Origin of the sequence: Streptomyces sp. TG1A-8 (assembly GCF_030499535.1) — a bacterium.
Lineage (GTDB): Bacteria > Actinomycetota > Actinomycetes > Streptomycetales > Streptomycetaceae > Streptomyces.
The window spans coordinates 5,676,235-5,789,265 of sequence record NZ_JASTLB010000001.1; the positions used below are offsets into that span (position 1 = coordinate 5,676,235).

The window sequence follows — 113,031 nt, forward strand, 5'->3', positions numbered from 1 at the left end:
TCCCGGACGTGGTCACCGTGCGCGAGACCGTCGCGAGCTGGGCCGGGGAGGTCGCCGACCGGTCGGCGCTGATCCGGCTGCGGTCGGGCGCGGGTTACCCCCTTCGGGCGAAGGCCACCACGGTGCGGGAACTCCCGGACGGCTGGGACGAGTTGTTGATTCCGTACGGGCACGGCCTGGACGCCTGGCTGGTGGAGTTCGGGCCGGACGTGGTGGTGCTGGAGCCGGCCGAGCTGCGCGCGGACGTGGTGGACCGGCTGCGTGCCGTGGCCAAGGGCTGAGGGAAAGCGGAGCAGGACTATGGCAGGCAAACCGGTCAGGCCCGTGAACGCCATCGACCAGACCCGGCGGATGCTCTCCCTGGTGACCTACCTCAGGGAGCGCCCCGGCGCGCGGATCGCGGACGTCGCGCGCGCCTTCGGCGTCACCGAGGACGAACTGGTCTCCGACCTGGACGTGCTGCCCATGTGCGGCACCAGCTTCCGCGGCGGCGATCTGCTGGACATCGACACCGACGGCGAGCGCATCTGGTGGCACAACCCGGCCGCGCTGGGCGAGGAGGCGGCCGAGCCGCTGCGGCTCGCCGCCGACGAGGCGACCGCGCTGCTGGTGGCCGCCCGCGCGGTGTCGACGCTGCCGGGCCTGCGGGAGGGCGACCGCCAGGCGCTGCTGCGGGCGACGGCCAAGGTGGAGGCCGCGGCGGGGGAGGCCGCCGGCGCCAGCTCCCGGCTGTCGGTGACCTTCGAGTCCGAGGGCGGTGTCTTCGCCGACGTCGACCGGGCGATCTCCGAGCGCCGCCGGCTGTGGATCCGCTACTACTCGCCGGCCCGTGACGAGGTCACCGAGCGCGAGATCGACCCCATCCGCCTGGTCAGCGTCGGGCACACCTACGTCGAGGCGTGGTGCCGCCGTTCCGAGGCGCGGCGCACCTTCCGGCTCGACCGGGTCGCCGAGATCAGGATCCTCGACGAGCCGTCCGCGCCGCCCGAGGTGGAGCTGCGGGACCTCTCCGAGGCGCTGGTGCAGCCGGCCGCGGAGGACCCGGAGGTCGTGGTCGAGGTGGGCCCCGGCGGCCGCTGGGTCGCCGAGTACTACCCGCACGACAGCGCGGAGGAGCTCGCCGACGGCGGGCTGCGCATCACGTTGCGCACCCCCGACCCGGCCTCCCTCAGACGGCTGGCGCTGCGGCTCGGCCCCGACGGACGGATCGTCTCGCCGCCCGAGCTGGCCGACAGCGCCCGCCGGGCGGCCCGCGAGGCCCTGGCCGCCTACGACGCGCCCGCGGCGGTGCGGGCCGGGGCCGGCGGGCCGGGGTCCGGTCCGCCCGACGGGCCGCAGTGAGCCGTACCGGCGCCGCCCCCGGCGGCGGCGCGGCACCGGGGCCGGCGTGCGATGGCGAACGACCAGAGACAAGAGGAGCGAGGGCAGTGAGCGAGTCCCCGGTGTCCGGTGCGAGGGAAATGACGGTGGCGGCCGCCTTCGCGGGGATGAAGAGAGCGGTCCCCGTGGTGTTCCGGGCCGGCTGCCCGGACTGCCGGGGCCGTTTCGAGCTCGCCGCGAGCGCCCTGCGCCTGGCCATCGGCGCCACCAGCCGGACGACGTTCTACTCCTTCACCTGCCCCGAGTGCGGCGCCTCGGTGCGCAAGCCCGCGGGGGAGCGCATCGTCGAGCTGCTCACCGGCGGCGGGGTCAGGACCCTGCGGCTGCACTCCACGGCGTAGGACGGTCTAGGCTCGGCGTCATGTTCTGGCCGATGTTCGCGGTAGCCGTGGGTTCTGTGGGTCTCGCCGTGCTGGGGGTGCTCGCCGTCCGGGTCTTCCTGGAGGCCCGCCGCCTGGGGCAGCAGGTGGCGGAGTCCGGGCGCCGCATCAACCGGGCGGCCGAGGACCTGGAGCGGGCGGCGGTGAGCGCGGCCCGCGCCGCGGACACCCTCTGAGGCCCGCCGCGCGGCCCCGGTGAGGCGGGCGGCACACGTGCTTTGCGGCACTTCGCCCTGTCGTGGCGACCGCAGGGGCAGGTACGCTGCTGGTCGCGGTACGAAGAACGAGGCGCGTGCCGCGTACCGGGAGTGTGCACGGGGATTGCCTCACGTTTACCCCCGAGCGTTACGATCGCTGCCGGCACGGCCACTCAGATACAGGTCCGACTGGCCGGACAGCACCCCACCCAGCCGCCTCGGTGAGAAGGTAAAGACTTATGTTCGGAAGGCTCGGAGCCCCCGAGATCATTCTCATCCTCGTCGTCATCATCCTGCTGTTCGGCGCGAAGAAGCTTCCGGACATGGCCCGCTCGCTCGGCAAGTCCGCGCGCATCCTCAAGAGCGAGGCCAAGGCGATGAAGGAAGAGGGCAACAGCTCCCCCCAGGCGCCCGGCGCCAACGAGCAGCCCCCGGCCCAGCGCACCATCCAGGCGGCTCCCGGCGACGTGGCCAGCTCGCGGCCGGTCAACGAGCCGACGGACACCCCCCAGCGCTGACGCAGGGCCGGACCCCGGCCCGCCGCACGAGATGAGGACGTGGGTTGCCCAAGCCTGCCCGCAAGAAGGAGAGGGATCCCGAGGGGCGGATGCCCCTTGCGGATCACCTTCGCGAGCTCCGCAACCGGCTCGCGAAGGCGCTGCTGGCCATCGTCGTCGTGACGGTCGTCGCCGCCTTCTTCTACAACGACATCATCAACTTCCTGACCGAGCCGATCCTCGACTCGATCGGCTGCGACCAGACCTTCTCGGAACTGGCCGGGGCCTCGCACTCGACCCACAAGTGCGCGCAGATCACCATCAACGGCCTGCTCGCCCCCTTCACGCTCGCCCTCCAGGTCTCCCTGACGGCCGGCGTCGTCTTCGCCTCCCCGATCTGGCTGTACCAGCTGTGGGCCTTCGTCGCGCCGGGTCTGCACCGGCACGAGAAGAAGTACGCCTACGCCTTCGTCTTCACCGGGGCCCCGCTGTTCCTCGGCGGCGCGTTCTTCGCCTACAGGGTGCTGCCCACCACGGCGAAGGTGCTGATCGACTTCACGCCGAACGGCAGCATCGCCAACCTGCTGCCGCTGGACGACCTGCTGCAGCTGGTCACCCGCATGGTGATCGTCTTCGGCCTCTCCTTCGAGCTGCCGCTGCTGCTGATCATGCTGAACCTCACCGGCGTGCTGTCCGGCCGGCGCATGTTCGGCTGGTGGCGCGCCATGATCCTCGGCATCACGATCTTCGCGGCCGTCGCCACCCCGAGCACCGACCCGCTGTCCATGCTGGCGCTCGCCGGACCGATCTGGGTGCTGTACTTCGGTGCGGTCGCCTTCTCGCTGTTCAACGACCGGCGCAGGCGCCGCCGCGCCGCGGCGGGCCCCGACGACGACGAGGCCTCCGAGCTGGACCTCACCCCCGAGGACATCGGCGCCGTCGAGCCCGTCGCGGCCACCGGCGCCCTGCCCGAGCAGCTGAGCGCCGAGCGGGTCAACGGCTACGACGACGTGACCTGAGCCGCACCGCCGACGCCGTCCGGACGCCCCCGCCCCTCAGGGGCGGGGGCGTCCCGCGTCATGGACCGTCCACGTTCCGGACAATGATCGTCCTGTTGTCAGCGCGGCCCGGTACGCTCGAAAGCACGATGACAGAGGACCTCTCACCGGCCGAGCGGTACGCGGCTTCCCGCAGGCGGGCAGCCGAGCAGGCCACCGCGCTCGCGTCCTTCCGCGAGATGTACGACTTCGGCCTCGACCCCTTCCAGATCGAGGCCTGCCAGGCACTCGAGGCCGGCAAGGGCGTGCTGGTGGCCGCCCCCACCGGCTCCGGCAAGACGATCGTGGGCGAGTTCGCCGTCCACCTCGCCCTCCGGCAGGGCAAGAAGTGCTTCTACACGACGCCCATCAAGGCGCTGTCGAACCAGAAGTACGCCGACCTGTGCCGCCGCTACGGCACCGACCGGGTCGGCCTGCTCACCGGTGACAACAGCGTGAACTCCGACGCCCCGGTGGTCGTGATGACCACCGAGGTCCTGCGGAACATGCTCTACGCCGGCTCGCAGACCCTCCTCGGCCTCGGTCACGTGGTCATGGACGAGGTGCACTACCTCTCCGACCGCTTCCGCGGCGCCGTGTGGGAGGAAGTGATCATCCACCTGCCCGAGTCGGTGACCCTCGTGTCGCTGTCGGCGACCGTGTCCAACGCCGAGGAGTTCGGCGACTGGCTGGACACCGTCCGCGGCGACACCCAGGTGATCGTCTCCGAGCACCGGCCCGTGCCCCTGTTCCAGCACGTGCTCGCCGGGCGCCGGATGTACGACCTGTTCGAGGAGGGCGAGGGCCACAAGAAGGCCGTCAACCCCGACCTCGTCCGCCTGGCCCGCATGGAGGCGACGCGGCCGTCCTACCAGGACCGCCGGCGCGGACGCGCCATGCGCGAGGCCGACCGGGAGCGGGAGCGCAGACAGCGCTCCCGGGTGTGGACCCCGGGCCGGCCCGAGGTCATCGAGCGCCTGGACGCCGAGGGCCTGCTGCCCGCGATCACCTTCATCTTCAGCCGCGCCGCCTGCGAGGCCGCCGTCCAGCAGTGCCTGTACGCGGGCCTGCGGCTCAACGACGAGGAGGCCCGGGACCAGGTCCGCGCCCTGGTCGAGGAGCGCACCGCCGCCATCCCGCACGAGGACCTGCACGTGCTCGGCTACTACGAGTGGCTGGAGGGCCTGGAGCGCGGCATCGCCGCCCACCACGCGGGCATGCTGCCCACCTTCAAGGAGGTCGTCGAGGAGCTGTTCGTGCGCGGCCTGGTCAAGGCCGTGTTCGCGACCGAGACCCTGGCGCTCGGCATCAACATGCCCGCCCGCTCGGTGGTGCTGGAGAAGCTCGTCAAGTGGAACGGCGAGCAGCACGCCGACATCACCCCGGGCGAGTACACGCAGCTCACCGGGCGTGCCGGCCGCCGCGGCATCGATGTCGAGGGCCACGCGGTCGTGCTCTGGCAGCGCGGCACGAGTCCCGAGCACCTGGCCGGCCTCGCGGGCACGCGCACCTATCCGCTGCGCTCCAGCTTCAAGCCGTCGTACAACATGGCGGTCAACCTGGTCGAGCAGTTCGGCCGGCACCGCTCCCGCGAGCTGCTGGAGACCTCCTTCGCGCAGTTCCAGGCGGACAAGTCGGTCGTCGGGATCTCCCGGCAGGTGCAGCGCAACGAGGAGGGGCTGGAGGGCTACAGGGCCTCCATGACCTGCCACCTCGGCGACTTCGAGGAGTACGCGCGGCTGCGCCGCGAGCTGAAGGACCGCGAGACCGAGCTGGCCCGGCAGGGCGCGAGCCAGCAGCGCGCCGAGTCCGCCGTCGCCCTGGAGAAGCTCAGGCCGGGTGACGTGATCCACGTGCCGACGGGCAAGTACGCGGGACTGGCCCTGGTCCTGGACCCCGGGCTGCCCGCCGGCCGCTCCAACGGGCACCGGGGCTTCGACCACCACGACGGTCCGCGTCCGCTGGTGCTGACCGCCGAGCGGCAGGTCAAGCGGCTGGCGTCGATCGACTTCCCGGTGCCGGTGGAGCCGCTGGACCGCATGCGCATCCCGAAGTCCTTCAACCCGCGCTCCCCGCAGTCCCGCCGCGACCTCGCCTCCGCGCTGCGCACGAAGGCCGGGCACATCCCGCCGGAGCGGGCCCGCAAGAAGCGTTCCCAGGCGGCCGACGACCGGGAGATCGCCCGGCTGCGCACGGCGATCCGCGCCCACCCCTGCCACGGCTGCAACGACCGTGAGGACCACGCCCGCTGGGCCGAGCGCTACCACCGGCTGCTGCGCGACACCTCGCAGCTGGAGCGCCGCATCGAGGGCCGTACGAACACCATCGCGCGGACCTTCGACCGGATCGTGGCCCTGCTGACCGAGATGGACTACCTGCGCGGCGACGAGGTCACCGAGGACGGCAGGCGGCTCGCCCGGTTGTACGGCGAGCTCGACCTGCTCGCCAGCGAGTGCCTGCGCGAGGGCGTGTGGGAGGGCCTGGCCCCCGCCGAGCTGGCCGCGTGCGTCTCCGCACTGGTGTACGAGGCACGGGTCGGCGACGACGCCATGGCGCCCAAGCTGCCCTCGGGCAAGGCCAAGGCGGCACTCGGCGAGATGGTCCGGATCTGGGGCCGGCTGGACGCCCTGGAGGAGGAGTTCCGGATCAGCCAGACCGAGGGCGTCGGGCAGCGGGAGCCGGATCTCGGATTCGCCTGGGCCGCCTACATGTGGGCCTCCGGCAAGGGCCTGGACGAGGTGCTGCGGGAGGCCGAGATGCCCGCCGGCGACTTCGTGCGGTGGTGCAAGCAGGTGATCGACGTCCTCGGGCAGATCTCGGCGGCCTCTCCCGTGGCGGGCTCGACCGTGGCGAAGGCCGCGCGCAAGGCTGTGGACCAGTTGCTGCGGGGCGTCGTCGCCTATTCGTCGGTGGGGTGAGACCCGGCCGGTGAGGTCCGGCCCGGCGGGGACGGACCGCGGCGGCCGGATCCCACCGGCCGGCCGCGCGCCTCCGCCGTGCCGTCGCCCGCCGTGCCCGCGCGTGCGGCCCGGACCGGGGGCCGACATGACGGGCAACCGCCCCCACCCCGCCTTCGGCGGCGGCCCGCACGAGCGCCCCGGCCCCCGCCACCCCGCGCCCCGGCCGGCGGCCCCCTGCCCGACCCCGAACCGCGGCCCGTCCCGGCACCGCCGGAACCGGCCCGCCCCGAGCACGTGTGGCGGCCGCTGCGCTGGTGGCGGGGCGGGTGAGCCGCGCGGACGGGCCGGCGCCGGTCCTCAGGGACGCCCTCCGGCTCCCGTCGGCCCGGCCGGTGCCGCCCCGTCCCGCCGGCCCGGTCCGCAGGCCGCCCCCGGGTCCGCCCACCGCTGCGGGCAGGACCAGGCCCGCAGGGTGCGCCCGCTGACGAAGGAGTGCTCCGCCCCCGTGACCGGGTCGGTGAACTCCAGCCGCCGCGCGAGCAGTTGCAGCGGACGCCGGAAGTCACCGGCCGGTCCCGGCCCGCTCACCCGCGGGTACAGCGGGTCCCCGAGGATGGGCACGCCCAGCGCGTTCAGGTGCACCCGCAGCTGATGGGTCTGCCCGGTCTCGGGGACCAGCCGGTACCGGCCCAGGCCGTCCCGCTCCCGGTGCTCGGCCAGCTCCACGTGCGTCACCGCGTTCGGTTCGCCCTCGACCTCCCGCGCGGCCGGCACCCCGCGCTCCTTCACGATCCGGCTGCGCACGGTCCGGGGCAGGGCGAGCGCGGGGTCGTACGGCGCGACGGCCTCGTACTCCTTGCGCACCCGGCGGTCCCGGAACAGGGTCTGGTACGCGCCGCGCTCCTCGGGCCGCACCGTGAACAGCACCAGACCGGCGGTGAGCCGGTCCAGCCGGTGCGCCGCGGTCAGCGTGGGGATGCCCAGCTCGCGCCGCAGCCGGGCCAGGGCGGTCTCGGCGACGTGCGAGCCGCGCGGGGTGGTCGCGAGGAAGTGCGGTTTGTCGGCGACGACGACATGCGCGTCGCGGTGGACCACCTCGACGGGGAAGGGCACCGGCACCTCCGGGGGCAGCTCGCGGTGGAACCACACGAACATCCCCGGCCGGTACGGCTCGTCCGGCGCCACCGCCCGCCCGTCGGCCCCCACCACCAGGCCCGCGTCGACCATCGCCGCCACCACGCCGGGCCCCGCCCCCGTCAGCCGCGCCACGAGGTACTCCCGCACGGTGCCCCACGCCCCGCCGGACGGCAGCCGCACCCGCACCGGATCGACCCCGTCCCGCTGCGGGAGCGGGGCGGCGGGGGGTGGCGTACGGCGTCTCATCGGGACCCAGGGTACGGCCGGGGGAGGGCCGGGGTGAGCCGCCGGTGCGCGGTGCCGCGCGGCGCCGGAAAAGGACTGGGTGCGCGGGGCGCCGCTTGGCAGGATGCCGACCATGCCAAGCCTCATCCGCCCGGTCCTGGCCACCGGCTCCCTCAACCGCGCGCCACAGCCCACGCTCCCGGCCGACGGCGGCCTGGTCCTGCGCCCCTGGCGGGCCGAGGACGCGCCCGCCGTCCACGAGGCCTACCAGGACCCGCTCCTGCACCAGTGGCACGGCAGGTCCTCCGGCTGCGAGCAGGAGGCCGCCGGCTGGATCGCGCGGTGGCGGGCGTCCTGGGAGACCGAGCGGGGCGCCCAGTGGGCCGTCGCCGACGGCGGCACCGACGAACTGCTGGGCCGGGTCGCGCTGCGGCAGGTCCTGCTCGGCGACGGCGTGGCCGAGGTCGCCTACTGGACGGTGGCGCGGGCCCGCGGCCGGGGCGTCGCCGTCCGCGCCACGACCGCCCTGACCCGCTGGGCCCTGGAGGACGTCGGCTTCCACCGGCTCGAACTCATGCACTCCACCGCCAACCGGGCGTCCTGCCGCGTCGCCACCAAGGCCGGCTTCGCCCCGGAGGGCACCAGGCGCAGCGCCCTGCTGCACCCGGACGGCTGGCACGACATGCACCTCCACGCGCGCGTACGGGGCGACTGACCCGCACCCGCCCACGGGATCCACGGGAGAGCCGCGGGCGGGGACCCGCACGGGCCCGAGCAGCCACGCCCGCAAGGCGGGGGCCGCACGCACGTGCCCCGGCGAAGCGGCGTGCGGCCCCGGCGCCGGGCAGTGCCGGGACGGCGGCACCCGGTGGGGGCGCCGCCGTCCCGGCGCCGGTCACGCGGCCGCCGTGCCGTCCTCCTGCTCGGCCTCGATGCGGGCGTTCCACTCCCGCTTGGAGGCCTGCCAGCCGTCCTCGTTGTGGCCGAGCCGCCAGTAGCCGGAGATGGACAGGTCCTCGCGCGGAACCTGCAGCTCCACCCGGAGCAGCCGGCGCAGCTCCTTCACGAAGCCCGCCTCGCCGTGCACGAACGCGTGCAGCCGGCCCTCCGGGAACTCCAGCGCCCGTACGGCCTCCAGCAGGGCCTCGCCCACCGGCCGGTCCCCGCGGTGCAGCCAGACCACCTCCACGCCGGAGTCGATCTTCTGCTCCTCCGCGGGACCCGACACCTCCACGAACGCGTGCACCCGGACGCCGGCGGGCAGCGACTCCAGGGCGCGGGCGATCGCGGGCAGCGCGCTCTCGTCACCGGCGAACAGGTGCCAGTCCGCGCTCGTGTCGGGCGCGTACGCGCCGCCGGGGCCCATGAAGCGCACGGTCTCACCCGGCCGCACCCGGGCGGCCCAGGGCCCGGCCAGGCCCTCGTCGCCGTGGATGACGAAGTCCAGGGTCAGCTCGCGGTGCTCGGGGTCCCAGGCGCGCACCGTGTACGTCCGCGTCACCGGCCACTGCTCGCGCGGGAACTCCGCGCGGATCCGCTCCATGTCGAAGGGCTCCGGGTAGCTGACGCCCTCGGGTGCGAACAGCAGCTTCACGTAGTGGTCGGTGCAGGTGTCCGCCGGGAAACCGGCGAGGCCCTCCCCGCCGAGCACCACGCGCTGCATGTGCGGGGTCAGCCGCTCGGTGCGCACGACCCGGGCAGTATGGGGCTTGCGCGGCTTTCGCCCCGGACGCTCTGCCATCACGGCCTCCTGCATTGGTTAGGTATACCTAAGTTAGCATCTTTCCCGTCGTGGGCGGTCCCTCCGCAAGGTCCCGCCGGTCGCCCTTGCCGGAACATTCCGGTCGCCGGGTCGCGCTCACGCCCCCAGCGTGGTCAGCAGCCGCTGCAGGGAGCCGCCCAGGCCCCAGCGGGCCGCCAGCGCCTCCAGCCCCTCCGGATCGCGCGGGAAGCGCGGAAGCGCGGTGTCGACGTCCGGCAGCGGCACGTCGTCCGCCACCCGCACCACCTTCGGCGCCACCGCGAGGTACGGCCGCGCCTCGGTCAGCCGCTTGCGCTGCGACGGCGTGAGCGCGGCCCGCGGGTCCTCGACCGCGGCCATGATCCCGGCCAGGTCGCCGAACCCGGCGAGCAGCTTGGCGGCCGTCTTCTCGCCGATCCCGGCCACCCCCGGCAGGCCGTCGCTCGGATCGCCGCGCAGCAGCGCCAGGTCCGCGTACCCCCGCCCGTCCACCCCATACCTCTCGCGCAGCAGCGCCTCGTCGGTCAACTGCAGCGTGCCGACGCCCTTCAGCGGATACAGCACCCGCACGCCGCGCCCGTCGTCGACGAGCTGGTACAGGTCGCGGTCGCCGGTGACGATGTCCACCGGGCCCTTCGCGCGCGCGGCGAACGTGCCGATCACGTCGTCGGCCTCGTACCCCGCGACCCCGACCCGGGCGATGCCGACCGCGTCGAGCACGGCCTCGATGACCGGCACCTGCGGGGCCAGCGTGTCCGGCACCTGCTCCTCGTCCGGGCCCGTCCCGCGTTCCCCGGCCACCCGGTGCGCCTTGTAGCCCGGGATCAGGTCCACCCGCCACCGCGGCCGCCAGTCGGCGTCCATGCAGGCCACGAGCCGGTCCGGCCGGTGGTCCCTGACCAGCCGGTCGATGAAGTCCAGCAGCCCCCGCACCGCGTTCACCGGGGTGCCGTCCGGCGCCCTCACGGATTCGGGCACACCGAAGTGGGCGCGGAAGTACAGCGAGGCGGTGTCGAGGAGCATGAGTCGTCCGGTCACGCCCGCATCATGCCGCACGGCACTGACGCCCATCCGTCACCGCGGCCGCACCCGGGGCCCGGGCCGCTTCCGCGGCGGCGCCCCCTCCCCGGCCGGATCACCCGCACCTCCCGGGCCCCGGACCCGGCCGCCCACGGCAAGGATCCGGCCAACCCCGCGCGGCCGCCGTCCGCCGCCCGGCGGGAACACGCAGGGCCGTGCGCGCCTTGAAACGGGGGAGACCCGCCCCGCACGGCGAGCGCGCGCCGGCGTGAACCGTGGAGGTGCGGGTCCCGGGCGCGACGGGGATGCGACAGGGGCGTGAAACGGTTTGCCGAACGTGCGTAGGGTGCAGACAAGTCATCGGAGGTGTGCCCGGTGGGCACCCGGTCGGCGGCACGACGAGTGAAGGAGGGAGCCGGAGCGATGGGCGACCACAAAGAACAGCAGCCCGTGCGGGTGGGCGCGGCCGTCCGGCGGCGCCGGCGCGCCCTGGAGCTCACCCTCGCCGTCGTGGCCGCGCGCAGCGGGCTGTCGGTGCCCTTCCTCAGCCAGGTGGAGAACGACCGCGCCCGCCCCAGCCGCACCTCCCTGGAGAAGCTGGCCGACGCCCTGCGCACCACGGCCGTGGAGCTCCTCGCCGCCGCCGACCCGGCGTGCAGCGTGGGCGTCGTGCGCGCCGAGCCCCTCACCGGGGACGGCCTCGCCCCCCGCATGCGCTCCCTGGTGCGCGGGCACCACCAGTTGCACGCCTCCGAGTTCACCGGCGACCACGACGCAGGCCGCGAGTTCCAGCACCGCAACGACGAGCTGATGTACGTCGCCGACGGCGCCGTGGAGATCGAGGCCGAGGGCCGCGCCTACCGCCTCGGCCGCGGCGACACCCTGTACCTGACCGGCGGCGTCCGGCACCGCTGGCGGGCGACCGTCCCCGACACCCGGGTGATCGTCGTGGCCGTCGCCGAACACATCGAGGCCGTGCAGGACCGGACCCGCTAGACGGCATGACCCGGAGGTGGCCCGTGCGGGTGGTCTCGCTGGTGCCGTCGCTGACGGAGGCGGTGGCCGTGACGCGCCCCGGCGTCCTCGTCGGCGCCACCGACTGGTGCGACCACCCGGCGGGCCTGGCCGTCACCCGCGTCGGCGGGACCAAGAACCCGCGGACCGGACGGATCGCGGCCCTCGCCCCCGACCTGGTGCTCGCCAACGAGGAGGAGAACCGCGCCGCCGACCTGGACGCCCTGCGCGCGGCCGGCCTGGAGGTGCTGGTCACCGAGGTGCGCGGGGTGCCGCAGGCGTTCCGCGAACTGGAGCGGGTGCTGGCCGCCTGCGGCGCGCCACCGCGGCCGCGCTGGCTGGACGAGGCGGAGGCGGCCTGGGCGGCGCCGCCCGGGCCCGCCCTCCGTGTGACGGCGGTCGTACCCGTGTGGCGCCGCCCCTGGACGGTGCTGGGCCGCGACACTTTCGCCGGGGACGTCCTGGCCCGCCTGGGCGTCGACCACCTCCACGCCGGCCACCCCGACCGCTACCCCCGCGTCCCCCTGGACGAGCTGCGGGCGGCGGCCCCGGACCTGGTGGTGCTGCCCGACGAGCCCTACCGCTTCACCGCCGGCGACGGACCCGAGGCCTTCCCCGGGCTGAGCTGCGCGCTCGTCAGCGGGCGGCACCTGACGTGGTACGGCCCGTCGCTGGCCGAGGCGCCGAGGGTGCTGGCCGGGGCGCTGCGAGCAGCGCGCCGCTGACCAGACCGCGTACGGTCCCGGCGGCGGCGGCCGCCAGCCAGGCGGCGACCAGGGCGCCGTACAGGACGGCGCACAGCCCGTCGTACACCGCCGGACCGGTGTGCCGGGCGAGGGCCGCCGCGCCGGTCACGCAGGTGCCCACCGGGAAGGTGAACGCCCACCAGGTCGGCGCGAAACCCCATCCCCCGCCGCGCCCGCACCACGTGCGCGGCGGCCAGCCCCAGCCACAGCAGCGCGAACCCCATCACCGGCACCCCGTACAGCACGGCCAGGACGGCGAGGCCGCGGTCGTACGGCGCCGTCACCACCCCGGGCGCCGTGTCCGCGACCAGGCCGACGGCGGTGGTGGACTGCCCGAGCGGGCCGAGGACCAGGTGACGGACTGGGCCCGGCGGGTGGTCGAGGCGGCGGCGGCCTTCGACGCGGGCGCCCGGGCCCTGCGCGACCGGCGGGACTCCCGGCTGCGGGTCGCCGCCAGCATGACCATCGCCGAGTACCTGCTGCCGGGCTGGCCGCCGGCCCTGCACGCCGAACGGCCCGGCACGGCGGTGTCCCTGCTGGCGGGCAACTCGGCGCGGGTCGCGGAACTGCTGCTGGCCGACGAGGCCGACCCGGGATTGGTGGAGGGGCTGACGGTCCCGGCGGCCCTGGACTCGGCGGTCGTCGGCCACGACCGCCTGATCGTGGTCACCGCCCCCGCCCACCCCTGGGCCCGCCGTCGGCGCCCGGTGACGGCCGGTGAACTGGCGGCCACGCCACTGATCCTGCGTGAGCGGGGCTCCGGCACCCGGCAGGCCCTCGACGCGGCCCTCGGCGGTCCGGCCCGTCCCCTGACGGAGCTGTCCTCGACCACCGGGGTGAAGGCCTCGGCGGTCAGCGGAGCGGGCCCGTCGGTGCTGAGCGAGCTCGCGGTGGGGGAGGAACTGGCGCTGCGGCGCCTGGTGAGCATCCCGGTGGAGGGGGTGTCGCTCCGCCGGTACCTGCGCGCGGTGCGGCCCACGGGGCACCGGCCCGCGGGGCCGGCGCGCGAGCCGCTGTCGCTGACACGGGGGTGAGCGTGCGGCCGCCGCCCGGCGGGCGCGGTCAGGACGCCGCGGTGACCAGCGCCCGCATCACCCGCGGATCCCCGCCCACCTCCGGATGCCACTGCACGCCGAGCACCCAGGTCCCGGCCGCCGACAGCTCGACGGCCTCCACGGTCCCGTCCGCCGCGTGCGCCGAGGGCACCAGCCCCGCCCCGAGCCGCTCCACCGCCTGGTGGTGGTACGTCGGCACCGTCACCTCCTCGGGCACGACCCCGGCGTACAGGGTGCCCGGCACCGGCCGCACCGGGTGCCCGCCGAACGCCCCCACCGCCTCCGCGTGCCCCTCCAGGTGCTGGACCAGCGTGCCCCCGAGCGCCACGTTCAGCAGCTGCATCCCCCGGCAGATGCCCAGCAGCGGCACCCGCGCCGCCAGCGCCGCCCGGATCAGCGCCAGTTCCCACGCGTCCCGCTCCGGCGCGGGCGGCCCCGTGCGGGGGTCGCGCTCGGCGCCGTACCGTGCCGGGTCCACGTCGGGCCCGCCCGCGACGACCAGCCCGTCCAGCCGCGCCACCGTGGCGGCGGCCCGCTCGGGCGCGTCCGGCGGCAGCATGACGGCGAGCCCCCCGGCCCGCTGCACCAGCCGCGGGTACGCGGCGGGCAGCAGCGCCGCCTCCAGCTCCCACACGCCCCAGCGCGCACCCCTCTCCAGGTAGGTGCTGACACCGATCAGCGGTCGTACGGTCACACTGCCCTCCCGGTGCTCCGCTCGCCCTTCCAAAGGTGCACGCGCACACCTTTGCAGACCCGGCTCACGCCAGGAACCCCCGCAGCAGCGCCGCCGTGCCCGCGCAGTGCTCCCGCATGATCTCCCGGGCCCCGTCCGCGTCGCCGTCCAGCACCGCCTCCACCAGCGCGGTGTGCTGCCGCTGCGAGTGCTCCAGGTTGCGCACCAGCAGCGGGATGCAGTCGAGCAGGCCGTTGACCGTGGCCCGCACCGCCGCGTACTGCGCGGCCAGCGACGGCGAGCCGCTCAGCTCGGCCAGCGTCAGGTGCAGCAGCGTGTCCAGGCGCCGGTACTGCGCGAGCGGCGCCTCCCGGGTGCGCTCCAGCGCCTCCCGCAGCCGCCCGGCCCGCTCCGCGTCCGGCCCGTGCCCCGCGCACAGCCCGGCCGCCCCCACCTCCAGCACCTCCCGGAAGCGCAGCACGTCCTCGATGTCGGTCCCGGCGACCCGCCGCCGCAGCTCCTCCCCGCCGCCCGCGTCCGTGCGCGGCAGCACGAACGTTCCGCCGTACCGCCCGCGCCGCGGCTCCACCAGGCCCTGCTCCTTCAGCACCTTCAGCACCTCGCGCAGCGTCACCCGGCTGATCCCGAGCCGCTCCGCCAGCTCCCGCTCGGCGGGCAGCCGCTCGCCGCCGGGCACCAGGCCGAGCCGTACGACCTGCAGGACCTGCTCCAGCGCCTCCTCGAAGCCGTTGCCCGCCCGTACCGGCCGCAGCACCGCGGCCAGCCGGTCGCCCGCCCGCCGCGCCTCCGTCTCCCGCGACATCCGGCCGTGCCCCCTTCCCAGGCAATGGTTCCCGGCAATACCTTATGGCTCCCGGCCCGGCCGAAACAGCGCGCAGAAGCCCAAGGAGTCCGCCCGTGGCAGACCGCACACCCCCGTTGAGCGTCGAGGAACTGCACGCCCTCGTCGCCGGCGGTGAGATCGACACTGTCGTCCTGGCCTTCCCCGACATGCAAGGGCGGCTCCAGGGAAAGCGGTTCGCCGCCCGCTTCTTCCTCGACGAGGTCCTGCAGCACGGCAGCGAGGGCTGCAACTACCTGCTCGCCGTCGACACCGAGATGAACACCGTCGACGGCTACGCGATGTCCTCCTGGGACCGCGGCTACGGCGACTTCGCCATGCGCCCCGACCCGTCCACCCTGCGCCGCGTCCCCTGGCACCCGGGCACCGCCCTGCTCCTCGCCGACCTCGCCTGGAGCGACGGTTCCCCGGTCGCCGCCGCGCCCCGCCAGATCCTGCGCCGCCAGCTCGACCGGCTCGCCGCCCTCGGCCACACCGCCCAGGTGGGCACCGAGCTGGAGTTCATCGTCTTCAAGGACACCTACGAGCAGGCCTGGAACACCGGTTACCGCGGGCTGACCCCGGCCAACCAGTACAACGTCGACTACTCCATCCTCGGCACCGGCCGCATCGAGCCCCTGCTGCGCCGCCTGCGCAACGACATGGCCGGCGCCGGCCTGACCGTCGAGTCCGCCAAGGGCGAGTGCAACCCCGGCCAGCACGAGATCGCCTTCCGCTACGACGAGGCCCTGCGCACCTGCGACCAGCACGCCCTGTACAAGACCGGTGCCAAGGAGATCGCCGCCCAGGAGGGCGTGTCGATCACCTTCATGGCCAAGTACAACGAGCGCGAGGGCAACTCCTGCCACATCCACCTCTCGCTCACCGACGCCGACGGCGCCAACGCCATGGCCGGACCCGAGGGCATGTCGCAGGTCATGCGGCACTTCCTCGCCGGGCAGCTCGCCGCCCTGCGCGACTTCTCCCTGCTCTACGCCCCCAACATCAACTCCTACAAGCGCTTCCAGCCCGGCTCCTTCGCCCCCACCGCCGTCGCCTGGGGGCACGACAACCGCACCTGCGCCCTGCGCGTGGTCGGCCACGGCCGCTCCCTGCGCTTCGAGAACCGCCTCCCCGGCGGCGACGTCAACCCGTACCTGGCCGTCGCCGGACTCGTCGCGGCAGGCCTGCACGGCATCGAGCACCGGCTCGACCTGCCCGAGCCCTGCGCCGGCAACGCCTACGCCGCCGACTACGCGCACGTCCCCACCACCCTGCGCGAGGCCGCCGGCCTCTGGGAGGACAGCGTCATCGCCCGGGCCGCCTTCGGCGACGAGGTCGTGGCCCACTACCGCAACATGGCCCGCGTCGAACTGGAGGCCTTCGACGCCGCGGTCACCGACTGGGAGCTGCGCCGCTCCTTCGAACGCCTGTGAAAGGTCACCCCGTGTCCGACCCGCACGAGCTGAAGGTCCTCAACCCCGCCACCGAGGAGGTCGTCGCCACCGTTCCGGCCGCCGGCGCGGCCGAGGTGGACGCCGCCGTCGTACGGGCCGCCCGCGCCCAGGCCGGATGGGCCGCCCTCGCGCCCGCCGACCGGGCCCGGCTGCTGCGCCGCTTCGCCGACACCGTCGACTCCCACGTCGAGGAACTGGCCCGGCTGGAGGTCCGCGAGGCCGGCCACACCATCGGCAACGCGCGCTGGGAGGCCGGCAACGCCCGCGACCTGCTGCTGTACGCGGCCGGCGGCGCCGAACGCGTCCTCGGCCGGCAGATCCCGGTCCCCGGCGGCTGGAACGTCACCTTCCAGGAACCCCTCGGGGTCGTCGGCGTCATCGCCCCCTGGAACTTCCCCATGCCCATCGCCGCCTGGGGCTCCTTCCCGGCGCTCGCCGCCGGCAACGCCGTCGTCCTCAAACCCGCCGAGGCCACTCCGCTCACCGCACTGCGCCTGGCCGAACTCGCCCTGGAGGCCGGCCTGCCCGACCACCTCCTCCAGGTGCTCCCCGGCCACGGCGCCGTCGCGGGCCGCGCCCTGGTCGACCACCCCGGCGTCGCCAAGATCGTGTTCACCGGCTCCACCCGCACCGGCCGCGAGGTCATGGAGCGCTGCGCCCGCCTCGTCAAACCGGTCACCCTCGAACTCGGCGGCAAGAGCCCCAACATCGTCTTCGCCGACGCCGACCTCACCGCCGCCCTCGACCCCTTCTCCTTCCTGGACAACTCCGGCCAGGACTGCTGCGCCCGCACCCGCATCCTCGTCCACGCCCCGGTGTACGACGAGGCCCGCGCCCTCCTCGCCGACGCGCTGGCCGCCGTCGTGGTGGGCGACCCCGCCGACGAGAAGACGCGGATGGGCCCGTTGATCTCCCACGGGCAACTGGACCGGGTGCGGTCCTTCGTCCCCGAGGACGCCCCCGCCCTGCGCGGCAGCGCCCCCGACGGCCCCGGCTTCTGGTTCCCGCCGACCGTCCTCACGGGGGAGCGGCACGACAGCCGGGCGGCCCGCGAGGAGATCTTCGGCCCGGTCGCCGTCCTGCTGCCCTTCGCGGACGAGGAGGACGCCGTCCGCCTCGCCAACGACACCCCCTACGGGCTCTCCGGCTCCCTGTGGACCCGCGACCTCGGCCGCGCCCTGCGCGTCTCCCAGGCCGTCCGCGCGGGCAACCTGTCCGTCAACTCCCACTCCAGCGTCCGCTACTGGACCCCGTTCGGCGGCTTCAAGCAGTCCGGCCTCGGCCGGGAACTGGGCCCCGACGCCCTGACCGCCTTCACCGAGACCAAGAACGTCTTCATCAGCACGGAGGGCCCCGTACAGTGACCCCGCAGACCCCGCAGACCCCGCAGACCCCGCAGACCCCGCAGACCCCGCAGACCCCGCAGACCCCCGACGCCGTCTGCCGCCGCCTGACCGGCCGCACCGCCGTCGTCACCGGAGCCGGCAGCGGCATCGGCCTCGCCAGCGCCCGCCGCCTCGCCGCCGAGGGCGCCCACGTCGTCTGCGGCGACGTGGACGAGGCCCGCGGCAGGGCCGCCGCCGAGGAGACCGGCGGGCTCTTCGTCCGGGTCGACGTCACCGACCCCGAACAGGTCGAGGCGCTGTTCGAGGCGGCCCACGACACCTACGGCAGCGTCGACGTCGCCTTCAACAACGCCGGCATCTCCCCGCCCGACGACGACTCCATCCTGGAGACCGGCCTGGAGGCCTGGAAGCGGGTCCAGGAGGTCAACCTCACCTCCGTCTACCTGTGCTGCAAGGCCGCCATCCCCTACATGCGCCGGCAGGGCAGGGGCTCCATCATCAACACCGCCTCCTTCGTGGCCCGCATGGGCGCGGCCACCTCCCAGATCTCGTACACGGCCTCCAAGGGCGGCGTCCTCGCCATGTCCCGCGAGCTGGGCGTGCAGTTCGCCCGCGAGGGCATCCGGGTGAACGCCCTGTGCCCCGGCCCGGTCAACACCCCGCTGCTGCGGGAACTGTTCGCCAAGGACCCCGAGCGGGCCGCCCGCCGCCTGGTCCACATCCCGCTCGGCCGGTTCGCCGAGGCCGAGGAGATCGCCGCCGCCGTCGCCTTCCTGGCCAGCGACGACTCCTCCTTCGTCAACGCCACCGACTTCCTGGTGGACGGAGGGATCTCGGGCGCGTACGTCACGCCCCTGTAGGGACCGGGGTGTACGGTCCCCGGAGCGTGCGACCCCCGCTGTCGCGCAGGACGGCGCCGTACCCGTGCGCGAGCACGGCCCGCACCGCGCCCGACGGCACGCGGGGACCGCCCGGGCGCGCCGACGGCTCGGTGGTGCCGGACCGGGCGGACACGGTCCACTGAGCCCTCCCGGGGACGCCCGGGGCTCAGAGGAAGGTGCGCCCCTCGCCCCGGTAGGTGGGCACGGCCGCCGTCACGGCGTCCCCCTCCACGAGGTGCAGGGTGTCGAAACGCTCGCACAGCTCGCCCGCCTTGGCGTGCCGGAACCACACCCTGTCGCCGATCAGCAGGTCGTCGGCGACCGCGCCGAGCAGCGGGGTCTGCACCTCGCCCGGCCCCTCCCGGGGGTCGTACGCCAGTCCCTCCGGCAGGTACGGCACCGGCAGCCGGTCCGGGCCGGCCGCGCCCGAGGCCGGATAGCCGCCGCCGAGCACGGTGACCACGCCCACCCCGGGGCGCCGGACGACGGGCTGGGCGAACAGGGCGGCCGGACGGCCGCTGAAGGACGTGTAGTTGTCGAAGAGCCGGGGGACGTAGAGGCCGGAACCGGCCGCGATCTCCGTGACGGCGTCCTCGGCGGCCGTGTGCTGCACGCTGCCCGTCCCGCCGCCGTTGACGAACTCCAGGTCCGGCACCACGGCCCGGACGGCCCGCACCGCCGCGCCGCGCCGCTCGGCGAGTTCGCGCCGGGCGGCGGCCTGCATCAGCCGGACGGCCCGCGACCGCAGCGGCCGGCCGGCCACGGCGTCCCCGACCCCGGCGACGTGCCCCTCGTACGCCATGACGCCCACCAGCCGGAAACCCGGCCGCCGGGCCACGGCCCGGGCCAGGTCGGCGAGTTGGCCGGGGGAGTGCAGCGGCGAGCGGCGCGCCCCCACCCGGACCCGACCGCCCAGCAGCCGCAGCGAGGTGTCCAACTCCAGGCAGACCCGCACCACCTCGCGTCCGCCGGCCCGGCAGGCGTCGATCAGGCCGAGCTGCGCGACGTCGTCGACCATCACGGTCACGGCACCGGCGAGCTTCGGATCGGCGGTCAGTTCGGCGTAACCGGACCGGTCGGCGGAGGGGTACGCCAGCAGGATGTCGCCGAACCCGGATCGCGCGAGCCACAGCGACTCGGCGAGCGTGAACGACATCACGCCCCGGAAGCCGTCCCCGGCCAGCACGCGCTCCAGCAGGGCCCGGCAGCGCACGGACTTGCTGGCCACGCGCACCGGCTTGCCGGCGGCCCGGCGCACGAGGTCGGCCGCGTTGGCGTCGAAGGCCTCCAGGTCCACGATCGCGACCGGGGCGTCGAGATGGGCGGTGGCCCGGTCGTAACGGGCCCGGTCGGCGGCGCGCGCAGTCATGGCGGAAGCCTGCCAGACCGGATTACCGCAGGGTAGGGGGACGTTCCGGGCAGATGCCCCGGGCGCGCGGACTGGTTCTCCCTCCACCCCGGACAACCCGTAGAGTGACGCGCACGTACGGCGGAACGCGCCCGGCCGCACCACCTGAACCGGCAGGCCGGTCCAGCCGTACGGGTATGCGTGCCCGGACGGAGTTCGGTACCGGGCGCGGCGGCCGACGAGCGCGCCGGCCCGCGTACGAGGAAACGGCCCGGGCTCCAGGAAACGGGGGGTGCATGAGCACGGAAGCGCGCCGCGCCCCGACCCCTCCGGCGGACCGCACCGGCGGCGTCCGCGGTCCGGGACGCACCGCGCCCGCGCGCGGCGACGGCGACCTCGACGACGAACCCTCGGTGTTCGCACCCCGCACCCCGGCCGGGGACCGCCCCCGCCCTCCCGCGTTCCGCCCCGCCACCACCGCCCCCACCACCGCTCCCGCCCCCGGAACCCTGCCCCCGCCCGCCGCCTCGGCCCGCTTCCCGGACGGTCCGCCGACCGCGGGCCGGGGCGCCGCCGAAGGGGGTGGCCGTCCCGCCGCGCCCCCGCGACCGCCCCACGGCCCCGGCGCGCAGGGGGACGGCCCCGGCGGACCCCTGCCGGCGCGCCCTGCCGACGGCCCCGGCGCACGGCCCCCGGGCCCCGGCGCACGGCCCCCGGGTCCCGGTGCGCCGACGGGGGCGCCGTCCCGGACCACGGCACGGTTCCGCCCGGTGCCCCCGGCACCCGAGCCGGGCCCGTCCCCCGTCCCGGACCCGACGCTCCCCTGGGGCGCCGCCGCGGCGGGGCGTCCCGTCGTGACGTTCGGGGAGCCCGAGGGGTACGACGAGCGGCTGCGGGCCCGGCCGCTCGCGCGCGGCGCGCGGCTGCACCCCCGTGCCGCCGCTGCCGCGGCCTGCCTGGTGCTCGGCCTCGGCCTCATCGGCGGCGCCGCGACCGGCAGCTGGCTCACCGGGGACGGCGGCGGCACCGCCCGGACGGGTTTCGGCGCGGCGCGTACCCTGTGGCACAGCGTGCCCGTCGACCAGTTGTTCCCGCCCACCGTCCGGGGCACCGGCGCCGGTCCGGGGGGCGCCGACCGCACCTGGACCAGGATCGCCGTGGCTCCCGACAGCGGCTGCGCCGGCGCCTTCGACCCGCCGCTGCGCAAGGCCCTCGCCCCCGTCGGCTGCCGCCGGCTGCTGCGCGCCACCTACACCGACGCCACCCAGAGCTACGTCACCACCGTCGGCCTGCTGTTCACCGGGGCCGACCCCGCCGCGATGTCCGCGCTCGCCGCCCGCTTCCGCGACGAGCACCTGGACCGCCGCACCGACCTCCTGCCCCGGCCGTACGCCGCGGCCGGCACCGCCGCCGCCCGCTTCGGCGACCGGCAGCGCGCCACCTGGACGCTCTCCGTCCTCCCCGACGCCCCCGTCGTCGCCTACACCGTCTCCGGCTGGGCCGACGGCCGCACCGTCGACGCGCCGCTGCCCGCCGCCGACGCCACCCGGTCCGGCGCCACCTCGGCACCCGCCCAGGCCGGACTCGGCAACGAGGCCCAGGGCCTGGCCGACCGCGTCGAACGGCGGCTGCGCCAGACCGTCGACCCGGCCACGGAGACCCCCTCGTGAGGCGGCCGGCGCGCGGCCACCGCCGCAGGGCCGCGGCCGGGACCGCGACGGGCCTCCTCCTCGCCGGCTCCCTCGCCCTGCTCCCGTCCGCCCCCGCGTACGCCGACGGCATCCGCGCCCAGCAGTGGGGCCTGTCCGCCCTCCACCTCAGCGAGGCCTGGCGCACCACCAGGGGCCGGGGCGTCACCGTCGCCGTCCTGGACACCGGGGTCGAGGCCGGCCACCCGGACCTGACCGGCAACGTCCTGCCCGCCAAGGACATGATCGGCTTCGGCGCCCGCCCGGGACAGCGCGCCTGGGCCCGCCACGGCACCGCCATGGCCGGCATCATCGCCGGGCACGGCCACGGCCCCGGCGGCGCCGACGGCGTCATGGGCGTCGCGCCCGAGGCGCGGGTCCTGCCCGTCCGGGTCATCCTGGAGGACGGCGACCCCGCCCGCGCCAGGGCCCGCACCACCCGCGGCAACGCCCTCGCCGACGGCATCCGCTGGGCCGCCGACCACGGCGCCGACGTCATCAACCTCTCCCTCGGCGACGACTCCGACTCCGCACACCCCGAGCCGAGCGAGGACGAGGCCGTGCAGTACGCCCTGAGGAAGGGCGTGGTCGTCGTGGCCTCCGCGGGCAACGGCGGCGACAAGGGCGACCACGTCTCCTACCCGGCCGCCTACCCGGGCGTCATCGCCGCCACCGCCGTGGACCGCTACGGCACCCGCGCCTCCTTCTCCACCCGCCGCTGGTACGCCGCCGTGAGCGCGCCCGGCGTGGACGTCGTCATCGCCGACCCCGACCACAAGTACTACGAGGGCTGGGGCACCTCTGCCGCCTCCGCCTTCGTCTCCGGCGCGGTGGCGCTGGTCAGGGCGGCCCACCCCGCCCTGACCCCGGCCCAGGTCAAGGACCTGCTGGAGGACACGGCCCGCGACGCCCCGGTGGGCGGCCGCGACGACTCCCGCGGCTTCGGCACGATCGATCCGGCGGCGGCCCTGGCGGCGGCCGGCCGGGTCGGACCGGAGAAGCTGCGCGTGGCACCGTACGGACGGAAGTACTTCGGAGCGGGCCCGGACGCCGCACGGCCCGCCGGCCCGGCCTCGGACTGGGCGGGCCCCCTGGCGGGCGGCGTGGGGGCGGCCCTGCTGGTGGTGGCGGCGGCCCTGTGGAGGGGTCGCAGGAGGGGAACCCCCTAGCGGACGCCCCCGCCGGGGGCACCGGAGCCGGCCGCGGCGGGCGGCCCCGCCACCGCGGTCCCGTACGGGCCCGGCGGCCTTCCCCCGATAGGGTCGGTGACCGTGGCGAACAAGAACATCCCCGACCCCGGCTTCCGCGACGACGACGGCTCCGCCGACCCCCGGCTCGGCGCCGCCCTCGCCGCCTGGGCCGAGGACCGCAGCGCCCTGGAGCCGGTGCTGGAGGCGCTGAAGGGCGCCCGCCTGCTCGTCCCCGTCGTCGCCGTGCTCGGCGAGGCCGAGGAGGACGGGAACGGGCTGCGCCGGGAGAAGACCAGCGACATGGCCGTGCCCACCCTGAAGGCCGGCTCGCGCACCGCGCTGCCCGCCTTCACCTCCACCGACTCCCTCGCCCGCTGGGACCCGGCGGCCCGCCCCGTCGCCGTGCCCCTGCACCAGGCGCTGCGGGCCGCCGCGCACGAGAAGGCGGACACCATCATCCTGGACCTGGCCGGACCGGTGCCGTTCGAACTGTCCGGCCCCGCCCTGCTCGCCCTCGCCGAGGGCCGTACCAGCACCGACCCGCTCGCCGACCCGGCCGTCCTGGCCGCCGTCCGCACCGCCGTGGCCGCCGAGCCCGCCGTGCTGCGCGCCCACCTCGGACCCGGCCGGGCCGACGGCGTCCTCGCCCTCGTCCTGGACCCGGCCGCCGCGCCCGCCGAGGCCGCCCGCGCCGTCGCCGGGCGCCTGGCCGCCGACGAGACACTGAGGGCCCGCCTGGTGCGGGGCCTCGACCTGGCGCTGCTGCCGGCCGGGACCACCCCCGCGGGCGAGCCCCTGTACGTACGCGGGTGAGCCGGCCGGCTAGCCGTAGACCGGGCCGGTGTACTTCTCGCCCGGTCCCTGGCCCGGCTCGTCCGGCACGATCGACGCCTCGCGGAACGCCAGCTGCAGCGACTTCAGGCCGTCGCGCAGCGGCGCGGCGTGGAAGGAGCTGATCTCCGTCGCACCCGCGTCCAGCAGGCCGGCGAGCGCGGTGATCAGCTTGCGGGCCTCGTCCAGGTCCTTGTACTTCTCGCCCTCCTCGGTCAGCCCGAGCTTCACGGCGGCGGCGCTCATCAGGTTGACGGCGACCGTCACGATCACCTCGACGGCGGGGACCTCGGCGATGTCCCGGGTCATCGCGTCGAAGTCGGGGGTCTCAGGAGGGGTCTCACTCATGCCCACACGATAGGCGGTCCGCGCGGCCCCACCTCCCGTTAGCCCTTGTCAAGCGATCCTGATAGTCTGGAGTACGACCGGCCGGGCACGACTGTGCACGGCCCACAAGTGGAGGCTCCGATCTCCCACCCGACCGCCCTCCGGGACGGCGGGTCATCCGGTCAGGTGGCCGCCATCGTTCCGTACGGACGATGGAGCCGCCCGAAGCGCGCCCCGCGGCCATCGCGGCGGTGCTCCGGTTGCCATGGAGCCCCGCCTGTGATCGTCCGGGGCATTTTTCGTGCTTCGGCGCGGTTAGGTCTATCGAACAGAGACGTTACGCGGCTGTCCGCCAGACCGCCGTGTGGTGCTACCGAGGAGGATCCATCAGCGCCGAGCCCCGCATCAACGACCGGATTCGCGTTCCCGAGGTGCGACTTGTCGGTCCCAGTGGCGAGCAGGTCGGCATCGTGCCGCTCGCGAAGGCACTGGAGCTTGCGCAGGAGTACGACCTCGACCTGGTCGAGGTCGCGGCGAACGCCCGTCCGCCCGTGTGCAAGCTCATGGACTACGGGAAGTTCAAGTACGAGTCGGCCATGAAGGCCCGTGAGGCGCGCAAGAACCAGGCGCACACGGTCATCAAGGAGATGAAACTCCGGCCGAAGATCGACCCGCACGACTATGACACCAAGAAGGGTCACGTCGTCCGGTTCCTCAAGCAGGGCGACAAGGTCAAGATCACGATCATGTTCCGTGGTCGCGAGCAGTCCCGGCCCGAGCTGGGCTACCGGCTGCTGCAGCGGCTCGCGGAGGACGTCCAGGACCTCGGTTTCGTGGAGTCGAACCCGAAGCAGGACGGCCGGAACATGATCATGGTCCTCGGTCCGCACAAGAAGAAGACCGAGGCGATGGCCGAGGCGCGCCAGGCGCAGGAAGCCCGCAAGGCCGATGCGAAGGCCAACCCCGGCCGGTCGCAGAACCCCGCCGAGGCGGAGGCCGGGACCGAGGCCGAGGCGCCGTCCGAGGAACCCGCCGAGGCGTGATCCCGGGGGACGCCAGTCCCCAGGACGTAACCGAAACAAGACGACGCTCCACCGTGCCCGGTTTCCGTGACCGGGCACCGGAGCGCCACCGACGAGGAGATAACGGCGCCATGCCGAAGAACAAGTCGCACAGCGGTGCCAGCAAGCGCTTCAAGGTCACCGGCTCCGGCAAGGTGCTCCGCGAGCGCGCCGGCAAGCGCCACCTGCTCGAGCACAAGTCGTCCCGCGTGACGCGTCGCCTCACCGGCAACGCCGAGATGGCCCCGGGCGACGCCGCGAAGATCAAGAAGCTTCTCGGCAAGTGACGCGGCGGCGCCGCCTGAGCGCCGTCCGTCCGGACCGGGACCCCATCGTTTCCGGGCCGTGTGAGCACCCCCCACGGCCCCGCTACAAGGAGTTAACAAGTGGCACGCGTCAAGCGGGCAGTCAACGCCCACAAGAAGCGCCGGGCGATCCTCGAGCAGGCCTCCGGCTACCGCGGTCAGCGTTCGCGCCTGTACCGCAAGGCCAAGGAGCAGGTCACCCACTCGCTGGTCTACAACTACAACGACCGCAAGAAGCGCAAGGGCGACTTCCGTCAGCTGTGGATCCAGCGCATCAACGCCGCTGCCCGCGCCAACGGCATGACCTACAACCGCTTCATCCAGGGTCTGAAGGCCGCGAACGTCGAGGTCGACCGCAAGATCCTGGCCGAGCTGGCCGTCAACGACGCGAGCGCCTTCGCGGCGCTGGTCGAGGTCGCGCAGAAGGCGCTGCCGAGCGACGTCAACGCCCCCAAGGCTGCGTGACGCCGCGCTGGCCCCAGGCCGACGTGACTGTACGGACCCGCGGGCACTGGCCTGCGGGTCCGCCGCTTTGTACGCGGAACGCGAACTGCTGAAGGTGAAGAGGATGCCCCCTGCCGGCCCCGAGCCGATCTCCCCCCGCTCCGCCCGGGTGAGCGCCGCCCGGCGGCTCGCCAGGCGGAACTTCCGGGGCAAGGACCGGCTCTTCCTCGCGGAGGGACCGCAGGCCGTGCGGGAGGCCGCCGGGCACCGGGCGGCCGACGGCACGGCCACGCTGGTGGAGCTGTTCGCCACCGCGGAGGCCGCCGAGCGCCACGCCGGCATCGTCGGGGCGGCCCGCGGCGCCGGCGCCCGCGTGCACCTCGCCCCCGAAGAGGTCGTCGCCGACATCTCCACCACCGTCACGCCGCAGGGGCTCGTCGGCGTCTGCCGGTTCCTGGACACCCCCTTCGAGGACGTCCTGGCCGCCCGCCCGCGGCTCGTCGCCGTCCTCGCCCACGTGCGCGACCCCGGCAACGCCGGCACCGTGCTGCGCTGCGCCGACGCGGCCGGCGCCGAGGCCGTCGTCCTCACCGACGCCTCCGTCGACCTGTACAACCCCAAGGCCGTCCGCGCCTCCGTCGGCTCCCTGTTCCACCTCCCGGTCGCCGTCGGCGTGCCGGTCGAGCAGGCCGTGCGGGGGCTGAGGGGTGCCGGTGTGCGCGTCCTGGCCGCCGACGGCGCGGGCGACCGCGACCTCGACGAGGAACTGGACAAGGGCGCCATGGGCGGGCCGACCGCCTGGGTGTTCGGCAACGAGGCCTGGGGGCTCCCCGGGGAGACCCGCGCGCTCGCCGACGCCGTCGTCCGCGTCCCCCTCCACGGAAGGGCCGAGAGCCTGAACCTCGCCACGGCCGCGGCCGTGTGCCTGTACGCGTCGGCCCGTGCACAGCGCGCCCCCACGGGGTGCCGCTCCGTCACCGTGAGCTAGTAGGGTGGCCGGCTCGGGACCCTGCGCCGGCTGAGAGGTGGGGTACAGGGATGAGTGTGGTCGACGCGAGCACCGCGCCGGACGGGCGGGACGGGCGGGACGGGCGCCGCCCGCCCGCGCCCCGGCACGGCGGCCGTGCCGGGGCGCGCCCCTGCGTCGACCCGGACCAGCTGCCCGACGGCCTCGTCGTCGCCGACGAGCACGGCCGCGTCGTCTGCTTCAACGCCGCCGCCCAACGCATCACCGCCGTCCGCGCCGCCGACGCCCTCGGCGCACCCCTGGAGAAGGCGCTGCCGCTGGAGGACCTGGAGGGCCGCCGCTGGTGGCAGCTCACCGACCCCTACGGCGGCCTGGCCATCCGGGTGCGGCAGCCCGAACGCAACCTGCTGCTGCCGGGCGTGCGCGAGGTGCTCGTCTCCGCCCGGTACGTGCGCGACTTACCCCTCGGGCCCGTCCGGCGCGTCGTCGTCACGCTGCGGGACACCGAGGCCCGCCGCCGCACCGAGCGCAGCCACGCCGAGCTGATCGCCACCGTCGCCCACGAGCTGCGCTCCCCGCTCACGTCCGTGAAGGGCTTCACCGCCACGCTCCTCGCCAAGTGGGAACGCTTCACCGACGACCAGAAACGGCTGATGCTGGAGACCGTCGACGCCGACGCTGACCGGGTCACCCGGCTCATCGCCGAACTGCTCGACATCTCGCGGATCGACTCCGGGCGGCTGGAGGTGCGCCGGCAGCCCGTCGACATCGGGGCCGCCGTCTCCCGGCACATCCAGGCCTACGTCGCCGCGGGCCAGCGCGCCGACCGCTTCCTGCTGCGCATCGAACAGCCGCTGCCCGCCCTGTGGGCCGACCCCGACAAGATCGACCAGGTGCTGAGCAACCTGCTGGAAAACGCCGTGCGGCACGGCGAGGGAACCGTCACCATTGACGTCACGCCCTCGGCGTCCCCCCGCGAGGGCGAGGAGACCGGCACGTCGGTCACGGTGAGCGACGAGGGGCCCGGCATCCCGGAGGAGTCCATGAACCGCGTCTTCACCCGCTTCTGGCGGGGCAGCAAGCGTGGCGGCACCGGCCTCGGGCTCTACATCGTCAAGGGCATCGTCGAGGCCCACGGCGGCACCATCACGGTCGGCCGCGCCTCCGGCGGCGGCGCCGAGTTCCGATTCACGCTGCCCGTGAGCATCCCCGCGTACCTCGCGTAGCGGCCCACGGGCGCATTCGTCCGCCTCCACCCCGTTAGACTCGGCCCCTGGCACCCTTGTGTCCCACGGCGCTCCGCGAGTCGATGACGGGGACCTCCAGCCAGCCAACCGGAAGCACGGGAAGAGATGTCGGCACCGAATAAGTCGTACGACCCTGTAGAGGTCGAGACGTTGAAACCGGAAGAGATCGAGCGCATGCGGGACGAGGCGCTCGCCGCCTTCGCCGCCGCGGACTCCCTCGACGCGCTCCACGAGGCCAAGGTCGCCCACACCGGCCCCACCTCCCCGCTGGCCCTCGCCAACCGCGAGATCGGCGCCCTGCCCCCGCACGCCAAGGCCGAGGCCGGCAAGCGCGTCGGCACGGCCCGCGGTGCCGTGAACAAGGCCCTCGCCGCCCGCCAGGGCGAGCTGGAGGCCGAGCGCGACGCCCGGGTGCTGGTCGAGGAGGCGGTGGACGTCACCCTGCCGTACGACCGCGTCCCGGCCGGCGCCCGGCACCCGCTGACCACCATGATGGAGCGCGTCGCGGACGTCTTCGTGTCCATGGGGTACGAGATCGCCGAGGGTCCCGAGGCCGAGGCGGAGTGGTTCAACTTCGACGCCCTGAACTTCACCCCGGACCACCCGGCCCGGCAGATGCAGGACACCTTCTTCGTCGACGGCCCCCGGGGCGAGGACGGCGACTGCGGCGTCGTCCTGCGCACCCACACCTCGCCCGTGCAGGCCCGCGCCCTGCTCTCGCGCGAGCTGCCGGTGTACATCGTCTGCCCCGGCCGCGTGTACCGCACGGACGAGCTGGACGCGACCCACACCCCGGTCTTCCACCAGATCGAGCTGCTGGCCATCGACGAGGGCCTGACCATGGCCGATCTCAGGGGCACCCTGGACCACATGGTCCAGTCGCTCTTCGGCCCGGGGATGAAGACCCGGCTGCGCCCCCACTACTTCCCCTTCACCGAGCCGAGCGCCGAGATGGACATGCTCTGCTACGTGTGCAGGGGCGAGTCCGTCGGCGACCCCGACCGGCCCTGCCGCACCTGCTCCAGCGAGGGCTGGATCGAGCTGGGCGGCTGCGGCATGGTCAACCCGCGGGTGCTCACCGCCTGCGGCGTCGACCCCGAGAAGTACAGCGGCTTCGCCTTCGGGTTCGGCATCGAGCGGATGCTGATGTTCCGCCACAACGTCGAAGACATGCGAGACATGGTCGAGGGTGACGTCCGGTTCACCCGGCCGTTCGGGATGGAGATCTGATGCGGGTCCCGCTTTCTTGGCTGCGGGAGTACGTCGACCTGCCGGCGACGGAGACCGGGCGCGACGTCCAGGAGAAGCTGATCTCGGTCGGCCTCGAGGTCGAGACCGTCGAGCAGCTCGGCGCCGACCTCAAGGGCCCGCTCGTCGTCGGCCAGGTGCTCACCATCGAGGAGCTGGAGGGCTTCAAGAAGCCGATCCGCTTCTGCACCGTCGACGTCGGCCGGGCCAACGGCACCGGTGAGCCCCAGGAGATCGTCTGCGGCGCCCGCAACTTCTCCGTCGGCGACAAGGTCGTCGTGGTCCTCCCCGGCGCCGTCCTGCCCGGCGGCTTCGCGATCTCCGCGCGCAAGACGTACGGCAGGACCTCCCACGGCATGATCTGCTCCAGCGACGAGCTGGGCATGGGCGACGACGGCAGCAAGGGCATCATCGTCCTGCCGCCGGAGCACGAGGTCGGCACCGACGCCGTCGAACTGCTCCAGCTGGTCGACGAGGTCCTCGACATCGCCGTCACCCCGGACCGCGGCTACTGCCTGTCGATGCGCGGCGTCGCCCGCGAGACCGCCATCGCCTACGGCCTGCCGCTGCGCGACCCGGCCCTGCTCGACGTGCCGGCGCCCAACGCCTACGGCTACCCGGTGCAGGTCGCCGACCCGTTCGGCTGCGACCGCTTCACCGCCCGCACCGTCTCCGGGCTCGACCCGGAGGCGCACTCCCCGATCTGGCTGCGGCGGCGCCTGCAGAAGGCCGGCATGCGCCCGATCTCCCTCGCGGTGGACGTCACCAACTACGTGATGCTGGAGCTGGGCCAGCCCCTGCACGCCTACGACCGCGCCCGCGTCCGGGGCGCCATCGGGGTGCGCCGTGCCGAACAGGGCGAACAGCTCACCACCCTCGACGGCGTCAGCCGCACCCTGGACGCCGGCGACCTCGTCATCACCGACGACGGCGGCCCCATCGGCCTGGCCGGCGTCATGGGCGGCGCGCACACCGAGATCGACGACACCGAGGGCACCACCACCGACGTCGTCATCGAGGCCGCCCACTTCGACGCGATCTCCGTCGCGCGCACCGCCCGCCGCCACAAGCTGTCCTCCGAGGCCTCCCGCCGCTTCGAGCGCGGCGTCGACCCGCAGGCCGCCTCCGCCGCGGCCCAGCGCACCGTCGACCTGCTCGTGCTCCTCGCGGGCGGCACCGCGGACGCCGGCGTCACCGAGGTGATCGCGCCCTCGGCGCCGCGCACCATCGCCGTCCCGGCCGACCACCCGGACAGGGTCGCGGGCGTCGCGTACGGCCGCGGGACCGTCGTCCGCCGCCTGCAGGAGATCGGCTGCGACGTCTACGGGCAGGACGAGCTGATCGTCACCGTCCCGTCCTGGCGTCCCGACCTGACGGACCCGAACGACCTGGCCGAAGAGGTCATCCGCCTGGAGGGCTACGAGAACCTGCCCTCCACGCTGCCCAAGCCCCCCGCGGGCCGCGGCCTGACCGGCCGGCAGCGCCTGCACCGCCGCATCGGCCGCGCGCTGGCCGGCGCCGGGTACGTCGAGGCGCTGAGCTACCCGTTCCTCGGCGAGCAGGTCTTCGACCGGCTGGGCCTCGCGGCCGACGACCCGGTGCGCCGCGTCGTCAAGCTGGTCAACCCGCTCTCCGACGAGGAGCCGGCGCTCCGCACGACGCTGCTGCCGGGCCTCCTCGGCGCACTGCGCCGCAACGACGGCCGCGGCTCCCACGACCTGGCGCTCTTCGAGACGGGGCTGGTCTTCCACCCCCGCGAGGAGCCGAGGGCCGCCGTCCGGCTGCCGGTCGACCGGCGCCCGACGGACGAGGAGATCGCCTCCCTCACCGAGGCGCTGCCCGTCCAGCCCCGGCACGCCGCCGTCGTCCTCGCGGGCGCCCGCGAGCAGGCCGGCTGGTGGGGCGGGGGCCGCCCGGCCGACTGGGCCGACGCCGTCGAGGCCGCGCGGACCGTCGCCCGCGAGGCCGGCACCGACCTGATCGTCCGCAAGGGCCAGTACGGGCCGTGGCACCCCGGCCGCTGCGCCGAGCTGGCGGTCGTCGCGGCCGGCGCCGAGCGGGTCGTCGGGTACGCCGGTGAGCTGCACCCCGGGGTCCTCAAGACCTTCGGCCTGCCCGCGCGCACCTGTGCGATGGAGCTGGACCTGGACGCGCTGGAGGAGGCGAGCGCCGGACTCGTGAAGAGCCCGCGCATCTCGTCCTTCCCGGTCGCCACGCAGGACGTCGCCCTGGTCGTGGACCGGTCCGTGCCGCACGCCGACGTCGAGGCGGCGCTGCGCGAGGGGGCGGGCGAGCTGCTGGAGTCGATCCGCCTGTTCGACGTGTACGAGAGCGCCGCCCAGCTCGGCGAGGGGCGGAAGTCGCTCGCGTACGCGCTGCGCTTCCGCGCGCCGGACCGGACGCTGACCGTGGACGAGGCCTCGGCCGCCCGGGACGCAGCGGTCGCGCTGGCCGGTGAGCGGACGGGGGCCGCACTGCGGGCCTAGGACCTCTGGCTCGGCTCGGGCCGGACCCCGCGGGGTCCGGCCCGAGCCGGGCGGAGGGCCCCGGGGGCCGACGGGGCGGGCGCCGACCACGGCCGCCCGCCCCCGCAGTGCGCCGATCCCCGCCGTGAGCTGCATAAATGCGGCTCCATTAAGGGCTGCCTCACTCATTCGGGTGGCAAGTGGTGGTGATCCGGTCCCTCCGGGGCACCCCGCCGACAGAATCGGACCGGCCTTTCGGGGCCGGTCCGTCTGCTCTGTCAGGGCCCGACTTGGGGGACCAGAGGCATGATCCGCATCAAGGCACGGGCACCCACCGGGCTCGGGGCACACATCGTCGGCAGCGCCGTCTTCCTCGCGGCCGGCACCGGCCTGATATGCCGCCGCCGGGCTCTGCTGCGCGAACTGCGGCAGGTCCGCCGGGTCGCCCGCGCCGCCCAGAGCGCGCTCCTGCGTCCCCTGCCGCCCCGGCTCGACGGACTGCACCTGGCCGCCGCCCAGCTGTCCGCCGAACGGGGCGCCACCGTGGGCGGCGACCTCTACGAGGCCGTCGCCACCGAGCACGGCGTCCGCCTGGTCATGGGCGACGTGCGCGGACACGGTCTGGCCGCCCTCGGCACCGTCGCCGCCGTCCTCGGCAGTTTCCGCGAGGCCGCGCACGACGAGGCCGAGCTCGTCGGCGTGCTGCGGCGGCTGGAGCGGGCCCACGCCCGGCACCTGCGCGAGCGCTCCCGCGCCGACCATCCGTCGAACGGACGGAACCCGGGACATCCGCCCGCGGAGGAGTTCGTCACCGTCCTGCTCCTGGAGATCACCCGGGACAGCGAGGTGAGGGCGCTGAACTGCGGTCATCCGTGGCCGTACCTGCTCAGCGGCGGGAGCGTCGAACCGCTGAGCCGCACCGATCCGCTGCCGCCCCTGGGTCCCTTCCCGCTGCCCGCGGACCTGGAGCCCCACGCGTGCGGCCCCCTGCTGCCCGGCGAGACCCTGGTGCTGTTCACGGACGGGGCGGAGGACACCCGGGACGCCCGCGGACGGTTCTTCTCCCTGCCGGCGGCGCTGCGCGAGGCCGTGCGCCACCACGCCGCGACCCCGCAGGTGGTGCTGCGCACGGTGTTCACCGCCCTGCTGGACCACGCGGACGGCAGGCCGGGCGACGACGTCGCCCTGCTCGTGCTCCGCAACGGCCGGCAGCGGGGCCGTGCGGCGGGCGTGCGGGACGACGACATATGCGGCTCCCCCGCGCGGGCGCGGGCGACCGCCCCGCGCGCGCAGCCGCGACCGTAGCCATCCGGCCGGGCCGCCGCTTGACGAGGGGGGAGCCGGCGGCCCGGCCGGCCTCTTGCGAGGCACTCCAGTCCACCGCGGCCGACACGCTCAGCGACAGCGCGCACACGTTGTGAATGCGGGCACTTCGTTCACACCCCGTGTGAAGACCGAACCACTACGCTGACGGCACCAGGCCACCCGGGGGTCATCCCATGCAGCCCAACACCCTGCTCGACGCGATCCTGGACGAGGCGGGGATCTCGCACGCCGGTCTCGCCGCGCACGTCAACCAGGCCGGACGCAGACGGGGCCTCGCGCTCCGCTACGAACACACCGCGGTCGCGCGGTGGTTGAAGGGGCAGCGGCCACGCGGGCAGGTGCCCGACCTGATCTGCGAGGTGCTGGCCGGGCGCCTGCAGCGGCCCGTCACCCTCGACGACATCGGCCTCGGGGTGCCCGGCCGGCCGGCCACCGCGCTCACCGGCTCGCTGTCCGGCTTCGTGGAGCGGGCCACCGCGCTGTGGCGCTCCGACGAACAGCAGCGCCCGCACGTGCTCGGCGCGGCCGCGGTCACCGGGACCCCGGCCGTCATGCCGGTGTGGGAGTGGGAGAACCCGCCCGAGGACACGGACGTCTCCCGGGGCGGCGGGCACCGGGTCACCACGGCCGACCTGGAGATGCTGCGCGCCGCCCGCGCCCATTACGAGCAGATGTACCGCAAGGCCGGCGGCATCGCGACCCGTGCCCGCATCGTCGGCTTCCTCAACGCGGAGGCGGCCCCGCTGCTGCGCGGCGGCTACACCGACGCCACCGGTCGCCAACTGCACCGTGCCACGGGCGGACTGGTGGCGATCGCGGGCATCTGCGCCTACGACTCCGACGCCCACGGGCTCGCCCAGCGCTACTTCCACCAGGCGCTGCGGCTGGCGAAGGCCAGCGGGGACCGGGGGTTGGGCGCCTACGTGATCGCGCTGCTGGTCAACCAGGTGCTGTTCATGCGGGAGTACCGGCAGGCCGTCGCCTTCGCCGAGGCCGCCCTGCGCGCCGCCGGCCGGCACATCACCCCGGCGCTGGCGTCCGACCTGTACGCGATGCAGGCCAAGGCGTACGCCCACCTCGGCGACGGCGGCAGCGCGCTGTCCTGCATCCGGCGTGCGGAGACGGCCGCCGAACGCATCCGGCCCGGGCGCGAACCGGACGAGACCGGCTACGTCCAGCCCGGCCTGGTCAACGTGCAGGTCGCCGAGGCGCTGCTGAGCCTCGGCGAACTCGCCGCCGCACGGGAGCACGCGGCGGCTGCCGTGGACACCCCCGCCCACGACCGGGGCCGGGTGCACCGGCTCGCCATGCTCAGCACGATCGAACTGCGCCAGGGCAACGCCGACCAGGCGGTGGCGACCGCCGTGCGGATGGCCGAGCAGGCCCGCGGAATGGAGTCCCAGCGGCTGCGCGACCGTCTGCGCGCGGTGCGCGAACACCTGGTGCGCTGCGGCTCGGCCGGGACCGCCGAGGCCGCCGAACTCATCGCCGGTGCACTGCGGGTGCCGCTGTGAGCGCACTGTAGGTCCCGAGTCCCTGCTGCGATATTGCCACTTACCCGTCGGAAGGTGGCAGAACCGTGCAATGGACGAAACAGAACGAACAAACGGTGTATGAAAACCGGTGGTTCAGCGTCAATCTCGCAGATGTCGAGCTGCCCGACGGCCGGCATCTCGACCACTTCCTGATCCGGATGCGGCCGGTCGCGGTGGCCACGGTGGTCAACGAGGCCAACGAGGTGCTCCTGCTGTGGCGGCACCGGTTCATCACCGACAACTGGGGCTGGGAACTGGCCGCGGGAGTCGTGGAGGACGGCGAGGACATCGCGAGCGCGGCCGCCAGGGAACTGGAGGAGGAGACCGGCTGGCGGCCGGGACCCCTGCACCACCTGATGAGCGTGGAACCGTCCAACGGCCTCACCGACGCCCGGCACCACATCTACTGGTCCGAGCGGGGCGAGTACGTGGGGCATCCCGTGGACGACTTCGAGTCCGACCGCAGGGAGTGGGTCCCGCTCAAACTCGTCCCCGACCTGATCGCCCGAGGGGAGGTCCCGGCCGCCAACATGGCGGCCGCGTTACTCCTGCTGCACCACCTCCGGCTCGCCGGGGGCTAGTGCGCCAGCGCCTGCCAGACGGTCACGACGAGCGCGCCGACGGCCGTGAGCGCGGCGAGCGAGGGCAGTGGCCAGCGTGCGTGTTCCAGTGAGCTCATGCGTGAGTGCAACTCGTCCACCTCCTTGGCCGTCTCCTCGGCGCGGTGACTGAGCAGAGCGAGTCCTCCCTCCACCCGCGCGTACGCCACATCGAGGCGGCGGCGTAACTCTGCGAGTTCTCCATGGACCACGGGATGCTCGGGCTCGGCGGTCACGGGTCCACTCCTTTCCGTAGTCGAAGCGGTGGTTCCGCATCCTTTGCATGCGCATGATGAGTCAACTCGCCAGGTGGGCGCAGGGGGAGCGTGTGCGAGGGGCATATGCGTGCCCGGCGCGCACACGGTGTGTGAATGACACGAGCCCGGCACCGGGAAACGGTGCCGGGCTCGCGGAAGCCGGTGCGACGGCGGTGGGTCATCAGCCGTAGGTGTAGAAGCCCGACCCGGTCTTCCGGCCGAGCCGGCCCGCCTCGACCATGCGCTGGAGCAGCGGGGGAGCGGCGTACAGCGGCTCCTTGTACTCGGCGTACATCGAGTTGGCGATGGAGACGATCGTGTCCAGGCCGATCAGGTCGGACAGCTTCAGCGGGCCCATCGGGTGGGCGCAGCCCATCTCCATGCCGTCGTCGATGTCCTCGCGGCTGGCGATGCCCGACTCGAACATGCGGACCGCGGACAGCAGGTACGGCACCAGCAGCGCGTTGACGACGAACCCGGAGCGGTCCTGGGCGCGGATGGCGTGCTTGCCGAGCACCTTCTCGGCGAACACCTGGGCACGGCCGAGGGTGCCCTCGGAGGTGGTGAGCGCCGGGATCAGCTCGACCAGCTTCTGCACCGGGGCGGGGTTGAAGAAGTGGATGCCGACCACGTGGTCGGGGCGCGAGGTGGCGACCGCCAGCTTCACCAGCGGGATGGAGGAGGTGTTGGAGGCCAGGATCGCGTCCGGGCGGGTCACCACCTGGTCGAGCACCTGGAAGATCTCGGTCTTCACCTGCTCGTTCTCCACGACGGCCTCGATCACCAGATCGCGGTCCGCGAACTCGCCGAGGTCGGTGGTGAAGCCGAGCCGCGCCTGCGTGGCGTCCCGCTCCTCCTCGCCGATCTTGCCGCGTTCGGCGGCCCTGGCCAGGGAGTTGAACAGCCGGGTACGGCCGATCTCCAGGGCCTCGCCGGTGGTCTCGGCGACCTTGACGTCCAGTCCCGCGCGGGCGCACACCTCGGCGATGCCCGCGCCCATCTGGCCGCAGCCCACGACTCCGACGCGCTCGATGTCGGTCACATCGTCCCCTTCGCTGTTGTCCGGCTCGCCGGCAGGACCTCCGGGTTCGGCGCCTGCTCCGGTCGTGCACGTTACCGCCAAGTATCGATGATCGATCGGGCGGGTGGGGACGCCCCGGGGCGCGGGACGATCGGCGGGGGTACGGGTCCAAAGCGCACGGGGGTGTGCGGGCGGGGACGTGCGGGCGGGACGGACGCCGCGGTGCGCGTCCGGTCCTGCGACGCTGTCCGCGCTGAGGGCGGTGCGGCCCGCGGTGGCGGCGCCGGCGCGGGGAGCGGGCGCCCCCGGCGCGCGGGGCGGCGGCCCGGATGCGGGGCGCGCGGCCGGCCGCGGTCGCCCACCGCGACCGGCCCTCCCGGCCCGGCCCCGCCACCGCGCGGCCGGCCGCGGAACCGACCGCCCACCTGGACGAGGCGGTCCCCAACCGCCCGACACGGCGGCCCTCACAGGTGCGGCCCGCGGCGGACGCCCTGCGGCCGTCCCCGTACGAGCCCCGGCCGCGGTACCTCACCGGATACCCCGGGCCGGCCCCCGCGGCCCGGACACCCGGCCGGGCCGTCCCGGCACCCCGCGCTCGCCGCCGGGTGCCCGCAGGCGCGCGGGCACGCCCTCCTCACGGCCGAGAGGGTGGCGCGGACCGGCCGGGGCGAGGGCGCGGACGGCCGCCGACCGCTGCCGGCGGGACCCCCGCGCCGGCCTACAGCCGCGGGTCCCGGTCCCCGCCCGCGTCCGGGGTCACGCCCTCGTCCTTGTGCTTGACCTGGCAGTCGGGACCGGGGGACATCACCGCCTCGTGGCCGTCCGCGAAGCGCACGCGGTACGGCGGGTTGCCCTCCGCCCCCATCACTTCGACGACTTCGCTGACCTGGTCGTGCTGGCCGACCACCCTGCCGTGCTGGACAAGCCGGTCGCCCTTGGATGCGCGCATGGTCAGGCCTCCTCACGATCACGACCGCTGGGTGACGGCGATGCACACGAGCACGGCGAGAGCGGTCAGCGGGGCGGCCGCCGTGAGGTGCTCGCCCAGCAGCAGCGCCGACCACACCAGTGTGAGCAGCGGCTGGGCCAACTGCAACTGGCTGGCCCGGGGGATCCCGACGGCAGCCATCCCCCGGTACCAGACCACCAGGCCGAGGAACTGCGAGCCCAGCGCGACCCACAGCACACCGGCCGTCCCGTGCCCGGTCAGGTGCACCGGCTCGTACGCCAGCGCCAGCGCGGCGGCCGGCACGCTCAGCGGCAGGCACAGCACCAGCGCCCAGCCGATGACCTGCCAGCCCGGCAGCACCCGGGCCAGCCGGCCGCCCTCGGTGTACCCGGCCGCGCACACCAGCAGGGCGGCGAACAGGAAGCCGTCGGCGGCGGTGAGCGCGCCGCCGCTCTGCGCGACGGTGAAGGCGAGCACGGCCGCCGCACCCGCCAGCGCCGCCAGCCAGAACCGGCGCGAGGACCGGCTGCCCGTCCGCAGGGCCGAGCAGGCGGCGGTGGTCAGCGGCAGCAGGCCGACCACGACGGCCGCGTGCGCGGTGGTGGAGGTCCTGAGGGCAAGCGTGGTCAGCATCGGGAAGCCGAGCACCACCCCGGCGGCGACGACGGCGAGCCCGGGCAGGTGGCGGCGTTCCGGCAGCCGGACCCGCAGGGCCAGCAGGCAGCCGCCCGCGACCAGCGCCGCCAGCGCGCTGCGCACGGCCACCAGCGACCAGGGACCGAAGCTCTCCAGGCCCCAGGCGGTGGCCGGGAAGGTGAGGGAGAAGGCGACCACACCGAGGGCGGCCTGCGCGGTGCCGAGGTTCCGTGGCTCCCGCGGAGCGGTCACCGCTATCGGGATGAGGTCAGTAGCGCTACTCTGTGTTCTCATGCACGAGGGTAGCAGTGTGGGCGAATTGGCGGAACGGTTGAGGATGGACCTCGACCGCTATCCACCCGGTGGAAAGCTGCCGTCGAGCCGGGCGCTGGTCGAGCGGTTCCGGGTGAGCCCGGTGACCGTCTCGCGGGCCCTGGCCCGGCTGGCCGCCGAGGGGCTCGTGGTCACCCGCCCGGGCGCCGGCGCCTTCCGCGCCCGGCCGCACGGTCCGGCCGCGCCGGCCGGTGACACCTCCTGGCAGGAGGTCGCGCTCAGCGCCGACGGCACCGCCGACCTCGTCCCGCGCACGGTGGACGCCTCCGGGGTCACCGTCTCGCTCGCCACCCCGCCCCCGGGTGTACTGGAGTTCAGCGGCGGCTATCCGCACCCCTGCCTGCAGCCCGAGCGCGCGATGGCCGCGGCCCTCGCCCGGGCCGGGCGGCGGCCCGGCACCTGGGGGCGCCCGCCGCTGGAGGGACTGCCGGAGCTGCGGGAGTGGTTCGCGCGCGGCATCGGCGGGGCGGTCACGGCCGCCGAGGTGCTGATCGCGGCCGGCGGCCAGTCCGCGCTGGCCACCGCCCTGCGGGCGCTCGCCCCGCCCGGCGCGCCGGTGCTCGTGGAGTCGCCCACCTACCCGGGCATGCTGGCCCTCGCCCGCGCGGCCGGGCTCCGCCCGGTCCCGGTGCCCGTGGACCCCGACGGCGTGCGGCCCGCGCTGCTGGCCGACGCCTTCCGGGCCAGCGGGGCCCGGGTGTTCGTCTGCCAGCCCCTCTTCCAGAACCCGACCGGCGCGGTCCTGGCCCCCGACCGGCGCGCGGAGGTGCTGCGCATCGCCCGCGCGGCCGGCGCGTTCGTCGTCGAGGACGACTTCGTACGGCGCCTCGCGCACGCGGACGCGGGCCCGCTGCCCCGCCCGCTGGCCGCCGACGACCCGGACGGCGTCGTCGTCCACGTCGGCTCGCTCACCAAGGCGACCTCGCCCAGCTTCCGGGTGAGCGCGCTGGCCGCGCGCGGGCCCGTCCTGGAGCGGCTGCGCGCCATCCAGGTCGTGGACAGCTTCTTCGTCCCCCGGCCGCTGCAGGAGGCCACCCTGGAACTCGTCGGCTCCCCGGCCTGGCCCCGCCACCTGCGCGCCCTGTCGGCCGCGCTGAAGACCCGCCGCGACGCCATGACCGGTGCGCTCGCCCACCACCTGCCCGGACTCGCCCTGCCGCACGTCCCGTCCGGCGGCTACCACCTGTGGGTCCGCCTTCCCGACGGCGCCGACGACTCCGTCCTGACCGCCGCGGCGCTGCGCGCGGGCGTCGCCCTGACCCCCGGCCGCCCCTACTTCAGCGCCGAACCCCCCGCCGCCCACCTCCGCCTGAGCTTCGCGGCGGTCGCGGGCACGGCCGAGATCGCGGAGGGCGTACGACGGCTACGGGCGGCCTGTGACGAGGTGTTCCCGGGCCGCGCGGCGCCGGGCGGGCCCGACGGGCCACCGCCCCGCCCGGTGAGCGCGCGATGACCGGGCGGGGCGGCGTGGCCGACGTGATCGAGGGGGTCGACGTGATCGGCCGGTGGAACCTCCGCCCGGACGGCCGGTCCGCTCAGTCCTCGCGCGCGTAGTCGGTGGTGAGCACCAGGTCCTTCGCCGGCCCGCCGACCCGCCACACCGTGCGCCAGTGGCCGGCGTCCCGGACGGTGAACTCGCCGCGGTAGAGGTCCGCCGCGCAGGGGTGGTCGGCGACGTACCGCCCCGAGGTCAGGTCCAGGTCGTGGAAGGGCCGTCCGTCGGCGAACCGCACCCGTGCCGTGCCCGGCGCGCGACCCGGCAGGAACCGCAGCGTCCGCGTCGCCGGCCGCGGCACGCCCCGCCAGGTGAACGTCCCCGACTCCTCGTGCAGCAGCCCGCCCCCGTCGAGCGGACCGAACACCGTGACCCCCTCGAAGCGCCCCGCGTCCCCGCTCGCCAGGTCCCGCACGCTCCGCTCCACCCGCCAGCGCCCGGCCAGATGGGCCAGCACGTCGGGCACGGGCCAGAACTCGGCCATCCCGCATCCCTTCCCCGGGGCGCACGCCCCGTTGGCGCGCGCCTGCCCCCGCCCATCCTGCCGTGCCGCTCGCCGGCCGATGCCTCCGAACACCCCACCATTGCATAAACGTGCATCGAAACGTATAGTCATGCCATCCAGAGGAGGGTTTTCGACATGACGGTACGTGCGGCGGTGGCCGGAGCGAGCGGGTACGCGGGCGGAGAGGTCCTGCGCCTGCTCCTCGCGCACCCCGGGGTCGAGATCGGTGCCCTGACCGGCAACTCCAACGCCGGCCGGCGGCTCGGCGAGCTCCAGCCGCACCTCCTGCCGCTGGCCGACCGCGTGCTGACCGAGACCACGCCCGAGGCCCTCGCCGGGCACGACGTCGTCTTCCTGGCACTGCCGCACGGACAGTCCGCGGCCGTCGCCGAGCAGCTCGGCGACGAGGTGCTGGTCGTCGACATGGGCGCCGACTTCCGCCTGCGGGACCCCGCCGACTGGGAGCGGTTCTACGGCTCCCCGCACGCCGGCACCTGGCCCTACGGCCTCCCCGAACTCCCGGGCGCCCGCGCCGCGCTGGAGGGGGCCAGGCGCATCGCGGTACCCGGCTGCTACCCCACCGCCGTCTCCCTCGCCCTGTTCCCGGCCTACGCGGCCTCGCTCGCCGAACCGGAGGCCGTGGTCGTCGCCGCCTCCGGCACCTCCGGCGCGGGCAGGGCGCTGAGGCCCCACCTGCTCGGCAGCGAGGTCATGGGCTCCATGTCGCCGTACGGCGTCGGCGGCGGCCACCGGCACACCCCCGAGATGATCCAGAACCTGAGCGGGGTGGCGGGACGGCGGGTCGCGGTCTCCTTCACGCCGACCCTCGCCCCGATGCCGCGCGGCATCCTCGCCACGTGCAGCGCCGCGGCCGGGGACGGCGTCACCGCCGAGTCGCTGCGCGCCGCCTACGAGAAGGCCTACGCCGACGAGCCCTTCGTCCACCTGCTCCCCGAGGGCCGGTGGCCGGCCACGGCGTCCGTCCACGGTTCCAACGCCGTTCAGGTGCAGGTCGCGTACGACGCGGCCGTCGGCCGCATCATCGCCATCAGCGCCATCGACAACCTGACCAAGGGCACCGCGGGCGGTGCCGTCCAGAGCATGAACATCGCCCTGGGTCTCGACGAGACCACGGGGCTTTCGACGATCGGAGTCGCACCGTGAGCGTCACGGCAGCCAAGGGATTCACGGCGGCGGGCATCGCCGCCGGGATCAAGGAGAACGGCAACCCCGACCTGGCCCTCGTGGTCAACGAGGGGCCCCGCCGTGCCGCCGCGGGCGTGTTCACCTCCAACCGCGTCAAGGCCGCGCCGGTGCTGTGGTCCGAACAGGTCCTCAGGAGCGGCCAGGTCTCCGCCGTCGTCCTCAACTCCGGCGGCGCCAACGCCTGCACCGGCCCGCGGGGTTTCCAGGACACCCACGCCACCGCCGAGAAGGCGGCCGAGGTGCTCGGGCGCGGTGCCGTCGAGATCGCCGTCTGCTCCACCGGCCTCATCGGCGTGCTGCTGCCGCTGGACAAGGTGCTCAAGGGCGTGGAGACGGCCGCCGCCGCGCTGAGCGAGCACGGCGGCGAGAAGGCCGCCATCGCGATCAAGACCACCGACACCGTGCACAAGACCTCCGTCGTCACCCGGGACGGCTGGACCGTCGGGGGCATGGCCAAGGGCGCGGGCATGCTCGCCCCGGGCCTGGCCACCATGCTGGTCGTGCTCACCACGGACGCCGACCTGGACAACGAGGCCCTGGACAGGGCCCTGCGCGCCGCCACGAAGGTCACCTTCGACCGGATCGACTCCGACGGCTGCATGTCCACCAACGACACGGTGCTGCTGCTCGCCTCCGGCTCCTCCGGCGTCGCCCCCGCCCACGACGCGTTCGCCGAGGCCGTGCGGCAGGTCTGCGACGACCTCGGCCGGCAGCTCATCGGCGACGCCGAGGGCGCCAGCAAGGACATCAGGGTCGAGGTGGTCAACGCCGCGACCGAGGAGGACGCCGTCGAGGTGGGCCGCTCCATCGCCCGCAACAACCTCCTCAAGTGCGCGATCCACGGCGAGGACCCCAACTGGGGCCGCGTCCTGTCCGCGATCGGCACCACCGGGGCCGCCTTCGAACCCGACCGGCTCAACGTCGCCATCAACGGCGTGTGGGTGTGCAAGAACGGTTCCGTGGGCGAGGACCGCGACCTGGTCGACATGCGCTACCGCGAGGTGCACATCGTCGCCGACCTCGCCGCGGGCTCCCGGACCGCGACCATCTGGACCAACGACCTGACCGCCGACTACGTCCACGAGAACAGCGCCTACTCCTCATGAGCGACAGCAGCAGCGGCACGACGCGCAAGCACACGGCACTGCCCAAGGCGCAGATCCTCATCGAGGCGCTGCCCTGGCTGACCCGCCACCACGGCAGGACGGTCGTCATCAAGTTCGGCGGCAACGCCATGGTGAACGAGGACCTGAAGGCCGCCTTCGCCCAGGACGTCGTCTTCCTCCGGCACGCCGGCCTCAAGCCGGTCGTGGTCCACGGCGGCGGCCCGCAGATCAGCGCCGCCCTCGACCGGCACGGCATCGTCAGCGAGTTCAGGGCGGGCCTGCGCGTCACCAGCGAGGAGGCCATGGACGTCGTGCGGATGGTGCTCGCCGGGCAGGTGCAGCGCGAGCTGGTCGGCCTGCTCAACCAGCACGGCCCGCTGGCCGTGGGGCTCACCGGCGAGGACGCGCACACCATCACCGCCACCAGGCACCAGCCGGAGATCGACGGCCGGCCGGTCGACATCGGGCGGGTCGGCGAGATCACCGAGATCGACACGGGCGCCATCGAGGCCCTGCTCGCCGACGGCCGCATCCCGGTCGTCTCGTCGATCGCCCGATCACAGGACGACGGACATGTCTACAACGTCAATGCTGATACGGCGGCTGCGGCTCTCGCTGCGGCACTGGGCGCCGAGACCCTCATGGTCCTCACCGACGTGGAGGGCCTCTACGAGGACTGGCCGGACTCGGACGAGGTGATCAGCCGCCTCACCGCCTCCCAGCTGGAGAAGCTGCTGCCGGAGCTGTCCTCCGGCATGGTGCCGAAGATGGAGGGCTGTCTGCACGCCGTGCGCAACGGCGTCCGCACCGCCCGTGTCATCGACGGCCGGGTCCAGCACTCGATCCTGCTGGAGATCTTCACCGACGAAGGCATCGGCACGATGGTCGTGGCCGACGAGCACGAGGGGGAGCCGTCATGAGCAACGAGGAACTGACCGCGCGGTGGCGGGGCGCGCTGATGGACAATTACGGCACCCCGCGCCTGCCCCTCGTCCGCGGCGCGGGCACCACGCTGTGGGACGCCGACGGCAAGCAGTACCTCGACTTCGTCGGCGGCATCGCGGTCAACGCGCTGGGCCACGCCCACCCGGCCGTCGTCGAGGCGGTCGGCCGCCAGATCGCCCGCCTGGGCCACGTGTCCAACCTGTTCGTCGCCGAGCCGCCCGTCGCGCTCGCCGAGCGGCTGCTCCAGCTCTTCGGCCGCGACGGCAGGGTCTACTTCTGCAACTCCGGCGCCGAGGCCAACGAGGGCGCGTTCAAGATCGGCCGGCTGACCGGGCGCCCCCACATGGTGGCGACCACGGGCGGTTTCCACGGCCGCACCATGGGCGCCCTCGCCCTCACCGGCCAGCCCGGCAAGCAGGAGCCCTTCCGCCCGCTGCCCGGTGACGTCACCCACGTGCCGTACGGCGACGCGCAGGCCCTGGCCGCGGCGGTCACCGAGGACACCGCACTGGTGATCATCGAGCCGGTCCAGGGCGAGAACGGGGTCGTCGTGCCCCCGGCCGGCTACCTCAAGGCGGCCCGCGCCATCACCGCCGCCACCGGCGCCCTGCTGGTCCTGGACGAGGTGCAGACCGGGGTCGGCCGCACCGGGAACTGGTTCGGGTACCAGGCCCACGAGGGCGTCCTGCCCGACGTCGTCACCCTCGCCAAGGGACTGGGCGGCGGGCTGCCGCTCGGCGCGACCGTCGCCTTCGGCCGGGCCGCCGAACTGCTGCGGCCCGGCCAGCACGGCACCACCTTCGGCGGCAACCCGGTCGCCTGCGCCGCCGGCCTCGCCGTCCTCGACACCATCGCGGGCGAGGGGCTGCTGGAGAACGTCAAACGGCAGGGCGAGCGGCTGCGGGAGGGGATCGAGGCCCTGGGCCACCCGCTGGCCGGCCATGTCCGGGGCGCGGGCCTGCTGCTGGGTATCGTGCTCACCGGGCCGCTCGCGCCACAGGTGCAACAGGCGGCCCAGGAGGCCGGGTTCCTGGTGAACGCGCCCACCCCCGACGTCGTGCGGCTCATGCCGCCGCTCAACCTCCGCGACGACGAGGCGGGCGCCTTCCTCCAGGCGCTGCCCGGCATCCTCGACGCGGCACACGGGGACGGACGATCCGGGGAATGAGACGACGATGAGCCAGGCGCAGGACCACGAGCAGGCGGCGGGCGCCGGGCCCGCCGTGCCGCAGACCCGCACCGCACGGCACGGCCGGATCGTGGACATCCTCAACCGGCAGCCGGTGCGGTCGCAGAGCCAGCTCGCCAAGCTCCTCGCGGACGACGGGCTGAGCGTCACCCAGGCGACGCTGTCCCGGGACCTCGACGAGCTGAACGCGGTGAAGATCCGCAACACCGACGGCGACCTGATCTACGCGGTGCCGAGCGAGGGCGGCTTCCGCACGCCGCGCGCCCCGCTGGGGGAGTCGGCCAAGGAGGAGCGCATGCGGCGCCTCTCCCAGGAACTGCTGGTCTCCGCCGAGGCCTCGGCCAACCTCGTGGTCCTGCGCACCCCGCCGGGAGCGGCCCAGTTCCTCGCCTCGGCGATCGACCAGGCCGAGCTGCACGACATCCTGGGCACGATCGCCGGTGACGACACCCTGCTGCTCATCAGCAGGGACCCGTCCGGCGGGCAGGCGCTCGCGGAGCACCTGCTGCGGCTGGCGCAGAACGGCCACTGAACCGAGGGGGCGGGCGCGGGGCCGGCCGCGGGCGGGCGGGAGCCGGCCCGCTCAGCCCAGCCGTGCCGCCAGTCCCTCGGTGCACCGCACCTCGTCGCCCGCGGTGATCAGCAGGCCCTCCACGTCCGGCAGCGACTCCAGCCACGCCAGGCCCGTGCGCGACCCCATCGCGAACGCCGCCGTCGCCCAGCAGTCCGTCCAGGTCAGGCGGGGGCCCACCACGGTCACCGCGACCAGGTCGGTGACCGCCGGCCTGCCGGTGCGGGGGTCGACGATGTGGGCGCCCCGCTCCGCCGTGCCCGACGTGGCGACGGACAGCTCCGCCGCGCCCGCCGCCGAGATCACCGCCGCCAGCCCGCCCGGCCGGAGCGGATCGGACACCCCGACCCGCCACGGCCGCTGCGGCTCGGGTCCGCCGAGCATCTGCACGTCCCCGCCGCCGTTCACGCTGACCCCGCACACCCCCTCGACCGCGGCGAGCCGCCGGGCCGCCCGCTCGGCGGACCAGCCCTTGACGATCCCGGTCGGGTCCAGCGCCCCCCGGTACCGCGTGCTGAACCAGCCCCGGCTCACCCGCTCCGCCTCGGCCGCCAGCTCCAGCACCTCGGCCACCTCGGGGGCGCAGTCGCCCACGCCCAGCTCCCCCCGGGCCAGCCGGGACACCTCGCTGTCCTCCCGGTAGGGGCTGAAGAGCGCGTCGGCGCGGTGCAGGCCCACGACCGCCTCCGCCAGCGCGGAGCGCACCGCGTGTGGCTCCCCGCCGCGGACGTCGAAGGAGAAGACGGTCCCCATGACCTCCTCCGCGTGACGCACCCCGGCGGGCGGCCCGCCCGGCCCGGCCACGGCGTCAGCCACCGACCCGGTCCAGCGCCGACTGCAGGGACTGCCGGTAGCCGGTGCTGGTGTAGGTGGCGCCGGAGACGGCGTCGATGTCCGCGCCCTGGGCCGCGACGGCCTCCCGGTTGAGTTTCGGGACGGCCAGCGCGGTCTTCCGGTCGCTGAGGCCGCCCCCGGGTGCCCGGACCGCCTCCGCCCCCGTGATCCGGCCGCCGGCGAGCGTGATCCGGACCTGGACCGGGCCGTACGGGGTCCGCGCCGCGTCACCGGTGACCGTCCCCGCCCCGGCGTCCCGCGCGCCGCCCCGCGGCGACTCCCGCGCCGCCGCCGTCCCTCGCGCCGCCGCCGTCCCCCGCGGCGCCGGGTCCGCCGCCGGCGCGGCGGCCGGGCCCGGCGCGGGCTTCAGCGACAGCATCAGCACGACACCGGACACCGTGGCGGCGGTGGTCAGCACCACGCGCCGAACGGGGTGGTTCTTCCTCATCGCTTCACAGCCCCCGCTCACCTCTCGAACGACTCGTGGTGGATGCGCCGTGCGGGGACACCCGCGTCGCGCAGTGCCTCGTACACCGACCGCGCGAACCCGGGCGGGCCGCACAGGAAGACGTCGTGCCGGTCGACGTCCGGGACCTTCCGCCGCAGGTTCTGCGCCGAGATGTCCGGGCGTTCGCCGTCCGGGCCGTTGACCGCGTACATCAGGCGCGCGCCCCGTTCCTCGGCGATCGCGGCCAGCTCGTCCCACAGGGCCAGGTCCCGGGTGGTGCCGGCCCGGTAGAGCAGCGTGATGTCACCGGCCGCCCCGGGCAGCGTCTCGAACAGCGCCCGCATCGGTGTGATGCCCACGCCGCCCGCGACCAGCAGCACCTTGCCCCGGCTGCGCCGCTGGGCGGTGAGCGCGCCGTACGGGCCCTCCGCCCACACCCGGGTGCCCGGCGCCAGGTCCCGCAGCCGGGCGCTGTGGTCGCCGACCGCCTTCACGGTGATCCGCAGCATGCCGGGGCGGGGCGCCGCCGACAGCGAGTAGGGGTGGGAGCTGAACCGCATCCCGGGCGCCAGGAACCGCCAGCGGAAGAACTGGCCCGCCTCCGCGCCCACCCGGTGCAGCTTCCGCCCGCCGATGAGCACCGACACGATGCCGGGCGCCTCCTCGACGACCCCCTCCACCCGCATGCGGTGCCGGAGGTTCAGCCGGACGGGGGTGAGGATCCGGTACCAGAGCACGAGGACGGTGACCGAGCCGTACAGCGCGCACCAGGAGGTCCTGGCGGTGGGCTCGACCGCGAAGTCGTTGCCCGTGGTGATCTGGTGCCAGAACGTCAGGAACACCGCCGCGTACGTCAGCAGGTGGACGTGGTACCAGGTGTCGTAGGGCAGCCGGCGGCGGACCGCGCCGGCCGAGGTCAGCCCGATGAGCACGAACAGGCCGGTGCCGAGGGCGGCCTTGCCCACGTCGGGCAGCTGCCCGAGGGAGTCGGCGGTCTGCCGGACGACGTCGCCGAGCGAGCGGCCGGCCCGGAGCGCGTAGCCCCACATCGTGAGGAAGACGTGCGCGACGACCAGGCAGAGCGTGTAGCGGCCGCTCATCGCGTGCCAGCGGGCCACCCGGTCCGAGCCCACGCGCCGCTCCAGCGCCGGCACCCGCGCCGTCTGGAGCACCACCAGCGCCATCAGGTAGCCGGCCAGCAGGCCGGTGATCCGGCCGGCGTTGAGGATCCTGTCGCCGTCGTCCGCGAGGGACGAGGTGTGGTGCCACCACAGCCACAGCACGGCCGCCGCGCCGGCCCCGACCGCCAGCAGCAGCGGGACGGCCGGGGAGCGGCGCGGGCGGATGCGGCGCATCGTCTGGCGGCGGGCGGCGCGTCCGCCCGCGAGCGTCGTGGTCACGGTTCCTCCGGGGGACTTGACCCTTGGCCCACAGATACGCGCCGCACGCGCCCGGTGTTCACCGGCCCGCCGAGTCCAGCGCCGACTGCAGCGACCGCTTGTAGCCGTCGCTGGTGTACGTCGCCCCCGAGACCGCGTCGATCCGCGCGCTCTGCGCGGTCAGGGCCTCGCCGCGCAGCCGGGGCAGGGCGTAGGCGTTGATCTCCTGGTCGCGCGGGTTGTCCCGCGGGTAGTCGACCGCGGTGACGTCGGTGAGCCTGCCGCCCTTGACCGTGACCCGCACCCGGACCGGCCCCCACCGGGTCTGCACGCTGTCACCGGTGACGGTCCTGGTGCCCGTGCCCGTGCCCGCCGTCCCGCCGCCCCGCCCCGGCGAGGCGCTCGCGCCGGCGCCGCCGCTCGGCGCGGGCACCGGCGCGGGCGCCGCCGCCGGGTCGGCGTGCGGCTTGAGCGACAGCAGCAGCACCATCGCGGAGACGGTGGCGGCACCGGTCAGCACGATGCGGCGGAGGGGGCGGTTCCTGTTCAACACGTGCACGGCGGGCCTCACAGTTCGAACGACTCGTGGTGGATGCGGCGGTCCGGGACCCCGGCCGCCCGCAGCGCCCGGTAGACGTCCTCGGCGAAGCCGCGCGGGCCGCACAGGTAGACGTCGTGGCCGGACAGGCCGGGGACGGCCGCGCGCAGCGACTGCGCCGTCAGCGGCGGACGCTCCCCGCCCGGCCCGTTCAGCGCGTACAGCACCCGCGCCCCGCGCCACCGGGCGATCGCCTCCAGCTCGCCGCCGAGCGCCAGGTCCTGCGCACCGTGCGCCCGGTACAGCAGGGTCACCTCGCCGGGCAGCGTCTCGAACAGCGCCCGCAGCGGGGTGACGCCGACCCCGGCCGCGATCAGCAGGGACCGGTGACCGGCACCCCGGTCGGCGGTCAGGGAGCCGTACGGGCCCTCCGCCCAGACCCGGGTGCCCGGCCGCAGCAGCGGCACCGCGGCGCTGTGGTCGCCGAGCGCCTTGACCGTGATCCGCAGCAGGTCCGGGCGCGGCGGCGCGGACAGGGAGTACGGCGTCGACGTCCGGCCCAGGCCCCCGCCGAGGAACCGCCAGCGGAAGAACTGCCCCGGCCGCACCCCCAGCCGGTCCAGGTGCCGGCCGCGCACGACCACCGAGTACACGCCCGGCGCCTCCTCGTCCACCGACTGCACGCGCAGCCGGTGCCGCAGGTTGAGCCGGACCGGGGTGAGGATCCGGAACCACAGCACCAGGACCGCCACGCCGAGGTACAGCGCGTACCAGACGGCGGCGGCCACGGGCCTGCCGACGAACTCGTCGCCGAGCGCCAGCTGGTGGAAGAACGCCAGGAGGACGGCCGCGTACGTCAGCAGGTGCACGTAGTACCAGAACTCGTGGCTGGTGCGGCGGCGCGCGGCCCGCACCGACGTGACGCCGACCGCGAGGAGGAGCACGGTGCCGGCGGTGGCCTCCAGCATGTCCGGGTAGTCCAGGACCACGGTCGCCGTCTCGCGCCACGGCGAGGCGCGGTCCTGGGCGGCGTACCCGGTGAGGACGAGCACGACGTGCGCCACGAGCAGGCAGACGGTGTACCGGCCGGCCATCGCGTGCCAGCGCGCCACCCGGTCGGAGCCGATCCGCACCTCCAGCAGCGGCACCCGCGCCATGAGGCCGACCAGCACCGCGCAGGCGTACCCGCACAGCAGCCCGGCGATCCGCCCGGCCCCGGTCAGCCAGCCGGCAGCGCCGGTCACGGTCGCGGTGTCCGCCCACCAGAGCGCCACCACGGCCGCCGCCCCCGCCCACAGCACGGCCAGTACGGGCCCCGCGGGGGAACGCCGTGCGGGGGAGCGCCGGGCGGTCGCGTGCCCGGGCGGGGCGGCCCGCCGCGCATCCACGGTGGTCATCAGGTCCCGTCCTTCCGTCCGCCCCGGCCCGCGGTCGTCGTCCGCCGGTGCGGCCACTGTGCGCGCCGAAGCTCTGAGGCACCTTTGAGCGGCGGCCGTGCGCAGCGGACTCAGAGGAAACTCAGAGCGACCCGGGCGGCCGGCCGGCGGGCCCGGGGTCGATGCTGGTAGGCGCGATGAACACGACCCGCTCCGGCCGCCCCGCCCTCACCCGCCCCGACGGCACACCGCTGCGCGTCCTCGTCGTCGACGACGACCCCGACCTCGCCGAGGTGCTCACCGGCGCCCTGCGCTACGAGGGCTGGCAGGTGCGCGCGGCCGGCGACGGGTCCCGCGCGGTCGCCGCCGCGCGGGAGCTGCTGCCCGACGCCGTCGTCCTGGACGTGATGCTCCCCGACACCGACGGCTTCACCGTGCTGCGCCGCCTGCACGAGGTGAAGCCCGACGTGTGCGTGCTCCTCCTCACCGCCCGCGACGCCGTCGAGGACCGCATCGCCGGCATCACCGCGGGCGGTGACGACTACGTCACCAAACCCTTCAGCCTGGAGGAGGTCGTCGCCCGGCTGCGCGGACTGCTGCGCCGCGCCGGCATGGCCCGCCAGCAGGACGGGGGACCGCGGCTGACCGTGGGCGACCTGGCCATGGACGAGGAGGCCCGCGAGGTGACCCGGGCCGGCGAGCTGATCGAGCTCTCGCCCACCGAGTTCGAGCTGCTCCGCTTCCTCATGCGCAATCCGCGCCGCGTCCTCAGCAAGGCCCAGATCCTCGACCGGGTCTGGTCCTACGACTTCGGCGGCCGGGCCCACGTCGTCGAGCTGTACATCTCCTACCTGCGCAAGAAGGTGGACGCGGGCCGCGAGCCCATGATCCACACGGTGCGGGGGGCGGGCTACGTGCTGAAGCCGGTGACGCGATGAGGTTCCTGCGGCGGCTGCCCCGCCCGCGCACCCTGCGGGCCCGCCTCACCGTGGGCCTGGTGGTGCTCCTCGCGGTGAGCTGCGCGGCCGTGGGAGTCGCCGCGGTCGTGGAGCTGAACGGCTTCCTCACCCGGCGCCTGGACGAACAGCTCGCCCAGGCCGGCACCCGGTTCCCGCAGAGCCTGGAGCACGACGGCGCGCTGCCGGACGGCCACGACGGGGGACACGGCGACGGCTACGGCGACGAGTACGGCGACACCCGCCGGACGGCCACCGGCACCTTCGGCGCCCGCCTGCTGAACGGCACGGTCACCAGCAAGGGCCTCATCCGCTCCGGCGACCCCGCCGCCGACCTGGACGTCCACCTGAGCGCCGGGGACGAGCGGCGGCTGGCCGGGGTGCCGGCCGACGGCCGGGCCCACTCCGTGGAACTCTCCGCCCTGGACGGCTACCGCGTCGTCGCCTCGCCCGGCCGGGACGGGGACGTCCTGGTCGTCGGCCTTCCGCTGGAGCCCGTCGAGGCCGCGGTCCACCGTCTGGAACTGGTGGCCGGGATCGTCTTCGGCCTGGCCCTGGTGGTGACCGGTGTCGCCGGGGTGTTCTGGGTGCGCTGGTCGCTGCAACCGCTCAGCCGGGTCGCGGCCACCGCCACCCGGGTGAGCGAGCTCCCCCTGGCCAGCGGCGAGGTGGTCCTGCCGCCCCGCGTCCCGGCCGCCGATCCGCGCGGCGAGGTCGGCCGGATGGCGACGGCCTTCAACCGGATGCTGGGCCACGTCGAGAACGCCCTGACCAAACGCCACGCCAGTGAGGAGCGGCTGCGGCGCTTCGCCGCCGACGCCAGCCACGAGCTGCGCACCCCGGTCGCCTCGGTCCGCGGCCACGCCGAGCTGGCCCTGCTGCACCCGGGTCCGGTGCCGCCCGAGGTCGCCCGGGCCCTGGAGCGCATCACGGCCGAGTCCGCGCGCATGGGCGAGATGGTGGACGACCTGCTCCTGCTGGCCCGCCTCGACGCGGGACGCCCGCTGGAGCGCCGTCCGGTCGACCTCACCCGGCTGGTCCTGGACGCGGTGGCCGACGCCCGCGCCGCGGGCCCCGGCCACCGCTGGACCCTCGACCTGCCGGAGGAGCCGGTCACGGTGACGGGCGACGCCCACCGGCTGCACCAGGTGGTGGCCAACCTGCTGGCCAACGCGCGTCTGCACACGCCCGTGGGCACGTGGGTGACGGTGACCCTCGCAACCGGCGGGGACGCGGCCTCCCTCTCCGTCCACGACAACGGCCCCGGCGTTCCCGAGGAGGTCCGGCCCCACGTCTTCGAACGCTTCACCCGGGCGGAGCACCGCCGCCGCCCGGACGCCTCCGGCGGCGGCGCGGGCCTCGGCCTGTCGATCGTGGCGGCGGTGGTGGAGGCGCACGGCGGGGGCGTGGTGCTGGACGGCGGGCCGGGGGCCACCGCGTTCACCGTGCGGCTCCCCTCCGGCTGACCCCGCGCGGGGGAGACGGGCACCGGGCCCGCACCCGGTGGGGCGGGCGGCACCATCCCGCCCCACCGCGATCCGCGGTGCTCCTCCGGGGACCGGCCCGCCGCAGGACCCGCCGCCCGCCTCGGCCGCACGGTTCAGGCGCACGCCCCGGCCGCACGGCTCAGACGGCGGACGGGGGCAGCGGCAGGGGCAGCCCGGGCAACCCGTCCAGGCTGGTCGCGACGTGCTCCTTCTTCTCGAAGTACGCGTTCAGCGAGGCGTCGTCCTCCCGGGCGAACCGCCTGCCGTGCAGGTCGCGGTCCTCCTCGTAGCTCATGCGGGGGACGGCGTACCCGCAGGTGTCCCGCACCAGGGCGGCGTGGACGAGGATGATCGCGCGCAGCCCGTGCGGGGTGGGGTCGATGTCCGGGAAGCGGGCGAGCAGCTCGGGGAAGCGGGGGTCGTCGCGGAAGACCGGTTCGCCCCGGCCGTGCACCCGGACGATGGTGGGCGGTCCCTGGAAGGCGCACCACATCAGGGTGATCCGCCCGTTCTCCCGCAGGTGGGCGACGGTCTCCGCGTGGGACCCGGCGAAGTCCAGGTAGGCCACCGTCAGCCCGTCGAGCACGACGAGGGAGCCCTTGAGGCCCTTGGGGGAGAGGTTGACCGTGCCGTCGCCCGACAGCGGGGCGGTCGCGGTGAAGAAGAGGGGCTGTTCCTCGATGAACGTCCGGAGCCTGCCGTCTATGCGCTCGTAGGTCTTTCCCATGTCCGCCGATTATCGCCGACGGCACTCCGCCCGGCCGGGCGTTTTCCGGCCCCGCCGCCCCGGCCGGTGCTCCGGTGCGCCCACCGGAGAGCCGATTGACGAATCATGCAGAGTTCTGCATACTCATGCATACCGGCGGATGCACTGTGAGGAGAAACCCGTGACCGAGCGCGTCGTACTCGCCTACTCGGGCGGTCTGGACACCTCCGTCGCCATCGGCTGGATCGCCGAGGAGACGGGCGCCGAGGTCATCGCCGTGGCGGTCGACGTCGGCCAGGGCGGCGAGGACCTGGACGTCATCCGCAAGCGCGCGCTCGCCTGCGGTGCCGTCGAGGCCGAGGTCGCCGACGCCAGGGACGAGTTCGCCGACGAGTACTGCCTCCCGGCGATCAAGGCCAACGCCCTCTACATGGACCGCTACCCGCTGGTCTCCGCCCTGTCCCGGCCGGCGATCGTCAAGCACCTCGTCGCCGCCGCCGAGAAGCACGGCGCCACGACCGTCGCCCACGGCTGCACCGGCAAGGGCAACGACCAGGTCCGCTTCGAGGCGGGCATCGTCGCCCTCGCCCCCGGCCTGCGGTGCATCGCCCCGGTCCGCGACTACGCGATGACCCGTGACAAGGCGATCGCCTTCTGCGAGGAGAAGCGGCTCCCGATCGCCACCACCAAGAAGTCGCCGTACTCCATCGACCAGAACGTCTTCGGGCGCGCCGTCGAGACGGGCTTCCTGGAGGACATCTGGAACGCCCCGGTCGAGGACATCTACGAGTACACCTCCAATCCGGCCACCCCGCGCGGGGCCGACGAGGTGGTCATCACCTTCGAGGAGGGCGTCCCGGTCGCCGTCGACGGCAAGCCCGTCACCGTCCTGCAGGCCGTCCAGCAGCTCAACGAGCGCGCCGGCGCCCAGGGCGTCGGCCGGATCGACATGGTCGAGGACCGGCTCGTGGGCATCAAGTCCCGCGAGGTGTACGAGGCTCCGGGCGCCATCGCCCTGATCACCGCCCACCAGGAACTGGAGAACGTCACCGTCGAGCGCGAACTCGCCCGCTACAAGCGGCAGGTCGAGCAGCGCTGGGGCGAACTGGTCTACGACGGCCAGTGGTTCTCCCCGCTCAAGCGCGCCCTGGACGGCTTCATCGACGAGGCCAACCAGCACGTCTCCGGCGACATCCGGATGATCCTGCACGGCGGCCGCGCGGTCGTCAGCGGCCGGCGCTCGCAGTCGTCGCTGTACGACTTCAACCTGGCCACCTACGACACCGGCGACACCTTCGACCAGGCCGCGGCCAAGGGCTTCATCGACATCCACAGCCTGTCGTCGAAGATCGCCGCCAGGCGGGACCTCGCGCAGGGCCCACGGGGCACCTCGCACGCATCGGCCTGACAGCCGCCTCCTCACCTGCAAGGGTGGGGAAGGCGGTCGCACAGAGACAACTCTTCGAGGAGCAATCCAAGTGAGCAGCAACAACGGTGACGTACGGCTCTGGGGCGGCCGTTTCGCCGACGGTCCCGCCGAGGCCCTGGCGAAGCTGTCCGCGTCCGTCCACTTCGACTGGCGGCTCGCGCCCTACGACATCGCCGGATCGCGCGCCCACGCGCGCGTGCTGCACAAGGCGGACCTCCTCACCGACGACGAGCTGACCCGCATGACCGCCGGGCTCGACCGGCTGGAGGCGGACGTCGCCTCCGGCGCCTTCGTCGGCACCGTCGCCGACGAGGACGTCCACACGGCCCTGGAGCGCGGCCTGCTGGAGCGCCTCGGCCCCGACCTCGGCGGCAAGCTGCGCGCGGGCCGCTCCCGCAACGACCAGGTCGCCACCCTGTTCCGGATGTACCTGCGGGACCACGCCCGGACGATCGGCGCCCTGATCGCCGATCTCCAGGACGCCCTGATCGGCCTGGCCGAGGCCCACCCGGACGTGGCGATGCCCGGCCGCACCCACCTCCAGCACGCCCAGCCGGTCCTCTTCGCCCACCACGTCCTCGCCCACGTCCAGTCGCTGTCCCGGGACGCCGAGCGGCTGCGCCAGTGGGACGAGCGGACGGCCGTGTCGCCGTACGGCTCCGGCGCCCTCGCGGGCTCCTCCCTCGGCCTGGACCCGGAGGCGGTGGCGAAGGACCTCGGCTTCGAGCGCGGCAGCGTCGGCAACTCCATCGACGGCACCGCCTCCCGCGACTTCGTCGCCGAGTTCGCCTTCATCACCGCGATGATCGGCGTGAACCTCTCCCGGATCGCCGAGGAGATCATCATCTGGAACACGAAGGAGTTCTCCTTCGTGACCCTCCACGACGCGTTCTCCACCGGCTCCTCGATCATGCCGCAGAAGAAGAACCCGGACATCGCCGAGCTGGCCCGCGGCAAGTCCGGCCGCCTCATCGGCAACCTGTCCGGCCTCATGGCGACGCTGAAGGCCCTGCCGCTCGCCTACAACCGCGACCTGCAGGAGGACAAGGAGCCGGTCTTCGACTCCTGCGACCAGCTGGAGGTGCTGCTGCCCGCCTTCACCGGCATGATCGCCACCCTCACCGTCAACCGGGAGCGCATGGAGGAACTGGCCCCGGCCGGTTTCTCGCTCGCCACCGACATCGCCGAGTGGCTGGTCAGGCAGGGCGTGCCGTTCCGCGTGGCGCACGAGGTCGCGGGGGAGTGCGTCAAGGCCGCCGAGGCCGAGGGCAAGGAGCTGGACGAACTCACGGACGAACAGTTCGCGAAGATCTCCGCCCACCTCACCCCCGAGGTGCGCACGGTCCTGAACGTGCCCGGCGCCCTCGCCTCCCGCAACGGCCGCGGCGGCACGGCCCCCGCCGCGGTAGCCGTCCAGCTCGCCGAGGTCAAGGCGGACGTGGCCGCCCAGCACGCCTGGGCGGACGCCGAGAAGAAGTAGCCGCCGGGCATCGCGGGTTAGGTTGGTCGGTGAACAGCCGACCGAACGGAGCCCGCGATGCCCTTCGCACGTCTCTCCTCAGCCACGACGCCCACCTGCCACCTCGGCCTGGGCCTCGCCGCCGTCGGCCGGCCCGGCTACATCAACCTGGGCCGTGACGCCGACCTCCCGCCGGTCCGCAGCGTGGACGCCCTGCGCGAGCGCACCCACGACCTCCTCGACGCCGCCTACGCCCAGGGCGTGCGCTACTTCGACGCGGCCCGCTCCTACGGCCGCGCGGAGGAGTTCCTCGCCGCCTGGCTCGACGCCCGCCCGGACCTCGACGACGTGGTGGTCGGCAGCAAGTGGGGCTACACCTACACCGCCGGCTGGTCCGCCGACGCCGAGCAGCACGAGGTGAAGGACCACAGCCCGGCGGCGTACGAGCGGCAGCGCGCCGAGACCGGCCGGCTGCTCGGCGACCGGCTCGACCTGTACCAGATCCACTCGGTGACCCCGGACAGCCCGGCCCTGACCGACAAGGAACTCCACGCCCGGCTCGCCGAAGCCGCCGCGGGCGGCCTGACCGTCGGCTTCTCCACCAGCGGCCCCGCCCAGGCCGACGCGATCCGCGCGGCGCTGGAGGTGACGGTCGACGGCGAGCCCCTCTTCCGCACCGTCCAGTCGACGTACAACGCCCTGGAGACCTCGGCGGGGCCCGCGCTCGCCGAGGCGCACGACGCCGGACTGACCGTGATCGTCAAGGAGGGCCTGGCCAACGGCCGGCTCGCCGCACCGCACGCCCCGGAGGCGCTGAAGGCCGTGGCCGAGGAGACCTCCCTCGGCTGCGATGCCGTGGCCCTCGCCTTCGTCCTGCGGCAGCCGTGGGCGGGCGTCGTCCTGTCCGGCGCGGCGACCGTCGCCCAGCTCGCCTCCAACCTCCACGCACCCGCCGTCGACCTCGACGCCGGCCGACTGGCCCGCATCGCCACCCTCGTGGAGGACCCGCGCGCCTACTGGGAGCGGCGCGGACGGCTGCCCTGGCACTGACCGGCCCCGCCGGCCGACCGCCGCGAGTCACGCACGCCCGCGAGGAGACGAGCCTGTCCCCGCGGGGCCGGTCTACGACTTGCCGTTCCCCGGTTTCTTCGAACTCCGCCCGGCGTCCCCGGCCTTGCCGTGCGGTGCGCCGTCGTTCTCCGGCTTCTGCGTCTCCGCCCCTGCGGTTCCCTCCGGCTCCGCCGTTCCCTCCTCCGGCTCCGCCGTCCCCTCCTCCGGCTCCGCCGGGGGCGTGAACCGGTCCCCCGGCGTCGCACCGGGCCCGGACCGTGCAGGGGAAGTCGCGGTGCCGTGCCCGGCCGCCCCGGTGACCGGTTCCCCGCGAGCGGGGGTGGAGGCCGAGCCGGCGGTGGGACGGCCGCGGTGCGGGGCGGCGGCGTCGTGGAGCGGTGCGGTGGAGACGCCGCGGGCGGAGGACGACGCGGCCGCGGAGACGGGACCGGTCCCCGCCGGCGAGGTGCGTGGCGTCCCGGCCTCCTGCGAGGGGCGGCTGACGGCCTGTGCCGTCCCCCCGTCGCCCCCGTGGTGCGGCGGGGCGTCGGAAACGGCGAGGACGGCGGACATGGCGGCGGCGAGCGCGGCGGTCCCACCGATGACCAGGGCGCGGGCGCGGGCGGGCGCGGTCCTCGGCGCGGTCCGCTCCGCGGCGGGCGACGGGTGCCGGTGCGTGGCGTCGGCGTCCCGCGCCGAAGTTCCGGGCGGAACGACGCTCGTGACGGGGGCCGCGGGCACGACCGGCACGGAACGGACCGTGCCGGCCAGGGCGGTCAGCGCCCGGGCGCACTCCTGTGCCGGGGGGCGGGCCTCCTCGTCGAGGGCGGTCATGTCCCGCAGCAGGGCCGCGAACTCCTCCGGCAGGAAGGCCGGCAGCACGGGCGGCCGGTGCAGCCGCGCGATCGCCGCTTCGAGGGGCCCGCCGTCGTATTCGAGCCGGCCCGTGAGGCATTCGAGGAGCACGAGGCCGAGGGCGTAGACGTCGGCGGGCAGGCCGACGGGCCGGCCGAGCACCTGCTCGGGGGAGAGGTAGGCCGCCGTGCCGATGAGGGCGCCGGTGGCGGTGCGGGTGGTGGCGTCGAGCAGCCGGGAGATGCCGAAGTCGGTCAGGTGGGGCCGGCCGGAGGCGTCCAGGAGGATGTTGGACGGCTTGACGTCGCGGTGGACGACCCCCGCCTCGTGCGCGTGGGCCAGGGCCCGGGCGAGAGCGGCGCCCAGTGCGGCGGTCTCCTCGGCGGTCAGCGGCCCCTGGGCGATGCGGCCCCTGAGCGTGGGGCCTTCGATCAGCTGCATCACCAGGTACGCGCGGCCGTTGTGCCGCCCCGCGTCGAAGGCGGTCACCAGCCCGGGGTGCTGCAGGCGGGCCAGGATCACCGTCTCGCTCTGGAAGCGTTCCTCCAGGTCGGCGTCGGTGCCGCTGCGGAAGACCTTCACCGCCACGGAGCGCCGCAGGCGAAGGTCGAAACCGTGGTGGACGTCGGCGGCACCGCCCGAGCCGATGAGTGTGTCCAGTCGGTACCGCCCCGCCAGTATTTCGGCGGTGCACCGGGATTTCAGTGCCAGAGCCGACTCGTGGAGCCTCATCCCATCTCCCGCTGCGTCGAGGGCCGGTTCGTGAACGCGCCCGTTGCCGGCGCCGGAACCGCGTACCCCCGATGGGGAGGACTATCCGGAAAACGGTGTCACGGGCAGGCCTCAGGCCGCCTTCGCCTTGGTGGCGTACATGTCCACGTACTCCTGGCCCGACAGCCGCATGACCTCGGCCATCACGGAGTCGGTCACCGCCCGCAGCACGTAGCGGTCCCGGTCCATCCCCTCGTACCGCGAGAACTCCATGGGCTCGCCGAAGCGGACGGTGACGCGGCCGGGCCGCGGGATGCCCCGGCCACCCGGCTGCAGCTTGTCCGTGCCGATCATCGCGAAGGGAACCACCGGCGCGCCGGTCATCAGCGTCAGCCGCGCGATACCGGTGCGCCCCCGGTACAGCCGCCCGTCGGGCGACCGCGTCCCCTCGGGGTAGATCCCGAAGACCCTCCCCTCCTCCAGGATCCGCCGCCCGGTCATCAGCGCGGCGACGCCACCGCTCGCCCCGTCCCGGTCCACCGGGACCATGCCGACGCCGGTGAAGAACCACGCCATCAACCGGCCCTTGAAACCCTTGCCCGTGACGTACTCGTCCTTGCCGATGAAGAACACCTGCCGCCTGGTCACCACCGGAAGCACGATGGAGTCGATGAACGTGAGGTGGTTGCCGGCCAGGATGACCGGCCCGTCGCCGGGGATGTTCTCCGCGCCCTCCACCCGTGGGCGGAACATCAGACGCATGATCGGTCCGAGCACTGCCTTGATGAGCGCGAAGCGGGACAACGGGTCCTCCGATGCCGAGGGGAGCGATATGAGTCTGTGCAGGTGAGGACATTACTCGCGGCTACGGGGCAAGCGCACGTCGGGTACGCCCGGTCCCCCCGTGTCCCGCGCGCTGGTGACGCGGGCTCACCTGCGGCGGCGCCCGGAGCCCGCCCGTGACGCGGCGGCGGCGATGTGACGGACGTCGCGCGCAGCCCCCGCCCGTTCGGCTGCCCACCGCACGCGCGCCGACGCACCCGTCCGGTGACGCGTCCTCACCTCCCGCCGCGCGCCGGACGGACGACGGCACCCCTGCGTTCGCCCCGCGGTCTCCCGCACGTCATGTGCACGCCCCTACGATCGGCGCGCACTCAAGGGCGGACGGCAGAAAGGCGCTCATGGACAACGACCAGGCGAACGGGCAGGCACGGGGAACGGGACGGCGGGCGCTCCTCGGCGCCGCGGTGCTCGGCGCGGGCGGGGCGGTCCTCGGACTGCCCGGCGCCGCCGCGGCGGCCGCCGCCCGTCCGGCCGCGGCCGGACACGGCGGGCGGGGGCTGAAGGGCCTGCCGGTGCCGACCATCATCGGACACCGCGGTGCCAGCGGCTACCGGCCGGAGCACACCTTCGGCTCCTACGAACTCGCCCTCGACCTCGGAGCCGACATCGTGGAGGCAGGCGACCTGGTGCCCACCAGGGACGGGCACCTGGTGTGCCGGCACGAGCCGGAGATCGGCGGTACCACGGACGTCGCCTCGCACCCCGAGTTCGCCGGCCGGAGGACCACCAAGGTCCTCGACGGCGTCCCCACCACCGGCTGGTTCACCGAGGACTTCACGCTCGCCGAACTGAAGACGCTGCGCGCCGTCGAGCGCATCCCGGCCAACCGCCCGCACAACACCCTCTACGACGGACGGTGGGGGATCCCCACCTTCGAAGAGGTCCTGAAGTGGCAGGACGAGCAGACCCGCAAGCGCGGCAGGCAGGTCTGGATCTACCCCGAGACCAAGCACCCCACCTACTTCCGCAAGCTGGGCCTCGGCCTGGAGGAGCGGGTGGCGAAACTGCTGCGCGCGCACGGCAAGGACGGCCGCGACGCGCCGGTCGTCCTGCAGTCCTTCGAGCCCACCAGCATCCAGCGGCTCAACCGGCTTGTCGACAACCCGCTCGTCGTGCTGCTCTCCTCGGCGGACACCCGCCCCTGGGACTTCGTCGAGGCGGACGACCCGCGCACGGTCGCCGACCTGATCACGCCCCGGGGTCTGCGGGAGATCGCCGGTTACGCCCGGGGCATCGGCCCGACACTGGACCTGGTCATCCCCAGGAACGCCGACGGCACCCTCGCCGCACCGAGCACGCTGGTCGCCGACGCGCACGGGGCGGGCCTGATCCTGCACCCGTACACCATGCGCAACGAAAACCCCTTCCTGCCGGCCGAGTTCCGCAGGGGCGGCACCGCGGACGCCTACGGGGACGCCTTCGGCGCCTTCCGGAAGTACTTCGCGACCGGCATCGACGGCGTCTTCACCGACAACGCCGACACCGCACTGCTCGCCCGCGCCGACTTCCTGGGCGGCTGAGCCGGCCCGCCGTCAACGGCGGGCCCCCCGGCCCCCGTTCGGAGGGACTCCGCGCCGCCCCGGCAACTCACGGCCGGGGCGGCGCGTCGTTCCGCATATGACGCACGATCTGGTGACCGCCCTGCGCCCCCTGCTCACCGCCGAGGCCTCCGCCGAGGCACATGCCCACGGAAGCGAGCCGGGCGACCTGGAACAGGCGGTCTGGCTCCGCCTCCTGGAGCGCCTGGCGGCCGACGGACCACCCCTCGATCCGCAGGGCTGGCTGCGCAAGGCCGTCCGCGCCGAGGCGCGCCGCAGCCGCCGCACCCTCCGCACCGAGCGCCCGTACGGCGGCGAGCCCGCGGACGACGCCCGCCCCGGACCCGAGCAGTCCGTCCTCACCGCGGCCCGCCACCGGGCCCTGCGGGACGCGGTCCGTCGGCTGCCCGGCCGCTGCCCCCGCCTCATCGAGGCGCTGCTCTCCCCGAAGGACCCGACGTACCGGGAGATCGCAGGGGAGTTGGGTATCTCACAGGGCAGTCTCGGGCCGGAACGTTCCAGATGTCTGGGATGTCTGCGTCGATTGCTCGCACCGGAGGTTGCGGCCCGCGGAGCGCGGGGATAGAAGTCAGGGACGACAGGCGATCAGGTGAGCGGGAGGCATGCGCACATGGGCATGAGCGTGACCATCTCGGTGGCGACCGAGCAGGACGCGGAGCAGATCTTCAGGCTCCAGTACCTGTGCTTCCAGAGTGAGGCGGCGCTGTACGGCAACTACCGCATCGACCCGCTCGTCCAGAGCCTGGACTCCGTGCGCCAGGAGGTCGGCACCGACTGCGTCTTCGTCGCCCGGCTCGGCGACGAGGTGGTCGGCTCGGTCCGCGGCAAGCTCACCGAGGACGGCGCCGCCGCCATCGGCAAGCTCTGCGTCCACCCCCGCCTCCAGGGCCACGGCATCGGCGCGCGCCTGCTGCGCGCGGCCGAGGCGGCGCTGGCCGGGGAGCGGGGCGCCACCCGCTTCCGCCTCCACACCGGCCACCGCAGCGAGGGCAACCTCCGCCTGTACCGCCGGGTCGGCTACGAGACGGTGGGCCGGTCCAGGGGCGCCGACGGCGTGGAGATGATCGTCCTGGAGAAGCAGGCGGGCGCGTACGCGGCTACGGCGTGACGGCCCGGCGCTTCCGCAGCCAGTACAGCGCGGACAGCGGCAGCAGGACGGGAATGAAGACGTACCCCATCCCGTAGTCCGACCACACGGTCGCGTCGTGGAAGGCGGACGGCTCCACCACGGTCCAGGTGCCGACGACCAGCACGCCCACCAGCTCGGCGGCGCAGCACACCAGCGCCGCCCTGCGGGCCGTCTCCCCGCCGCGGACCAGGGTGTACGTGATGAACCCGTACACCACCCCGGCCACCGCCGACAGGACGTACGCCAGCGGCGCCCGCTGGAAGTCCGTCGCGATCTGGTACACGGAACGCGACACCGCGCCGACCACCATCACGCCGTAGAACCAGACGAGCAGCATGCCCGGCCCGCCGGTCAACCGGGTCGGCTTCTCCTCCACCGCCGTCACCTCAGCCTCCCCAGATGTCATGGAGCCGCACCTCCAGCACGGCCAGCACCACACCGCCGGCGGCCACCGTCACCGAACCCCAGCGCGTCCGCTCGGCCAGCGACATGAAGCCCGCCGCCGGCACGCACGCGAACGCGCCCAGCAGGTACGCCACGAAGATCGCCGTGCCCTGCTCCGGCTTCCCGCCCCGCGCCAGCTGCACGACCCCGACGACCAGCTGGACCAGGGCCAGCAGCGACACCACGGCCATCCCGGTGAAGTGCCAGTCCTTGGTCGGCTGGTCCCGGTGGGCCGCCCAGCCGCACCAGGCGGCGAGCAGCAGCGCGGCGACCCCGGTCGCCAGCGTCAGGGCATTGAGCATGCCGCGACCCTATTACGGCGGAAACGGGCCGCCGCCGCCGACCCCGCCCTACGCCGTAGGGTCTGGACCATGACGATCCGCGCACACGCCCTCCTGTTCGACAACGACGGCACCCTGGTCTCCTCCCTCGACTCCGTCGAGCGCTGCTGGGCCCGCTGGGCGCGGGAGTACGGGATCACCGCCGAGGAGTTCGGACGCGTGGAGCTGCACGGCCGGACCGCCGTGGAGATAGTCGCCGACCTGCTGCCCGCCCGCCTGGTCCCGGAGGCGGTCGCGCGGGTCGAACAGCTGGAGGTGGAGGACGTGCCCCACGGCGGCGTGCGCCTGCTGCCCGGCACCCGGGACTTCCTGGACGCGCTGCCCGCCGACCGCTGGGCCGTGGTCACCTCCGCCACCCGGCGGCTCGCCGAGGCCCGTCTGGAAGCCGTCGGCATCCGGCCCAAGACCCTGGTCGCGGCCGACGACGTCATCCGAGGCAAGCCCGATCCCGAGCCCTACCTGCTCGCCGCCCGGCAGCTCGGCGTCGACCCCGCCCGCTGCGTCGTCTTCGAGGACGCCCCCGCCGGGCTCCGGGCCGGCCGCGCGGCCGGCATGGCCACCGTGGCCCTGGCCACGACCCACCGGTCCGGGGAACTGGACGCCGACCTGGTGGTCGGCGACCTGTCGGCGCTGTCCGTCCGGGTCACCGACGAGGGAGTGGACGTGTCCACCCGCGGCTGAGGACCGTCCGCCCCTGTCCAACATGTGGACAGGGGCGGCCTGTCAGCACCGTTCTTCTGGTTTACTGATGCCCATGACCGAGACGAGCAGCCGCACCCCTGCGACCGAGGCGACCGCGACGCCCGGTGCTCGTTGTATGGGTCCATGTCGAATGTGCGCCTGCTAGAGGGCCCCCGCAGCACCTGAGCCTCGCGCCCCGAAGCGAGAGCCGCGGCACCTCCCGCGCCGGTCCCCGGCGCGCCGGACGGACGCCTCCCCGCGCACACGACGTTCCCCCCGGTCCGCCGCCGCAGCCAGAACCTGCCGCGCGTCCGGACGAACGCGACGACACGCACCCCCGAACCCTCGACCCCGGTCGAGCGGGAACCCCCCGGGCACACCCACGCCCGCGTACCCGACAGTGACGGATATCCCAGTGATCACCACATCGGGCCTGACCAAGGTCTACCGCTCCCGCGGCCGCGAGGTCGCCGCCCTGGACGGCGTCGATCTCCACGTCCGCGAAGGCGAGGTCTACGGCGTCATCGGCCAGTCCGGCGCCGGCAAGTCCTCCCTCATCCGCTGCGTCAACCTGCTGGAGCGCCCCACCTCCGGCACCGTGACCGTCGCCGGGCAGGACCTCACCGCCCTCGCCGGCCGCGGCCCGCGCGCCGGACGGGAACTGCGCCGGGCGCGCAGCCGGATCGGCATGGTCTTCCAGCACTTCAACCTGCTGTCCTCGCGCACCGTGCAGGACAACGTCGAACTGCCGCTGGAGATCCTCGGCAGGTCCGGCAGGGAACGCTCCCGCAAGGCGCTGGAACTGCTCGACCTCGTCGGCCTCGCCGACAAGGCCAGGGCCTACCCCGCCCAGCTGTCCGGCGGACAGAAGCAGCGCGTCGGCATCGCCCGCGCCCTCGCCGGCGATCCCAAGGTGCTGCTCTCCGACGAGGCCACCAGCGCCCTCGACCCGGAGACCACCCGTTCCGTCCTCCAGTTGCTGCGCGACCTGAACCGGCAGCTCGGTCTGACCGTCCTGCTCATCACCCACGAGATGGACGTGGTGAAGACGGTCTGCGACTCCGCCGCCCTGATGGACCGGGGCCGGATCGTGGAGTCCGGCACCGTCGGCGAGCTGCTGGCCACCCCGGGCTCCGAACTGGCCGCCGCGCTGTTCCCGGTGGGCGGCGGGGCCACCGGCGCCGACCGGACCGTCCTCGACGTCACCTTCCACGGCGAGTCCGCGGCCCGGCCGGTCGTCTCCCGGCTCTCGCGCACCTACGACATCGACGTCTCGATCCTCGGCGCCGCCCTCGAGACCGTCGGCGGCGTCCAGGCCGGCCGCATGCGCATCGAACTGCCCGGCCGCTACGAGGACAACGTGGTGCCCGTCGGCTTCCTGCGCGAACAGGGCCTGCGGATCGACGTCGTGGGCCGCGAGCCCCACCTGGTGAAGGAAGATGCCGAGTGACCTGGTCCGAGATGCAGCCGCTGCTGTCCCAGGCGTGTTCCGAGACGTTCACGATGGTGTTCTGGTCCACCCTGATCGCCGTCGTGGCCGGCCTCCCGCTCGGCGTCCTCCTCGTCCTCACGGACCGCGGCGGACTGCTGCAGAACGTCGTCGCCAACAAGGTGATCGGCCAGGTCGTGAACATCGGCCGGTCCATGCCGTTCATCATCCTGATGGTCGCGCTGATGAGCTTCACCCGCTGGGTGACCGGCACCACGATCGGCACCACCGCCGCGATCGTCCCGCTCGCCATCGGGGGCATCCCGTTCTTCGCCCGCCTCGTCGAGACGGCCGTCCGCGAAGTCGACCACGGCCTCGTCGAGGCCGTGCAGGCCATGGGGGCCGACACCTGGACGGTCGTCCGCAAGGTCCTGGTCCCCGAGGCGCTGCCCTCGCTGATCGCCAGCACCACGACCACGGTCATCGCCCTCATCGGCTACTCCGCCATGGCCGGCACCGTCGGCGGCGGCGGCCTCGGCGACCTCGCCGTGCGCTACGGCTACCAGCGCTTCGAGACCGAGCTGATGTGGATCACCGTCGCGATCCTCGCCGTCGCCATCTCCCTCATCCAGCTCGCCGGCGACTTCGCCGCCCGCTCCCTGCACCGCCGCGGCGGACGCTCCGGATCCGCACCGAAGCCGCGGCTGACGAAGGCCGAGGAGCCGGCCGCGGCCGACATCGGCAAGGTCGCCTGAGCGCGCCCTCCCCAGAACGCCCCGTACACCCGACACGGGGTCGCACCACCCTGAAGGAAAGGCACTTTTCGTGCGTAACACCGCCAAGCTCACCACCGCCGTCCTCGCCGCCGGAGCCCTCACCCTCGGGCTGACCGCCTGCGGCTCCGGCAAGGACTCCGGCTCCTCCGGCACGAGCGGACCGCTCGTCGTCGCCGCGAGCCCGACCCCGCACGCCGAGATCCTCGACTTCGTCAAGAAGCACCTGGCGAAGAAGGCGGGTCTCGACCTGGAGGTCAAGGAGTTCAGCGACTACATCACGCCGAACACGGCGACCGAGGACGGCTCGGTGGACGCCAACTACTTCCAGAACCAGCCGTACCTGGACGACTTCAACAAGAAGCGCGGCACCCACATCGTGCCCGTCGTCACGGTGCACCTGGAGCCGCTCGGCCTCTACTCCCACAAGGTCGGGAAGGTCGCCGGCCTCAGGAGCGGTGCGACCGTCGCCGTCCCGAACGACACCGTCAACGAGGCCCGGGCCCTGAAGCTGCTCGCCGCCAACGGGCTCATCACCCTCAAGGCCGGCGTCGGCACCGAGGCGACCCCGCAGGACATCACCGCAAACCCCCGGAAGCTGAAGTTCAAGGAGGTCGAGGCGGCCCAGACCGCGCGCTCCCTGGACGACGTGGACGCGGCCGTCGTCAACGGCAACTACGCCATCTCCTCCGGCCTGAAGCCGGCCACCGACGCCCTCGTGCTGGAGTCCGCGAAGAACAGCCCCTACGGCAACTTCCTCGCCGTCAAGAAGGGCAACGAGGACGACCCGCGGGTCAAGAAGCTGGCCAGGCTCCTCACCTCGCCCGAGGTTAGGAAGTTCATCGAGGACAAGTACCGGGGTTCGGTCATTCCCTCCTTCTGACCCCGTCCGGCCCGCCGCGGACGGCTCCGCGCCACGCACGGGGTCCGCGCCCTCACCCGGTGCGGGTCCCGTGGTGCGGTTCACTGATCCCATGCTGCATGCTGGGCAGTTCAGCAGGCCCTGACGGCGATCCCGACGGTTACGGAGCGGCGCATGACTAGCACCTTCCCCAACATCTCCATCAGCACGGAGCGGTTGGTGCTGCGTGCCCTGGAGGAGGACGACGCGCCCGCCCTGGCCGAGATGATGAACGACGAGCAGATCGCCGCCTGGACCGACGTCCCCCAGCCGTTCACCCAGGACGGCGCCCGGCACTGGATCACCGAATGGGCCCCCGGCGAGCGCGCCGCGGGCCGGGGCCTGGACCTCGCCGTCACCGAGTTCCTCACCCAGCGCCTGGTCGGCGTCATCCAGCTGGCCAAGACGAACTGGCACGTCCGGGCCACCGAACTGTCCTACATCATCGCCCCGTGGGCGCGCGGCGAGGGCTACGCCTCCGAGGCGGCGCTCGCCACCGCCCAGTGGCTCTTCGGCGACCAGAAGTTCGAGCGCATCGAGATCCGCACCGCCGCCGACAACACCGCCTCCCAGCAGGTCGCGCAGAAGATCGGCTGCATCAGCGAGGGCGTCCTGCGCAACGCCTGCATAGCGCACGTCCGCACCGAGGACGGCACCTGGACCGACCTGCGCACCGACTTCATCGTGTGGAGCCTGCTGCCGGAGGACCTGGAGGGCGCCGACGGACACCTCGCCGACCGCGACGGGTTCACGTCCTACTCCGACTGGAACTGAACCCGCGGCGACCCGCCCGGACCCGCGCGCGGCCCCGCCCGCCGCGCGTCCGGCAGCTCGACCGGATACCCTCACCAAGCCTGACTGAGGCCCCCGTACCCCTGACGACCCGCGCGAACCTGGAGACTGACGACGATGGCCGACCGGGTCACGGTGATCGGCTGGGACGGCTCGCCGCTGACCGCCGCGGCGCGCGGCGCCCTCGGCGCCGCCACGCTCGTGGCCGGCGCGGCCCACCACCTGGCACTGCCCGAAGTACCCCCCGCCGCCGAACGCATCCGCCTGGGCAGCATCGCCCTGGCCGCCCGCCGGATCGCCGCCCACCGCGGCACCGCGGTGGTGCTCGCCGACGGCGACCCCGGCTTCTTCGGCGTCGTACGCGCCCTGCGCGCACCGGAATTCGGCCTGGAGGTCGAGGTCGTCCCCGCCGTCTCGGCCGTGGCCGCCGCCTTCGCCCGCGCCGGCATGCCCTGGGACGACGCCCAGGTGGTCGTCGCCCACCCGCGCACCCTGCGCCGGGCCGTGAACGTGTGCCGCGCCCACACCAAGGTCGCCGTCCTGACCGCACCGGGCGCCGGCCCCGCCGAACTCGGCCTGCTGCTGGAAGGCGTCCACCGCACCTTCGTCATCTGCGAGGAACTGGGCACCGAACGCGAACAGGTCAGCGTCGTCACCTCCGACAAGGCCGCCGACCACACCTGGCGCGACCCCAACGTCGTCATCGTCATCGGCGGGCCCGCCGGACCGGGCGGCACCGGCGAGGGCGGCGGCTGGATCGCCGGCCGCGACCCGGCCGTCGGCCCGCGCGGCTGGGTGCAGCCCGCCGAGGCCTACGGCGGCGGCCTCGGCGAAGGCGAGACCGGGTTGCTGCGGGCCGCCCAGCTCGCCCGCCTCGGTCCCCGGGTCGGCGACCTCGTCTGGGACATCGGCTGCGGCGGCGGGGCGTTCGCCACCGAGGCCGCGCGCGCCGGAGCCGCCGTCATCGCCGTCGACCGGGACCCCGGAGCCTGCGCCCGGACCGAAGCGGTCGCCCGCCACTTCGCCGTCCACCTGCAGGTCGTCCGGGGCACCGCACCGCACGTCCTGGAGAACCTGCCCGAGCCGGACGTCGTCCGCGTCGGCGGCGGGGGAGCGGCCGTGGTCTCCGCGGTCGCCGACCGCCGCCCCCAGCGCATCGTCACCCACGCCGCCACCCGCGACGCGGCCGAACTCGTCGGCCGCGACCTCACCGAGCACGGCTACCGGGTCGAGTGCGCCCTGCTCCAGTCCGTCGAACTCGACACCAGGGACTGGACGGAGACCGAACGGAACGTCGCGTTCCTGCTCACGGGGGAGCTGCCGCAGCGCACAGCGCCGCGCTGAACAGCGGTGGCCGGACGGCGGACGGACCTGCCGTAGGGCGCCCCGCGATCCGTTTGTCATACCGCGCGCGGTAGGCTGGCCGATCGTTGTACCGCACCGGTGGACCGGAGCTTCGTTCGTCAATGTCCGGAAAGCGCGTCCGTTTTGTGGCGGGTGTGGTACCGCGGAACCGGAGGGCGCGCAACGTGGCGCAGTCCACAGCGGGTTGTCGCGGATCACGCTGCCGCGACGGCGCAACGGCCGGGACAATGCCACTGAATGGCTTTGTCGTCTTTTCCGGCGGACCGTTCGTGCCGCTGGGCGCGCACGCTCGTTCTTCACCACGGGGCGGTCGGTGCGCCGTTCCGGGTGAGCTGGTCGTAGGAGCACTAACCGATGGGCGAGGGGTACGCATGACCGACACCGGCCAGGTCCCGGCCGAGGGGCAGCCGGAGGGCGCAGGCATGGTGGAACAACCGGGCGTTCCCGCGCACGGCGCGTACACCTACCTCTCCGAGGCGCCCGCCGAGGACGAAGACCTGCTGCTGCCGGGCGCCCGGGGCGCGTGGGGCAACGAGGTGCCGCCGCCCGCCCCGGAACCGGTCGTCGAGGCGGTCCACCAGCCGGGACCGCACGAGACGGCCGGCCGGGACACCGGCTCCGTCGACCTCGGCGGCGTCCGGCTGCCCGACTCGGGCCCCGTCTCCGTGCCGCCCTCACCCATCCTGTCCGCCCCGCACGACGCGGCGGCGGCCCCGCAGCCGCCGCGCCGGCCGCTGCACCTCGGCCCGCCCATCCCGGACACCTCCGCCAGCCCGGTCCGTTCCCTCGCCGACCGCGGCCCCGCGGGCGCGCCGGTACGGCAGCCGGGCCCGCCCGCGACCGGTCCCGAGTACCTCGACGCCCAGCCGCTGCGGGACATGGCTCCGCAGAGCGCCGCCCCCTGGGGTGCCGCTCCGGCCGCCGTGGCTCCGGCCCGCACCGGTGCACCGGCCGCGGAAACGGCCGGTCCGGCCGCCGCCGGCCCGTCCGGCGCCGCCCCCGCCACCCCGACCGGTCCGGCGGCCCAGGCCGTGCAGACGCACGCCGGGGACGCCCCCGCCACGGAACCGCTCCCCGTCGTCCACGGCCACGACGGCCCGCAGCCGGTGCACGGCCACGACGGGGTGTACGCGGCTCCGGACGGCCAGGGATCCGGGGACGCCCCGGTTCCGGTTCCGGCCGGGACGGACCAGGACGCACCGCTCACGCCCACCGGGCCGGCCGAGGCCGTGGAGCCGCCGACGGACACACCGGCGGCCGGAACCGCGGCTGCCGGAGGTCTCGCCGAAGCCGGGGGGTCCGTTCCGCCCGGAGCCGCTCCCGCCACGGACGCGGTGTCCGCCGAGCAGGCCGAGCAGGTTGAGCAGGCTGCGGTGTCCACCCCTCAGGACACGGACGCTCCCGTCACCGTGGACGCGGCGGACCAGGTGGTCTTCGCACGGACGGCACCCCCGGCGGAGGCCGCCGGGGCGCAGCCGTCGCAGGCACCCCGTCAGGAGGCCCCGGCGGACCAGGAGCCGGGCGAGGCGGAGGTCGCCGCGGTCGTGGAGCCCGTGCAGGTCGTGGAGCCCGTGCAGGTCGTGGAGCCCGTGCAGGTCGTGGAGCCCGTGCAGGTCGTGGAGCCCGCGCAGGCCGCCCAGCCGCACGGGGCCGCGCAGCCCGTCGAGGGCGTGTTCGCCGCCGACCCGGCGCAGCCGCAGGCCCCCGCGGACGTGCAGCCGGCGGAAGGCGTGGTCGGGTTCGAGGACGCGGCCGGGGACGCCGCCGTCCCCGCCGACGCCCCCGGTCCCGCCGCCCGGGCCGTCGACGCGACCGCCGTCCCCGGGGCCCACGCCCTGGCCGGAGCCCCCGCACCCGAGGACCCGGCCGACCGGGCGGTCCCCGCCGATGTCGTCCCCGCCGATGCCGTCGTCGTCGATGCGGTCCCCGCCGGAGCCCCCGCCCCCGGCACGCCCGGCGCCGAAGCGGTACCGGGACCCGAGGCGTCCCAGGTGCCCGGGCCGGCCGCCGCCCCCGTACCGGCCGCCGTCCCGGACGCCGCCGCGGACACCACCGCCGCCGCCGCGGACACCGCCGGAACCGCCGGGCCGGTCGGCCCGCAGGCCCAGGACGTGCAGCCCGTCGCGGCCGCCTCGCAGGACGGCGACGACGTGACCGGCCCGCAGCACGCCCAGGCCCACTTCCCGGCACCGGCCCGGGCACCCGGCGCCCCGGCCGGGCCCGCGGGCCCGGCGGCCGACGCGGGGTACTCCGGCGTCCCGGAGCAGCAGGCCCCCGCCGGCGCGGTGCCGCGGGCGCCGCACCCCGAGCAGCCGCCCGGGCCGTTCGGGTCCGTCGGGGACCAGGCGCCGGCCGCCCCGCACCCCGCCCCGGCCCCGCCCGTCCACCAGGACCCGGAACCCGCCGCCACGGCCTGCGCGCCCCACGAGGACGAGCCGGCCGCCGCGCCGCCGGACCCGCACGGGCCCGACGCCGTGCAGTGGACGGCGGACCCGGCGGCCGGGGGCGCCGAGCAGGAGGCGGGCACGGCCGCGGCGGAAGAGGCACGGCAGCCCGCCGGACCGGCCGCGCCCGCCTACGCCGACGCCGAGCGCGAGGCCGTCCTGAAGGTGATGCGCGAGCGCCGGGACATCCGCAACGGCTTCCGCCCCGACCCGATCCCGCACGAGGTGCTGCTGCGCGTCCTGGAGGCGGCCCACACGGCCCCCTCGGTGGGCCACTCCCAGCCCTGGGACTTCGTCGTCATCCGGTCCGCCGAGACCCGGCGCACCATGCACGAACTGGCCGTGCGCCAGCGCGAGGCGTACGCCAAGTCGCTGCCCAAGGGCCGGGCCAAGCAGTTCAAGGAACTGAAGATCGAGGCCATCCTCGACACCCCGGTGAACATCGTCGTCACCGCCGACCCGACCCGCGGCGGACGCCACACCCTCGGCCGGCACACCCAGCCGCAGATGGCGCCGTACTCCTCCGCGCTCGCGGTGGAGAACCTCTGGCTCGCCGCCCGCGCCGAGGGCCTCGGCGTCGGCTGGGTCAGCTTCTTCGACGAGCGGGAGACGGTCCGCGCGCTCGGCCTGCCCGAGCACCTGGAGGTCGTCGCCTACCTGTGCGTCGGGTACGTCGACGAGTTCCCGGACGAGCCCGAGCTGATGCAGGCCGGCTGGTCCAAGCGGCGCCCGCTGTCGTGGGTGGTGCACGAGGAGACGTACGGCCGCCGCGCCCTGCCCGGAGAGGAACCCCACGACCTGCTTGCCGAGACCGTCGCACAGATCCGCCCGCTCGACGCCAAGGCGCTCGGCGAGGCCTGGGAGCGCCAGAAGCGCATGACCAAGCCGGCCGGCGCGCTCGGCATGCTGGAGATCATCTCCGCGCAGCTGTCCGGGCTGTCCCGGCAGTGCCCGCCGCCGATCCCGGAGCCCGCAGCCGTCGCCATCTTCGCGGGCGACCACGGCGTGCACGCCCAGGGCGTCACCCCGTGGCCGCAGGAGGTCACCGCCCAGATGGTGACCAACTTCCTGGGCGGGGGCGCCGTCTGCAACGCCTTCGCCGGCCAGGTCGGTGCCGAGGTGTGCGTGGTGGACGTCGGTGTCGCCGCCGACCTGCCCGCCACCCCCGGACTGCTGCCCCGCAAGATCCGCGGCGGCACCTCCGACATGACCACCGGTCCCGCGATGACCCGCGAGGAGGCCAGGGCGGCCGTCGAGGTGGGCATCGAGACCGCCCGCGACCTGGTGGCGGCGGGCAACAAGGCGCTGCTCACCGGCGAGATGGGCATCGCCAACACCACCGCCTCCGCCGCGCTGATCTCGGTCTACACGGGCGCCGACCCCGCCGAGGTCACCGGCCGGGGCACCGGCATCAACGACGAGACCCTGGCCCGCAAGACCGAGGTCGTCCGCCGCGCCCTGGAACTGCACCAGCCGGACCCGGCCGACCCGATCGGCGTCCTCGCGGCCATCGGCGGCTTCGAGCACGCCGCCATGGTGGGCCTGCTGCTCGGCGGCGCCTCCCTGCGCACGCCGGTCATCCTGGACGGCGTCAGCGCCGGCGCCGCCGCACTGGTGGCGCGAGCCATCGCGCCCGAGGTCCTCGCGGCCTGCATCGCCGGCCACCGCAGCGCCGAGCCCGGCCACGTCGCCGCGCTGAACAAGCTGGGCCTGCGCCCCCTGGTCGACCTCGACCTGCGCCTCGGCGAGGGCACGGGCGCCCTGCTCGCCCTGCCCCTGGTGCAGAGCACGGCCCGCGCGATGCACGAGGTGGCGACGTTCGACTCGGCAGGGGTCACCGAGAAGTAGGCGTCCCGCCACGGGGGATCCGGTGCCCAGCTGCCGGACCCCCCGTGCCCTGCGCCCTGCCCACCGTTAAAATCCGCACGTCAGGGCCGCTCCGAAGGTGCAGCGCGCCCCACCGCAGAGTTGCCCGAGGAGCCGTCCGCCCATGGCCGAACACCCCGCCTACCCCGTAGGCCTCCGCCTCCTTGGCCGCCGCGTGGTCGTCCTCGGCGGCGGCCAGGTCGCCCAGCGCCGCCTGCCCGCCCTGATCGCCGCCGGCGCGGACGTCCTGCTCGTGTCCCCCGGGGCGACCCCGTCCGTCGAGGCGATGGCGGACGCGGGCGAGATCACCTGGGAGCGGCGCCGCTACGCGGACGGCGACCTCGCCGAGGCCTGGTACGCCCTCATCGCCACCGACGACCCCGAGGCCAACGCCGCCGCCTCCGCCGAGGCCGAGCGCCACCGCGTGTGGTGCGTGCGCTCCGACGACGCCGACGCGGCCACCGCCTGGACCCCGGCCACCGGCCACGGCGGGGGCGTCACCGTCGCCGTCCTGACCAGGGACGCGCGCGGCCGGGACCCGCGGCACACGGCGGCCGTCCGGGACGCGGTCGTGGAGGGACTGCGCGACGGCACCCTCGTCGCCCCGCACCACCGCACCCGCACGCCCGGTGTGGCCCTGGTCGGCGGCGGCCCCGGCGACCCGGACCTCATCACGGTCCGCGGCCGCCGCCTGCTCGCCGAGGCGGACGTCGTCATCGCCGACCGGCTCGGCCCGCGCGACCTGCTCGCCGAACTCCCCCCGCACGTCGAGGTGATCGACGCGGCGAAGATCCCCTACGGCCGCTACATGGCGCAGGAGGCCATCAACGGCGCGCTGATCGAGCACGCCAAGCAGGGCAAGTCCGTCGTCCGGCTCAAGGGCGGCGACCCGTTCGTCTTCGGCCGCGGCATGGAGGAGGTCCACGCGCTCGCCGAGGCCGGCATCCCCTGCACCGTCGTCCCCGGCATCTCCAGCTCGATCTCCGTGCCCGGCGCGGCCGGCATCCCGGTCACCCACCGCGGCGTCGCCCACGAGTTCACCGTGGTCAGCGGCCACGTCGCCCCGGACGACGAGCGGTCCCTGGTCGACTGGCCGTCACTGGCCAGGCTCACCGGCACCCTGGTGATCCTCATGGGGGTCGACAAGATCGGGAAGATCGCCGAGACGCTCGTCGCGCACGGCAGGCCCCCCGGGACGCCCGTCGCCCTCGTCCAGGAGGGCACGACGGCCGCGCAGCGCCGCGTGGACGCGACCCTCGCCACGGTCGCCGAGACCGTACGGACCGAGGACGTGCGGCCTCCCGCGGTCATCGTCGTCGGCGAGGTCGTGCACGCGGGCCCGCGGCCCACGGCCTGATCGCGCGGGACCCGGGGCGACCGCACCCCGTTCGAGAGCCGTTGGCAACCCCACCCAGGACAAGGCAGCAGCACCCGTGGCCGATCCCATCACCATCGAGGACCCCGACGACCCGCGCCTGCGCGACTACACGGACCTGACCGACGTCGAGCTGCGCCGCAGGCGCGAGCCGGCCGAGGGCCTGTTCATCGCCGAGGGCGAGAAGGTCATCCGGCGGGCCGGGGAGGCGGGCTACGCGGTGCGCTCCATGCTGCTCTCGGCCAAGTGGATCGAGCCGATGCGCGACGTCATCGACGCACTGCGGGTCCCGGTGTACGCCGTGAGCCCGGAGCTCGCCGAGCGGGTCACCGGCTACCACGTGCACCGCGGCGCGCTCGCCTCCGTGCAGCGCAAACCGCTGCCGGCGGCCGCCGGACTGCTCCGCACGGCCCGCCGGGTGGTGGTCATGGAGTCGGTCAACGACCACACCAACATCGGCGCCGTCTTCCGCTCGGCCGCCGCTCTCGGCATGGACGCGGTGCTGCTGTCCCCCGACTGCGCCGACCCGCTGTACCGCCGCAGCGTCAAGGTCTCCATGGGCGCGGTGTTCTCCGTCCCGTACGCCCGCCTGGAGAGCTGGCCCGGGGGCCTGGAGCCGGTCCGCGAGGCCGGTTTCCCCCTCCTCGCGCTCACTCCGGACGCGAGGGCCACGACCCTGGACGAGGCCGCCCCGCACACCATGGACCGGGTGGCCCTGATGCTCGGCGCCGAGGGCACCGGCCTGTCCGCCCGGGCCCTGGCCGCCGCCGACACGTGGGTGCGCATCCCGATGTCCCACGGCGTCGACTCGCTCAACGTGGGCGCGGCGGCCGCGGTGGCGTTCTACGCGGTGACCGCGGGACGCCCGCGGTCCTGAGCCCCGGCCGCGGCCGGGGAGTCAACAGCCGCCCGGCCGCGGGGTCGTCCCGCTACGCCCGCGCGGCGTCAGGCGGCGCGGCCGACGGCTGCTGCACGCGCTCCTGCCGCTGTACGTCGCCCAGCCCGCGCGCCGGGCCCTGGCAGCCCTGCGCCACCGCGATGCCCAGCGCCACGAGCAGGGTGACGACGACGAACACGAACAGCCGCTGGCGCAGCAGCCGCGGATTGGCGGGCCGCCGCCCGGTCCCCGTGGTCCGCGGCGCCGGGCGCCCGGCGGTCCCGCGTGCGGCCGCCGGGCGCCCGGGGGGACGGCCCGCGCCGCCCGAGCGGGGACCGGTACCGCGCGGGACGGGAGTCGGACGGGCCGTCCCGGACCGCGGGCCGGCGGCCCCGCCCCGGGGGCCGCTCCCGCCCCGCGAGGGCGCACCGCCCCGGGCCGCCGCGCCGCCGCGCGGCACGGGGGTGCCGGGGGAGGGCCGCCGCTGGGCGCGCTGCGGTTCGGGGTAGGTGTCCACGAGCCGCCCGGTGGGCCGGTCCGCCTCGGCGGCGCGCGGCGAGGGCGGCCGTGCGTCGGACAGGCCCTGCGCCTCGCGGGCGGCGATCTCCTTGAGCCGCATGGACAGCTGCAGGGTGGTCGGCCGGTCCTCGGGGTCCTTGGCCAGGCACGCCCGCACGAGCGGGGCGAGCGCGTCCGGCACGCCGTGCAGCTGCGGCTCCTCGTGCACGACCCGGTAGAGCATCACCTCGGAACTGCCGTGGCCGAAGGGCGAGTCACCGGTCGAGGCGTAGGCCAGGGTCGCGCCCAGCGAGAAGACGTCCGTCGCCGGGGTGACGGCCGCGCCGCGCACCTGCTCGGGGGCCAGGAAACCGGGGGAGCCGACCGCCGTGCCGACGTGCGTGAGCGTGGAGGCGCCGGTGGCCCAGGCGATGCCGAAGTCGATGATCCGCGGCCCCTTGGGGGACAGCAGGATGTTGGACGGCTTCAGGTCCCGGTGGACGACACCGGCCTCGTGCACCGCGACCAGTCCCTCGGACAGGGCCGCGCCGATCGCGGCCGCCTCGGCCGCGCCGAGCGGGCCCTCGTCGGCGACCTTGTCGTGCAGGGAGGGGCCGGGCACGTACTGCGTGGCGAACCAGGGCCGGTCGGCCTCCAGGTCCGCCGCGACCAGCCGGGCCGTGCAGCCGCCCCGGATGCGCCGGGCAGCCGACACCTCGCGGGCGAACCGCGAGCGGAACTCCTGGTCCTCCGCCAGGTCGGGCCGGATCACCTTCAGCGCGACCCGCTGCCCCTTCTTGTCGGAGCCGAGGTAGACCACGCCCATCCCGCCCGCGCCGAGCCGTCGGTGAAGCCTGAACGAGCCGACGACGCGCGGGTCCTCGCGCCTCAGGCGCATCATCGCCATGTTCATCCCCGCTGCCCGGTCCCTGTGACGTGGCACAGCTTACGTTTCCCCGGCCGCCCGCGCGCAGAGGCCGCGCCCTCCCGCGCGGCCGGATTGCCCGCGCCGGGCACACGAGGTGAAACCCGGTCAGGATGTCCCTGGGCGCAGTGGCCTTGAGGTCCGGCCGGTGTCAACCCGGCGCACCGGAAGGGACGTTGCCCGCACGGGGGTGACAGGGGTTCCGGTGCGGCCGGTCACCGGCGGGCCGTCGTGGACCGGGAGCCGCACGGCGGTCGGGAGGTGCTCCGGAGCGGGGCGGCAGGCCTTCCGTACGGGGGCGAAGTGAGCGAAGTCACTCGAACCGGTCCCGCGGGCGGCGGGGAAACGACGGGACGCGGCGCACGACCCCTCGGGGAAGACCCTGAGACCCGGGGCCGGGTCTCCACCCAGGGGAGTACTCCACAAGCGGTGGCTCATCCTCCTGGAGGCCCGTGATTCGGTACGAAGGCATGACGTCCGCCGGATCCCGCACGCCTAGATTTGAGGTCGAGCGGCGGGTGCGGCACTCGTCCCCCGGGGCCGGACGCCCGCCGCCGACGACAACCGAGACGTCGGGAGAAGGACCATGACCCGCACGGCACCGCGGCGCACAGTGCCCGGCCCCCGCCGGACGGGCCGCCGTCACCCCCTGGTGGCGACGCTCATGGCCCTTCCCCTGGCGGCCCTGCTCCTGCTCGTCTTCGACGGCTGGGAGACGGTGGCCGCACAGGCGTCGTCCGTGGGTGCGATGCTGGGGCGCTGAGCGGCGACCCCAGGCCCGGAAGAGCGGTCCGGGCGGGTACATCCATCCGGGAAACCCCGTGGGGACGGGGGTGCGGCGGACGGCACGAATGCCGGCGCAGCTGGGGAGCTGCGCCGGCATTGCGCCGTCCGTGCGACGGGCCGTCCCCGCTCCCGTAGGCTGCGCCCCGCAGCCGTACCCACCCCGAGGCCCCCGTGACCACAGACGCCCCCGCCCTGCTCCCCGCGCTGACCGCGGTGCTCACGGCCGCCGCCCACCCGGGAGCCGGCACCGCCGCCTGCGCCTGCGGGGGCAGCGTCCTGGCCGACCGCCCCGACGCCACCGTCGTCCGCCACGCCGGCACCGTCGCGAAGGCCCACGCCCCCGGTACCGTCCCCGCCGAGCTGTCCCTCCGCCTCGCCACGGCGGCCCGCCTCCCGGACGTCCTCCTGGCCCCGCTCGCCCCCGTACCCACCCCCCTGCACGACCGGCTGGTGACCTTCTGGCCGTACGGCGGCCCGGTGGACCCCGACGACCCGGACGCGGCCCCCTGGGAAGCCGCCGCCACCCTCCTCGCCCGGCTGCACCGCACGCCCCCTCCCGGCCCGCTGCCCCCGATGCGCGGCCCCGGGAAGGCCGCAGCCGCCGTGACCCGGCTGCGCGCGGCCCTGGGTCCCGCCCCCCACCCGGCAGGGCCCCCCGTCCTGCGGGCCTGGGCCGCCCTGCCGGCCTGGGCGCGCGCCGAGGCCCCCATGCCCGGTCCCCCGGCCCTGTGCCACGGCGACCTGCACCTCGGCCAGCTCGTCCGCCACCCCGCCGCCGGCGGACCCTGGCGGCTGATCGACGTCGACGACCTCGGTACGGGCGTCCCGGCGTGGGACCTGGGCCGCCCCGCCGCCTGGTACGCCTGCGGCCTCCTCCCGCCCGAGGAGTGGACCCGCTTCCTGACCGCCTACCGCGCGGCCGGCGGCCCCGCCGTCCCCGCCGACGGCGACCCCTGGCCGGCCCTGGACGTGCCCGCCCGCGCGCTCACCGTGCAGGGCGCGGCCCGCGCGGTCGGCAGGGCGCTCGCCGCGGACCGCGCGCTGGACGAGGTGGAACAGGCCCTGGTCGACGCGTGCGCCCGCATGGCTCCGCCGCCCGGTCGGCCGCCGCGCCGATCCCCGGCGTAGGGTGCAACCGACCGGGGCCGGACGGAGTCTGTCCCGGGGAAACACCAAGCAGTAACGACAGGCGAGGAGTTGAGCCGACCATGCAGTGTCCGAAGTGCCATGCGCCGATGCACACCTACAACCGCAACGGCGTCCAGATCGAGCAGTGCAGCGGCTGCCGCGGCATCTTCCTCGACTACGGCGAGCTGGAGGCGCTGACCCGTCTGGAGTCCCAGTGGTCCCAGCCCGCTCCGCCCCCGCCCGCCGCGCCGCAGGCGTACCCGGCCCCGTCCGGCCCGGCCTGGGGCGCCCCGCACGGCGGCGGTCACGGCGGCCACTACGGCCACCACCGCCACAAGAGCTTCGGCCACATGCTGTTCTCCAGCTGAGAGCGCACGAAGGAGCCCCCGGCCGTACGGGACGGCCGGGGGCTCCTCGGGGTGTGGACGATACTGGGATTGAACCAGTGACCTCTTCCGTGTCAGGGAAGCGCTCTCCCGCTGAGCTAATCGTCCTCGGGACCGTGACCCGCGGGTCACAGGCGTTGCGTGCGCGATACTGGGATTGAACCAGTGACCTCTTCCGTGTCAGGGAAGCGCTCTCCCGCTGAGCTAATCGCGCGGGGGTCCTCGCGGACCGGTGGACGATACTGGGATTGAACCAGTGACCTCTTCCGTGTCAGGGAAGCGCTCTCCCGCTGAGCTAATCGTCCTTGGAGGTGGAGACGGGATTTGAACCCGTGTAGACGGCTTTGCAGGCCGTTGCCTCGCCTCTCGGCCACTCCACCAGGAGTGTAGGGGATCGGGACGCCCCCTCTTCCTGCGAGCGGACGACGAGGCTCGAACTCGCGACCTCAACCTTGGCAAGGTTGCGCTCTACCAACTGAGCTACGTCCGCCTGCCGGTCCGGTCCGCTTCGCGCGTCCCGGCGACGTGTTGAACTCTAGCGGATTCCCCGGCCAGCACAAAAACGCGTTTGCGCAGCGTGCTGCGCTGCATCCGGCCGACGGCGTGGTCAGCGGCCCGAGGGGGACGCGGCGGGGTCCACTTTCGGACACCGGTTCTAGACTCGGCCCCGTGCGTTCCCTCCCGTCCCGGCTCCCCGCCCTGGCCCGCTTCGGCGGCCGGCTCGCCACCGGCCTCCTCGACGTCACCGACGACCCCGCCGCCCTGGGGTCCCCGGGCTTCTGGGCCGTGTGCGCCGACTTCGAGGGCCGCCTGACCTGCGCCCGCTTCGCGGACGTGCGCGAGGAGCCCGTGCCCGCCCCGGTGCCGGGCGGCTGGCGGGGCCCGGCGGCGGACGACTGGACCTCCTCCCTCGACCGCGCCGGGTACACGGCGGCGGTCCGGCGGATCCGCGAGCACATCGCGGCCGGGGAGGTCTACCAGGCCAACCTCTGCCGGGTGCTGAGCGCGCCCGTGGCCCCCGACGCCGACGTGGACGCCCTGACCGCCCTGCTGGCCCGCGGCAACCCGGCGCCGTACGCGGGCACGATCCGCCTGCCGGAGCACGGCGTGGAGATCGCCACCGCCTCGCCCGAACTCTTCCTGCGCCGGTCCGGCCGGACCGTCGAGTCGGGCCCCATCAAGGGCACCGGCCGCACCGAGGCGGACCTGCTGGAGAAGGACCACGCCGAGAACGTGATGATCGTGGACCTGGTCCGCAACGACATCGGGCGCGTCTGCGCCACCGGCAGTGTCACCGTCCCCGACCTGTGCGCGGTCGAGGAGCACCCCGGCCTGGTCCACCTGGTCTCCACGGTCCGCGGCGACCTGCGCGCCGGCGCCGGCTGGCCGGACCTGCTCGCCGCCGCCTTCCCGCCCGGTTCGGTGACCGGCGCCCCCAAGTCGAGCGCCCTGCGGATCATCGGGGCCCTGGAGGCCGCGCCGCGCGGCCCGTACTGCGGCGCGGTCGGCTGGGTGGACGCCGACCGGGGCACCGGCGAGCTGGCCGTCGGCATCCGCACCTTCTGGATCGACCGGTCCCCGGCGGGCACGGCGACCCTGCGCTTCGGCACCGGCGCCGGGATCACCTGGGGATCCGACCCCGAGGGGGAGTGGCGGGAGACCGAGCTGAAGGCGTCCCGGCTGCTCGCGGTAGCGTCGGGGACGTACGCGCAGCAGACGTACTCGACGGCGTACGGGGAAAGCGGAGGGGCACTGGCATGAGGATCTGGCTCGACGGCGGACTGCGGGACATCGAGACCGCCCGCGTCTCCGTCCTCGATCACGGGCTGATCGTCGGCGACGGCGTTTTCGAAACGGTGAAGGCGGTCGGCGGCGAGCCGTTCGCGCTCACCCGCCATCTCGACCGGCTGACCCGCTCGGCCCGGGGCCTCGGCCTGCCCGACCCCGACCACGACGAGGTCCGCCGCGCCTGCTCGGCCGTCCTGGAGGCCGACCCGGTGCCGCTCGGCCGCCTGCGGATCACCTACACCGGTGGCCCCGGCCCCCTCGGCTCCGACCGCGGCGACCACGGCCCGACCCTGGTCGTCGCCCTCGGCGAGACCACGCGCCGGCCCGACTCCACGGCCGTGGTCACCGTCCCGTGGACCCGCAACGAGCGGGGCGCCCTGACCGGCCTGAAGACCACCTCGTACGCCGAGAACGTCGTCGCCCTCGCCCGTGCCCACCGGCACGGCGCCTCCGAGGCGCTGTTCGGCAACACGGTCGGGCAGCTCTGCGAAGGCACCGGGTCGAACGTCTTCGTCGTCCTGGACGGCGAGATCCACACCCCGCCGGTCGCCTCCGGCTGCCTGCCGGGCATCACCCGCGCCCTGGTCCTCGAATGGACCGGCGCGCAGGAGAGCGACCTCCCGCTGGACGTCCTGGAGCGGGCCGAGGAGGTCTTCCTCACCTCCACCCTGCGCGACGTGCAGGCCGTGCACCGGATCGACGGCCGGGACCTGCCGGAGGCTCCCGGACCGGTGACGGCCAAGGCGATGCGGATCTTCGGGGAGCGGGCCGGGGAGGACCTGGACCCGTAGGCCGGTCCCGGGATGACGCAGCGCCCCGGGACGGGTAGAACACCCCTGATGACCACGACCCTGCGGCCGACCGAGCCGCTGCAGCAGCATCCCGACGGATCCCGTTCGCGCCGCTACCAGGTGTGCGTCAATAGCCGTCCCGTCGGCGGGATACGCCTGGCCACCTCCCCGTCCCTGGGCACCTCGGTGGCCCGCGTCCTCGACCTGTGGATCGCCGAGGCCGACCGGGGACGCGGACGCGGCACGGTGGCCGCGCTCGCCGCCGAGGAGGTGGCCCGCGGCTGGGGCTGCGCCCAGATCGAGACCGAGGTCCCCGCCCGGGCGGAGGCCGCGCTGCGGCTCGTCGGCGCCCTGGGCTACACCCTGCGCAACCGGAGGATGGAGAAGCGCCTCGGCGGCACCGCGCCCGAGCTCCCCCGGGCAGCGGCGCACGGCCGATGGCCCCGGCCGAGTTCGACGCCTGGCAGGCGTACGAGTCCGAGCAGTACGCACGGGCCTGGACCGAGCGGGGCGTGCCCGAGGCCGTGGCCCGGGCCAGGGCCCGCCAGGACCACGAAAGGCTGCTGCCGCACGGCCTCGCGACCGAGGGCATGCTGTTCAGCGTCCTGGAGCACGAGGGCGACCGGGTGGGCACCCTGTGGCTCGCCCTGCAGGACGGCAGGGCGTTCGTCTACGACGTCGAGGCGGACGCGGCCCACCGCGGCCGGGGGCACGGCCGCACGCTCATGCTGCTGGCGGAGCGCCAGGCCGTCGGCGCCGGCCGGCCCGTCCTCGGCCTCAACGTGTTCGCGGGCAACACTCCGGCCGAACGCCTGTACGAATCACTCGGCTACGAGACGACGGACCGCGTCTTCGCCAAACCCCTGCTGTAGGCGGGCGCGGGGTCAGGCCCGTCCGGCCAGCAGCCGGTCCGCGATCTCCTCGACGCGCTCGCGCAGCCCCTCCTGGCTCCTGCCGCCGTCGAGGCGCTCGCCGCCGATGACGTACGTCGGGGTACCGCTCACGCCGATCGCCTTGCCCTCGGCCTGGTCGGCGTCGACGATCAGGATGTGCCGTCCGTCGATCAGCGCGGTGTCGAACTCCTCGGCGTCCAGGCCGAGCTCCCCGGCCACCTCGACCAGGAAGGGTTCTCCCCGGCGGTCCAGCTCCTCGACCCGCTCCAGCACGGCCTCCACGTACGCCCAGCCCCTGCCCTGCTCCAGCGCCTCCTCGGCGGCCTGGGCGGCGGCGAAGGCGTGCTTGTGCTTGTCCAGCGGGAAGTGGCGCAGCCGCAGTTCCAGCCGGTCGCCGTAGCGGGCGCGCAGGGCGCGCACGTCGTCCAGGGCGCTGCGGCAGTCGGGGCACTGGAGTTCGCACCACACGTCGAGGACGACGGCTTCGCCGCGTGCGGGGGAGGAGTCGTTCATGCGGACAGTCTCCCAGGCCGGGGGCGGGTGGCCCAATCCCGGCCGCTCGGCCCCCGCACCCGCTCGGCCTCCCTTCCCCGGCCCCCGCGCGGCCACCGCACCGGCGGGCCGGGTCGCGCGGCGGGCCGGGGGCGTGCGGTCCGGTCCGCGCGGTCCGGCGCTCCAGGAGGGGGAGACCCGGAGATGTCCCTGATGTCGGGCCGGAGCATGGCATCGCGGGGACCGGGCGGTGCAGGATGGAGGGGACGGAGGGCACCCCGCCGTGCCCCGCGTACCCCGTCGCCGACCGCGCCCGCCTGGAGGACCGGATGATTGCCGAGACCGTCTGCTCCGCCGTGTCCGCGGCGGGCCTGGGCATCGCGGTGGTCACGGCCTACCGCAAGCGCTACCTCCCGGCCGCCCGCGTCACGGCCTACGCCCTGGTGCCGGTGGGCCTGGTGATGACCGGGATCGTCGGCTGGCTCGCGGACACCGCCTTCAGTCCCACGGCCTGGGCGGGGTTCGGCGTGCTGGGCGCGGCCTGGCTGCTCTTCGCGGGCACGCGCGCCGTCGAGCGCCGGCGCGGCGGCACCCGCGCGGAACGCAGAGCGGCCCGCCGCGGCGGGACCGGTGCGGTGGCCCCGGCGGCGTCCGCACCCTCCCTCGCCACGGGCACGCGCCCCGCGGCGCGCCCCGCCGCCCCGTCCGCCACCGGCTCCCCGGACGACTTCAGCGACATCGAGGCCATCCTGAAGAAGCACGGCATATGACCGGCGCCGGCCGGCAGGGCCCGCCGGACGGCGGAGGCGGACCGGAGGCACCCGCCGGCCGGTGACGAGTGGCGTGCCGGACGGGGTGTCGGACGGGACGCCGGGCACCGCGGGCCGAAACGACACGGAACGCCCCCCGGCGCCCGGAACCGTTCACGCCACGGAGCAACTCGAACGGAACGGCGCGAATTCGGTGAAATCCCGCACTTACGCGTACAGAGATCGCGGACGGGGCGCCGTCTGGGCCATCATCGGCCGCGAGATGCTGGACACGTCACAGAGCGAGGCCGCGCCGCCGAAGGACAAGCCGCGCGGATGCCTCTTCGCCCTTTCCCAGCCACCGCTGATGATCTTCCTGGCGGTGATCGGGTGTCTGCTCCTCATGGCTGCGCTGCACGATCTGCTGTTGCTGTGAGCCGTACACGTCCGTCCCGGCGTCACCCGCCGGGACCGGCGTCGCCCCGAGCGCGCTCACGGAGCGCGTCCGCGGAGCACCCTCGGTTCAGCCCGCCGCCTCCTTGCGGCGCGCCCGGTAGGCGGCCACGTGCAAGCGGTTCCCGCAGGTGCGGCTGTCGCAGTAGCGGCGCGAACGGTTGCGGGAGAGGTCGACGAAGGCGCGGCGGCAGTCCGGCGCCTCGCAGCGCCGCAGGCGTTCCCGCTCCCCGGCCACGACGAAGAAGGCGAGCGCCATCCCGCAGTCGGCGGCGAGGTGGTCGGCCACCGAGGCGCCGGGGGCGAAGTAGTGCACGTGCCAGTCGTAGCCGTCGTGATCCGTCAGGCGCGGGGTGGTGCCGGCCGCCGCGACCAGCTCGTTGATCGTCCGTGCGGCGGAGTGCGGGTCCGGAGCCGCGAAGATCCCGGCGAAACGCCCCCTGATCGTGCGCACGGCCGACAGGTCGGACTCCGACAGCACCCCGACATCGCTGATGGAGTGGCCCCGCACGAAATCGGCGAGTGCCGTCACGTCCGGCAGCCCGTCCGGCGCCGCGTCGTCCTCCGGCGCGGTGTTCACCAGATCCACCACGGTGTCGAGGGCGCACCGGGTGTCGTGGGTGATCAGCACGTGTCGCTCCCTGGCCTGGGGGTCGGGCGGGCGCCCGCCGATGCTGGCCGATGGTAGCGACAACTCCCCCCACCGCATCGGGAGACGGCCCCGCCGCTCACGCGTGGAACGCCCGCGTGCCCCTGCGGGTTCCCGGGCTCCGCACCCGCCGACCGGGGAACGCGCACGCGCACGGGCCGGCGCCGTCCCGCGATGACTCACGGTGATGGCGCCGGCCCGTGCCGTAGGCGGCCGTCCCGGCCCGAGCCGTCTCCCCGAGTGGACGGCGCCGGGCTGTTTCGCGGGGCCGCGACTTAGCTCTCCGCCAGGATGTGCGAGAGCTCCTGATCCAGGTCGAAGTGCCGGTGCTCCGTGCCGGGCGGCACGGCGGCGTCGGTCCGCTTCAGGAAGGACTCCAGGGCCCGTGCAGGGGCCTCCAGCAGGGCCTCCCCCTCCGGGGAGCTGAGGGCGATGCACACGACGCCCTGGCCGTGGCTGCGTGACGGCCAGACGCGGACGTCGCCGGTTCCGGTGGGGCGGTGCAGCCCCTCGGCGAGGAGGTCGCGGGCGAACACCCACTCGACGGTCTCCTCGGCTCCGGTGTGGAAGGTGGCGTGCACGGCGTAGGGGTCGGCCGTGTCGTACCGCAGGCCTGCGGGGACAGGCAGGGAGGACTCGCTCGACACAACGAGGCGCAGGTGCAGCTCGCAGCTGACCGTGGTGTTCATAAGCGCCAGGGCCTTTCGCTCAGTGTGCGCTCGGGGATTCGCACGTCGGCGAAATCGACATGCCACCTACGGTGCCGTTGTAAACCCCTCTGAGGGTTTTGCGTGTGTTTACGTAACTCTTCCGGCGGAGAAGCCGGACGGGGTCTGCGACCATTCCGGTGATCGGATTCACTCGGGTAGGGTTTGGGCATGAATACGGGGAGTGACGGGCCGGACGAGGCCGCCAGGACGGCGGGCGGGACCGGGGCGGACGGCGAGGATCCCGGGGCGGGCCTCGGGTCGCGGGCGCCGGAATTCGTCAAGGCGCGCCGCGCGCTGCACCTGAGCTGGCAGGTCGGCGTCTTCGTGGTGGGTCTCGCGGTGGTGGCGGGGGGCGTCGTGATGCTGCCCCTGCCCGGACCCGGCTGGGTGGTGATCTTCGGCGGCATGGCGATCTGGGCGACCGAGTTCGTCTGGGCCCAGCTCGTGCTGCGCTGGACGAAGCGCAAGGTCACCGAGGCTGCCCGGCATGCCCTCGACCCCAGGGTGCGCCGCCGGAACATCACCCTGACCGTGACCGGGCTGGTGATCATCGGGGTGCTGGTCGGGATCTACGTGCGGAAGTTCGGCATGGTCGCGCCCTGGAAGATCGAAGGCCAGTGACGCGCGTCCCGGGGTCGGCCGCCGGGCGGCGCCGCCCCCGGTCGGAGGTACCCGCTGACATGGGGTAATGTTCTCCCTGCGCCCGGGCGATTAGCTCAGTGGGAGAGCGCTTCGTTCACACCGAAGAGGTCACTGGTTCGAACCCAGTATCGCCCACCCGGAAACCGCGGCCCACCTGCGAGGAGCAGGTGGGCCGCGGTCGTTGCACCGGTTGCCCGCCGGCCTCCGCCCGCGGTCGGCCGGCCGGGCGGCCCCCGCCCGGTCCCGGCCGGTGTCCTCCGGTCCGCCCGCACCCGCCCCGCTCCTCCCCGCACCCGTCCTTTCGTTCCCGTCGCCGCCGAACCGCGAGCGGCCCCGGCGGTGGCGCGGTGGGCCGTGGTGACGGCGCGGTGACGTTCCGTCACTCCCGACGGGGTGCCGAGGGGTGGGTGAAGAAGATCGACCGGTCGGCCCCGGTCTTCGGGAAGAAGCACTCGAAGATCGGAGCAAGGCCGACTTTCGGACGTATTGACCCCCTCGGGAGAAGTCGCAGTCGCGGAGCGTCGGCGGAAATCCCCCGGATGTATTCCCCGTGCCGTCGGATTTCTCAGGAAGTACGACAAGTGAGGAATATTGTTCGGCCCCAACTCCCGGGGTGAGGCGGGCGACCTGAGCCCGGATCACTTCCGTGCGGGAGCCGTGCGGGTGGGCGGGAGCGGCGCCGGGCGGTTCGGCGTCCCCTGCGGAGTGCCCGGCCGCGTTCGCCGCCCGCCGCCCGCCGCGTCGACCGCCCACCGGGGCGGGGCGGCCGGGAGTTCACCGCCGGTTCCGGGCCGCCCCGCCCTCGCGCGAGCGGCGGGCCCGCCCGGGGTGTGGCGCACGCCATGGCGCGGCACGCGGGCACGCGCACCCGGAGTCGGCGTCCGCCCGGCAGACTCGGCCCATGGACTGGACCCACTACCGCTTCCGCACCCTGTGGTCCCTGCCCGTCCGGCCGGCCGCCGTGTACGCCGCGCTGGAACGGCCCGAGGACTACCCCCGCTGGTGGCCGCAGGTGCGGACGGTGACCCGGCTCGACGACTCCAGCGGCGTCCTCGCCATCCGCTCCGTGCTGCCCTACGCCATGACCTTCACCGCCCGCCAGACGCGCCGGGACCCGGCCACCGGCATCCTGGAGGCCGCCCTGTCCGGCGACATCGAGGGCTGGGCCCGCTGGACGGTGAGCGCCGGCGGACCCGGTGCGCTGGCCCGTTACGACCAGGTCGTCGACGTCACCAAGCCCCTGCTCAGGAAGCTGGCCGTGCCGGGGCGGCCCCTCTTCCTCGCCAACCACCGGCTGATGATGGACGCCGGGCGGCGCGGGCTGCTGCGGCACCTCGAAGCGGTTTGAAGTAACCCTGCCGGGACCTGTATGGTTCACTGCGTTCCCGGGCGATTAGCTCAGTGGGAGAGCGCTTCGTTCACACCGAAGAGGTCACTGGTTCGAACCCAGTATCGCCCACCGGGAGAGAGCCGGTCCGCAGGCAGCGGACCGGCTCTTCGCGTTCCCGCGGGGACGTCCGGGACCCGGTCCGTCCCGTCCTCACGCGGCCGTCGGCAGCTCCGGGCGCAGCGGCCAGTCCGTGCTGACCGTCTCCTCCGTGCCGCCGCGCGCGAACCACGCCTGGAGCCCCCGTGCCTGCGCCGCGTGCCAAGCGGCCTGCAGCGTGTGCAGCTCGGCCGGGGACAGCCGCTCCAGGCGGGCCGCGTAGCGGCGGCCCAGCGCGCGTACGACCTCCAGCGCGGCCAGCGCGTCCGCCGCCGCGTCGTGCGCCGCCTCCAGGGGCACCTCGTAGTGCGCGCACAGGTCGGTCAGGGTGCGGCGGCCCTTGCGGTAGCGGTCCAGGTGCCTGTCCAGCACCCGCGGATCCAGCACCCGCAGCGGCACCGTCTCGAACCGGCGGCCGAGCGAGGAGGCGCGGTGCCGCCGCAACTCCCGGTCCAGCAGCGTGAGATCGAACGGCGCGTTCATCACCACCAGCGGACGTCCCAGCGCCGCGTGCTCGACCAGCTGCTCGGCTATCTCGTACATCACCGGCGCAGGCCAGCGGCCGTCGTGCTGCAGCTGCTCCTCCGTCAGCCCGTGCACCGCCGTCGCCGCCCCGGGCACCGGCACGCCCGGGTTCACCAGCCAGCGGGTGACCCGGGGCCGGGTGCCCGCCGCGTCCTGGACGACGACGGCGGCCGACACGATCCGGTCGGTCTCGACGTCCACGCCCGTCGTCTCCGTGTCGAAGGCCGCGAGCGGCCCTTCGTACCAGCACGTCATGCCCACCCCAACCCCTCGCTCACCCACGGCAGACGACGTCCGTCTTCTGCCCGTTCGGTGATACCCGGGCTGTTTGCGCCGTACGCCGGAAGGAGTCAACGGAAGTACGGATCTTCGCAGTTCAGCGGCGCGCGGCAGGAGACCGCCCGGCTCGCGGGACCGCCCGCCGGCCACGCCGGCCAGGGCGCCGGGGCGCGCCCGTCCGGGCGGACGGCGCCGGACGGGACCGGCCGATGGAGCCCCCGTACGGGCCCCGGCTTCTCCCCGGAGGCGTGCGGGCGGGCGGGGAGGCGGACCGGGGACAATCGTTTCGCGGTCGGCGCGCTCGGGTCGGTACGATCCTTGTGCGTGCGCTCCTGGTATGGCGCCGCACCCACCTTCAGGCAGGAGAGACCGGTGTCAGACGTCCGTGTGATCATCCAACGCGATTCCGAGCGGGAAGAACGCGTGGTGACGACGGGCACTACGGCCGCCGACCTCTTCGCGGGCGAGCGCTCGATCGTCGCCGCGCGGGTGGGCGGCGAGCTGAGGGACCTCGCGTACGAGCTGGCCGACGGCGACGAGGTCGAGGGCGTCGGGATCTCCTCCGAGGACGGCCTGAACATCCTGCGCCACTCCACCGCGCACGTCATGGCGCAGGCCGTGCAGGAACTGTTCCCCGAGGCCAAGCTGGGCATCGGCCCGCCCGTCAAGGACGGCTTCTACTACGACTTCGACGTCGACAAGCCGTTCACCCCCGAGGATCTCAAGGCCATCGAGAAGAAGATGCAGGAGATCCAGAAGCGCGGCCAGCGCTTCTCGCGCCGCGTGGTCACCGACGAGGCCGCCCGCGAGGAGCTGGCGGACGAGCCGTACAAGCTGGAGCTGATCGGCCTCAAGGGCTCGGCCTCCAGCGACGACGGCGCGGACGTCGAGGTCGGCGCCGGCGAGCTGACGATCTACGACAACCTGGACGCCAGGACCGGCGAGCTGTGCTGGAAGGACCTCTGCCGGGGTCCGCACCTGCCCTCGACCCGCCTGATCCCCGCGTTCAAGCTGATGCGCAACGCGGCCGCCTACTGGCGCGGCAGCGAGAAGAACCCGATGCTCCAGCGCATCTACGGCACCGCCTGGCCCTCCAAGGACGAGCTGAAGGCGCACCTCGACTTCCTCGCCGAGGCCGAGAAGCGCGACCACCGCAAGCTCGGCAGCGAGCTGGACCTGTTCTCCGTCCCGGAGCAGATCGGCTCCGGCCTCGCCGTCTTCCACCCCAAGGGCGGCATCGTCCGCCGGACCATGGAGGACTACTCGCGGCGCCGCCACGAGGAGGAGGGCTACGAGTTCGTCTACACCCCGCACGCGACGAAGGGGAAGCTCTTCGAGACCTCGGGCCACCTGGACTGGTACGCCGACGGCATGTACCCGCCCATGCAGCTCGACGAGGGCGTGGACTACTACCTCAAGCCCATGAACTGCCCGATGCACAACCTGATCTTCGACGCGCGCGGCCGCTCCTACCGCGAGCTGCCGCTGCGCCTGTTCGAGTTCGGGACCGTGTACCGGTACGAGAAGTCGGGCGTGGTGCACGGCCTGACCCGCGCCCGCGGCTTCACCCAGGACGACGCGCACATCTACTGCACCCGCGAGCAGATGTCCGAGGAGCTGGACAGGACGCTCACCTTCGTCCTGGGCCTGCTGCGCGACTACGGCCTGACCGACTTCTACCTGGAGCTGTCCACCAAGGACCCGGAGAAGTTCGTCGGCTCCGACGAGGCCTGGGAGGAGGCCACCGAGACGCTGCGCCAGGTCGCCGAGAAGCAGGGCCTGCCCCTGGTGCCCGACCCGGGCGGCGCCGCCTTCTACGGCCCGAAGATCTCCGTCCAGGCCAAGGACGCGATCGGCCGGACCTGGCAGATGTCGACCATCCAGCTCGACTTCAACCTGCCCGAGCGCTTCGACCTGGAGTACACCGGCCCCGACGGCTCCAAGCAGCGTCCGGTCATGATCCACCGTGCGCTCTTCGGCTCCATCGAGCGGTTCTTCGCGGTGCTCCTGGAGCACTACGCGGGCGCCTTCCCGGCCTGGCTGGCCCCCGTGCAGGCGATCGGCATCCCGATCGGCGACGCGCACGTCGGGTACCTGGAGAAGTTCGCGACGGCGGCCAGGAAGCAGGGGCTGCGCGTCGAGGTCGACTCCTCCTCGGACCGCATGCAGAAGAAGATCCGCAACGCCCAGAAGCAGAAGGTGCCCTTCATGGTCATCGCGGGCGACGAGGACATGTCGAACGGCTCGGTGTCCTTCCGCTACCGCGACGGCTCCCAGGAGAACGGCATCCCGTTCGACGAGGCCATCGCCAAGATCGCGAAGGTCGTCGCGGAGCGGGCGCAGGTCTGACCCCTCCCCGTACCCCTGTACTCGTCGCCGCGCGCGAACCGCCGCAGCACCAGCGACGGGAGCGACCCGTGGCCGCGCCGAGCAGGGCGACACCGCACGCCATCAGCCCCGCGGTGACCGTCCGGCCCGGCGGCCCGGCGCCACGTCGCCGCACCCGACGGCCGCCGGTGTCGTGCACGCCCACCGCACCGGGCCGCCGAAGGCGCGGACCGGGGCGTGCGGGGCCGCGCGCTCCCGCTTGCCGGCGCCGCACGCGGTCGTCGTCCACCGGCCAAGCTTGGCCGGTGGACGTCTTCCGGCCGCCCCGGCGACACGCCGCGAACAGGCGAAGCCATATGCTGCCTGACATGACGAGTGAGCCGGAGCAGCAGATCGGAGTGGGGACGCAGGACGCGTTCCAGCGCCTGTGGACGCCCCACCGGATGGCCTACATCCAGGGCGAGAACAAGCCGAGCGGCCCGGGGTCCGACGACGGCTGCCCCTTCTGTTCGATCCCGGCCAAGTCCGACGAGGACGGCCTGGTCGTGCGCCGCGGCGAACACGTCTACGCGGTCCTGAACCTCTACCCGTACAACGGCGGCCACCTGATGACCGTGCCGTACCGGCACGTGGCCGACTACACCGGTCTGACCGGGCCGGAGACCGCCGAGCTGGCCGAGCTGACCAAGCAGGCCATGACCGCCCTGCGCACCGCCTCGGGCGCCCACGGCTTCAACATCGGCATGAACCAGGGCGCGGTGGCCGGCGCGGGCATCGCCGCGCACCTGCACCAGCACATCGTCCCGCGCTGGGGCGGCGACACGAACTTCATGCCGGTGGTCGGCCACACGAAGGTGCTGCCGCAGCTCCTGGCCGACACCAGGAAGATGCTGGCGGAGGCCTGGCCGACGGCCGGGTGAGCGCCGCGCCGGCCGGGGCCCACCGGTCCGTCCGGTGTCCGGGGAGCGGGCCCGTCCGGGGTCGGAGCGGGTTCCGGGGCGGGGTCCCCCAGGACCCGCCCTCCCGGGGCCCGTACGAACCCCGCGGCGAACCGCCGCGGGCCTACGCGTCGTAGAGGTCGGCCTTGCGCGGTGCCGGATCCTGCACCTGCCCGCTGAGGAACGACGAGCGGCTGCCGAACTTCTCGGTGTCCACGCCGTTCTCCCGCAGGACCTTGATCGCGGCCGAGTGCACCACCCGCAGTACCGGCGTGGCCGCGCGCAGCGCGTCGTCGGCCATGAAGCGGTGCCGCCACGGCTGGTCGGCCCAGGCGTGCCGCAGACCGAACGGCTCGGGCAGCACGAGCGAGCCGCCAAGCCAGTTGAGCGCCGGCTGGTACCAGGTCAGCGGGGCGCGCGCGGCCAGCCGCACCACCTCGTCGGCCGGCACCAGCGGCAGCTTCACCGTGCGGCTCTCCCAGGGCTTGAAGCTCTTGGTGACCTGCTTGGACGGCGCCGAGGGCTTGCCCATGAACATCGGGTGCACCGGCCCCAGGGCGTGTCCCGTCACCTCGATGCGCAGCGTCTCGTGCAGCACGGTCACCGTGATCAGCATGGTGAGGACGAGCTGTCCGTCCCACAGGGTCCACTGCACGCCCAGGTAGTGCCGGTCACCGCTGCCGAACTGCTGCTTGTTGCAGATCTCCTGCACCGCGTGCGGCTTGACCTGGAAGGCCTCGACGTCGGTGCCCTCCGGCCGGGACACCGCCGTGGCGTTCTCCCCGACCGGGGTGACGATCCAGTGCCGTACGGACGGCTTGGGGAAGCCGCCGGTGTTCAGCGGGCCGCGCTCCAGCAGGCTCAGCTGGTCGTGGATCGCGCGTATGACGTCCCAGCTGCGGAAGGGGTGGATCTCCCGGGTGGGGTCGGCCGGCACCAGCTCCTCGGCGAGGTGCCAGGCGCCCCAGCGGGTGCCCATGCCGAGGATGCCCTTGGGGCCGGCGTAGAAGGCCGAGTTGGAGAGCTGCTCGGCGCTCAGCCGGGCCAGCGACTGGCGCAGCTCCTCGGCCGGGGTCTGGCCGGGGCTGTTCGGCACCGCCTCCGGGACCTTGGCCCCGACGCTGGTGCCCGACAGCAGGCCGTCCCAGCGCGCCCGCAGGTCCTGCGCGGTGCGCTCGCAGATCCGCTTCGCCCAGTACCAGCCCGCCACCGGGGCGACGACGCACGCACGGGCGTACCACCCCCAGAAGCCGCCGAACGGCATCTTCAGCAGGAAGAGGCCGGCCAGCAGGGCCACGCCGAGGAACAGCGACGTGGCCAGCGCCCCGGCCCGCTTGGCGTTCCGCCTGACCACGAAGGAGCGCACCAGGAAGACCAGCAGCCAGCCGAGCAGTCCGGGCAGGAAGAGCACCCCGCACACCACCATGACGGCGGACAGCCGGTTGTCGCGGTCCCGGCGGATGTGGTTGGCCGCCAGGCAGTGCTCCACCACGATCCGGGGCTCGACGCCGAAGGACTGGATGAGCGGCTTGCGGCCGGGCGCGAGCATGCGGTCCACGACCGCCCGCGAGAAGGCCTCGCCCAGATTGGGCTTGAGCATGGGGAGCCGGCCCGCCTTGACGGTCGACTGGTGCAGATCGTTGTCGGCCTTCTTGATCTCCTCGACCGGGCTGTCCCGGTAGGCCGCAGAGGCGAGCGCGAAGGTCGCCGCCTGGCCCTCGTCGCCGGAGACGGGCACCTGTGGCCCGTCCCACTCCGTTCCCACCGACATTCCCGCCCCTATCGCCACTGTCCTGCTCCTGCGGCTTTCCCGACTTCCCCGCCCCGCACACCTGTTGGGCCGACCGACGTGCCGGACACCGCGCGGTGATGGGCCCGGCGCGAGCACGACGTGATCGGGTGATCAGCGTATCCGCACCCACCGGCGCTCCGTCGGCGGACGGCGGAACCCGTCCGCCGGTTCGGCAGGCGGACGGGTCGCGCACCGCGGGCGCGCACTCAAACGGCGGCGCCCGCGTGTTCGCGGATCCGCTGGGCGACCTGCGGCGGCATCGGCTCGTGCCGCGCGTAGGCGCGGTCGAAGCGGGCCGTGCCGTGCGACAGGGAGCGCAGGTCGATCGCGTACCGGCCGATCTCGAACTCCGGGACCTCCGCGCGGACCAGGGTCCGCCCCGACCCCACCTGCTCGGTGCCCAGCACCCGGCCGCGCCGGCCCGACAGGTCGCTCATCACCGCGCCCACGTAGTCGTCGGCGACCAGCACCGTCACCTCGGCCACCGGCTCCAGCAGGTGGATCCGCGCCCCGGCGGCGGCCTCGCGCAGGGCCAGCGCGCCCGCCGTCTGGAAGGCGGCGTCGGAGGAGTCCACCGAGTGCGCCTTGCCGTCCAGCAGCGTGATCCGCACGTCCACGAGCGGGTGCCCGGCCGCGACCCCCTTGGCTGCCTGGGCGCGCACGCCCTTCTCCACGGACGGGACGAACTGCCGGGGCACGGCACCGCCGACCACCTTGTCCACGAACTCGATGCCCGAGCCGCCCGGCAGCGGCTCCACCTCGATCTCGCAGACGGCGTACTGCCCGTGCCCGCCGGACTGCTTGACGTGCCGGCCGCGCCCGGTGGCCTTCGCCGCGAACGTCTCGCACAGGCGGACCCGGTGCGGGACGACGTCGACCTGGACGCCGTACCGGCTGCGCAGCCGCTCCAGGGCCACGTCCGCGTGGGCCTCGCCCAGGCACCACAGGACCACCTGGTGGGTGTCCGGGTTCTGTTCCAGACGCATGGTGGGGTCCTCGGCGACCAGCCGGGCCAGCCCCTGCGAGAGCTTGTCCTCGTCCGCCTTGCCGTGCGCCTGGACGGCGAGCGGCAGCAGCGGGTCGGGCATCCGCCAGGGCTCCACCAGGAGCGGGTCGTCCTTGGCCGACAGGGTGTCCCCGGTCTCGGCACGGCCGAGCCTGGCCACGCACACCAGGTCGCCCGCGACGGCGTACGGCACGGGGCGCTGCTGCTTGCCGAAGGGCATGGACAGGGCGCCGGTCCTCTCGTCGACGTCGTGGTCCTCGTGGCCGCGGTCGGCCAGGCCGTGCCCGGAGACGTGCACCGCCTGGTCGGGGCGCAGGGTGCCGGAGAACACGCGGACCAGGCAGACGCGGCCGACGTAGGGGTCGGAAGCCGTCTTGACGACCTCGGCGGCCAGCGGGCCGTCCGTGTCGCACGGCTTCAGCTCGCGCGGCGCGCCGTCGACCGTGGTCACCCCCGGCAGGGCGTGTTCGAACGGGGTCGGGAACCCGCCGGTGACCAGTTCCAGCAGCTCGACGGTGCCGAGTCCCTGCCGGGCGGTCCCGGTGGCGGGCGCGGCGGCCAGCACGGGGAAGAACGTGCCGCGCGCCACGGCCCGCTCCAAGCCGTCGACCAGCGTCCCGACGTCCACCCGCTCACCGTCCAGGTAGCGGTCCATCAGGGTCTCGTCCTCGCTCTCGGCGATGATCCCCTCGATGAGCCGGTCGCGGGCCCGCCCGACGTCCGGCAGCCCGTCCTCGCCGGGCCGGGACTCCTTGCGCTCCCCGGTCGAGTAGTCGAACACCTGCTGCGACAGCAGTCCGATCAGCCCCGTCACGGGTGCGTGCCCGTCGGGGCCCTCCGGGCCGCGCAGCGGCAGGTACAGCGGCAGGACGGCGTCGGGGTCGTCGGCGCCGAAGGCCTCGGCGCACGCCCGGGTCGTCTCCTCGAAGTCCGCGCGGGCCGCCTCCAGGTGCGTGATCACGATGGCGCGGGGCATGCCGACGGCCTGGCACTCCTCCCACACCATCCTCGTCGAGCCGTCCACCCCGTCCGCGGCCGAGACGACGAAGAGGGCCGCGTCCGCGGCGCGCAGACCGGCCCTGAGCTCTCCGACGAAGTCGGCGTACCCGGGGGTGTCCAGGAGGTTGACCTTGATGCCGTTCCACTCGACCGGCACCAGCGAGAGCTGTACCGAGCGCTGCTGGCGGTGCTCGATGTCGTCGTAGTCGGAGACCGTGCCGCCGTCCTCCACGCGGCCCGCCCGGTTCACCGCCCCCGCGGTCAGCGCGAGGGCCTCCACCAGAGTCGTCTTGCCGGAGCCGCAGTGGCCGACCAGCACCACGTTCCGTACGGAGGCGGGCCGGTCGGCCGTCAGAGCCCTGCCGGCGGCCCCGGGGTGGTGTGCCTGTGGTTTGTCGCCCATGATCCTGCCTCCCGTGCACGGTGAGGTCACTGTGGGCGCGGACACGCGGGACCCGCGTGCACTGGCGGCTCCGGCGACGCCCGCGGTCCTTCGAGCTTTCCACTCCCGTCACGCCGCGTCCATACGACGGGCGGCGGCCCGCGGCGGCGGACACCGGTGCCAGGCCGTCACCCGCCCGCGCGCGTGGCTACGATGGGCCAGCCGGCGGCCACCAGGGGCCACGGTGACACCGACCGTCGGGAAGGCCATGCTGAACAAGTACGCGCGTGCATTCTTCACGCGTGTCCTCACACCGTTCGCCGCGTTTCTCATCCGGCGGGGCGTCAGCCCCGACACGGTCACGCTCATCGGCACGGCCGGCGTGGTCGCGGGGGCGCTGGTCTTCTACCCCCGGGGCGAGTTCTTCTGGGGCACGGTGGTGATCACGCTCTTCGTCTTCTCCGACCTGGTCGACGGCAACATGGCCCGCCAGCTGGGCCGCTCCAGCCGCTGGGGCGCCTTCCTGGACTCCACCCTCGACCGGGTCGCCGACGGCGCGATCTTCGGCGGTTTCGCCCTCTGGTACGCGGGCCTGGGCCACAACGACGTCCTGTGCGCCGTCGCGATCTTCTGCCTGGCCAGCGGCCAGGTGGTGTCGTACACCAAGGCGCGCGGCGAGTCGATCGGGCTGCCGGTCGCCGTCAACGGACTCGTGGAGCGTGCCGAGCGGCTGGTGGTCTCCCTGGTCGCCGCCGGTCTCGCGGGCCTGCACACGTTCGGTGTGCCGGGCATCCAGTGGCTGCTGCCGATCGCCCTGTGGATCGTCGCCGCGGGCAGCCTGGTCACGCTGGTCCAGCGGGTCGTCACCGTCCGCCGCGAGTCGGCCGAGGCGGAGGCGGCCACCCGGCAGGACGCCCCCCAGGGGAGCGGGACGGCACAGTGAGCACCGCCGAACGGTTCGCCGACTCGCTGTACGGCCTCGGCTGGAGCACCGTCAAGAAGCTCCCCGAGCCCGTCGCGGTCCGCCTCGGGCGGACCATCGCCGACCTCGCCTGGAAACAGCGCGGCAAGGGCGTGCGGCGCCTGGAGGCGAACTACGCGCGCGTGGTGCCCGACGCCACCCCCGAACGCCTCGCCGCGCTGACCCGCGCGGGCATGCGCTCCTACCTGCGCTACTGGATGGAGTCCTTCCGGCTCCCGGCGTGGAGCGCCGAACGCGTCCGGGCGGGCTTCGACCCCGAGGGCGTCCACCACCTGACCGACGGCCTGGCCGCCGGCCGGGGCGTGATCCTCGCCCTGCCGCACCTGGCCAACTGGGACCTGGCCGGCGCCTGGGTCACCACCCGGCTGGAGACGCCCTTCACCACGGTCGCCGAGCGCCTGAGGCCCGAGACGCTGTACGACCGCTTCGTCGCCTACCGCGAGGGCCTCGGCATGGAGGTCCTGCCGCACAGCGGCGCCTCCGCCTTCGGCACCCTGGCCCGGCGGCTGCGCGACGGCGGCCTGGTCTGCCTGGTCGCCGACCGCGACCTGTCCGCCTCCGGAGTCGAGGTCGACTTCTTCGGCGAACGGGCGCGGATGCCCGCGGGCCCCGCCCTGCTCGCCCAGCAGACGGGCGCCCTGCTGCTGCCCGTCACCCTCTGGTACGACGACTCGCCCGTCATGCAGGGCCGCGTGCACCCCGCCATCGGGGTGCCGGAGTCGGGGAAGCGGACCGAGAGGACGTCCGCCATGACACAGGCGCTGGCCGACGTCTTCGCCACCGGGATCGCCGACCATCCGGAGGACTGGCACATGCTCCAGCGCCTGTGGCTCGCCGACCTCGACCCCGCGAAGGGACCCTCGTGAGAATCGGGATCGTCTGCCCGTACTCCTGGGACGTGCCCGGCGGCGTCCAGTTCCACATCCGCGACCTCGCCGCGTACTTCCTCCGCCTCGGCCACGAGGTGTCCGTGCTCGCCCCCGCCGACGACGACACCCCGCTGCCGCCGTACGTCGTCTCCGCCGGCCGCGCGGTCCCGGTGCCGTACAACGGCTCGGTGGCCCGCCTGAACTTCGGCTTCCTGTCCGCCGCGCGGGTGCGGCGCTGGCTGCACGAGGGCGCGTTCGACGTGGTCCACATCCACGAGCCCACGTCCCCCTCCCTGGGCCTGCTGGCCTGCTGGGCGGCCCAGGGCCCCATCGTGGCCACCTTCCACACCTCCAACCCGCGCTCGCGCGCCATGATCGCCGCCTACGCGATCCTGCAGGCCGCGCTGGAGAAGATCAGCGCGCGGATCGCCGTCAGCGAGTACGCCCGCCGCACCCTGGTCGAGCACCTGGGCGGGGACGCGGTGGTCATCCCCAACGGCGTCGACGTCGACTTCTTCGCGAAGGCAGGGCCCCGGCCGCAGTGGCAGGGCGACACGATCGGCTTCATCGGCCGCATCGACGAGCCCCGCAAGGGGCTGCCGGTCCTGATGAGGGCGCTGCCCGCGATCCTGGCGGCCCGCCCGCAGGCCCGGCTGCTGGTCGCCGGCCGGGGCGACGAGGAGGCGGCCGTGGCGGACCTGCCCCGCGGGCTGCGCCCCCGGGTCGAGTTCCTCGGCATGATCAGCGACGAGGACAAGGCGCGCCTCCTGCGCAGCGTCGACCTGTACGTCGCGCCCAACACCGGCGGCGAGAGCTTCGGCATCATCCTCGTGGAGGCCATGTCGGCCGGTGCCCCCGTCCTCGCCTCCGACCTGGACGCCTTCGTCCAGGTCCTCGACCAGGGCAGGGCCGGCGAGGTTTTCGCCAACGAGGACGCCGACGCGCTGGCCGCGGCGGCCGTACGGCTGCTGCGGGACCCCGCGCGGCGGGCCGAGCTGCGCGAACGGGGCAGCGCCCACGTCCGCCGCTTCGACTGGTCCACGGTCGGCGCGGACATCCTGTCCGTCTACGAGACGGTCACCACGGGCACGGCGGCGGTCGCCGCCGACGAGCGGTCGGGACTGCGGGCCCGGCTGGGGCTGGTGCGGGACTGACCCGGCGGCGGGCCGCGGCGGTCCGCGGCCTGCCGATAGCCTTCGGCCGTGACCGCAACCCTCATCTGGATCCCCGTCGCGCTCCTGGCGATCGGCGTGTACCTGAGCTGGACGGCCGGACGGCTGGACCGGCTGCACGTGCGGATGGACGCCGCCCGGGCCGCGCTCGACGCGCAGCTGCTGCGCCGGGCGTCCGTGGCCCAGGAACTGGCCACCTCGGGCGTGCTGGACCCCGCCGCCTCCATCGTGCTCTACGAGGCCGCGCACGCCGCCCGGCAGGCGGAGGGGGAACAGCGGGAGGTCGCCGAGAGCGAGCTGAGCCAGGCGCTGCGCGCGGTGTTCGGGGACCCGCGGCAGGTCGAGGGCGTCCGCGCGGCACCGGGCGGCGAGGAGGCGGTCCGCGAGCTGGCCGAGGCCGTGCGCCGGGTCCCGATGGCCCGCCGCTTCCACAACGACGCCGTGGGGGCCGCGCGGCGGCTGCGCGGGCACCGCAAGGTGCGCTGGTTCCGGCTGGCCGGCCACGCGCCGTTCCCGCTGGCCGTCGAGATGGACGACGAGCCGCCCGCCGCCCTGGCGGACCGGACGGGCTGAGCCCCGGCGCCCCGCGCGGGCCAAAAGGATCCACCGGCTTGCCATTGGCCCTTGCAGTGGCCTGGTCCCCTCGCGTTTCCTCGGTGACGCAGAAAACCCTCTTTCCCATCAGTGAGGTCACCCGTGTCCACCACCGAGAACCAGGCTCCCGAGACCGGCACCGCCCGCGTGAAGCGCGGTATGGCCGAGCAGCTCAAGGGTGGCGTGATCATGGACGTCGTCACGCCGGAGCAGGCGAAGATCGCCGAGGACGCGGGCGCCGTCGCCGTCATGGCCCTGGAGCGGGTCCCGGCCGACATCCGCAAGGACGGCGGCGTGGCCCGCATGTCCGACCCGGACATGATCGAGGGCATCATCGACGCCGTCTCGATCCCGGTCATGGCCAAGTCCCGCATCGGCCACTTCGTCGAGGCCCAGGTGCTGCAGTCCCTCGGCGTCGACTACATCGACGAGTCCGAGGTCCTCACCCCGGCCGACGAGGTCAACCACTCCGACAAGTGGGCCTTCACCACCCCCTTCGTCTGCGGTGCCACCAACCTCGGCGAGGCCCTGCGCCGCATCGCCGAGGGCGCCGCGATGATCCGCTCCAAGGGCGAGGCCGGCACCGGCAACGTCGTCGAGGCCGTCCGCCACCTGCGCCAGATCAAGAACGAGATCGCCCGGCTGCGCGGCTTCGACAACCACGAGCTGTACGCCGCCGCCAAGGAGCTGCGCGCCCCCTACGAGCTGGTCAGGGAGGTCGCCGAACTGGGCAAGCTCCCGGTCGTCCTCTTCTCCGCCGGCGGTGTCGCCACCCCGGCCGACGCCGCCCTGATGCGCCAGCTCGGCGCCGAGGGCGTCTTCGTCGGCTCCGGCATCTTCAAGTCCGGCGACCCGGCCAAGCGCGCCGCCGCCATCGTGAAGGCCACCACCTTCTACGACGACCCGAAGATCATCGCGGACGCCTCCCGCAACCTCGGCGAGGCCATGGTCGGCATCAACTGCGACACCCTCCCCGAGACCGAGCGCTACGCCAACCGCGGCTGGTGACCGCCCCCGGCACCCGCCGCGGGACCACCCCCGGTCCGACCACCGAGGAACTGCACCTCCATGACTGACGCACCCGTCATAGGCGTCCTGGCCCTCCAGGGCGACGTACGGGAGCACCTCATCGCCCTGGCCGCGGCGGACGCCGTGGCCAGGCCGGTGCGGCGCCCCGAGGAACTCGCCGGGGTCGACGGCCTCGTCCTGCCCGGCGGCGAGTCCACCACCATCTCCAAGCTGGCCGTCCTGTTCGGGCTGATGGAACCCCTGCGCGCGCGCGTGCGCGACGGCATGCCCGTCTACGGCACCTGCGCGGGCATGATCATGCTCGCCGACAAGATCCTCGACCCGCGCTCGGGCCAGGAGACCGTCGGCGGCATCGACATGATCGTGCGCCGCAACGCCTTCGGGCGGCAGAACGAGTCCTTCGAGGCCGCGGTCGGCGTGCGGGGCGTGCCCGGCGCCCCCGTGGAGGGCGTCTTCATCCGCGCCCCCTGGGTCGAGTCCGTCGGCGCCGGGGTCGAGGTGCTCGCCGAGCACGACGGCCACATCGTCGCGGTCCGCCAGGGCGACGCGCTCGCCACGTCGTTCCACCCGGAGCTGACCGGCGACCACCGCGTGCACTCCTTGTTCACCGACATGGTGCGCGCCAACCGGGCGCGCGACTCCTTGTAGGATCTCCCGGGGTGACCCCGCAGCCGTGAGGCCGGGGAGTTCGTACGGGATGGGTTACGCGAAGGAGACAGGCAGATGTCCGGCCACTCTAAATGGGCCACGACGAAGCACAAGAAGGCCGTGATCGACGCCAAGCGCGGCAAGCTCTTCGCGAAGCTGATCAAGAACATCGAGGTCGCGGCGCGGATGGGCGGCGCCGACCCCGAGGGCAACCCGACGCTGTACGACGCCATCCAGAAGGCGAAGAAGTCGTCGGTCCCGAACAAGAACATCGACTCCGCGGTCAAGCGCGGCGCGGGCCTGGAGGCCGGCGGCGCCGACTACGAGACGATCATGTACGAGGGCTACGGCCCCAACGGCGTCGCGGTGCTCATCGAGTGCCTCACCGACAACCGCAACCGCGCCGCCTCCGAGGTCCGCGTCGCCATGACCCGCAACGGCGGCTCCATGGCCGACCCGGGCTCGGTGTCCTACCTGTTCAACCGCAAGGGTGTCGTCATCGTCCCCAAGAGCGGGCTGAGCGAGGACGACGTGCTCGGCGCGGTCCTGGACGCCGGTGCCGAGGAGGTCAACGACCTCGGCGAGTCCTTCGAGGTCGTCAGCGAGGCCACCGACCTGGTCGCGGTCCGCACCGCCCTGCAGGACGCCGGCATCGACTACGACTCCGCCGAGGCCAACTTCGTCCCGACCATGCAGGTCGAACTGGACGAGGAGGGCGCCAAGAAGATCTTCAAGCTGATCGACGCCCTGGAGGACAGCGACGACGTGCAGAACGTCTTCGCCAACTTCGACGTCAGCGACGAGGTCATGGAGAAGGTCGACGCGTAGCGCCGGCGCGAACCGCGCGGGAACCCACGGGCCGACGGGACACCCCGTCGGCCCGTCGCCGTGCCGGGCGCGGTGGGGCGTTGTCGGCGGCACCCGATAGCCTGCACGAAGGGGGCGGCACCCGGCGGAGCCGGGGAAGAGCGGAGGAGGGCGCGTTGCGCGTACTGGGGGTCGACCCCGGCCTGACCCGGTGCGGGGTGGGCGTCGTCGAGGGTGTCGCGGGCCGGCCGCTCACCATGGTCGGCGCCGGAGTGGTGCGGACGCCCACGGACGCCGACCTGAGCCTGCGGCTGCTCGCCGTCGAGCAGGGCGTCGAGCAGTGGCTGGACGAGCACCGGCCCGAGTTCGTCGCCGTCGAGCGCGTCTTCAGCCAGCACAACGTGCGCACCGTCATGGGCACCGCCCAGGCCAGCGCCGTCGCGATGCTGTGCGCCGCCCGGCGCGGCATCCCGGTCGCCCTGCACACCCCCAGCGAGGTCAAGGCCGCCGTCACCGGCAGCGGGCGCGCCGACAAGGCGCAGGTCGGGGCCATGGTCACCCGGCTGCTCCGGCTCGCCGCGCCGCCCAGGCCCGCGGACGCCGCGGACGCCCTCGCGCTCGCCATCTGCCACATCTGGCGCGCCCCCGCCCAGAGCCGGCTCCAGCGGGCCGTCGCCCTGCACACCCCGGCCCCGCACCCCCCGAAAGGTCGTACGCCATGATCGCCTTCGTGAGCGGCCCGGTCGCCGCCCTCGCCCCGGACTCCGCGGTGGTCGAGGTGGGCGGCATCGGCATCGCCCTGCAGTGCACCCCGAACACCCTCTCCGGCCTGCGCGTGGGCCGGCAGGCGAAACTGGCCACGTCCCTGGTCGTCCGCGAGGACTCCCTCACCCTGTACGGCTTCGCCGACGACGACGAGCGCCAGGTCTTCGAACTGCTGCAGACCGCCAGCGGGGTCGGTCCGCGCCTGGCCCAGGCGATGCTCGCCGTGCACGCCCCGGACGCCCTGCGCCGCGCGGTCGCCACCGGCGACGAGAAGGCCCTCACGGCCGTGCCCGGCATCGGCAAGAAGGGCGCGCAGAAGCTCCTGCTGGAGCTGAAGGACCGGCTCGGCGCGCCCACCGGCGCCCCCGCGGCGGGCACCCCGGTCACCCAGGGCTGGCGCGACCAGCTGCACGCGGCCCTCATCGGCCTCGGCTACGCCACCCGCGAGGCCGACGAGGCCGTCGCCGCCGTCGCCCCCCGGGCCGAGGCCGCCGGTGGCGCACCGCAGGTCGGCTCGCTGCTGAAGGCCGCTCTGCAGACCCTGAACCGCGCCCGCTGACCTGCGCCACCCCGCTAGGAGAACTTCAGTGAACTGGGACGACACGACCGACACCGCCGCCGGGGAGCGGCTCGTCGGCTCCGCCGAGGAGCGGCTGGTGGACTCCGCCGCCGACCGGGAGGACCAGGCCGTCGAGGCCGCCCTGCGCCCCAAGGACCTGGACGAGTTCATCGGCCAGGAGAAGGTCCGCGAACAGCTCGACCTCGTGCTGCGCGCCGCCCGCGCGCGTGGCGCCACCGCCGACCACGTGCTGCTCTCCGGCGCCCCCGGACTCGGCAAGACCACTCTGTCCATGATCATCGCGGCCGAGATGGGCGCCCCCATCCGCATCACCTCCGGCCCCGCCATCCAGCACGCCGGCGACCTCGCGGCGATCCTGTCCTCCCTCCAGGAGGGCGAGGTCCTCTTCCTCGACGAGATCCACCGCATGTCCCGGCCCGCCGAGGAGATGCTGTACATGGCGATGGAGGACTTCCGCGTCGACGTCATCGTCGGCAAGGGGCCCGGTGCCACCGCCATCCCGCTCGAACTGCCCCCGTTCACGCTGGTCGGCGCCACCACGCGCGCGGGCCTGCTGCCGCCCCCGCTGCGCGACCGCTTCGGCTTCACCGCGCACATGGAGTTCTACGAGCCGCACGAGCTGGAGCGGGTCGTGCACCGCTCGGCCCACCTGCTCGACGTCGGCATCGAGCCGGACGGCGCCGCCGAGATCGCCGGCCGCTCCCGGGGCACGCCCCGCATCGCCAACCGCCTGCTGCGCCGGGTGCGCGACTACGCGCAGGTCAAGGCGGACGGACTGATCACCCGGGAGATCGCCGCGGCCGCCCTCGCCGTCTACGAGGTGGACGCGCGCGGCCTCGACCGGCTGGACCGCGCCGTCCTGGAGGCGCTGCTGAAGCTGTTCGGCGGCGGCCCGGTCGGCCTGTCCACGCTCGCCGTGGCGGTGGGGGAGGAGCGGGAGACCGTCGAGGAGGTCGCCGAACCCTTCCTGGTGCGTGAGGGCCTGCTGGCCCGCACACCCCGCGGCCGGGTCGCCACCCCCGCGGCGTGGGCGCATCTCGGCCTGACCCCGCCGCGCTCGTCAACTGCGGGAAACGGACAAGGGGACCTGTTCGGGGCGTGACGGCGAGGGCATTGACCGGGGCCGGAACCCAGGTGCCATGCTGAGCGTTGTTCCATGCGCGCGGACTCGCTTAGACTCCGCCGATGCCGCCCTTGCGGGCGGCGCCGACCCACCCCCATCAACAGGCCGCTCACCGCGCGGTCGCGCGAAGGAAATGCCGTCCCGTGAATGCCTATACCCTCCTCCCGTTCATCGTGCTCATCGCGGCCATGTTCCTGATGACGCGCTCGGCCAAGAAGAAGCAGCAGCAGGCCGCACAGATGCGGAACGAGATGCAGCCCGGCTCCGGTGTCCGCACGATCGGGGGTATGTACGCGACGGTCAAGGACGTCCATGAGGACACCGTCCTCCTCGACGCCGGACCGGGCGTCGAACTCCTCTTCGCCAAGAACGCGATCGGCGCCGTCCTCACCGACGAGGAGTACAACCGCATCGTCCACGGCGCCGAGCACGACCTGAAGTCCGACGTCGCCGTCGTCCCGGACGACGCCTCCTCCCTCACCGGGACCGACGGGGCCGACGGGACCGACGCTGCCGCCGTTTCCGACGACAAGGCCGTCGACCTCGGCAAGGACCCCGGTCAGGAGGACACCGCCGCGGCCGAGGCCGCCGGGACGAAGGCGGACGAACAGCCGAAGAAGACCGACGGCGACTCCGAGGCGAAGTAGTCACGTCCCGGGGCGCGCGGCGCGGCACGGCACAGCCCCGCGCGCCCCGGGCGCGTCTGTTTCCCGCACGGGATCCCGACACCATGCCATGGCCGACCGCGCCGACGAGGCCCGGGGCGGCCCGAGAGGGAGTACGAGAAGGTGGCAGCACCTAAGAGGGGCCGGAGCGCGAGCGCCCAGAGCAAGCCGGGGCGCTCGCTGGCCCTCATCCTGATCGCCATCGTGGCGCTCGCCGGGGGGATGTTCGCCTCCGGGCACACCACTCCGCGTCTCGGCATCGACCTTGCCGGTGGTACGAGCATCACGCTCAAGGCGAAGGCCGACCAGGGGTCGGCGATCAACAAGGCCAACATGGACACCGCGGTCGACATCATGAACCGCCGTGTCAACGGCCTGGGTGTCTCCGAGGCGGAGGTGCAGACCCAGGGGACCGACCACATCATCGTGAACATCCCCAAGGGCACCAACTCCAAGCAGGCCCAGCAGCAGGTCGGCACCACCGCCAAGCTGTACTTCCGTCCGGTCCTCGCCAGCGAGCCCAGCGGCGCCGCCTCGCCGAGCCCGTCGCCGAGCGCCTCCTCGGGCCGGAGCGGCTCGCCGAGCCCGTCGAGCAGCGCCTCCCCGCAGAAGGCGTCCTCGTCCTCCTCCTCCGCCTCCCCGAGCGCCTCGGCCACCACGCAGGGCCGCGCCGTCACCGACGCCCTGAAGGCCGACGCCACGCCGTCGCCCTCCGCGTCGTCCGCCGCCTCCGCGAGCGCGAAGTCGTCCGCCAGCCCGTCCGCGCCGGCCTCCGCCGGCAGCGACGACACCGGCAAGCTCCAGGCCCAGTACACCGCACTGGACTGCACCAAGCCCGCCGACCGGGCCAACGCCGGCCAGAAGGCCAGGCCCGGTCAGTCCACCGTGGCCTGCGGCAAGATCGACAAGGTCTGGTACAAGTACCTGCTCGGCCCGGCCGCCGTGGACGGCACCGAGGTGAAGAAGGCCCAGGCCGTCTTCGACACGCAGGGCGCCTCCGGCTGGCAGGTGCAGATGAACTTCAGCTCCAGCGGGTCGAAGAAGTTCGCCGACATCACCGCCCAGCTGGCCAAGAACCAGACCCCGCAGAACGAGTTCGGCATCGTCCTCGACGGCGACGTCGTCTCCAGCCCGTACGTGAGTACGGCCATCACCGGCGGCCAGGCGGAGATCTCCGGCAGCTTCACCCAGCAGGAGGCGCAGAGCCTCGCCAACATGCTGTCCTACGGCGCCCTCCCGCTGTCCTTCAAGGAGGACACCGTCACCACGGTGACCGCCGCGCTCGGCGGTGAGCAACTGCGCGCCGGTCTGCTCGCGGGCGCCATCGGCCTCGCCTTGGTCGTGATCTACCTGGTGGTCTACTACCGCGGCCTGTCGGTCGTGGCCATGGCCTCCCTGGTGGTCTCCGCCATCCTCACCTACGTGATCATGTCGTTGCTCGGCCCGGCCATCGGCTTCGCGCTGAACCTGCCGGCCGTCTGCGGTGCCATCGTGGCCATCGGCATCACCGCGGACTCCTTCATCGTGTACTTCGAACGCATCCGGGACGAGATCCGCGAGGGCCGCTCGCTGCGCCCCGCCGTAGAACGGGCCTGGCCGCGCGCCCGGCGCACCATCCTGGTCTCCGACTTCGTGTCCTTCCTCGCCGCCGCCGTGCTGTTCATCGTCACCGTCGGCAAGGTGCAGGGCTTCGCGTTCACCCTCGGCCTGACCACCGTGCTCGACGTGGTCGTCGTCTTCCTGTTCACCAAGCCGCTCATGACCCTGCTCGCCCGCCGGAAGTTCTTCGCCAACGGCCACAAGTGGTCCGGGCTCGACCCGAAGGGCCTGGGCGCCAAGCCCCCGCTGCGCCGCACCCGCCGTCCCGCCGGTCCTGCCGCCGGCCCTGTCGACCCGAAGGAGGCGTGAGCGATGTCGAAACTCGGCAACCTCGGCGCCCGACTGCACCGCGGCGAGATCAGTTACGACTTCGTCGGCAAGCGCAAGCTCTGGTACGGCATCTCCATCCTGATCACCATCACGGCCATCGTCGGCCTGGCGGTGCGCGGCCTGAACATGGGCATCGAGTTCCAGGGCGGAGCGGTCTTCACCACGCCGACCGGGATGAGCACCACCGTCGCCCAGGCCGAGGACTACGCCCAGGAGGCCTCCGGCCACGAGGCGATCGTGCAGAAGCTCGGCAACGGCAGCCTGCGCATCCAGATCGCCGGCATCGACACCGACAAGTCCGACCAGATCAAGCAGGAGCTGGCCAAGGACCTGAACCTCAACCCGGAGAAGCTCGCCGCCGACCTGGTCGGCCCGAGCTGGGGCGAGCAGATCGCCAACAAGGCCTGGGAGGGCCTGGCCGTCTTCATGGTGCTCGTGGTGATCTACCTGGCCATCGCCTTCGAGTGGCGCATGGCCGTCGCGGCGCTGGTCGCGCTGATCCACGACATCACCATCACGACCGGTATCTACGCCCTGGTCGGCTTCGAGGTCACGCCCGGTACGGTCATCGGCCTGCTGACCATCCTCGGCTACTCGCTCTACGACACGGTCGTCGTCTTCGACAGCCTCAAGGAGCAGACGAGGGACATCACCAGGCAGACCCGCTTCACCTACAGCGACATCGCCAACCTGTCGATCAACGGCACGCTGGTCCGCTCCATCAACACCACCGTGGTCGCCCTGCTGCCGGTGGCCGGCCTGCTGTTCATCGGCGGCGGCTTCCTCGGTGCGGGCACGCTGAACGACATCTCGCTGTCGCTGTTCGTCGGCCTCGCGGCCGGCGCGTACTCCTCCATCTTCATCGCCACCCCGCTCGTCACCGACCTCAAGGAGCGCGAGCCGGCGATGAGGGCCCTGAAGAAGCGGGTCCTGGCCAAGCGCGCCCAGGCCGCCGCCGAGGAGGACCTCGGGGAGACCCGGCCCGCCGGCCGTGACGAGTCCGACGACGACGCCGCACCCGCCGTGGTGGGCCCGCGCAACCAGCCCGCGTCCCGCACCCGGGGCCGCGGCCGACCCTCCGGGAAGCGCCGATGACCGACATCCGGGAACTGCTGCTCAGCCGCATCCGCGACGTGGCCGACTACCCGGAGCCGGGCGTGATGTTCAAGGACATCACCCCGCTCCTGGCGGACCCGTCGGCCTTCACGGCCCTCACCGACGCGCTGGCCGAGATCGCCACGGGCACCGGCGCCACCAAGGTCGTCGGCCTGGAGGCCCGCGGCTTCATCCTGGGCGCGCCGGTCGCCGTCCGCGCCGGCCTCGGCTTCATTCCCGTCCGCAAGGCGGGCAAGCTGCCCGGAGCCACCCTGCGGCAGGCCTACGACCTGGAGTACGGCTCGGCGGAGATCGAGGTGCACGCCGAGGACCTGACCCCCGGCGACCGCATCCTGATCGTGGACGACGTCCTCGCCACCGGAGGCACCGCCGAGGCCGCGATCCAGCTGACCCACCGGGCCGGCGCCGAGGTCTCGGGCGTCGCCGTCCTGATGGAGCTGGGCTTCCTGGACGGCCGCGCGCGCCTGGAGCCGGTCCTCGCCGGAGCACCTCTGGAGGCGCTCCTCAGGGTCTGACCGCCTAGTCCCTCCCGACGTCCCTCCCGACCGCACCGCACGGCGACGGCCGCCCCGGCACCCTCCGGGGCGGCCGTCGCCGTGCCGGCGCCGCCGCCCGCCCGCCGCACCCCCGGAGGGCACCCGGCGGAATGCCGCGGCGGCCCCCCGCGTTGCGGGGGCAGACGGCCCTCGCATCAGCCTGCAGGCGATGACCGGGCGCGGGATCGCTACCATGGGGTATCCGGAGCCTGACCGGGGACCCGGATCGCGCACGAGGAGCCCTCTTGCCAGACGAGGCCCAGCCACTGACCGCCGCCAAGCCCGAGCCCGCCTCGGCGCCCGCGGCGAAGCCCGCGCCGGACGCGTCCCACACGAAGGACTACAGGGACGCGAGGAACGACACCCGCGGGCCGGTCGAGCACGTCCAGGCCGCGCCCGTCGAGAAGCCCGCCGAGACCGTGCGCCCCAAACCCGTCCCGCCCGTGCGCCCCGCCGCCGGCCAGCCGGCCCGCTCCGGCTCCTCCAACCGCGTCCGCGCCCGCCTGGCCCGCCTCGGCGTGCAGCGCGCGCACCCGTACAACCCGGTGCTGGAGCCGCTGCTGCGGATAGTGCGCAGCAACGACCCGAAGACCGAGAATGCGACGCTGCGCCAGATCGAGCGCGCCTACCAGGTCGCCGAGCGCTGGCACCGGGGCCAGAAGCGCAAGAGCGGCGACCCCTACATCACGCACCCGCTCGCCGTCACCACCATCCTCGCCGAGCTCGGCATGGACCCGGCCACGCTGATGGCGGGCCTGCTGCACGACACCGTCGAGGACACCGAGTACGGCCTGGACCAGCTGCGCCGCGACTTCGGCGACACCGTCGCCCTGCTCGTCGACGGCGTCACCAAGCTGGACAAGGTCAAGTTCGGCGAGGCCGCGCAGGCCGAGACCGTGCGCAAGATGGTCGTCGCCATGGCCAAGGACCCCCGCGTCCTGGTCATCAAGCTCGCCGACCGCCTGCACAACATGCGCACCATGCGCTACCTGAAGCGCGAGAAGCAGGAGAAGAAGGCGCGCGAGACCCTGGAGATCTACGCGCCGCTCGCCCACCGGCTGGGCATGAACACCATCAAGTGGGAGCTGGAGGACCTCGCGTTCGCGATCCTCTACCCCAAGATGTACGACGAGATCGTGCGGCTGGTGGCCGAACGGGCCCCCAAGCGCGACGAGTACCTGGCCATAGTGACCGACGAGGTCCAGTCCGACCTGCGCGCCGCCCGCATCAAGGCGACCGTCACCGGCCGCCCGAAGCACTACTACAGCGTCTACCAGAAGATGATCGTCCGCGGTCGTGACTTCGCGGAGATCTACGACCTGGTGGGCATCCGCGTCCTCGTCGACACGGTCCGCGACTGCTACGCCGCCCTCGGCACGGTGCACGCGCGGTGGAACCCGGTCCCCGGCCGGTTCAAGGACTACATCGCGATGCCCAAGTTCAACATGTACCAGTCGCTGCACACCACGGTGATCGGGCCCAACGGCAAGCCGGTCGAGCTGCAGATCCGCACCTTCGACATGCACCGCCGCGCCGAGTACGGCATCGCCGCCCACTGGAAGTACAAGCAGGAGGCCGTCGCCGGCGCCTCCAAGGTCCGCACCGACGTGCCGAAGGCGTCCGGCAAGGACAAGGACGCCATCAACGACATGGCGTGGCTGCGGCAGTTGCTGGACTGGCAGAAGGAGACCGAGGACCCCAGCGAGTTCCTGGAGTCCCTGCGCTTCGACCTGTCCCGCAACGAGGTCTTCGTCTTCACGCCCAAGGGCGACGTCATCGCGCTGCCGGCCGGCGCCACCCCGGTGGACTTCGCCTACGCCGTCCACACCGAGGTCGGCCACCGCACCATAGGGGCACGGGTCAACGGCAGGCTCGTCCCGCTGGAGTCCACCCTGGACAACGGCGACCTGGTCGAGGTCTTCACCTCCAAGGCGGTCGGCGCCGCCCCCTCCCGCGACTGGCTCGGCTTCGTCAAGTCGCCGCGCGCCCGCAACAAGATCCGGGCCTGGTTCTCCAAGGAGCGCCGGGACGAGGCGATCGAGCAGGGCAAGGACGCCATCGTGCGGGCCATGCGCAAGCAGAACCTGCCGATCCAGCGCATCCTGACCGGCGACTCCCTCGTCACGCTCGCGCACGAGATGCGCTACTCGGACATCTCCGCGCTGTACGCCGCGATCGGCGAGGGCCACGTCTCCGCGCAGAACATCGTGCAGAAGCTCGTCCAGGCCCTCGGCGGTGAGGAGGCCGCCACCGAGGAGATCGACGAGACGGTCCCGCCGGCCCGCGGCCGCGGCCGCAAGCGCCGCGCCAGCACGGACCCGGGCGTCGTCGTCAAGGGCGTCGACGACGTGTGGGTGAAACTGGCCCGCTGCTGCACGCCCGTGCCCGGCGACCCGATCATCGGCTTCGTGACGCGCGGCAGCGGGGTCTCGGTGCACCGCAACGACTGCGTCAACGTGGAGTCGCTGTCCCGCGAGCCGGAGCGCATCCTCGACGTCGAGTGGGCGCCCACCCAGTCCTCGGTCTTCCTGGTCGCCATCCAGGTCGAGGCGCTGGACCGCTCCCGGTTGCTGTCGGACGTCACGCGCGTCCTGTCCGACCAGCACGTCAACATCCTCTCCGCGGCAGTCCAGACCTCCCGCGACCGGGTCGCCACCTCCCGGTTCACCTTCGAGATGGGCGATCCGAAGCACCTCGGTCACGTGCTGAAGGCCGTCCGGGGCGTGGAGGGCGTCTACGACGTCTACCGGGTCACCTCGGCGCGCAGCCGGTCGTAGGGACCGCCCCCGGGTCGTGGGACCGCGCCACGCCCGCGGCCGGGCACCGCGCAGGCGCAGGGGCCCCGTACGTGCGTACGGGGCCCCTGCGGCGCAGGTGACGGGGCGGCGGGTCAGCCGCCGAACTCCTGCAAGGCCTTCAGGGCCTGGTCCAGGAGGGCCTGGCGGCCCTCCAGCTCGCGCTCCAGCTTCTCCGCCCTGGCGTTGTTGCCCTGGGTGCGCGCCTGCTCGACCTGTCCCTTGAGCTTGTCCACGGCGGCCCGCAGCTGACCGGTCAGGCCCTCGGCACGCGCGCGTGCCTCCGGGTTCGTCCGGCGCCACTCGGCCTCCTCGGCCTCCTGCAGGGCCCGCTCGACCGCGTGCATCCGGCCCTCGACCCTCGGGCGGGCGTCCCGCGGCACGTGGCCGACGGCCTCCCAGCGCTCGTTGAGCGAGCGGAAGGCGGCCCGCGCGGCCTTCAGGTCCGTGATCGGCAGGAGCTTCTCGGCCTCCTCGGCCAGCTCCTCCTTCAGCTTGAGGTTCTCCGTCTGCTCCGCGTCCCGCTCGGCGAACACCGAGCTGCGGGCCGCGAAGAACACGTCCTGGGCGCCGCGGAAGCGGTCCCACAGGTCGTCCTCGTGCTCGCGCTGGGCGCGGCCCGCGGCCTTCCACTGCGCCATCAGCTCGCGGTAGCGGGCCGCCGTCGGACCCCAGTCCGTCGACCCCGACAGCGCCTCGGCCTCGGCGACCAGCCGCTCCTTGGTCCGGCGGGCCTCCTCGCGCTGCGCGTCCAGGCTCGCGAAGTGGGCCTTGCGGCGCTTGGAGAACGCCGACCGGGCGTGCGAGAAGCGGTGCCACAGCTCGTCGTCGGACTTGCGGTCCAGCCGCGGCAGGCCCTTCCAGGTGTCCACCAGTGACCGCAGCCGCTCACCGGCGGCCCGCCACTGGTCGGAGCGGGCCAGTTCCTCGGCCTCGGCGACCAGTTCCTCCTTGGCGCGGCGGGCATCGTCGGACTGCTTGGCCCGCTGCTGCTTGCGCTCCTCACGCCGGGCCTCGACCGTCTCCACGAGCTTGTCGAGGCGGGTTCGCAGCGCGTCCAGGTCGCCGACCGCGTGGTGCGCGTCCACCTGTTCGCGCAGGTGGCCGATCGCGGCCTGGGCGTCCTTCGCCGAGAGGTCGGTCGTCCGCACGCGCTTCTCGAGGAGGCCGATCTCGACCACCAGGCCCTCGTACTTGCGCTCGAAGTAGGCAAGCGCCTCCTCCGGGGAGCCGGCCGCCCAGGAACCGACGACCTTCTCGCCGTCGGCCGTACGCACGTACACGGTCCCCGTCTCGTCGACGCGGCCCCACGGGTCGCTGCTCACAGCGCCTCCTCCACATGATGCCTGCGGGGGGCCTCAGCACCCCCGGGCATCGTCCACAGTTTCGTCACGGCCAACATAGGCGACCGGCGGGTTTCCTGTCCGC

The 113,031-nt window shown here is 74.2% G+C and carries 105 protein-coding genes, 7 tRNA genes and 4 pseudogenes (1 of these 116 only partly in view); 79 read left to right on the forward strand and 37 right to left on the reverse strand.

The window, feature by feature from the left end; all coding sequences use genetic code 11:
* The 7 genes from QQY24_RS24980 to QQY24_RS25010 form a co-directional block, all read left to right on the forward strand.
* On the forward strand, positions 1-281 hold the 3' portion of the coding sequence (locus QQY24_RS24980) for a YafY family protein (RefSeq protein WP_301974965.1). The gene continues 673 nt to the left of window position 1, outside the view; the window shows 281 of its 954 coding nt (coding positions 674-954); its start codon lies beyond the left edge, outside the window; it ends in the stop codon at positions 279-281.
* A 19-nt stretch (positions 282-300) separates the two neighbouring features.
* A complete protein-coding gene (locus QQY24_RS24985) occupies positions 301-1,341 on the forward strand; it encodes a YafY family protein (protein WP_301974966.1) in 1,041 nt (346 codons plus the stop codon).
* An 86-nt stretch (positions 1,342-1,427) separates the two neighbouring features.
* Entirely contained in the window at positions 1,428-1,721 is a 294-nt protein-coding gene (locus QQY24_RS24990; RefSeq protein WP_301974967.1) for a hypothetical protein, read from the forward strand.
* Between the two features lie 20 nt (positions 1,722-1,741).
* Entirely contained in the window at positions 1,742-1,936 is a 195-nt protein-coding gene (locus QQY24_RS24995) for a hypothetical protein (RefSeq protein WP_301974968.1), read from the forward strand.
* A 260-nt stretch (positions 1,937-2,196) separates the two neighbouring features.
* Positions 2,197-2,475 (forward strand): Sec-independent protein translocase subunit TatA, encoded by a 279-nt coding sequence (gene tatA, locus QQY24_RS25000; protein ID WP_301974969.1) that lies wholly within the window; start codon positions 2,197-2,199, stop codon positions 2,473-2,475.
* Between the two features lie 44 nt (positions 2,476-2,519).
* On the forward strand, positions 2,520-3,473 hold the full coding sequence (tatC, locus tag QQY24_RS25005; RefSeq protein WP_301974970.1) for a twin-arginine translocase subunit TatC: 954 nt from the start codon (positions 2,520-2,522) through the stop codon (positions 3,471-3,473).
* Between the two features lie 83 nt (positions 3,474-3,556).
* Positions 3,557-6,409 carry an RNA helicase gene (locus QQY24_RS25010; protein WP_301974971.1) on the forward strand — a complete coding sequence of 951 codons (2,853 nt, stop codon included), beginning with the start codon at positions 3,557-3,559 and terminating at the stop codon, positions 6,407-6,409.
* A 339-nt stretch (positions 6,410-6,748) separates the two neighbouring features.
* Here QQY24_RS25010 and QQY24_RS25015 read toward each other — a convergent pair whose 3' ends face one another.
* On the reverse strand, positions 6,749-7,774 hold the full coding sequence (locus QQY24_RS25015; protein WP_301974972.1) for a pseudouridine synthase: 1,026 nt from the start codon (positions 7,772-7,774) through the stop codon (positions 6,749-6,751).
* 112 nt (positions 7,775-7,886) lie between these two features.
* Between QQY24_RS25015 and QQY24_RS25020 the strand changes: the two genes are divergently transcribed.
* Positions 7,887-8,468, forward strand: a complete 582-nt coding sequence (locus QQY24_RS25020; RefSeq protein ID WP_301974973.1) for a GNAT family N-acetyltransferase — start codon at positions 7,887-7,889, stop codon at positions 8,466-8,468.
* Positions 8,469-8,648: 180 nt separating this feature from the next.
* Here the strand turns inward: QQY24_RS25020 and QQY24_RS25025 are convergent, their stop codons facing one another.
* Together QQY24_RS25025 and QQY24_RS25030 are read right to left on the reverse strand one after the other, a co-directional pair.
* Positions 8,649-9,494 (reverse strand): siderophore-interacting protein, encoded by an 846-nt coding sequence (locus QQY24_RS25025; RefSeq protein ID WP_301976351.1) that lies wholly within the window; start codon positions 9,492-9,494, stop codon positions 8,649-8,651.
* Between the two features lie 117 nt (positions 9,495-9,611).
* Positions 9,612-10,532, reverse strand: a complete 921-nt coding sequence (locus QQY24_RS25030; RefSeq protein WP_301974974.1) for a 5'-3' exonuclease — start codon at positions 10,530-10,532, stop codon at positions 9,612-9,614.
* 405 nt (positions 10,533-10,937) lie between these two features.
* On the opposite strand from QQY24_RS25030, the gene QQY24_RS25035 reads away from it, so the two are divergent.
* Both QQY24_RS25035 and QQY24_RS25040 read left to right on the forward strand, forming a co-directional pair.
* Positions 10,938-11,510 (forward strand): helix-turn-helix domain-containing protein, encoded by a 573-nt coding sequence (locus QQY24_RS25035; RefSeq protein WP_301974975.1) that lies wholly within the window; start codon positions 10,938-10,940, stop codon positions 11,508-11,510.
* 23 nt (positions 11,511-11,533) lie between these two features.
* Positions 11,534-12,253: a helical backbone metal receptor gene (locus QQY24_RS25040; protein ID WP_301976352.1), complete on the forward strand. Its 720-nt coding sequence runs from the start codon at positions 11,534-11,536 to the stop codon at positions 12,251-12,253.
* On the opposite strand, the gene QQY24_RS25045 is transcribed toward QQY24_RS25040, so the two are convergent.
* Both QQY24_RS25045 and QQY24_RS34825 read right to left on the reverse strand, forming a co-directional pair.
* Positions 12,165-12,395, reverse strand: a complete 231-nt coding sequence (locus QQY24_RS25045; RefSeq protein ID WP_367658017.1) for a hypothetical protein — start codon at positions 12,393-12,395, stop codon at positions 12,165-12,167. The two genes, QQY24_RS25040 and QQY24_RS25045, sit on opposite strands and share 89 nt — an antisense overlap.
* A 91-nt stretch (positions 12,396-12,486) precedes the next feature.
* A pseudogene (locus QQY24_RS34825) lies at positions 12,487-12,627 on the reverse strand (C4-dicarboxylate ABC transporter); the annotation flags it as partial.
* On the opposite strand from QQY24_RS34825, the pseudogene QQY24_RS25050 reads away from it, so the two are divergent.
* Positions 12,628-13,308: pseudogene (locus QQY24_RS25050) on the forward strand (LysR substrate-binding domain-containing protein); the annotation flags it as partial. It lies immediately after the preceding pseudogene.
* Positions 13,309-13,336: 28 nt separating this feature from the next.
* Here the strand turns inward: QQY24_RS25050 and QQY24_RS25055 are convergent.
* Complete coding sequence (locus tag QQY24_RS25055; RefSeq protein WP_301974977.1) at positions 13,337-14,023, reverse strand: gamma-glutamyl-gamma-aminobutyrate hydrolase family protein; 687 nt, start codon at positions 14,021-14,023, stop codon at positions 13,337-13,339.
* 64 nt (positions 14,024-14,087) lie between these two features.
* Positions 14,088-14,825, reverse strand: coding sequence for a FadR/GntR family transcriptional regulator (locus QQY24_RS25060; RefSeq protein WP_301974978.1), 738 nt, complete (start codon positions 14,823-14,825; stop codon positions 14,088-14,090).
* 95 nt (positions 14,826-14,920) lie between these two features.
* Here QQY24_RS25060 and QQY24_RS25065 point away from each other — a divergent pair, with 95 nt between their 5' ends.
* The 3 genes from QQY24_RS25065 (at position 14,921) to QQY24_RS25075 (ending at position 18,506) form a co-directional block, all read left to right on the forward strand.
* Entirely contained in the window at positions 14,921-16,279 is a 1,359-nt protein-coding gene (locus tag QQY24_RS25065; protein ID WP_301974979.1) for a glutamine synthetase family protein, read from the forward strand.
* Positions 16,280-16,290: 11 nt separating this feature from the next.
* A complete protein-coding gene (locus QQY24_RS25070) occupies positions 16,291-17,664 on the forward strand; it encodes an aldehyde dehydrogenase (RefSeq protein ID WP_301974980.1) in 1,374 nt (457 codons plus the stop codon).
* Positions 17,665-17,750: 86 nt separating this feature from the next.
* Entirely contained in the window at positions 17,751-18,506 is a 756-nt protein-coding gene (locus QQY24_RS25075) for a 3-oxoacyl-ACP reductase (RefSeq protein WP_301976354.1), read from the forward strand.
* 187 nt (positions 18,507-18,693) lie between these two features.
* Here the strand turns inward: QQY24_RS25075 and QQY24_RS25080 are convergent, their stop codons facing one another.
* Positions 18,694-19,896, reverse strand: coding sequence for an amino acid deaminase/aldolase (locus tag QQY24_RS25080; protein ID WP_301974981.1), 1,203 nt, complete (start codon positions 19,894-19,896; stop codon positions 18,694-18,696).
* Between the two features lie 833 nt (positions 19,897-20,729).
* Between QQY24_RS25080 and QQY24_RS25085 the strand changes: the two genes are divergently transcribed.
* The 3 genes from QQY24_RS25085 to QQY24_RS25095 all read left to right on the forward strand — a co-directional run bounded on the left by QQY24_RS25085 (position 20,730) and on the right by QQY24_RS25095 (position 23,566).
* A complete protein-coding gene (locus QQY24_RS25085) occupies positions 20,730-21,545 on the forward strand; it encodes a hypothetical protein (protein ID WP_367658018.1) in 816 nt (271 codons plus the stop codon).
* A complete protein-coding gene (mycP, locus tag QQY24_RS25090) occupies positions 21,542-22,732 on the forward strand; it encodes a type VII secretion-associated serine protease mycosin (protein WP_301974982.1) in 1,191 nt (396 codons plus the stop codon). The genes QQY24_RS25085 and mycP overlap by 4 nt, the downstream gene beginning before the upstream one ends.
* A gap of 102 nt (positions 22,733-22,834) precedes the next feature.
* Complete coding sequence (locus tag QQY24_RS25095; protein ID WP_301974983.1) at positions 22,835-23,566, forward strand: SseB family protein; 732 nt, start codon at positions 22,835-22,837, stop codon at positions 23,564-23,566.
* A 9-nt stretch (positions 23,567-23,575) separates the two neighbouring features.
* On the opposite strand, the gene QQY24_RS25100 is transcribed toward QQY24_RS25095, so the two are convergent.
* Positions 23,576-23,932 carry a DUF1844 domain-containing protein gene (locus QQY24_RS25100; RefSeq protein WP_301974984.1) on the reverse strand — a complete coding sequence of 119 codons (357 nt, stop codon included), beginning with the start codon at positions 23,930-23,932 and terminating at the stop codon, positions 23,576-23,578.
* A gap of 341 nt (positions 23,933-24,273) precedes the next feature.
* Here QQY24_RS25100 and infC point away from each other — a divergent pair, with 341 nt between their 5' ends.
* The 10 genes from infC (at position 24,274) to QQY24_RS25150 (ending at position 35,090) form a co-directional block, all read left to right on the forward strand.
* Complete coding sequence (infC, locus tag QQY24_RS25105; protein WP_301974985.1) at positions 24,274-24,954, forward strand: translation initiation factor IF-3; 681 nt, start codon at positions 24,274-24,276, stop codon at positions 24,952-24,954.
* A 110-nt stretch (positions 24,955-25,064) separates the two neighbouring features.
* Positions 25,065-25,259: a 50S ribosomal protein L35 gene (gene rpmI, locus QQY24_RS25110; protein WP_004933563.1), complete on the forward strand. Its 195-nt coding sequence runs from the start codon at positions 25,065-25,067 to the stop codon at positions 25,257-25,259.
* Positions 25,260-25,358: 99 nt separating this feature from the next.
* Complete coding sequence (gene rplT / locus QQY24_RS25115; protein WP_301974986.1) at positions 25,359-25,742, forward strand: 50S ribosomal protein L20; 384 nt, start codon at positions 25,359-25,361, stop codon at positions 25,740-25,742.
* 103 nt (positions 25,743-25,845) lie between these two features.
* Entirely contained in the window at positions 25,846-26,709 is an 864-nt protein-coding gene (locus QQY24_RS25120) for an RNA methyltransferase (RefSeq protein WP_301974987.1), read from the forward strand.
* A gap of 50 nt (positions 26,710-26,759) precedes the next feature.
* Positions 26,760-27,914: an ATP-binding protein gene (locus QQY24_RS25125; RefSeq protein WP_301974988.1), complete on the forward strand. Its 1,155-nt coding sequence runs from the start codon at positions 26,760-26,762 to the stop codon at positions 27,912-27,914.
* Between the two features lie 126 nt (positions 27,915-28,040).
* Positions 28,041-29,165 (forward strand): phenylalanine--tRNA ligase subunit alpha, encoded by a 1,125-nt coding sequence (pheS, locus tag QQY24_RS25130; RefSeq protein WP_301974989.1) that lies wholly within the window; start codon positions 28,041-28,043, stop codon positions 29,163-29,165.
* Complete coding sequence (pheT, locus tag QQY24_RS25135) at positions 29,165-31,669, forward strand: phenylalanine--tRNA ligase subunit beta (RefSeq protein WP_301974990.1); 2,505 nt, start codon at positions 29,165-29,167, stop codon at positions 31,667-31,669. The genes pheS and pheT overlap by 1 nt, the downstream gene beginning before the upstream one ends.
* A 285-nt stretch (positions 31,670-31,954) precedes the next feature.
* Entirely contained in the window at positions 31,955-32,953 is a 999-nt protein-coding gene (locus tag QQY24_RS25140; protein ID WP_301974991.1) for a PP2C family protein-serine/threonine phosphatase, read from the forward strand.
* A gap of 194 nt (positions 32,954-33,147) precedes the next feature.
* Entirely contained in the window at positions 33,148-34,488 is a 1,341-nt protein-coding gene (locus QQY24_RS25145) for a transcriptional regulator (RefSeq protein WP_301974992.1), read from the forward strand.
* A 65-nt stretch (positions 34,489-34,553) separates the two neighbouring features.
* Positions 34,554-35,090, forward strand: coding sequence for an NUDIX hydrolase (locus QQY24_RS25150; protein ID WP_301974993.1), 537 nt, complete (start codon positions 34,554-34,556; stop codon positions 35,088-35,090).
* On the opposite strand, the gene QQY24_RS25155 is transcribed toward QQY24_RS25150, so the two are convergent.
* The 4 genes from QQY24_RS25155 to QQY24_RS25170 all read right to left on the reverse strand — a co-directional run bounded on the left by QQY24_RS25155 (position 35,087) and on the right by QQY24_RS25170 (position 38,265).
* Positions 35,087-35,344 (reverse strand): hypothetical protein, encoded by a 258-nt coding sequence (locus tag QQY24_RS25155; protein WP_301974994.1) that lies wholly within the window; start codon positions 35,342-35,344, stop codon positions 35,087-35,089. The genes QQY24_RS25150 and QQY24_RS25155 overlap by 4 nt on opposite strands.
* A 202-nt stretch (positions 35,345-35,546) precedes the next feature.
* Positions 35,547-36,407: a 3-hydroxybutyryl-CoA dehydrogenase gene (locus QQY24_RS25160; protein WP_301974995.1), complete on the reverse strand. Its 861-nt coding sequence runs from the start codon at positions 36,405-36,407 to the stop codon at positions 35,547-35,549.
* A 697-nt stretch (positions 36,408-37,104) separates the two neighbouring features.
* Entirely contained in the window at positions 37,105-37,335 is a 231-nt protein-coding gene (locus tag QQY24_RS25165) for a DUF1918 domain-containing protein (RefSeq protein ID WP_301974996.1), read from the reverse strand.
* Between the two features lie 18 nt (positions 37,336-37,353).
* Entirely contained in the window at positions 37,354-38,265 is a 912-nt protein-coding gene (locus QQY24_RS25170) for a DMT family transporter (RefSeq protein ID WP_301974997.1), read from the reverse strand.
* On the opposite strand from QQY24_RS25170, the gene QQY24_RS25175 reads away from it, so the two are divergent.
* Positions 38,264-39,757: a PLP-dependent aminotransferase family protein gene (locus QQY24_RS25175; protein ID WP_301974998.1), complete on the forward strand. Its 1,494-nt coding sequence runs from the start codon at positions 38,264-38,266 to the stop codon at positions 39,755-39,757. The two genes, QQY24_RS25170 and QQY24_RS25175, sit on opposite strands and share 2 nt — an antisense overlap.
* Before the next feature lie 82 nt (positions 39,758-39,839).
* Here the strand turns inward: QQY24_RS25175 and QQY24_RS25180 are convergent, their stop codons facing one another.
* Positions 39,840-40,283: a DUF6314 family protein gene (locus QQY24_RS25180; RefSeq protein WP_301974999.1), complete on the reverse strand. Its 444-nt coding sequence runs from the start codon at positions 40,281-40,283 to the stop codon at positions 39,840-39,842.
* Between the two features lie 156 nt (positions 40,284-40,439).
* Here QQY24_RS25180 and argC point away from each other — a divergent pair, with 156 nt between their 5' ends.
* The 5 genes from argC to QQY24_RS25205 are packed head-to-tail and all read left to right on the forward strand — an operon-like array spanning position 40,440 to position 45,282.
* A complete protein-coding gene (gene argC, locus QQY24_RS25185; RefSeq protein ID WP_301975000.1) occupies positions 40,440-41,468 on the forward strand; it encodes an N-acetyl-gamma-glutamyl-phosphate reductase in 1,029 nt (342 codons plus the stop codon).
* Positions 41,465-42,616, forward strand: a complete 1,152-nt coding sequence (gene argJ / locus QQY24_RS25190) for a bifunctional glutamate N-acetyltransferase/amino-acid acetyltransferase ArgJ (RefSeq protein WP_301975001.1) — start codon at positions 41,465-41,467, stop codon at positions 42,614-42,616. Before argC ends, argJ begins: the two co-directional genes overlap by 4 nt.
* Complete coding sequence (gene argB / locus QQY24_RS25195) at positions 42,613-43,536, forward strand: acetylglutamate kinase (RefSeq protein WP_301975002.1); 924 nt, start codon at positions 42,613-42,615, stop codon at positions 43,534-43,536. The genes argJ and argB overlap by 4 nt, the downstream gene beginning before the upstream one ends.
* Complete coding sequence (locus QQY24_RS25200) at positions 43,533-44,729, forward strand: acetylornithine transaminase (RefSeq protein WP_301975003.1); 1,197 nt, start codon at positions 43,533-43,535, stop codon at positions 44,727-44,729. Before argB ends, QQY24_RS25200 begins: the two co-directional genes overlap by 4 nt.
* Before the next feature lie 7 nt (positions 44,730-44,736).
* On the forward strand, positions 44,737-45,282 hold the full coding sequence (locus QQY24_RS25205) for an arginine repressor (protein ID WP_301975004.1): 546 nt from the start codon (positions 44,737-44,739) through the stop codon (positions 45,280-45,282).
* A 51-nt stretch (positions 45,283-45,333) separates the two neighbouring features.
* On the opposite strand, the gene QQY24_RS25210 is transcribed toward QQY24_RS25205, so the two are convergent.
* From QQY24_RS25210 to QQY24_RS25230, 5 genes and pseudogenes are all read right to left on the reverse strand, one after another.
* Positions 45,334-46,074, reverse strand: a complete 741-nt coding sequence (locus QQY24_RS25210) for an FAD:protein FMN transferase (RefSeq protein WP_301975005.1) — start codon at positions 46,072-46,074, stop codon at positions 45,334-45,336.
* Between the two features lie 64 nt (positions 46,075-46,138).
* Positions 46,139-46,603 (reverse strand): annotated as a pseudogene (locus tag QQY24_RS25215) (FMN-binding protein); the annotation flags it as partial.
* A gap of 17 nt (positions 46,604-46,620) precedes the next feature.
* The gene (locus QQY24_RS25220; protein WP_301975006.1) at positions 46,621-48,003 is read right to left on the reverse strand and encodes a ferredoxin reductase family protein; all 1,383 of its coding nucleotides are present in this window, start codon (positions 48,001-48,003) and stop codon (positions 46,621-46,623) included.
* 58 nt (positions 48,004-48,061) lie between these two features.
* On the reverse strand, positions 48,062-48,541 hold the full coding sequence (locus QQY24_RS25225) for an FMN-binding protein (RefSeq protein ID WP_301975007.1): 480 nt from the start codon (positions 48,539-48,541) through the stop codon (positions 48,062-48,064).
* An 8-nt stretch (positions 48,542-48,549) separates the two neighbouring features.
* Positions 48,550-49,917, reverse strand: coding sequence for a ferredoxin reductase family protein (locus QQY24_RS25230; RefSeq protein ID WP_301975008.1), 1,368 nt, complete (start codon positions 49,915-49,917; stop codon positions 48,550-48,552).
* 176 nt (positions 49,918-50,093) lie between these two features.
* Between QQY24_RS25230 and QQY24_RS25235 the strand changes: the two genes are divergently transcribed.
* Together QQY24_RS25235 and QQY24_RS25240 are read left to right on the forward strand one after the other, a co-directional pair.
* Positions 50,094-50,834, forward strand: a complete 741-nt coding sequence (locus tag QQY24_RS25235) for a response regulator transcription factor (protein WP_301975009.1) — start codon at positions 50,094-50,096, stop codon at positions 50,832-50,834.
* Positions 50,831-52,318: a cell wall metabolism sensor histidine kinase WalK gene (locus QQY24_RS25240; protein ID WP_301975010.1), complete on the forward strand. Its 1,488-nt coding sequence runs from the start codon at positions 50,831-50,833 to the stop codon at positions 52,316-52,318. The genes QQY24_RS25235 and QQY24_RS25240 overlap by 4 nt, the downstream gene beginning before the upstream one ends.
* 160 nt (positions 52,319-52,478) lie before the next feature.
* Here QQY24_RS25240 and QQY24_RS25245 read toward each other — a convergent pair whose 3' ends face one another.
* On the reverse strand, positions 52,479-53,066 hold the full coding sequence (locus QQY24_RS25245; protein WP_301975011.1) for a pyridoxamine 5'-phosphate oxidase family protein: 588 nt from the start codon (positions 53,064-53,066) through the stop codon (positions 52,479-52,481).
* A gap of 160 nt (positions 53,067-53,226) precedes the next feature.
* Between QQY24_RS25245 and QQY24_RS25250 the strand changes: the two genes are divergently transcribed.
* From QQY24_RS25250 to QQY24_RS25260, 3 genes are all read left to right on the forward strand, one after another.
* A complete protein-coding gene (locus tag QQY24_RS25250; RefSeq protein ID WP_301975012.1) occupies positions 53,227-54,453 on the forward strand; it encodes an argininosuccinate synthase in 1,227 nt (408 codons plus the stop codon).
* 70 nt (positions 54,454-54,523) lie between these two features.
* The gene (argH, locus tag QQY24_RS25255) at positions 54,524-55,954 is read left to right on the forward strand and encodes an argininosuccinate lyase (protein WP_301975013.1); all 1,431 of its coding nucleotides are present in this window, start codon (positions 54,524-54,526) and stop codon (positions 55,952-55,954) included.
* A gap of 57 nt (positions 55,955-56,011) precedes the next feature.
* Entirely contained in the window at positions 56,012-56,983 is a 972-nt protein-coding gene (locus tag QQY24_RS25260) for an aldo/keto reductase (RefSeq protein ID WP_301975014.1), read from the forward strand.
* A 72-nt stretch (positions 56,984-57,055) separates the two neighbouring features.
* Here the strand turns inward: QQY24_RS25260 and QQY24_RS25265 are convergent, their stop codons facing one another.
* Complete coding sequence (locus QQY24_RS25265; RefSeq protein ID WP_301975015.1) at positions 57,056-58,570, reverse strand: serine/threonine-protein kinase; 1,515 nt, start codon at positions 58,568-58,570, stop codon at positions 57,056-57,058.
* Between the two features lie 111 nt (positions 58,571-58,681).
* Positions 58,682-59,302, reverse strand: a complete 621-nt coding sequence (locus QQY24_RS25270) for a 1-acyl-sn-glycerol-3-phosphate acyltransferase (protein WP_301975016.1) — start codon at positions 59,300-59,302, stop codon at positions 58,682-58,684.
* A gap of 428 nt (positions 59,303-59,730) precedes the next feature.
* On the opposite strand from QQY24_RS25270, the gene QQY24_RS25275 reads away from it, so the two are divergent.
* The 3 genes from QQY24_RS25275 (at position 59,731) to QQY24_RS25285 (ending at position 62,059) form a co-directional block, all read left to right on the forward strand.
* The gene (locus QQY24_RS25275) at positions 59,731-60,912 is read left to right on the forward strand and encodes a glycerophosphodiester phosphodiesterase (RefSeq protein ID WP_301975017.1); all 1,182 of its coding nucleotides are present in this window, start codon (positions 59,731-59,733) and stop codon (positions 60,910-60,912) included.
* Positions 60,913-61,009: 97 nt separating this feature from the next.
* Complete coding sequence (locus QQY24_RS25280; RefSeq protein ID WP_301975018.1) at positions 61,010-61,516, forward strand: RNA polymerase sigma factor; 507 nt, start codon at positions 61,010-61,012, stop codon at positions 61,514-61,516.
* Positions 61,517-61,561: 45 nt separating this feature from the next.
* Complete coding sequence (locus QQY24_RS25285; RefSeq protein WP_301975019.1) at positions 61,562-62,059, forward strand: GNAT family N-acetyltransferase; 498 nt, start codon at positions 61,562-61,564, stop codon at positions 62,057-62,059.
* Here QQY24_RS25285 and QQY24_RS25290 read toward each other — a convergent pair.
* Together QQY24_RS25290 and QQY24_RS25295 are read right to left on the reverse strand one after the other, a co-directional pair.
* Positions 62,049-62,465 (reverse strand): hypothetical protein, encoded by a 417-nt coding sequence (locus QQY24_RS25290; protein ID WP_301976356.1) that lies wholly within the window; start codon positions 62,463-62,465, stop codon positions 62,049-62,051. The genes QQY24_RS25285 and QQY24_RS25290 overlap by 11 nt on opposite strands.
* 1 nt (position 62,466) lies before the next feature.
* Positions 62,467-62,826, reverse strand: coding sequence for a hypothetical protein (locus QQY24_RS25295; RefSeq protein ID WP_301975020.1), 360 nt, complete (start codon positions 62,824-62,826; stop codon positions 62,467-62,469).
* A 69-nt stretch (positions 62,827-62,895) separates the two neighbouring features.
* Here QQY24_RS25295 and QQY24_RS25300 point away from each other — a divergent pair, with 69 nt between their 5' ends.
* The 9 genes from QQY24_RS25300 to QQY24_RS25340 all read left to right on the forward strand — a co-directional run bounded on the left by QQY24_RS25300 (position 62,896) and on the right by QQY24_RS25340 (position 75,368).
* Complete coding sequence (locus tag QQY24_RS25300) at positions 62,896-63,546, forward strand: HAD family hydrolase (protein ID WP_301975021.1); 651 nt, start codon at positions 62,896-62,898, stop codon at positions 63,544-63,546.
* Between the two features lie 415 nt (positions 63,547-63,961).
* Positions 63,962-64,996: a methionine ABC transporter ATP-binding protein gene (locus tag QQY24_RS25305; protein ID WP_301975022.1), complete on the forward strand. Its 1,035-nt coding sequence runs from the start codon at positions 63,962-63,964 to the stop codon at positions 64,994-64,996.
* Positions 64,993-65,730, forward strand: coding sequence for a methionine ABC transporter permease (locus QQY24_RS25310; protein WP_301975023.1), 738 nt, complete (start codon positions 64,993-64,995; stop codon positions 65,728-65,730). The genes QQY24_RS25305 and QQY24_RS25310 overlap by 4 nt, the downstream gene beginning before the upstream one ends.
* Before the next feature lie 70 nt (positions 65,731-65,800).
* A complete protein-coding gene (locus QQY24_RS25315; RefSeq protein WP_301975024.1) occupies positions 65,801-66,631 on the forward strand; it encodes a MetQ/NlpA family ABC transporter substrate-binding protein in 831 nt (276 codons plus the stop codon).
* A gap of 153 nt (positions 66,632-66,784) precedes the next feature.
* Positions 66,785-67,423, forward strand: a complete 639-nt coding sequence (locus tag QQY24_RS25320; RefSeq protein ID WP_301975025.1) for a GNAT family N-acetyltransferase — start codon at positions 66,785-66,787, stop codon at positions 67,421-67,423.
* Between the two features lie 135 nt (positions 67,424-67,558).
* Positions 67,559-68,785 carry a precorrin-6y C5,15-methyltransferase (decarboxylating) subunit CbiE gene (gene cbiE / locus QQY24_RS25325; protein ID WP_301975026.1) on the forward strand — a complete coding sequence of 409 codons (1,227 nt, stop codon included), beginning with the start codon at positions 67,559-67,561 and terminating at the stop codon, positions 68,783-68,785.
* Between the two features lie 392 nt (positions 68,786-69,177).
* Positions 69,178-73,098: a nicotinate-nucleotide--dimethylbenzimidazole phosphoribosyltransferase gene (gene cobT, locus QQY24_RS25330; protein ID WP_301975027.1), complete on the forward strand. Its 3,921-nt coding sequence runs from the start codon at positions 69,178-69,180 to the stop codon at positions 73,096-73,098.
* 142 nt (positions 73,099-73,240) lie between these two features.
* Entirely contained in the window at positions 73,241-74,473 is a 1,233-nt protein-coding gene (gene cobA, locus QQY24_RS25335; RefSeq protein ID WP_301975028.1) for a uroporphyrinogen-III C-methyltransferase, read from the forward strand.
* A 76-nt stretch (positions 74,474-74,549) separates the two neighbouring features.
* Positions 74,550-75,368 carry an RNA methyltransferase gene (locus QQY24_RS25340; RefSeq protein ID WP_301975029.1) on the forward strand — a complete coding sequence of 273 codons (819 nt, stop codon included), beginning with the start codon at positions 74,550-74,552 and terminating at the stop codon, positions 75,366-75,368.
* Positions 75,369-75,420: 52 nt separating this feature from the next.
* Here the strand turns inward: QQY24_RS25340 and QQY24_RS25345 are convergent, their stop codons facing one another.
* Positions 75,421-76,779, reverse strand: coding sequence for a serine/threonine-protein kinase (locus tag QQY24_RS25345; RefSeq protein WP_301975030.1), 1,359 nt, complete (start codon positions 76,777-76,779; stop codon positions 75,421-75,423).
* A gap of 598 nt (positions 76,780-77,377) precedes the next feature.
* Between QQY24_RS25345 and QQY24_RS25350 the strand changes: the two genes are divergently transcribed.
* The 3 genes from QQY24_RS25350 to QQY24_RS25360 all read left to right on the forward strand — a co-directional run bounded on the left by QQY24_RS25350 (position 77,378) and on the right by QQY24_RS25360 (position 79,073).
* Positions 77,378-77,554: a hypothetical protein gene (locus tag QQY24_RS25350; protein WP_301975032.1), complete on the forward strand. Its 177-nt coding sequence runs from the start codon at positions 77,378-77,380 to the stop codon at positions 77,552-77,554.
* Between the two features lie 194 nt (positions 77,555-77,748).
* Positions 77,749-78,705 carry a phosphotransferase family protein gene (locus QQY24_RS25355; RefSeq protein WP_301975033.1) on the forward strand — a complete coding sequence of 319 codons (957 nt, stop codon included), beginning with the start codon at positions 77,749-77,751 and terminating at the stop codon, positions 78,703-78,705.
* 80 nt (positions 78,706-78,785) lie between these two features.
* The gene (locus QQY24_RS25360) at positions 78,786-79,073 is read left to right on the forward strand and encodes a zf-TFIIB domain-containing protein (protein ID WP_301975034.1); all 288 of its coding nucleotides are present in this window, start codon (positions 78,786-78,788) and stop codon (positions 79,071-79,073) included.
* 54 nt (positions 79,074-79,127) lie between these two features.
* Here the strand turns inward: QQY24_RS25360 and QQY24_RS25365 are convergent.
* The 5 genes from QQY24_RS25365 to QQY24_RS25385 all read right to left on the reverse strand — a co-directional run bounded on the left by QQY24_RS25365 (position 79,128) and on the right by QQY24_RS25385 (position 79,581).
* Positions 79,128-79,199: transfer RNA gene (locus tag QQY24_RS25365), tRNA-Val, on the reverse strand.
* A 34-nt stretch (positions 79,200-79,233) separates the two neighbouring features.
* Positions 79,234-79,305: transfer RNA gene (locus QQY24_RS25370), tRNA-Val, on the reverse strand.
* A 19-nt stretch (positions 79,306-79,324) separates the two neighbouring features.
* Positions 79,325-79,396: transfer RNA gene (locus QQY24_RS25375), tRNA-Val, on the reverse strand.
* A gap of 1 nt (position 79,397) precedes the next feature.
* Positions 79,398-79,471: transfer RNA gene (locus tag QQY24_RS25380), tRNA-Cys, on the reverse strand.
* A gap of 37 nt (positions 79,472-79,508) precedes the next feature.
* Positions 79,509-79,581: transfer RNA gene (locus QQY24_RS25385), tRNA-Gly, on the reverse strand.
* A 179-nt stretch (positions 79,582-79,760) separates the two neighbouring features.
* Between QQY24_RS25385 and QQY24_RS25390 the strand changes: the two genes are divergently transcribed.
* The 3 genes and pseudogenes from QQY24_RS25390 (at position 79,761) to QQY24_RS25400 (ending at position 82,542) form a co-directional block, all read left to right on the forward strand.
* Positions 79,761-80,852 (forward strand): chorismate-binding protein, encoded by a 1,092-nt coding sequence (locus QQY24_RS25390; protein ID WP_301975035.1) that lies wholly within the window; start codon positions 79,761-79,763, stop codon positions 80,850-80,852.
* Positions 80,849-81,670, forward strand: coding sequence for an aminotransferase class IV (locus QQY24_RS25395; protein ID WP_301975036.1), 822 nt, complete (start codon positions 80,849-80,851; stop codon positions 81,668-81,670). Before QQY24_RS25390 ends, QQY24_RS25395 begins: the two co-directional genes overlap by 4 nt.
* Positions 81,671-81,718: 48 nt before the next feature.
* A pseudogene (locus tag QQY24_RS25400) lies at positions 81,719-82,542 on the forward strand (GNAT family N-acetyltransferase).
* Positions 82,543-82,554: 12 nt separating this feature from the next.
* On the opposite strand, the gene QQY24_RS25405 reads toward QQY24_RS25400, so the two are convergent.
* Entirely contained in the window at positions 82,555-83,076 is a 522-nt protein-coding gene (locus tag QQY24_RS25405) for a DsbA family protein (protein ID WP_301975037.1), read from the reverse strand.
* 308 nt (positions 83,077-83,384) lie between these two features.
* Between QQY24_RS25405 and QQY24_RS25410 the strand changes: the two genes are divergently transcribed.
* Positions 83,385-83,825 carry a hypothetical protein gene (locus QQY24_RS25410; RefSeq protein WP_301976357.1) on the forward strand — a complete coding sequence of 147 codons (441 nt, stop codon included), beginning with the start codon at positions 83,385-83,387 and terminating at the stop codon, positions 83,823-83,825.
* Between the two features lie 61 nt (positions 83,826-83,886).
* The gene (locus QQY24_RS25415) at positions 83,887-84,240 is read left to right on the forward strand and encodes a hypothetical protein (protein WP_301976428.1); all 354 of its coding nucleotides are present in this window, start codon (positions 83,887-83,889) and stop codon (positions 84,238-84,240) included.
* 87 nt (positions 84,241-84,327) lie between these two features.
* Here QQY24_RS25415 and QQY24_RS25420 read toward each other — a convergent pair whose 3' ends face one another.
* Together QQY24_RS25420 and QQY24_RS25425 are read right to left on the reverse strand one after the other, a co-directional pair.
* Entirely contained in the window at positions 84,328-84,888 is a 561-nt protein-coding gene (locus QQY24_RS25420; RefSeq protein ID WP_301975038.1) for a CGNR zinc finger domain-containing protein, read from the reverse strand.
* A gap of 293 nt (positions 84,889-85,181) precedes the next feature.
* Positions 85,182-85,595 carry an SsgA family sporulation/cell division regulator gene (locus tag QQY24_RS25425; protein ID WP_004002642.1) on the reverse strand — a complete coding sequence of 138 codons (414 nt, stop codon included), beginning with the start codon at positions 85,593-85,595 and terminating at the stop codon, positions 85,182-85,184.
* Between the two features lie 189 nt (positions 85,596-85,784).
* On the opposite strand from QQY24_RS25425, the gene QQY24_RS25430 reads away from it, so the two are divergent.
* From QQY24_RS25430 to QQY24_RS25445, 4 genes are all read left to right on the forward strand, one after another.
* Positions 85,785-86,237, forward strand: coding sequence for a TIGR02611 family protein (locus QQY24_RS25430; RefSeq protein WP_301975039.1), 453 nt, complete (start codon positions 85,785-85,787; stop codon positions 86,235-86,237).
* A gap of 84 nt (positions 86,238-86,321) precedes the next feature.
* A tRNA-Val gene (locus QQY24_RS25435) sits at positions 86,322-86,393 on the forward strand.
* A 766-nt stretch (positions 86,394-87,159) separates the two neighbouring features.
* Positions 87,160-87,606 carry an SRPBCC family protein gene (locus QQY24_RS25440; RefSeq protein ID WP_301975040.1) on the forward strand — a complete coding sequence of 149 codons (447 nt, stop codon included), beginning with the start codon at positions 87,160-87,162 and terminating at the stop codon, positions 87,604-87,606.
* 39 nt (positions 87,607-87,645) lie between these two features.
* A tRNA-Val gene (locus QQY24_RS25445) sits at positions 87,646-87,717 on the forward strand.
* Between the two features lie 81 nt (positions 87,718-87,798).
* Here the strand turns inward: QQY24_RS25445 and QQY24_RS25450 are convergent.
* The gene (locus QQY24_RS25450) at positions 87,799-88,524 is read right to left on the reverse strand and encodes a 3'-5' exonuclease (RefSeq protein WP_301975041.1); all 726 of its coding nucleotides are present in this window, start codon (positions 88,522-88,524) and stop codon (positions 87,799-87,801) included.
* Positions 88,525-88,920: 396 nt separating this feature from the next.
* Between QQY24_RS25450 and thrS the strand changes: the two genes are divergently transcribed.
* Both thrS and QQY24_RS25460 read left to right on the forward strand, forming a co-directional pair.
* Positions 88,921-90,897: a threonine--tRNA ligase gene (gene thrS, locus QQY24_RS25455; RefSeq protein WP_301975042.1), complete on the forward strand. Its 1,977-nt coding sequence runs from the start codon at positions 88,921-88,923 to the stop codon at positions 90,895-90,897.
* Positions 90,898-91,232: 335 nt separating this feature from the next.
* A complete protein-coding gene (locus tag QQY24_RS25460; RefSeq protein WP_301975043.1) occupies positions 91,233-91,796 on the forward strand; it encodes an HIT domain-containing protein in 564 nt (187 codons plus the stop codon).
* A gap of 142 nt (positions 91,797-91,938) precedes the next feature.
* Here QQY24_RS25460 and QQY24_RS25465 read toward each other — a convergent pair whose 3' ends face one another.
* Both QQY24_RS25465 and QQY24_RS25470 read right to left on the reverse strand, forming a co-directional pair.
* A complete protein-coding gene (locus QQY24_RS25465; RefSeq protein WP_301975044.1) occupies positions 91,939-93,585 on the reverse strand; it encodes a hypothetical protein in 1,647 nt (548 codons plus the stop codon).
* A 227-nt stretch (positions 93,586-93,812) separates the two neighbouring features.
* Positions 93,813-96,014: an elongation factor G-like protein EF-G2 gene (locus QQY24_RS25470; RefSeq protein WP_301975045.1), complete on the reverse strand. Its 2,202-nt coding sequence runs from the start codon at positions 96,012-96,014 to the stop codon at positions 93,813-93,815.
* Positions 96,015-96,261: 247 nt separating this feature from the next.
* On the opposite strand from QQY24_RS25470, the gene pgsA reads away from it, so the two are divergent.
* From pgsA to QQY24_RS25545, 15 genes are all read left to right on the forward strand, one after another.
* Positions 96,262-96,936, forward strand: a complete 675-nt coding sequence (gene pgsA, locus QQY24_RS25475; protein ID WP_367658054.1) for a phosphatidylinositol phosphate synthase — start codon at positions 96,262-96,264, stop codon at positions 96,934-96,936.
* Positions 96,933-97,841 carry a phosphatidylinositol mannoside acyltransferase gene (locus QQY24_RS25480; protein WP_301975047.1) on the forward strand — a complete coding sequence of 303 codons (909 nt, stop codon included), beginning with the start codon at positions 96,933-96,935 and terminating at the stop codon, positions 97,839-97,841. Before pgsA ends, QQY24_RS25480 begins: the two co-directional genes overlap by 4 nt.
* Complete coding sequence (locus QQY24_RS25485; protein ID WP_301975048.1) at positions 97,838-98,998, forward strand: glycosyltransferase family 4 protein; 1,161 nt, start codon at positions 97,838-97,840, stop codon at positions 98,996-98,998. Before QQY24_RS25480 ends, QQY24_RS25485 begins: the two co-directional genes overlap by 4 nt.
* A gap of 48 nt (positions 98,999-99,046) precedes the next feature.
* Positions 99,047-99,589 carry a hypothetical protein gene (locus tag QQY24_RS25490; protein WP_301975049.1) on the forward strand — a complete coding sequence of 181 codons (543 nt, stop codon included), beginning with the start codon at positions 99,047-99,049 and terminating at the stop codon, positions 99,587-99,589.
* A 123-nt stretch (positions 99,590-99,712) separates the two neighbouring features.
* A complete protein-coding gene (pdxS, locus tag QQY24_RS25495) occupies positions 99,713-100,618 on the forward strand; it encodes a pyridoxal 5'-phosphate synthase lyase subunit PdxS (protein ID WP_301975050.1) in 906 nt (301 codons plus the stop codon).
* A 60-nt stretch (positions 100,619-100,678) separates the two neighbouring features.
* Positions 100,679-101,287 (forward strand): pyridoxal 5'-phosphate synthase glutaminase subunit PdxT, encoded by a 609-nt coding sequence (gene pdxT / locus QQY24_RS25500; RefSeq protein WP_301975051.1) that lies wholly within the window; start codon positions 100,679-100,681, stop codon positions 101,285-101,287.
* A gap of 75 nt (positions 101,288-101,362) precedes the next feature.
* Positions 101,363-102,115 (forward strand): YebC/PmpR family DNA-binding transcriptional regulator, encoded by a 753-nt coding sequence (locus tag QQY24_RS25505; protein WP_301975052.1) that lies wholly within the window; start codon positions 101,363-101,365, stop codon positions 102,113-102,115.
* A gap of 155 nt (positions 102,116-102,270) precedes the next feature.
* Entirely contained in the window at positions 102,271-102,816 is a 546-nt protein-coding gene (ruvC, locus tag QQY24_RS25510) for a crossover junction endodeoxyribonuclease RuvC (RefSeq protein ID WP_301975053.1), read from the forward strand.
* Positions 102,813-103,418 carry a Holliday junction branch migration protein RuvA gene (gene ruvA, locus QQY24_RS25515; protein WP_301975054.1) on the forward strand — a complete coding sequence of 202 codons (606 nt, stop codon included), beginning with the start codon at positions 102,813-102,815 and terminating at the stop codon, positions 103,416-103,418. The genes ruvC and ruvA overlap by 4 nt, the downstream gene beginning before the upstream one ends.
* Before the next feature lie 28 nt (positions 103,419-103,446).
* Entirely contained in the window at positions 103,447-104,541 is a 1,095-nt protein-coding gene (ruvB, locus tag QQY24_RS25520) for a Holliday junction branch migration DNA helicase RuvB (RefSeq protein ID WP_301975055.1), read from the forward strand.
* 164 nt (positions 104,542-104,705) lie between these two features.
* Entirely contained in the window at positions 104,706-105,209 is a 504-nt protein-coding gene (gene yajC / locus QQY24_RS25525) for a preprotein translocase subunit YajC (protein WP_301975056.1), read from the forward strand.
* A gap of 141 nt (positions 105,210-105,350) precedes the next feature.
* The gene (secD, locus tag QQY24_RS25530; RefSeq protein WP_301975057.1) at positions 105,351-107,135 is read left to right on the forward strand and encodes a protein translocase subunit SecD; all 1,785 of its coding nucleotides are present in this window, start codon (positions 105,351-105,353) and stop codon (positions 107,133-107,135) included.
* A gap of 3 nt (positions 107,136-107,138) precedes the next feature.
* Entirely contained in the window at positions 107,139-108,251 is a 1,113-nt protein-coding gene (gene secF, locus QQY24_RS25535; protein ID WP_301975058.1) for a protein translocase subunit SecF, read from the forward strand.
* Positions 108,248-108,787 (forward strand): adenine phosphoribosyltransferase, encoded by a 540-nt coding sequence (locus QQY24_RS25540; protein ID WP_301975059.1) that lies wholly within the window; start codon positions 108,248-108,250, stop codon positions 108,785-108,787. Before secF ends, QQY24_RS25540 begins: the two co-directional genes overlap by 4 nt.
* Positions 108,788-109,053: 266 nt before the next feature.
* Positions 109,054-111,585 (forward strand): bifunctional (p)ppGpp synthetase/guanosine-3',5'-bis(diphosphate) 3'-pyrophosphohydrolase, encoded by a 2,532-nt coding sequence (locus QQY24_RS25545; protein ID WP_301975060.1) that lies wholly within the window; start codon positions 109,054-109,056, stop codon positions 111,583-111,585.
* A 113-nt stretch (positions 111,586-111,698) separates the two neighbouring features.
* Here QQY24_RS25545 and QQY24_RS25550 read toward each other — a convergent pair whose 3' ends face one another.
* Entirely contained in the window at positions 111,699-112,928 is a 1,230-nt protein-coding gene (locus QQY24_RS25550; protein WP_301975061.1) for a DUF349 domain-containing protein, read from the reverse strand.
* Between the last annotated feature and the right edge of the window lie 103 nt (positions 112,929-113,031).

What these genes read in the sequence shown, in the direction of transcription:
- ruvA (WP_301975054.1), top strand. Translation starts at nt 102,813, where the DNA reads ATGATCGCCTTCGTGAGCGGCCCGGTCGCCGCCCTCGCCCCGGACTCC.
- secF (WP_301975058.1), top strand. Translation starts at nt 107,139, where the DNA reads ATGTCGAAACTCGGCAACCTCGGCGCCCGACTGCACCGCGGCGAGATC.
- QQY24_RS25395 (WP_301975036.1), top strand. Translation starts at nt 80,849, where the DNA reads ATGAGGATCTGGCTCGACGGCGGACTGCGGGACATCGAGACCGCCCGC.
- QQY24_RS25440 (WP_301975040.1), top strand. Translation starts at nt 87,160, where the DNA reads ATGGACTGGACCCACTACCGCTTCCGCACCCTGTGGTCCCTGCCCGTC.
- QQY24_RS25450 (WP_301975041.1), bottom strand. Translation starts at nt 88,524, where the DNA reads ATGACGTGCTGGTACGAAGGGCCGCTCGCGGCCTTCGACACGGAGACG.
- QQY24_RS25125 (WP_301974988.1), top strand. Translation starts at nt 26,760, where the DNA reads ATGAGTGTGGTCGACGCGAGCACCGCGCCGGACGGGCGGGACGGGCGG.
- QQY24_RS25275 (WP_301975017.1), top strand. Translation starts at nt 59,731, where the DNA reads ATGGACAACGACCAGGCGAACGGGCAGGCACGGGGAACGGGACGGCGG.
- QQY24_RS25080 (WP_301974981.1), bottom strand. Translation starts at nt 19,896, where the DNA reads ATGACTGCGCGCGCCGCCGACCGGGCCCGTTACGACCGGGCCACCGCC.
- QQY24_RS25165 (WP_301974996.1), bottom strand. Translation starts at nt 37,335, where the DNA reads ATGCGCGCATCCAAGGGCGACCGGCTTGTCCAGCACGGCAGGGTGGTC.
- rpmI (WP_004933563.1), top strand. Translation starts at nt 25,065, where the DNA reads ATGCCGAAGAACAAGTCGCACAGCGGTGCCAGCAAGCGCTTCAAGGTC.
- pgsA (WP_367658054.1), top strand. Translation starts at nt 96,262, where the DNA reads ATGCTGAACAAGTACGCGCGTGCATTCTTCACGCGTGTCCTCACACCG.
- QQY24_RS25260 (WP_301975014.1), top strand. Translation starts at nt 56,012, where the DNA reads ATGCCCTTCGCACGTCTCTCCTCAGCCACGACGCCCACCTGCCACCTC.
- QQY24_RS25320 (WP_301975025.1), top strand. Translation starts at nt 66,785, where the DNA reads ATGACTAGCACCTTCCCCAACATCTCCATCAGCACGGAGCGGTTGGTG.
- QQY24_RS25270 (WP_301975016.1), bottom strand. Translation starts at nt 59,302, where the DNA reads ATGTTCCGCCCACGGGTGGAGGGCGCGGAGAACATCCCCGGCGACGGG.
- QQY24_RS25140 (WP_301974991.1), top strand. Translation starts at nt 31,955, where the DNA reads ATGATCCGCATCAAGGCACGGGCACCCACCGGGCTCGGGGCACACATC.
- QQY24_RS25470 (WP_301975045.1), bottom strand. Translation starts at nt 96,014, where the DNA reads ATGGGCGACAAACCACAGGCACACCACCCCGGGGCCGCCGGCAGGGCT.
- QQY24_RS25240 (WP_301975010.1), top strand. Translation starts at nt 50,831, where the DNA reads ATGAGGTTCCTGCGGCGGCTGCCCCGCCCGCGCACCCTGCGGGCCCGC.
- QQY24_RS25060 (WP_301974978.1), bottom strand. Translation starts at nt 14,825, where the DNA reads ATGTCGCGGGAGACGGAGGCGCGGCGGGCGGGCGACCGGCTGGCCGCG.
- QQY24_RS25100 (WP_301974984.1), bottom strand. Translation starts at nt 23,932, where the DNA reads ATGAGTGAGACCCCTCCTGAGACCCCCGACTTCGACGCGATGACCCGG.
- QQY24_RS25210 (WP_301975005.1), bottom strand. Translation starts at nt 46,074, where the DNA reads ATGGGGACCGTCTTCTCCTTCGACGTCCGCGGCGGGGAGCCACACGCG.
- pheS (WP_301974989.1), top strand. Translation starts at nt 28,041, where the DNA reads ATGTCGGCACCGAATAAGTCGTACGACCCTGTAGAGGTCGAGACGTTG.
- QQY24_RS25120 (WP_301974987.1), top strand. Translation starts at nt 25,846, where the DNA reads ATGCCCCCTGCCGGCCCCGAGCCGATCTCCCCCCGCTCCGCCCGGGTG.
- QQY24_RS25200 (WP_301975003.1), top strand. Translation starts at nt 43,533, where the DNA reads ATGAGCAACGAGGAACTGACCGCGCGGTGGCGGGGCGCGCTGATGGAC.
- QQY24_RS24985 (WP_301974966.1), top strand. Translation starts at nt 301, where the DNA reads ATGGCAGGCAAACCGGTCAGGCCCGTGAACGCCATCGACCAGACCCGG.
- QQY24_RS25410 (WP_301976357.1), top strand. Translation starts at nt 83,385, where the DNA reads ATGATTGCCGAGACCGTCTGCTCCGCCGTGTCCGCGGCGGGCCTGGGC.
- pheT (WP_301974990.1), top strand. Translation starts at nt 29,165, where the DNA reads ATGCGGGTCCCGCTTTCTTGGCTGCGGGAGTACGTCGACCTGCCGGCG.
- QQY24_RS25405 (WP_301975037.1), bottom strand. Translation starts at nt 83,076, where the DNA reads ATGAACGACTCCTCCCCCGCACGCGGCGAAGCCGTCGTCCTCGACGTG.
- QQY24_RS25245 (WP_301975011.1), bottom strand. Translation starts at nt 53,066, where the DNA reads ATGGGAAAGACCTACGAGCGCATAGACGGCAGGCTCCGGACGTTCATC.
- QQY24_RS25280 (WP_301975018.1), top strand. Translation starts at nt 61,010, where the DNA reads ATGACGCACGATCTGGTGACCGCCCTGCGCCCCCTGCTCACCGCCGAG.
- QQY24_RS25025 (WP_301976351.1), bottom strand. Translation starts at nt 9,494, where the DNA reads ATGGCAGAGCGTCCGGGGCGAAAGCCGCGCAAGCCCCATACTGCCCGG.
- argB (WP_301975002.1), top strand. Translation starts at nt 42,613, where the DNA reads ATGAGCGACAGCAGCAGCGGCACGACGCGCAAGCACACGGCACTGCCC.
- QQY24_RS25350 (WP_301975032.1), top strand. Translation starts at nt 77,378, where the DNA reads ATGACCCGCACGGCACCGCGGCGCACAGTGCCCGGCCCCCGCCGGACG.
- QQY24_RS24995 (WP_301974968.1), top strand. Translation starts at nt 1,742, where the DNA reads ATGTTCTGGCCGATGTTCGCGGTAGCCGTGGGTTCTGTGGGTCTCGCC.
- argC (WP_301975000.1), top strand. Translation starts at nt 40,440, where the DNA reads ATGACGGTACGTGCGGCGGTGGCCGGAGCGAGCGGGTACGCGGGCGGA.
- QQY24_RS25540 (WP_301975059.1), top strand. Translation starts at nt 108,248, where the DNA reads ATGACCGACATCCGGGAACTGCTGCTCAGCCGCATCCGCGACGTGGCC.
- QQY24_RS25205 (WP_301975004.1), top strand. Translation starts at nt 44,737, where the DNA reads ATGAGCCAGGCGCAGGACCACGAGCAGGCGGCGGGCGCCGGGCCCGCC.
- QQY24_RS25035 (WP_301974975.1), top strand. Translation starts at nt 10,938, where the DNA reads ATGGGCGACCACAAAGAACAGCAGCCCGTGCGGGTGGGCGCGGCCGTC.
- cobT (WP_301975027.1), top strand. Translation starts at nt 69,178, where the DNA reads ATGACCGACACCGGCCAGGTCCCGGCCGAGGGGCAGCCGGAGGGCGCA.
- QQY24_RS25360 (WP_301975034.1), top strand. Translation starts at nt 78,786, where the DNA reads ATGCAGTGTCCGAAGTGCCATGCGCCGATGCACACCTACAACCGCAAC.
- QQY24_RS25425 (WP_004002642.1), bottom strand. Translation starts at nt 85,595, where the DNA reads ATGAACACCACGGTCAGCTGCGAGCTGCACCTGCGCCTCGTTGTGTCG.
- QQY24_RS25285 (WP_301975019.1), top strand. Translation starts at nt 61,562, where the DNA reads ATGGGCATGAGCGTGACCATCTCGGTGGCGACCGAGCAGGACGCGGAG.
- QQY24_RS25430 (WP_301975039.1), top strand. Translation starts at nt 85,785, where the DNA reads ATGAATACGGGGAGTGACGGGCCGGACGAGGCCGCCAGGACGGCGGGC.
- QQY24_RS25010 (WP_301974971.1), top strand. Translation starts at nt 3,557, where the DNA reads ATGATCGTCCTGTTGTCAGCGCGGCCCGGTACGCTCGAAAGCACGATG.
- QQY24_RS25295 (WP_301975020.1), bottom strand. Translation starts at nt 62,826, where the DNA reads ATGCTCAATGCCCTGACGCTGGCGACCGGGGTCGCCGCGCTGCTGCTC.
- QQY24_RS25145 (WP_301974992.1), top strand. Translation starts at nt 33,148, where the DNA reads ATGCAGCCCAACACCCTGCTCGACGCGATCCTGGACGAGGCGGGGATC.
- QQY24_RS25175 (WP_301974998.1), top strand. Translation starts at nt 38,264, where the DNA reads ATGCACGAGGGTAGCAGTGTGGGCGAATTGGCGGAACGGTTGAGGATG.
- QQY24_RS25170 (WP_301974997.1), bottom strand. Translation starts at nt 38,265, where the DNA reads ATGAGAACACAGAGTAGCGCTACTGACCTCATCCCGATAGCGGTGACC.
- cbiE (WP_301975026.1), top strand. Translation starts at nt 67,559, where the DNA reads ATGGCCGACCGGGTCACGGTGATCGGCTGGGACGGCTCGCCGCTGACC.
- QQY24_RS25180 (WP_301974999.1), bottom strand. Translation starts at nt 40,283, where the DNA reads ATGGCCGAGTTCTGGCCCGTGCCCGACGTGCTGGCCCATCTGGCCGGG.
- QQY24_RS25020 (WP_301974973.1), top strand. Translation starts at nt 7,887, where the DNA reads ATGCCAAGCCTCATCCGCCCGGTCCTGGCCACCGGCTCCCTCAACCGC.
- tatA (WP_301974969.1), top strand. Translation starts at nt 2,197, where the DNA reads ATGTTCGGAAGGCTCGGAGCCCCCGAGATCATTCTCATCCTCGTCGTC.
- QQY24_RS25015 (WP_301974972.1), bottom strand. Translation starts at nt 7,774, where the DNA reads ATGAGACGCCGTACGCCACCCCCCGCCGCCCCGCTCCCGCAGCGGGAC.
- QQY24_RS25265 (WP_301975015.1), bottom strand. Translation starts at nt 58,570, where the DNA reads ATGAGGCTCCACGAGTCGGCTCTGGCACTGAAATCCCGGTGCACCGCC.
- QQY24_RS25230 (WP_301975008.1), bottom strand. Translation starts at nt 49,917, where the DNA reads ATGACCACCGTGGATGCGCGGCGGGCCGCCCCGCCCGGGCACGCGACC.
- QQY24_RS25465 (WP_301975044.1), bottom strand. Translation starts at nt 93,585, where the DNA reads ATGTCGGTGGGAACGGAGTGGGACGGGCCACAGGTGCCCGTCTCCGGC.
- QQY24_RS25345 (WP_301975030.1), bottom strand. Translation starts at nt 76,779, where the DNA reads ATGAACATGGCGATGATGCGCCTGAGGCGCGAGGACCCGCGCGTCGTC.
- QQY24_RS25235 (WP_301975009.1), top strand. Translation starts at nt 50,094, where the DNA reads ATGAACACGACCCGCTCCGGCCGCCCCGCCCTCACCCGCCCCGACGGC.
- pdxT (WP_301975051.1), top strand. Translation starts at nt 100,679, where the DNA reads ATGACTGACGCACCCGTCATAGGCGTCCTGGCCCTCCAGGGCGACGTA.
- QQY24_RS25460 (WP_301975043.1), top strand. Translation starts at nt 91,233, where the DNA reads ATGCTGCCTGACATGACGAGTGAGCCGGAGCAGCAGATCGGAGTGGGG.
- cobA (WP_301975028.1), top strand. Translation starts at nt 73,241, where the DNA reads ATGGCCGAACACCCCGCCTACCCCGTAGGCCTCCGCCTCCTTGGCCGC.
- QQY24_RS25505 (WP_301975052.1), top strand. Translation starts at nt 101,363, where the DNA reads ATGTCCGGCCACTCTAAATGGGCCACGACGAAGCACAAGAAGGCCGTG.
- QQY24_RS25300 (WP_301975021.1), top strand. Translation starts at nt 62,896, where the DNA reads ATGACGATCCGCGCACACGCCCTCCTGTTCGACAACGACGGCACCCTG.